Raw genomic sequence first — 111,521 nt, 5'->3', positions numbered from 1 at the left:
TCGTCTCGGCGAGCGTCGCCTCGGCGAGGGTGTCGTCGGTCTCGGGTCGTTGGATCCAGTGGCTGGCCAGCACGGTGGCGCTGTACTCGGCGGCGTACCCGGCGTCGACGGCCTCCGCATCGGCTTCGGCATCGACGGCAGGAGCGGCATCGGGGATGCGGTCCTCGACGGGACCCAGGTGCACGGTGGCGGCGGGACCCAGGTGCACGGTGGCGGCGGGGCCCAGTCGCACAGTGGATGCCGGGCCGAGGTCCACGGTGGGGGCGGACTCACCGGCGGCCGGGAGAACCTGGGTGTACTCGTCGGCGTCCTGGCGCTCCGGCACCTGCGTGACGGCGTCGTCGATGCCCTCCACCAGCGTCACCGCGTCGGGCAGCATCACCGTGGGCTCGTCGGCCTCCGCCGCCGGCGCGGGCACGCTGTCGTCATTCTGCATGTTCATCCGATGACACACCGTCTGGTCAGGAGCTGCTGCGAGGCGCCGCCGTCCGCGGCGGTCGGGGTGGTCGTGGCCTGCACCGCCCAGTAGCAACCCGTGCCCCGGAAGGCGTGGTCGACGGTGAGCGTGTACTGGGTGGCGCCGCTGCGTCGGAAGGTCTGGGACGTGCCGTCCTGGGTGCCGTACTGTCCGCTCGCCTCGCCCACGAACCACGAGACGGTGAGGGAGATCGGTCCGGTGCCGTCCGTGACGACGTCGATGGTCGCCGTGGCGGTCGCCGGACCCGTCTGCCGGAAGCCCGACACCGCCACATCCTTGACGGCCGGGTCCTTCACCGGAGTCGGGGAGGTCGTCGTCGGCGCCGGGGTGGTGGTCGCCGCGCCGGGCTCGGTCGTCCCCGTGGTCGCGTCCGTGGTGGCGTCCGTGGTGGCGGAGGACGAGGGTTCGTCGGTGGGGGTGGACGCGTCGTCCGAGGGCGACAGGGTGGGTGACGGCGACTGATCGGCCGAGTCGGAAGGCGTCGGGGACAGGGAGGCGGAGTCCGTCGGGGGCGGCGGCGCCGCCGTGTCCGTACTCCCTTCGGCGCTGGTGGTGGCAAGGGCCTGGGCCACCTGACCGGTGCCGTCTCCTGGGGTGTGCTGGAGTCCGAAGGTGAGCACGGCTCCCAGGAGCAGCGCGGCACCGGAGACCAGCATGCCGGACCGGCCGGGCAGCCATGCCTGGGCGCCGCCGCGGCCCGGTTCCTGGTGCAGGACCGTACGGGCGGTGTCGGTGGTGGTTCGAGGGGTGCTGCGGGCCGAGGGCAACAGCAACGGCAGCAGGGCCACCAGCGCGGCGAGCCGCCCACGGCCGCGTTCCTCCCACTTGGGCCCGTAGCCCGCGAGGGCGGCCGCCTCCAGTTCCCTGACGAAGGCCTCGGCCTCCGCGGGCCGATCCTCCGGATCCTTCGCCAGCCCCCGGCGCACCAGCTCACGCACCCCCTCCGGCACCTCGTCGGCGGGGACGGGTGCGTCGACGTGCTGCACCGCGAGCGCCGCGAGGTTGTCGCCGCGGTACGGCTTGTGGCCGGTCAGGCATTCGAAGAAGGTGGCGGCGGCCGCGTACACGTCGGCGGCGGGCGAGGCGGGCGATCCGGTCCACTGTTCCGGGGCCATGTAGGAGGGGGTTCCCGCCACTCCTTGGCTGGTTCCCGCGTCCACCGCGATGCCGAAGTCGACCAGCTTGGAGGATCCGTCCGGCGCGACCAGGACGTTCTCCGGCTTGTAGTCGCGGTGGACGACGCCGACGCGGTGCGCGTCCGCCAGTCCGAGCAGTGATCCCTTGAGGATGACGAGCGCGGCCTCCGGGCCGAGCGGGGCCTCCCGCTTCAGCACGGCGCGCAACGAGACGCCGTCCACCAGCTCCATCACGATGGCGGCACCGTCCGGGCCCTCGACGTACTCGTACAGCTCGGTGACGAAGGGGCTCTCCAACCCGCCGAGGAGGCGCGCCTCGGTACGGAAGTCGCGTACGAAGCCCGGCCGGCCTCGCAGCGACTCGCTGAGGTACTTGACGGCCACCGGCACGCCGGTCTCCTCGTGCACGGCGAGGACCACCCGCCCGCTCGCCCCGGACCCGAGTTCGACCGACTCGGTGTATCCGGGCAATGTCCATGTGTTCATTCCAGCCCCCCAAGGCCGCCGTGCGTCGAAGCCCCGCCCCCCGGCGAATCGCCGCGCCGCGCGATGAGAGACACATTTTCAGCCACTGCGGTTGCGGTGCGCCACCCTCTGCCGTGCGGGCGGGCGGCGGCCTCGGCCTGAAGCAGACGGTCGTAGTGGCCGACGGGGCTGGGAGGAGGGTTCGTCGGTCGCTGGGCGTAGGTCCCGCGCCTCAGGCGTGCCGGCCTGCGCATGGCTAGGGTCGGCCCTCATGGAGACCACGGGAGTCGTTCGCCGCCCGGCCGCGGAGCGTGTGCGTGACACGCTGGACCGCCTCGTCACCGAGCGGGACGTGTGGGTGTCGACGGCTCACCCCGATCACGGGCCGCACCAGGTGCCGCTGTGGTTCTCGTGGGACGGGCGGGCTGTGTGGATGTGCACCGGCGCCGCTTCCGTGACCGTGCGGAACGTGCGGGAGGAGCCGCGCGTACGCCTGTCGCTGCCGGACACCTTCGACGTGGTGCTCCTCCAGGGGCGGGCGGAGTGCTTCCCCGACGCGGAGGTGCCCGAAGCCGCGGCGCGGGCGTTCACCGACAAGTTCGGGTGGGATCCGCGCGCGGAAGAGGGGGCGTTCGTGTACGTCCGCGTGGTCCCGGAGACCGTGCGCGCCTGGCGCGGCGAGCCGGAACTCCGCGGGAGGGGCATCATGCGCGACGAGGGGTGGCTGGCCTGACGGCTGTCGGCACAGACCGCGGCCGTCGGCACAGGCCGCCGCTGTCAGGAGCGGGACCCTGTCGTCATCGCCGCCGGGGGATTCCAGCGGCTCCAGGTGGGGATGGGCTCGCGGGCGTCGTGCCAGGACGTCGGGACGCCTGCCGTGCCGGTGCGGGACGCGACGACGCCGCCCGCGATGGCGCAGGTGGTGTCGCGGTCGCCCCACCCGGCGACGGTCTGCCACAGTGCCTCGGTCAGGTCGTCCAGGTGGCCCGCGGCGGACCACAGGGCGAACGGGACCGTGTCCGGGGCCGAGATGAGTGTCCCGGAGCCCAGGACGGTCGCCGCGTGACGGACCGAAGTGCGCTCGGGGAAGGTTGCGGCCACCAGGAGCCGCGAGCGGACGTCGCCGTCCGGCACCTGGTCGGCGACCTCCCGCAGGAACTCCGGGCGCGACGGGGCGCCCTGGCTCGCGCCGGCGGCCGCCAGCGCCGCCGCGACCGCCACGGCGACGGCGCCCGCCACGGCCTCGGGGTGCGCGTGCGTGGTCAGCGCGGACAGCGTGGCCTGGTCGCGTGCGGCGGGCAGGTCGTCGCGGAACCACGCGCCGAGCGGCGCGACACGCATGGCGGCGCCGTTTCCGTAGGAGCCCTGCCCGCCGAACCGTGCGCTGGTGACGGCCCGCCAGTCACCGCCCTCCCGGATGTCCCGCAGCACACCGTGCATCGACGGCCCGTACTTGCGCCGGGGGTCCCGGGCGTACTCGGCGGCGAGCTCCTCCGCCAGGGCGTCCGGACGGATCTCGTCGCGGGCCGTCAGGTGGGCGAACAGGACGAAGGCCATGGCGGAGTCGTCCGTCCACAGCCAGGGTCGCGGACGGGGCGCGCGTGCGGCCCACAGCTCCTCGGCGTTCTCGTCGGAGCGCGTGAACCAGCTGTCGCCGAACGCGTCACCCATCACGAGGCCGTCCAGGCCGGCGTGGGCGTGCTGCGGGCTGGTCATCGGAACGCTCCTGTCAACGGTGGGGTGGCCAGAGCAATGCCGTCGGCCGGAGTGCCGCCGTCGGCCGGCAATGTCGTCGGTCCGCATTGTCGTCGGCGGACGACGAGCTCGCGAGCGGGTTTCCGTGCCGTGCGCGCCGTGCGCGGCGTGGTTCGGCCGGGCGGCACGGCGCTCTTGCTTTGGCAGGTACTGCACAACAAAGCTGGCCAGGCCCGTACTCGCCGACCGTGATGTGGAGTCGCGCCGTGCCCCGCCTGATCCCGGACACCCGGCCGCAACGCGTGCTCGCGGCCTCGAACTTCGTCTACACCATCGGCAGCGGCCTCTATCTGACCGCCGGCGTCCTGTACTTCACGCAGGCGGTGCGCCTTCCGGCGGACCAGGTGGGGCTCGGTCTCGGGCTGGCGGGTCTGGTCGCGCTGGCCCTGGGCGTCACGGTCGGTCATCTGGCGGACCGGTTCGGGGCGCGCGGCGTGTTCGCGGTCACCCTCACGGTGCAGGCCGCGGCCACGGCCGGTTTCGTACTGGCGGACAGCTTCTGGCCGTTCGTGCTCGCGGTCTGCGCGGCGGCGGGGGCGAAGACGGCGGGGACGGCCGCCCGCTCCCCGCTCATCAGGCACTACGGAGGGGACCGGCCGCAGGAGTTCCGTGCCTATCTGCGCGCGGTGACCAACCTCGGCATCTCCCTCGGCGCCGTGCTGGCGGGTTGGGTGGTGCAGGTGGGTACGCTCACCGCCTACCAGTTGATGGTCGTCGGCAACGCGGTCGCGTTCGTGTTCTCGGCGGCGGTCCTGGTCCTCCTCCCGCCGGTCGCGCCGCTGCCCGCCGTCGACGGGCCCCGCTGGACCGCGCTGCGCGATCGCCCCTATCTGCTGCTCACCGCCCTGGACGGCGTGATGGCCGTGCAGTTCAAGGTGCTCACCGTGGGCATCCCGCTCTGGCTGGTCGGCGCCACCACGGCGCCGCACTGGCTGATCTCGGGCACCATCCTCACCAGCACCGTCATCGTCATCGCGTTCCAGGTGCAGGCCAGCCGCAGCGTCGTCTCCCCCGCCGCCGGCGGCGACGCCTACCGCAGGGCCGGCGTGGCCTTCCTCGTGTCCTGCTCGCTGATCTCGCTGGCGGCGGGCCTACCGGCGTGGGCCGCCGCGGCCCTGCTCCTCACGGCCGCGGTGATCCACACGATCGGCGAACTGTGGTACTCCGCCGCGGGCTTCGAGGTGTCCTTCGCCCTCGCCCCGCGACACGCCACGGGGCAGTACCTGGGAGTGTTCGGCCTGGGCGCGGGGCTGGCCGACGCCCTCGGACCGGCCCTGATCATCTCGCTCTGCATCACCTGGGGCCGCCCCGGGTGGTACGTCGTCGGGGTCCTGTTCGCCCTGACCGGCCTGGCCGCGCCGTTCGCCGTCCGCTGGGCGGAACACCGGCAGCGCGCCCGCCGGACGGAGCCCGGCCCCGCGGAGAACGCGCCGGCGGCCGGGCCCGTGTGACCTCAGCGGGCGATCAGGCGCACGGTGGCGTGAGCGGGGCCGTTGACCGTGATCGAACGCAGCGGCTCCGCGTCCCCGACGAGTTCGACGACGGCGACCCGCTCCACGAGCGTCTCCAGGAGCATCCGGGTCTGATGGCGCGCCATGGTGCTGCCGATGCAGACGTGTTCGCCCGTGCCCAGAGCCAGATGACGGTTGGGCTGCCTGCCGAGGTCGAAACGGTCCGCGTCCGGGAACACCGACTCGTCCCGGTTGGCGGACGGGATCCAGAGCACGACACGGTCGCCGGCGGCGATCCGCCGGCCCCCGAGGACCGTGTCCACCGTGGCCGTCCGCATGCTGTGCGTGGCGCTGCTGGTCCATCGCAGCACCTCCTCCGCGGCGGTCCTGACGAGTTCGTCGTCCCTCTCCCGCACCAGCCGTTCCCACTGCCGTGGATGCGCGGCGAGGGCGAGGATCCCGGCGGCCATCGACAGACCGGCGTTCTCCGACGCTCCGACGAGGTTCTCGACACCCAGCAGGATCTCGGTCTCGGTCGACAGCTCGCCCTGCACCTCCTCGGTGACGAACCTGCTCATGGCGTCGTCGGCGGGCTCCTCCATCCGCGCGTACATCAGATCGATGAAGTACTGCATGAGGGGGAGGTGGCTGGTGAGCGGCCTGCCGGATGCGAACGCCTCCGTGGTCCAGGTCAGCAACCGCTCCCGGTCCTGCGGCGGCACGCCGAGGAGTCTGCCGATGTTGAGGCCGGAGAGCCGGGCGCCGATGTCGTCGACGACGTCACAGGTGCCCGACTCGACGGCGCGCGTCACCACCGAACGGATCTCGGCGCGCAGCTCGTCCGCCAGTGAGCGGGCGCACCGCTCACTGAAGCGGTCGGCCAGCTGCCCGCGCAGGGCGCGGTGCCGGGGCGGGTCGGTGAGGGCCATGGTGAGGCCGCTGCCGGGGTCCTCCCCCAGCTCGGTCGGCCGTAGCAGGACGCCCCGGGCGGAGCTGAAGACGGCCGGGTTCTGGTACACGTCCCGGATGTCCGCGTACCGGGTGAGCGACCAGAAGCCCGGCAGGTCGCCCGGCTCGTGCCAGTGGACCGGTGTGTGCCGTCTCATCCGACGCCACACCTCGTGCACCTCGCCGGAGGCGTGCAGCTCCGGGTCGACGACACCGGCGGGGTCGCAGGTCACCACGGTCATCAGAGGGCTCCGGCCGCGATGCAGGTCAGACGGTCGTGGAAGCCGTCGAGCAGTTTCCGGGCGGTGACGTCGGCGACGGCTTCGCGTCGGTGGGACAGGACCATGTCGAGGGCGCCGTCCTCGTCCGGCCACACCTCCAGGTGCAGCTCCAGCGGAAGGGCCGGGTACGGCTGGCGCAGATGCGTGGAGACGACGCCGGGGAGGTCGAGTCGGGGTGGCGGGTTGTCCTGGAGAGCGAAGAGAGTCTGGAACACCGGCGGTCGCCCCGCGGTCGTCGTGGCGCTCTCGGCGACGGCCGTGAAGGGGACGACGCCCCGGCCGAAGGCCTGGTGGACCAGCCGGCCGGTCTCCCGTATGCCGTCGTCGCCGCCGGCCGCGGCCGCGCCGCGCAGGCGCACCGGCACCACGTCGATCAGGCAGCCGACAGCGCGGTCCAGCTCGGGGAGGGTGCGTTCGGCGACGGGGACGCCCACCGCGAAGTCCCGCTGCCCGCAGATCTCGGCCAGCGTGTCGGCCCAGGCCGACAGCAGCACCACGAACCTGCTCGCTCCGAGCGCCGTACCCCGCACGTCGAGACCTGCCGCGAGGGGGCCGGGTACGGACCTGTCGAGGTGGCGCGTGCCGCTCTCGCCGGGGCCGGGCGGTTCGGGCCAGCGGAGCTCGGGCACGTCCCGGAACTCCTGCCGTGCCCGAGCCGTACGCGCCGCCGGGTCGGTCACAGCGGTGGCCGCCGCCGTCAGTGCCGTCCGTTCGGCCAGGGTGGGCGGGACGGGGCCCGGCTCTCGTCCGGCGTAGGCGTCCGACAGGTCGCGTGCCAGGACGGACTCCGACCGTCCGTCGAAGACGATGTGGTGGACCAGGACCCCGAAGAGCCAGCCGCCGCGGTCGGTCACCGGGACCAGCGCGGTGCGCCACAGATCGGCGTCCCGCGGTTCGAGGGGCTCCGCGAAGAGCGCCCGCAGCGCGACGACCGCCTCGTCGAGGGTCGGCCGGGCGTCCAGCAGTTCCAGGGGCGGGGCGGGGACGTCGGTGACCTCGGCACGCGGCCGGGGGTCCACGCGGAAGGCGGTGCGCAGGCTCTGGTGCCGCGCGTGGACGGCGGCGACGGCCGCCTCCAGGGCCTCCGGGTCGAGCCGGTCGTCGAGGTGCCACGTCATCAGGCAGTACTGGGACAGGTCCTGGGGCGCCGTCAGATGGCGGGTGAGGAAGACCAGTTCCATGGGGGTTGGCGGGATGTCACCGTGCGGCGGCGCGACGGGGGCGGGGCCGGCGTCGACCGCAGCCAGGTGCCGAGGCGTTCGGCCGACGGGTTCTCGTACAGGCTCGACAGGGGAACCGGGCGACCCGTGTGTCTTCCGATCCGGGTGCAGGCGCGGGCGGCCTGGAGCGAGGAGCCGCCGAGCTCGAAGAACGGGGTGTGCGGTCGTACGGACCGTCGGCCCAGTACCGCGGCGAACGCCTGGCACACGAGGCGGACGAGCGGGTCGTCGACGGGGCCGTGGTGAGTTTCGTCCGGCGCGTCGGGCAGGCTCGCGAGCAGGGCCTTGTCGTCCAGCTTGCCGGTGCCGGTCAAGGGGAAGGCGTCCACGACGGCGACGGCGGCGGGACGTTGGTGCGCGGGCAGATGCCGGGCGAGCACCGCCGACACTTCCGTGGGGACGTGTGCGGTCACTTCCGTGGGGACGTGGGCGGTCACTTCCGCGAGGGCGTGCGTCGGCGCGTTCTCGGAGACGTCGGGATGTGTGCCCGTAGGCCCTTCCGCGCCTACGCCTGTCGGGGCTTCCGGCGGTGCGTCGGCGGGCAGGTGCGGTACGCAGAAGGCGACCAGGTCGAAGGCGCCGTCGAGTTCGTTCCAGCGGGGGACCACCCGGCAGTCGGCGACGGAAGGGACCAGGTCGACGATCTGCCGCTCCACCTCGCTCGGTTCGACGCGGTTGCCCCGGACCTTGACCTGCCGGTCGAGCCGCCCGCGGAACTCCATGATCCCGTTCTCGTCGAGGACTCCCAGGTCTCCGGTGCGGTACAGCCGGACCCGTTCACCGAGGATGTCGACGTCCGTGAACTTCTCGGCGGTGAGGGCCGGTTCACCGAGGTAGCCGTGGGCCAGGCCGTCGCCCGCGACGCAGATCTCCCCGGGCTCCCCGGGAGCGCAGGGCCGGTCGCCCCGGAGGACGAAGACGGAGGTGCCGGGCACCGGCCGGCCGAGCGGGATGCCGCCCGGGCGGGCGGTGTCCGCGACGGTGACGCGGTGGGTGGTGGTGAACACCGTGCTCTCGACCGGGCCGTAGCCGTTGACGAGGGCCGTGCCGGGGAACCGGTCGAGGAAGCGGCCGACGTGGCGGGCGGACAGGCGTTCACCGCCGATCATCAGCTGGGACAGACCGCGCAGCGCGGAGAGGTCCTCGTCGACGATCAGGTTGAACAGGCTGCTGGTCAGCCACACCGTGTTCACTCCGTGGTCGGTGACCAGCGCCCGTAGGGTCTCGGCCGTCAGGAACGGCTCGTCGATCAGGACGCAGGCGCCGCCGTTGTGGAGCGCGGCCCACAGTTCGAGGGAGAACGCGTCCCATGGTGGTGCCGCCGCGAGGGGGACGACCGTGTCCCGGTCGAAGCGGGCGAAGGTGCCGGGCCGGAAGAGCCGCGCCGTGGCCCGGTGCGGACTCACCACAGCCTTGGGCCGTCCCGTGGTGCCGGACGTGAAGAACACACAGCACGCGTCGCTGTCCCGCACCGTCACGGCGGCGCGTCGGGCGTGGCTCTGCCCCGGGCTGTCGTCGGACGGGGACCACACCGGTGCTGAGACGAACCGCGCCGCCGTGCCCGGTCGGGCGACCACGAGGGGCGGGCGGAGCCGGTCGACCACGGCGTCGAGACGGGTGGCCGGCCAGTCGGGATCGAGCAACGCGTAGGCGGCGCCGCATTTGAGGACGGCGAGCAGGGCGACGACCAGGTCCACGGAGCGCGGCATCAGGATCGGCACGAGATGCCCCGGCGTGACACCGGCGGCGGCGAGCCGGTCGGCCCATCGCTCGGCACGGGCATCCAACTCCCCGTAGGAGACCTGGGCGTTTCCCGCAATGAGCGCCGTGCGGCGCGGCTGTGCGGCCGCCCACGCGGCGAAGACGTCGTGCAGTCCTTCCCCCGGCGATTCCCTCGACTGCAACTCGTCGACCCCCTTCGCAATCAGCGGCGTCCGACGTTGCCATGTCTGATCGTTTCCTGCCAACCTCCTTTTCCCAAAATAGGGTTGAGTCTGCCTGCATCATGAATATGATCACGAGGCGACACGGCATCGACGCAGCATCTGATGGAATATCCGATTTCCAACGGCATGATGGGGGACGTTGTGACGAGTCGGGATCGTTCCCTGGACGTCGCGGTCATCGGTATGGCGGCACGGTTACCGGGTCCCCGGGAAATGGACGAGTGGTGGGACGCACAACTCCGGGGCCTTGTGCACAGCCGGACATACGCGCGCGAGGAGTTGCTCGCGGCCGGCGTACCAGCCGCGTTGGCCTCCGACCCGGACTATGTGCCCGTACGCGGCCATCTCGACGACTGGGACCGCTTCGACCACGACTTCTTCCGGATCCGCGGTCGTGAGGCGGAGCTGATGGACCCCCAGCATCGCTGGATGCTGGAGATCGCGCACAACGCCCTCGCGGACGCCGGGGTTCCGCCCCGCGACGACACCCTGGTGACCAGCGTCTACGCGTCGATGACCGGCAGCGGCTACATGCGCGCGATGGTCCGTGGCGGCCATCTCGATCCCGGCCTGCTGGACGACGTGATCCATGGAACCGAGCCGGACTTCATGGCCAGCCGCGTGGCCTACCGGCTCGGCCTGACCGGGCCTGCCTTCGCCGTGCAGACGGCGTGCTCCTCCTCCCTCGTGGCCGTGCACCTGGCGGTGCAGGCGCTGCTCGGCGGGGACTGCGACCAGGCCCTGGTGGTGGGGGCCGGGTTCGGCTACCCCCAGGCGGGCCATCTGCACCAGCCGGGGGGTGTGCTGTCCGCGACGGGGGTCTGCCGTCCGTTCGACCGGTACGCGGACGGGGTGATCGCCGGGTCGGGCGCGGGCGCGGTGGTGCTGCGCCGGCTGTCGGACGTCACCGACGACGACCCCGAACCGTACGGTGTCATCCTGGGCAGCGCGATCAACAACGACGGTCACGCGAAGGCCGGTTACTACGCGCCCTCCTCTGCGGGGCAGCGGCGGGTGATCGGCGCGGCACTGGACACGGCCGAGGTCGACGGCGGCTCCATCGGCTTCCTGGAGGCCCATGCCACGGGCACCCGGATCGGGGACCCGATCGAGTGGACGGCGGCCGACGCCGCGCTGCGCGAGGGCGGGGCCCGGCCGGGCAGCGTGGCGGTGGGCGCGCTGAAGGCGAGCGTCGGCCACCTCGACGCCGCCGCGGGAGTCGCCGCGCTGATCAGGGCCCTGCTCGTGGTACGCAGCGGCGTGATTCCGCCCGTCGCGGGGTTCACCGAGGCCAACCCCCTGCTGGAGACCGAGGGCTGCGCCCTGTACATCCCCACGGAGGCCGTCCCGTGGCCCGGCGAGGGCCCGCGACGCGCCGGGGTGAGCGCGTTCGGCATCGGCGGCACCAACGCCCATGTCGTGATCGAACAAGCACCGCCGCGCGAGCCGACCGCCCGGGGGACCGGCACCCCGCGCGAGTCGGCCGCCGAGGGAGCCGGGCTGACGCCGGTGCCAGGCGGCCCCGACGCGGCGGCCGCGCGCGGAACAGCCGGTCCCAGGATCGTGGTCTCCCACGAGTGGGCCCGCACGAAGGTCCTCGCGGCGGCCCCTGCGCAGGCCCTCGGGTCACACGGAACCTCCGCTTCCGAGGCGGCCCGGACGCCGCCCCGGCCGGCCGTCCCCTCCCCCGCACCGGGACCGCGGGAACCGCGTGAGCGGCTCGTTTTGTTGTCGGCGGGTGATTCCGAGGCGCTCGACCGGATGGTGGACGGGCTGGCCGTTCATCTCCGAAAGCACGATCCGGATCTCGGTGAGGTCTGCGGCACCCTGGTCAACGGGCGCCCGGCCCTGGGCGAGCGGCTGGCCGTCACGGGTCGCACGAGTGCCGAGGTCGCCGAGCGCCTCGCCACCCGGACCGGGACCTTCCGGGGCACCGCGCCCATGCCCGGCGGCCCCGCCCCGGTGATCCTCCTCTTTCCCGGTGGCGGTACCCAACGCCCGGGAATGGCCGCGCCCTTCACCGCCCTCCCCGGTTTCGGCCCGGCGCTCGACCGGTGCCTCGACGCTTTCGCCTCCCCGCTGGCCGCGAGGATCCGGCAGGCCGTCCGCGACCCGGACTTCCCCGCCGACGAGCTGAACCGGCCCGCGCTGGCACAGCCGGCCCTCTTCGCCGTCGGCCACGCGGTGGCGACCGCGCTCGGGGAGCTGGGGGTCCGGCCCGCCGCGGTGTGCGGCCACAGTTCCGGCGAGATCACCGCCGCCGCGGTCGCCGGCGTCCTCGGGCTGGAGGACGCGGCCGCGTTCATCACCGAGCGGGGCCGGGCCATGCAGGACTGCCCCGAGGGCGCGATGGTGGCCATCGGGGCGGACGTGAAGCAGGCCCTCGCGCTCGCCGAGGAGTGGGGCCTCGGCCTCGACGTGGCCGCGGTCAACGGACCGGACTCCTGTGTACTGGGAGGCCCGGCCGAGCAGGTCGACGAGTATCTGCGACGGATCGGCGACACCTGCTTCGTACGGCGTCTGCGCTACTCCCACGCCGGCCACTCCCGTCTGATCGAGCCCGCGTTGCCCGCGCTCAGCCGGGCGATGTCGCGGATCGCACTGCGACCGTCCGCCCTTCCGATCGCGCTCAACGAGTCGGGCCGGGTCGTCGCGGCCGGTACGGTCCTGCCGTCCGACACGTTCGTCACGCAGGTCGGACGGCCCGTGCTGTTCGGCGCGGCCCTCGACGCGCTGGCCGAGCACATCCCGGACGCCGTGGCCGTGGAGATCGGTCCGGGACGCCCCCTGTCGCCGTCGGCCGAGGCCGCCGGACTCCCCGTGGTCGCCCTGGACCGGGCCAGGGACACACCGGCGTCGACGGTACTCGCCGGTGTGGGCGCGCTGTGGGCACTGGGCCGGCCGGTCGCGGTGGACGGGCTGACCGGCACGGGCCGCAGGGCCCGGCTGCCCGGCTATCCCTTCCGGGGCCCGCGCACGGTGGCCCCGGAGGCACTCGCCTCGGTCGAGGAGCCACTTCCTGGCACGAGGCCGCAATCATCGACCGCGACACAGGAGCCACCGGCCGATGAGCACCCGGCGCCCGTCGACGCGACCGAGGGAGTGACCCGGATCTGGGCGGAACTGCTCGGCCGGGACGATTTCCCGGCGGACGCCGACTTCTTCAAGGAGGGCGGTGACTCCCTGCTGATCACCCGGCTCATCCGGAGGGTGAACACGGAGTTCGAGATCCGTGTCCCCGTACGCGAGATGCTGGCCCGAAGAACACTGGACGGTCATATCGCGGTGGTTCACCGAATCCAGGACGAATCCACCCGCTGAACGCATTCCCAACCACGGGCGGCCGAACACAATTCGACGGCTCCGTAACACGGATCACCAAATTCCGCTTATTGCACGGGGGAGTTTCTCAGTTGTCGTCATCGCACCACAGGAAAGAAATCGGCGAACCACTGCCGGACGTCCCGTTCGCTCCCGCGCACGAGGCGGTTGCCAAGGTGGCCGCCGACCGGCCGACTGAGGTCGCCGTGCGCTGCGGTGACATCGAGGTCACGTACGGCGAACTGGTCGCCTGGTCGCGACAGTTGTCCCACCGACTGGCCGCTGCCGGGGTGGGCTCCGGCGACCGGGTCGCCCTCGTCGCCGAGCCCTCGGTGACGATGATCGCGTCCGTGCTCGGCGTGCTCGGCGCGGGAGCCGCCTACGTGCCGGTCGACCCGGCGCAGCCGGACACCCGTCTCGCCACGATCCTCGACGACGCCCGGGTGAAGGCCGTCGTGGCCACGGCACGCACGGAGCTGCGGACGACCACCGTCTCCCCCGTTCCCGTCATCACCGTCCCGGACGTCCCCGACCCGGAGCCCGGAGGGGACCCAGCCGCCTTCGCCGCCGAGGTCGGTCCGAGGGACCCGGCCTATCTCATCTACACCTCGGGCAGCACGGGTGAGCCCAAGGGCGTCGTCGTGGAGCACCGGAACCTCGCCGCCTCGACCCGGGCGCGGCTCATGGTTCATCCGGGCAGCCCGACCTTCCTCCTGGTCTCACCGCTGGCCTTCGATTCGTCGGTCGCCGGGATATGGGGGACGCTCCAGGCGGGCGGCTGCCTTGTTGTCGCGACCGAGGAGGAACTGCGCGACCCCGAGCGACTCGTCTCCCTCGTCGGCCGTCACCGGGTGGACCGCCTCCTGTGCGTGCCCGCGCTGTACGGGCTGTTGCTCGACGCCGCCCGGCGCACCGATCCGGGCCGGCTGGCGTCCCTTCGGCGGGTGATCGTTGCGGGCGAGGCCCTGCCGCAGCCACTGGTCGACCGGCACTTCGCGGTCCGTCCCCACGGGGTGGACCTCGTCAACGAGTACGGCCCGACGGAGACGACCGTGTGGGCCACGTTCCGCCGCTTCACCGGCGTCGCGCCGGTCGACATCGGCGGACCGATCCCCGGAGCCAGGCTCCATGTGCTCGACGACGAGCTCCGGCCCGTGGACCCGGGCGCGGAAGGCGAGTTGTTCATCGGCGGGCCGGGGGTGGCCCGTGGTTATTTCGACAGGCCCGAGGCCACGGCGGCGGTCTTCCTCGACGACCCCTTCGCCGACGAGCCGGGCGCGCGCATGTACCGCACGGGTGACATCGTGCGCCGGAACTCCGACCACGGGCTGGACTTCGTCGGCCGCAAGGACGACCAGCTCAAGGTCCGGGGACACCGGGTGGAGCCCGGCGCGGTCGAGTCGGCGCTCCACAGGCTGGACGGCATCGAGGAGGCGGTCGTGCTGCCCGACGCGGAAGGCGCGGGCCTGGTCGGCTTCGTCGCCTCGCAGGAGGGCGTGGACCCGGTCGCGCTGCGGCGCGCCCTCGCGGCGGAGTTGCCCTCCGTGATGGTCCCCGGTGAGCTGCGGGTACTGCCGGAGCTGCCGCGCAACCGCAACGGCAAGCTCGACCGCGTGCTGCTGCGAACGCTCGCCTCGGAGCCGCCCGCCATCGAGCCGCCCACCGCCGAGTCGCCCACCGGCCCGGCTCCGGCCGCGCACCTCACCGACGACCCGCTCACCGCCCAGGTCACCGCCGCGTGGGCGGAGGTGCTCGGCAGGCCCACGGTGCCCCCGGACGTCAACTTCTTCGATCTCGGCGGTCATTCGCTGGCCATGTTCAAGCTCCAGGACGCGCTGGAGCAGCACTGCGGACTGCGGCCGTCGATCGTCGCCCTGTTCCAGGAGACCACCGTGACGGCACAGGTCGCGCTCATCCGCGCCGGCCGCGAGCAGGGGAAGGACGCGCCGGCCGGCTCCTCGGCCGAGGCCGCCCGCCGGGCCCGTACCGCCAGGCTGCGGCAGCAGCGCGCCCGGAAGGGGGTCAGCCGGTGACCGGGGGTGGCTCTCGCTGGCTGACATGCGACACCGCGCGGCCGGAAGCACGGATCCGTCTGGTGTGCTTCCCGCACGCCGGCGGGTCGGCATCGTTCTACCGCGACTGGGGCGGGGCGCTGTCCGAGGTGGAGGTGCACGCCGTCCAGTACCCGGGGCGCGCCGACCGGTTCGACGAGGAGCCTCCAAACGACCTCCTACGGCTCGCCGGAGACATCGCCGACGCGCTCGTACCGCTCGCCGACCGCCCGCTCGCGTTCTTCGGGCACAGCCTGGGCGCGCCCATAGCCCTGGAGACCGCACGCGCGCTGCAACGCCGGAACATCCGCATCGAGCACCTCTTCGCTTCGGGGTCGCTCGACGCTCCGCTGCCCACCGGGCTCGTCGCCGAGGAGGACCCGGACCGACTGCTCGACGATCTGGTCAGGATGGGCGGCACCGACGCGGAGATGGCGGCCGACCCGATCTTCCAGGAGGTGGTCCTGCCCTACCTGATCGCCGACGGCCGTATGTTCCACGACTACGTGATGCCTCCCGAGCCGTTGCTCACATGTCCGGTCACCACCCTCGTCGGCGACCGGGACGACGACGCGGACCGCCGCCCGTGGAGCGCGCTCAGCACGTCGCCCGTGCGGGAGGTCCGGGTCCCGGGCGATCACTTCTACCTCATCACCGACCCGCCGTACGCGGTTCTGCGCGCCACTCTCTCGGCCGCTCCACGGCACGGCTCCCGCTGAATTGCGGGACCGATTGCGGCCATTCCGAAAACGCAAAGATTCGAACATCCGGGCGTGGTAGCGTGCACCGGAGTTGACGGGGAGGAGCATTTGTTGATCGACATCGACATGGGCTCGGTGTTCGCGGAAGTCAATGAATTACGGGGGGAGTTCGGCAGTCGCTCCTCGTTCCGTGAGGCGGGCACCCAGAAGGAGTTGGCCCGTCGACTCGAAGGATCCACTCATCTACGGCGGCAGCCGGTAGTCCAGGCCTTTCTGGAGGATCTGCGTACGTTCGCTCCCGGTTCCAGACTGCGGGCCACGAAGGAACACATCAACAGCCGTCGGGACAACCACATCTTCTCGTTGTTCGACGCCTCGTATTTTCCGTCGCTGTCCCTCGACTACCTCACGTACGAGATGCTGCCGACCGATCCGCACCTGGCGGAGCGGTACGCCAGTCCCACCGCTCCGGTCACCGTCACCGGGCAGTCCGACGGATTCCGTTCGCGCGTGGTGGTGGCGCTCTTCCCCGAGAACCACTTCGACGGGATCCAGGACCCGGACGACCTCATCTTCTACTTCATCGACAAGTTCGTCGAGCGGCACAACCGCACCACCCGGAAAATGATCGACGCGGTGATGGCGGCGGGGAGTTTCCCGCTCATCCAGGGAGCGACGGACAAACAGGTGGAACAGGCCTCGTCGTGGTGGGTGCGGCTGCACGAATACCACCACCGGCAGGGCGACATGCCGATCCCCGCGTTCCTGTCGGCGAAGAAGTACAAGCCCCTCGCGGGACTCGAAGAGCTGCGCGTGGACGTCTCCGCCATGCTGGTCCTGCTGAACGACCCCGCCCTGCCGACCGAGCAGGCGCGGACCGCCTACGAGTACATCCTCGCCGAACGCCTGCTGCGCTACGCCGTCGAAGGCATCCCGCGGCCCAACTACGACGCCGTGGCCTCCCAGTTGCTCTTCGGGTACCTCAGCGAGCACGACGGCGTCCGGGTGGCCGGCGGCAGGATCGAGCTGAGTCCCGACATCCCCCTCGTGCTGGCCCGCTTCCTCGGCGCGATCCAGGACATCGAGCGCAGGATCCACGAGGAACCCGTCGAAGCGGTCCGCCGGCGCCTGCTGGAATTCACCAACCGCTACACGGATTACGACCCGGTGGCCCGCGACTACCGCTACATCCCGTTCTTCGCCGATGTGAAAGAGCGACTCGGCGTATGACCTCGGCCGCACATCGGCCTGTTCAGCGAACCTCGTCGTCCTCACACTTCTCTGGAGCGATCGTGACTGCTGCAACCGAGTTCTCCCTCGCCGACCGGACCGAACTCGACGAGCGGGTGGACCAGGAAATCGACCGAGCCGGACTGCGACGGGCGGACCACGCGTTCTTCGGGAACGCGCGCGCCGCCGAATCCGTCTCCCCGCGCGCCGCGCTCACCCTGGGCGTCTGGTGGCGGTCGATGACGAAGAGCTTCATGTTCAGCACCATCGCCGGCATGGGCGAGATGGCCCGGGTCTTCTCGGCGCAGGACGCGCCGACGCACGACATCCTCGGCGCCTTCCAGACCGTCTACCGGGTGATCGGCGACGACCTGGACAACGCCGCGCCGGAGTTCCGGGCCGTGGCCCCGCAGGGTCCGGCAGGCATCCACTACGTGTGGTGGGACGACACCATCGTCGCCCCGCTGGCGGCCAGGCTGGGCGCGGACGAGCTGCGGGCGGCGTCCCAACTGCCGGACGGAATCAGTGAGTTGCTGGCCAACATGGACCGGCTCGCACGCTCCCCGCTCGGGGCGGCGATCCAACTGCGGGTGGTGGAGACCATAGCGCTGGACATCGCCGTGGCCTTCCGCCGGCTGTACGCGAAGGTCTGGGTGGACGGGAAGCGGGTCTTCGACGAGACCGAGCAGTTCGCCTGGATCGATTCCCACATCAAGGCGGAGACGGTGCACGCGGCACAGGTCAGCGACGACGAGACCGGCATGACCTGGGTGGTCACGGACACGGCGCAGGCCGCCGAGTTCCTCACGCTGGTCAGGGAGTACTCCGAGAACTGGTCCCGGGCCCTCGCGTGCTTCGCCGACTGTCTGACCGACACCGCGTCGGCGTCCGCCGGGTCCCCCGGCGTCACGGACTCCGTGGCCACGGGTGCCTGACCCGCCCGGCGCATGGAGATCGTGGACCGCTACGGCCTGGCGCTCGCCCTGATCAAACCCTCGGAACTGGCCGAGGAACCCTGGACCAGGACGGATCAGCCCATCGACGTCGTCCGGCTGCCCAACCCACCGGCCGAGACCTGGGACGACCTCACGCGCCGGGGGTTCATCCGCAAACCGTCCCTGCTCACCTGGGTGGCCGAGCTGTGCGCGGACGAGGACGCCTTCCTCGCGGGTCTCGACCGCTCGTCACGCCAGACTGTCCGGCGCGCCCAGCGCCAGGCGGTCGCGGCCGGTGTGCGCGAGAGGGTCGAGGACCCGGTGACACCGGCCACGCTCGACCGGTTCCTCGCGCTCTACCAGGAGCGCGTGGCCGACATGCGGTTCGGCGTCCCGTTCGCGCTCGACCACCGGGACGCCGTCCTGCACGGGCCGCGGAAGTTCTTCGGGGTCTTCGCGTACGACGGGGAGGAGCTGGTCGGCGGCTGTCTGGCCCTCGAATGCCCGGCGGTGGACACGCTGGTGCTCCGGTTCTCCGCGGTGAGCGCGGCGTACCGGCGCTCCAGCCTGCCCCGCGTCCTCTACTTCTCCGTGCTGAGGGCGGCGCGCGCCAGGGGCTACGGGCGGGCGACGCTGGGCAACGAGCCGAATCTCATGGGGCATCTGACACAGCCGGGGCTGCTCCGTTTCAAGACCGCTCTGGGATTCCGCGCGGTCCCCTCGCACGAGTGCGCCGACCCCCAGGCCTCCGACGAGGCCGATCTCGTCCTGCGGCTGACGGCACTCAGCGATCCGACGCTCGTCCTCGGGTACGCCGGGCGGCGCCTCGCGGCACACCTGATCAGCGAGAAGCCGATGGAACCGGCGGAGGCCGAGCTCTACACGGCGCCGTTCCTGGAACCGGGAACCGTCCACCACCGGCCGGCGTGGCCGGACTGAACTCCGGTCGCCGGACTGAGCCCCGGTCGCCCCCGTGGCCCGAGCCCGGCGGGGCGACCGGAGTTCAAGCCACGGGCACGATCGGTGTGCCCATCCGGTCGGGGTCCCCGCCGATCAGGGAGTCCCGCACGAGACGGCCGATCTCGTGCGGGCTGCCCAGCTCCACGGCGCTCACGGTGTCCAGCCGGACCAGGTGCTCGTCCGTGAGCGTGACGTCGAGCGACCTGAGGTACTCCTCCAGCTGGTTCACGTCTCGCGGGCCGATCACCGGCACGAACGCGGTGGTCGACCGTGCCGCACGGTCGCGCAGCCAGGCCAGCGCCACCTGGGGCGCGGAGAGTCCTGTCTCCTCGCCCACGGCGAGGACGGTGTTCACGACCGCCTCGATCCGGTCGGTGTCGTTGCGGGGGTGACGGCGGTTCTGGTCGCTCACCCAGCCGGCCGCCGTGCGCCGGTACTTGCCGGTGAGGAGGCCGCCGCCCAGGGGTGACCACAGGGCCGCGCCGAGACCGAGCGCCTCGGCCATGGGCAGCAGTTCGCGCTCGCCGGTGCGGTTGACCAGGTTGTACTCGGTCTGGATGCCGATGACGGGGGCCCAGCCGCGCAGTTCCGCGATCGTCACGGCGCGGGAGACGCGCCAAGCGGGGAAGTTGGAGAGACCGGCGTAGAGGATCTTGCCGCTGCGCACGAGCTGGTCGACGGCGGTGAGGATCTCCTCAGTCGGTGTGAGCGTGTCGGGGAAGTGGGCCCAGTACAGGTCGATGTGGTCGGTTCGCAGGCGCCGCAGGCTGGACTCGACCGAACGGATCATGTTCTTGCGGCTGTTGCCGGTGTCGGAGACGCCCGGACGGACGGAGTCACTGTTGGTGTACTTCGACGACAGGACGAAGTGGTCGCGGTCGGCGGCGAGGAACTCGCCCAGCAGCTTCTCCGACTCGCCGAACTGGTAGCAGTCGGCGGTGTCGACGAGGGTGCCGCCGGCCTCGGCGAACCGGTCGAAGATCTTGCGCGCGTCCTCCCGTCCGGCGCCGTCGCCCCGTCGGGCCCACATCAGCCCGGCCGCCTCGGGGTGCGCGCCGACGCCCGCACCGAAGTTGGCCGTACCGAGGGCGAACTCCGACACGCGCAGCCCGGTGTTCCGGCCGAAGGTGGTGTAGCGCATGGCTCTCCTGAGTGCTGGCGGGTACGGAGTCGAGGGGCAGGGGGTGGCAGAGCGGAAGAGGCGTCCCCGGGAGCGGCGCGGGCCGGGAGTCAGGCGGAGGTCTTCGCCTCGACCCAGTCGAAGACACCGCCGAGCACCTGGCGGTGCTGTTCCCTGCCCAGCATGGAGAGGTAGCCCGGGACCGGATTGACCTCCAGGACGACATAGCCGTCCGGGGCGGGCAGGACGTCCAGGCCGGCCAGGGTGATGCCCATGGCCCGGGTGGCGCGCAGCGACAGGTCGACGAGGTCGTCCGGGGCCTCGAACCGCTCGAAGGAGGCGCCCTCCATGGTCTTGCAGCGCCAGGAGCCCGGTGCCGGCAGCTTGAGCATGTTGATCGGGGTGGCCTCCCCCGCGACCGTGATGCGGTACTCGCCGCCCGACGTCGGGTAGAAGCGCTGGCAGACCAGGGTCGGATAGCGGGAGAGCAGTTCCTCGGCGACGGCCTTCTCGGCCGCGAAGTCGGCGACGCGCTCCACGTCCGTGCCGCGGTAGCCGAAGGAGGGCTTGAGGATGACCGCGCCCCACTCCTCGCAGGCCGCCTCGACGTCCGCGAGGGAGGTCGCCGAGCGGGTGGGCGGTACGGGCACACCGGCCGCCGCCAGCCGTTGGGCCATCAGGAACTTGCTGTATCCCGTCACCCACACGTCCGCCGGGTCGAAGAGCCGCAGCCCGGGGACGTTGCTGAGCATCGTCAGCCGCTCGACACGGTCCTGCCAGTCGTCCCCGTACAGCTTGGAGCGGTTGATGACGGCGTCGAAGGCCTCCGCCGGCTCTCCTCCCAGGGTGAGCGTCACACCGGACGGGCCGGGGCGATAGGCGAGCTCCTCGAGCGTGAAGAACGACATTTCATGCCCGCGCTCCCGACCGTACTCCACCAGGCTTATGCCATCGGGATCGATTCCCGAATAGTCCCAGCCGAGCAGGCCTATCTTCACCGTGCCTCCAGTGCTCTCGCGCATTGCCGTGGACAGAGCGGACGCCGTCGCAGCCTCACTCTCGCCGCCGCTGTCTGTCAAGTGCTTTATCTCCGGGACCCGTTGAACACGGATCGCCGCAATCGTGGACACTGCGCGCTCTTGCGCGAACGGTGATGACGGCGTGTGTTTGATAAACAGAATCGGATTTCCCCGTTCCGCCTACCGCGGCCTTCCCTCATCCTCTAGGCTCTGCCATCGGATTCCTGCTGCAGGTATCAATCTCGAAGTACGAAGAGCGGGGGCGCTTCAGTGGGAAAATGGGACACGCTGGTAATTCCCGGACCGGAGACGGCCGCGAAATACCGGGCGGCAGGCTGGTGGCGAGAGGAAACGTTTCTGGCCGACTTGGCCGAAGCTGTTCGTACCAGACCGGAGCATCCCGCCGTCATCGCCTACGAGGGCCGGGACCTCACCCGGGAGGTGAGATACGCCGAACTGGCCGAGCTGGTGGAGCGGTTCGCCGCCGCGCTCACCGAACTCGGCGTCGGCACCGGCGACGTGGTCGCGCTCTACCTCCCGAACCGCTGGGTCCTCACCCCCCTGTACCTGGCCTGCCACCGGGTGGGGGCCGTCGCCTGCCCGGTGATCCCCGCGCTGGACGTGCGGGAACTGGCCCAGGTGCTCCAGGAGAGTGCCGCACGGATCTGTGTCACCGTCGACCGCTTCAACGACATCGACTACGGCGCCCGGCTCGCCGAGGCCGCTCCCCCGACCCTCGCCCACCGGGTCGTGGTGGGCGACGCCGCCGCCACCGGCGCGGTCGACTTCGACGAATTCTTCGTCCGCACACCCTGGGAGGAACGGCACCACGTCGACACGGCGCGGAGTTCGGGCCCCGACGATCCGGCCCTGCTGCTCTACACCTCCGGCACCACCGGCCGCATGAAGGGTGTCGTGCACAGCCAGAACACCCTGCACGCGGCGGTGCTCGCGGTGTCCGAGCCGCACCGGCTCACCCGGGACGACGTCATCTCCATCCCCAACTTCGCCACGCACATGGCCGGGCTGACCTACGCCTGCTACATGCCGCTGCTCCTGCACGGCACCTGTGTGATGCAGGAGGCCAACCGGGACATGGAACTGCTGCTCGACATCGTCGCCGCCCACCGCGTCACCTGGGCCTACGCCTCCCCGGCGTACCTCGTGGACCTGTCGGAGGCCCAGCGCAAGGAGCCCCGCGACACTTCCAGCGTCGTACAGATCGTGTCCGGCTCCGCCCCCATCGACCCGGGGTTGATCGCCCAGGTCCGCGAGGTCTTCGACATCCCGGTGCGCGCCCTGTGGGGCATGACCGAGAACGGGGCCGTCACCGTGACCCGGGACGACGACCCGGAGGGCTGGGCGGGCCACAGCGACGGCCGCGCCGAGCCGTGGATGGAACTGCGGATCGCCGTCGAGGACGGCGGCGACTCCGGCCGGCTGCTGGTGCGCGGGGCCTCCCAGTGCCTCGGCTACCTGGGCCGACGCGAGGTCTACGAGGCGTGCCTCGACGAGGACGGCTGGTTCGACACCAGCGACCTGGCCCGTGACGACGGCCGGGGCGGCATCCGTATCGTCGGCCGCAGCGTCGACCAGATCACCCGGGGCAGTGGCCAGAAGGTCTCCACCCTGGAGGTCGAGGCCGTGCTGACCCGGCACCCGGCCGTCAAGGAGGTCGCGCTCGTCGGCTGTCCCGATCCGCGGATCCCCGGCGGCGAGTTGGTCTGCGCCGTCGTCGTGCCGGAGGGCGAACCGCCCACCCTGGCGACCCTGCACGGCCATCTCGCGCAGGAGCGGATGGCGCAGGTGCTCTGGCCCGACCGGGTGCAGTTCGTCTGGGAACTGCCCAAGAACTCACTGGGCAAGGTGCTGCGGCACCCGCTGCGCGAACGTCTCGAGATCGAATACGCCGCCCGCCGATGACGGCGTCCGCGCGGACCGCCGCCGACGCCTCGAAGTTCCCCGAGGAGGGCCACGTCGGCAGGCGGCGGTCGGTCGCGCTCGCGGTGATCTCCTCGGCGCAGCTGATGTTCCTGCTGGACGCGACCATCGTCAACGTGGCGCTGCCCGACATCCAGAGGTCGTTGCGGCTGGAGGGCTCGGACCTGGAGTGGGTCGTGGCCTCGTACTCGATCGCCTTCGGCGGCCTGCTGATGCTGGGCGGCCGGGCGGGGGACATCCTCGGCAGGCGGCGCGTGTTCATGACCGGCGTGGCGGTCTTCACCGTCGCCTCGCTGCTCGGCGGATTCGCCACCGAGGCATGGCTGCTGACCGTCTGCCGCACCGCGCAGGGGGTGGGCGCCGCCGCGGCCTCGCCCGCCGCCCTGTCGCTGATCGCGGTGACCTTCCCCGAGGGCCCGGGGCGCAACCGGGCCGTCGGCTGGTACACGGCGGTGGCCACGGCGGGCGGCGGTGTGGGACTGCTGGCGGGCGGACTCATCACCGTCCACCTGTCCTGGCGCTGGGTGATGTTCGTGAACGTCCCGCTCGGCGTGACGATCCTCGCCGTCGGCGCCGGGGTGCTGCGCGAAACCCCGCGCACCCGCGGCGCGTTCGACGTCCTCGGGGCGGTCACCGGCACCCTGGCCGCTCTGCTGCTGTGCTTCGGACTGATCGACGGCGCGTCCGGCGGCGGCAACTGGTCCTCGTCGGCGGTGCTGGGGGCGCTCGGCGCGGCGGCCGTCCTGCTGCCCGTATTCGTTCTCGTCGAGCGGCGCAGCGCCCAACCCCTGGTCCCCCTGCGGCTGTTCGCCGACCGCACCCGACTGGGCAGCTACGCCGTGACGGCGCTCATCAGCACGGCCGTGTTCGGCATCTTCTTCTTCCTGACCCTCTTCCTCCAACAGGTCTGGGACTACAGCCCGCTGCGCACCGCGCTGGTCTACCTCCCGCTGACCTGTCTGCTCATCCTGGGGGCCAAGGCGGGCTCCCCGCTCCTCGCGCTCTTCGGCACCCGTGCGGTGGTCTGCAGCGGTCTGCTGGTGGCCACCACCGGGATCCTGTGGCTGGCGAGGATCGGCGACTCCGGCGGCTACACCACCGGAATGCTCGTGCCGACCGTGCTGACCTACGCGGGTCTGGGCGTGACCGGCGTGCCGCTGACCCTGACCGCGCTCGCGAAGGTCGCCGACGAGGACTCGGGCGCGGCGTCGGGACTGGTCAACATGGCCCGCCAGATCGGCGGTGCGACCGGTCTCGCCGTGCTGGGCGCGGTGGCGTGGTCGTCCGGTGCCGCCGCGTCCGACGGGACGGCGGCGGGACTGTCCACGGGGGTCGCCCGGGGGTTCGCCGTGGCGGGTGGCCTCACCCTGCTGGCGCTGTGCGTGGCGGCCCTCACCCTGCCCCGGAAGGGCCGGTGAGCGCCGTGCGGGAGCCGGACGTCCTGGTCGTCGGCGGAGGAGTCGCTGGTGCCTCGGCCGGCTACTTCCTGGGCCGGTCCGGCGTCCGGGTCACGCTGCTGGAGGCGGAGAACGCTCCGGGCACGCATGCCACCGGCCGGTCGGCGGCGCTCTTCTCCGAGTACTACGGGAACGCCGTCGTGAGGGAGTTGACCAGGGCCTCCCGCGCCTTCTACGAGACTCCCCCAGCGGGATTCTCGCCCGTCGCCGAGTTGCTGCGACCGCGCGGTGTCCTGGCCCTCGGGACCCCGGGCACCGGCCGGGAGTTCGACGCCGCGAAGGCCTCCGGCGCGGGCGCCCCGCAACCCGTGGTCGAGATGGACCGCGAGCAGGCGCTCGCCCTGTGCCCGGCGCTGCGGCCGAGCGCCTTCGACCGCGCGCTGTACAAGCCGGGTGCCCGCGACATCGACACGGACGCCGTCCTCCAGGGCTTTCTGCGGGGTCTCAAGGCCACCGGCGGGACCATCGTGACCGGCGCGCGGGTGCACGCCCTGACCCGGCGCGGGGGGCGGTGGCACGCGGCGACGTCGGCCGGGGAGTTCTCCGCGCCGGTCGTGGTGGACGCGGCGGGCGCCTGGGCCGACCAGGTGGCGCAGTCGGCCGGTGTCCGCGCCCAGGGCCTGGTGGCGTACCGCCGCACGGCGGCGCTCGTCTCCCTCCCGACGGATCGCATCCTGGCGGATCGGGTTCGAGCGGATCGGGTCCCGACGGATCCGGCTCCGGTGGATCGGGTCCCGACGGGCACGGGCGCGACGGATCGGGCTCCGGCAGGCGAGGCGCACGGAAACGGGGGCCCTCCGGGCACGGCGGCGGCCGGCATCGCCCGCTGGCCGATGATCGCCGACGTGGCGGACACGTTCTACGCCCGCCCCGAGTCCGGCGGGCTCCTGGTCTCGCCCGCCGATGCCACGCCCGTCCCGCCCGGTGACGTACGGCCCGACGAGCGTGACGTGGCGCTGGCGATCGACCGGTTCCGGGCGGTGGTGGACCTGCCGGTCCGTCACGTCCGCCGCGCCTGGGCCGGACTGCGCAGCTCGGCGCGCGACGACACCCCCGTGATCGGCCCCGATCCGCAGGCGCCCGGCTTCTGCTGGCTCGCCGGACTCGGCGGCTACGGGATCCAGACAGCCCCCGCGGCGGGCGCTCTGCTCGCCGCGCTCATCACCGGGACCGAGCCGCCACCCGGGCTCACCGGGGCCGTCACGGGCACCACCCCCGCCCGCGCCGGCCGGTCGTGAACAGCCATCTCTCTGGCGCCCCCGCCCACATCAGCATCAGCATCAGCAGAGAGCTCGGAGGATATGTCGGAAACGAACTGGCAGGTCGCCGGCGCGGAGGTCGACCACGGACCGTACCGTCCGGTGGCGACCCTCATCGAGGAACAGGCCGACCGCACCCCGGGCCGTACCGCCCTCGTCCACCGGGGCGAGACCGAGACGGCCCTGACGTACGCGGAGTTCGACGCGCTCGCCAACGGGCTGGCCGCGGAGCTGACCCATTCGGGTGTGCGCGAGGGCGATCTCGTCCCGCTGATGATCGGCAACAGTGTCGAACTCCCGCTGTGCATGGTCGCCCTGATGAAACTGGGCGCGGTGTTCGTCCTCTGTGACCCGGCCTGGCCGGAGGAGCGGCTGCGCGCCGTCCTGAAGGTGCTCGACCCTCCGCTGTCCCTGACCACGGGGTCGCTCGTCCCCACGGACGGAAGGTCCCGAGTCGTCTCCCACCGAACCGTCGTCCCGAGCGCCGAGCGCCCCGGAGTACGGCCCGGTCCCGGTCGTCCGGTGTACGGCGTCTTCACCTCCGGCACCACCGGCGTCCCGAAGTGCGCCGTCAATCTGCACGGCGGACTGACCAACCGGTTCCGCTTCATGTCCCGCTACTTCGCCGCCACCGGCGACGAGGTGGTGCTGCAGAACAGCCGGCACACCTTCGACTCCGCGATCTGGCAGCTGCTGTGGCCGCTGACGACGGGCGGCCGCACGATCATCCCCGAGCAGGGCGAGTTCCTCGATCTGGAACGGACCGTGGACACCATCGCCCGGTACGGGGTGACCGTCACCGACTTCGTCCCGGCGATCCTCGGCATGCTGGTGGCCCTGCTGGAGGCCGAGCCGGCGCATGTCGCCCGGGTCGCCTCGCTGCGCCATCTGGTGGTCGGCGGCGAGGAGATCATCCCGCACGCCGTGCACCGGCTCAGGGACCTGGTGCCGGGGCTCGGGATCACCAACGGGTACGGGCCGTCCGAGGCGAGCATCGGGATGGTCTTCCACCGCGTCGACGGCACGGAGGGCGACCACATCCCGCTCGGGCGGCCCATCGACAACTGCTACGCCCTCATCGACGGCGCCGACGCCGAGGGCGTCGGGGAGATCCTCATCGGGGGTGCGTGTCTGGGTGCCGGGTACCTCGGCGCCCCGGAGCTCACCGCGGGGGCGTTCGTGCCCAACCCCTGCGCCGGCGTTCCCGGGGAGCGGCTGTACCGCACCGGCGACCTCGGCCGATTCGACGACTCGGGGCTGCTGCGGTTCGTCGGCCGCCGGGACCGGCAGGCCCAGGTCGACGGCGTACGGATCGAGCTCCGGGAGATCGAGACGACCGCCGAGTCCTGTCCCGGTGTCATCCAGGCCAAGGCGCTGACGCTGCGGCGGTCCGGCCGCACCCGGCTGGTGGTCGCCGTGGCGGCCGAGGACGGCACGACCCCGACCGCCCTGCGTCGACACCTGGCCTCCGTGTTACCGCGCGTCCAGGTGCCCCGGCACTGCTTCGTCCTCCAGGCGCTGCCCCTCACCGACAACGGCAAGGTCGACCTGCGGGCGCTGCGGACGATCGTCGAGGAGAAACTCGGCTCCGGCACGGGGACGACAGGCATGGGGACGACAGGCATGGGGACCGGCACCGGCGCGGAGACGGACCCGGCCACGACGACGGGTGTCGGCGACGGCGCCGGGCCCACCCGTGCCGAGCGCGTCGCCGAGGTCATGGGGGCGGTGCTCGACCGGCCCGGCTTCGGCGTCCGTGACGATTTCCTCGACCACGGCGGCGACTCCCTCACCGCGCTGACCACAGCCCTGCGAATCCGGCACACGCTCGGCATGCGCGTCGGCATCTCCGACCTCTACGCGCACCGCACCCCGGCGGCGCTCGCCGCGGCGGTGCTCGACGACGGTGCCACCGCCACCGCCCCCTCCGCCGGGGACGAGGCCGCGCTGATGGAACGCGACGCCGCGCTGCCGGAGGAACTGGCCGCTCTGGCCCGCCGGGCCGGCGGCGCCCGCCCGGCCTCGCCGCCGCGCACCGTGCTGGTCACGGGGGCCACGGGCTTCGTGGGAGCCAGGGCCGTGCACCGGCTGCTGACGACCACCGGGGCCCGGGTGGTGTGCGTGGTGCGGGCCCGTGACGACGCGCACGCCCGGCTCCGGCTCGTCGGAGCCCTGCGTGCGCAGGGGCTGTGGGAGGAGTCCCTGGCCGGGCGGCTCGACGCCCGGCGCGGCGACCTCGCCCGGGGCCGGTTCGGCTGGACCCACCAGACCTGGGAGGCGTATGCCGCCCGGTGCGACGCCGTGCTGCACATCGGGGCGCTCGTCAACTTCCTGCTGGACTACCGGGCCCATCGCCCCGCCAACGTGACCGGCACGGCCGAGGTGTTGCGGTTCGCGCTGTCCGGACGGGTCAAGGCGTTGCATCACGTGTCGACCCTCGGTGTGCTCGACCGGGAGGCGGCCCGTGCGCGGGAGCGCACGCGGGGCCGTCTCGGCGAGGACTTCGATCCCGCGCGGGCGGCGACGCCCACGAGCGGCTACAGCCGTTCGAAGTGGGTCGCGGAGCGCCTGGTCCTCGCGGCACGGCGACTCGGCGCGCCGGTCACCCTCTACCGGCTCGGCGAGATCATGCCGGCCGCCGACAACGGCGTACCGAACCCCAAGGCGCTCACTCATCTGCTGCTGTCGGCGTTCCGTCGGCTGGGCCTGCGGCCCGACGTGCCGATGCGCTCGGACTACACACCCGTCGACGAGACGGCCGCGCGGCTGGTCGCCGGGCTCGCCGAGCCGGCCGGGGGCGCGGTCCACCATGTGTTCCGCGACGGCGGTGCGGATTTCGCCGCGATCGCACTGACGGAAGGCGAACGGACCGTACCCGTACGGGAGTTCATGGCGGCACTGCGGGCCGCCGCAGCCGAGGACGCGGGTTCCCCGGCGGCCGTGCTGGACGCCGTGCTGACCCTGCTGCCGGCATCAGGGCCCGACGGCACACCGGACTTCCGGCGGCTGCTGACCGACAACCCCGGCCTGTTCACCCGTGAGTCCTGCACGGCGCTCGACGCCCGCCACGGCCTGCGGGAACAGCCGCTGGAGGCGGCCCTCGCGGCCTATCGCACCACCCTCACCCAGTGACACGAGAGGACGACATGCACCAGCGCACCATGGGCCGGCTCGGCTGGCGGATCAGCGAGATCGGCTACGGCATGTGGGGCATCGGCGGCGGCCCCGGCGGTTTCACCGGCTGGGACTACGACACGGCACCCCACTGTCTGGACCTGGCGGTGGAGGAGGGCTGCACCTTCTTCGACACCGCCTGGGTCTACGGCCGGGGCGTGAGCGAGCGGATGCTCGGCGCCCTGCTGCGCCGGCACCCCGACCGTCGCCTCCGCGTCGCCACCAAGGTCCCGCCGCTCAACCGTGAATGGCCGCCCCGCCCGCAGGACACCCTCGACGACGTCTTCCCGTCCGGCCACATTCGGGAGTACGTCCACCGCAGTCTGGAGAACCTCGGCACCGACCGCATCGACCTGCTCCAGTTCCACGTCTGGGAGGACCGCTGGAGCGACGACGAGCGTTGGCAGCGGGTGATCTCCGACCTCAAGGCGGAGGGCGTCATCGAGGGCTTCGGCCTCAGCGTCAACCGCTGGGAGCCGGCCAACTGCCTGCGCGCGATCGACACCGGGCTCGTCGACGTCGTCCAGGTCATCTACAACATCTTCGACCAGGCCCCGGAGGACGAACTGTTCGAACGGGCGCTGCGCGACGACATCGGCATCATCGCCCGTGTCCCCTTCGACGAGGGCGGCCTCACCGGCCGGCTCACCCGGGACACGACGTTCCCCGAGGAGGACTGGCGCGCCGTCTACTTCGGCCCGGAGAACCTCGGCCCGACCGTGGACCGCGCCGAACTCCTCAAGAAGATCCTGCCCGAGGGCGTCACCCTGCCCGAACTCGCGCTCCGCTTCATCCTGCACCACCCCGCCGTGAGCACGGTCATCCCCGGCATGCGCACCCCCGAGCACGCGCGCGCCAACCTCGCCGTCTCCGGCGCTCCGCCGCTCGACCCGGCTCTGCTGGCGGAGCTGCGCGCACACCGCTGGGACCGGCAGCCGACGGAGTGGTCGATGTGACCGGGGCCCCACCCCCGATCCAGGCCCCTCGCCCCGCGTCGCGACCCACGGTCATCGCGATGTGGGCGCACCCGAGAGCGGTCTCCACGGCGTTCCTCCGCATGATGATCGAGCGCGGTGACGTGACCGTCGTGCACGAGCCGCTGGTCCTGCTCACCGACCACGGCGAGGTGTCCGTCCCCGACCCGGACGGCGGTACGGCGACCCTGCGCGACCCCGGTGAGCTGCTGGCCCACCTCGCCCGACTCGGCGCCCGCCGACCGGTGTTCTTCAAGGACACCCTGGAGTACCACCACCAGCATCTCTTCGACCGTCCGGAGCGGATCGCCGACTTCGAGCACACCTTCATCGTCCGCCATCCGGCCCGCACGATCGCCTCGCACCACGCGATCAAGCCCGAGCTGGCCTGCCGGGAGATCGGTTACGAGCACCAGTACGCCCTGTTCGAACTGGCGTGGAAGATCACCGGCCGGCGCCCGGTGGTCATCACCGCCGAACAACTCCTCGCCGACCCGGCGCGGGTCGTCTCGGCGTACTGCGACCGGGTGGGTCTGCCGTTCCTGCCCGAGGCGCTGAACTGGCGGCCCGGTGAACGCTCCGAGTGGCGCCAGAACCGTCGCTGGCACCTCGACGCCATCGCCAGTGCGGGGTTCCGGGCTCCGGAGAAGGAGTACGCCGCCACGGTCGAGAACGACGCACGGCTGCGCGGCTACTACGAGCACCATCTCCCGTACTACGAACGCCTGGTCGAGCACGCGCTCTGACGTGCCCACCGGACTCAGCCCACCGACATCGGCTCCACCGACCCCGAGGACGAACACCCGGATGACGACGACCGCCGTTACGACGACCCCCACTGGTACGACGACCCCTGCCGGTGCGACGGCAACCGCCTCCCCGGGCGAGCGGTTCGCCCGGGCCTTCGCCGAGGACCCGGAGAAGGCCGAGGTCCGGTTCGAGTACACCATCACCGACTCCTTCCAGCCCGGGAAGGACCGACCGCGGCTGACCGCCCGCAACCTGTTCAAGAAGCAGCGCGTCACGAGCGAGACGGTCCGGTCGTGGTTCGAGACCCGGCCGGACGCGCCGCACGCGTCCGGCGGGCTGCGGGAGAGCGCGTACCGGTTCGAGGCGGCCACCTACGGAGTGCGGCCGATCACGGCGTGGGTGCAGATCCCCGAGGCCCTCGGCGAACAGCCCGACGCGCTGGCCCAGTTCATCGACCACCGGCTCATGGTCCGGCTCGGCACCGCGGAGAACCGCGCCCTGACCCTGGACGTCGTGGACCACCCGGATGTCGCCACCCTGCCGTACACCGGCTCCTACACCGCCGGGGTCCTCGCCGCCTTCAACGAGATAGAGCAGCAGGGCGGCACCGGCCACGCCCTGATGATCAACCCCCAGGACTACTACGGGGAGTGGGTGGGCTCCGGCAGCCTGCTGGCCGACCTCGCCCGCGAGAAGGTGATGATCTGCCGCCACCGCCATGTCGCTCCCGGCTCCGCGCTGGTCGGCGACTTCGCGATGGCCGCGCGTCTGCTGGAGTCCGGCCGCTCTGTGATCAAGGTCGCGGAGCCGCCGCCCGGCCTCTTCGAGCGACCGGGCACGGCCGTCTGCGCCGAGGTTCACGAGAGCGTGGCCGTACAGCAGCCGACCCACTTCTTCCACGCGGTGCGCGCCTGAGCGAGCTCACCGGACCGTGCCCGGGCGCGCGGGGCACCGCCGAGGGGGCCGGCACCGCCGAGGGGGCTGCCGCCTCGACCGTGCTCTTGCCCTGACCGGCCGCCTCGCCCGGCACGGCGGTCGCCTTGACCGCAGCGTCGTCCGTGGGCCCTGCCCGACGGGGCCCGCGTGATCCTCGTCGGCAGCCGCACCGCGACCGGCGTTCCCGGCAAGAGCCAGTACGCGGCGACCAAAGCCCCGCTGCCCGCGCTGGCGCGTTCCAGGGCCGCCGAGCTGGCCCACCGCGCGATCACCGTCAACGTGATCGCGCCCGGCCCGACCGACACGCCGATGCGGATCCGGCCCGCGCCCGCACACCCCGGAAGCGCCCGCCGCTCGGCCGATTCGTCTCGCCCGACGAGGTCGCGGGCTTGGCCGCCTTCCGCCTCGGACCGGAGGGCAGCGCGATCACCGGCCAGCAGCTTGTCCAGTGCGCCGGGGCGTCCCTCTGACGCACCCGTGGTGTACGGCGAGACGGTCCTTTGTCGTCGCCGTACACCGTCGCCGTGTCGCAGCTGGCAGCTGCCGGCAGGTCAGTTGACCTCCCGGGCCCGCCCGGCCCAGTACAGCTCCCGCAGCTTGAACTTCTGGACCTTCCCGGTCGCCGTGCGCGGGATGGCCTCGCGGAACTCCACACTCGTCGGGGCCTTGTACCCGGCGAGCCGCTCCTTGCAGTACGCGATGATCTCGGCCTCGGTCACGGCCGCTCCCTGGGCCCGTACGACCAGCGCCTTGACCGTCTCGCCCCACTTCGTGTCCGGCACCCCGATGACGGCGACCTCGGCGACCCCCGGGTGGCTGAAGATCGTGTCCTCCACCTCGATCGACGACACGTTCTCGCCGCCGGTGATGATGACGTCCTTCTTCCGGTCCGAGATCGTCAGATGTCCGTCGGCGGGGTCCAGGGTCCCGCCGTCGCCCGTGTGGAACCAGCCGTCCTCCAGCACGGCGGCGGTCTCCTCCGGTTTCTCCCAGTACCCGTCGAGGACCACGTTCGAGCGCGCCAACACCTCCCCGGAGTCCGCCACTTCGAGCTTCACGCCGAGCGCCGGAAGACCCGCCCGCGACAGTTTGCGCGCCCGCTCCTCACCTCCCAGGGCATCGTCCTCGGGCCGCGTCCGGTTGAACGTCAGCAGGGGTGAGGTCTCCGTCAGGCCGTAGATCTGGGTGAACTCCCAACCCAGTTCCTCCTCCACCCGCTGGATCATCCGGCTCGGCGGCGGCGCTCCCGCACACACGATCCGCACCCGGTCGCGCCCCGGCACCGGCCCTTCCCAGCCGGTCGCCGCGTCGAGGACCGCGTTCCACACCGCCGGCGCGCCGCACATCAGCGTCACCCCGTGCTCGTCCACCCGGCGCAGGATCTCGGCGCCGTCGACCTTGCGCAGCACCACCTGCTGGGCGCCGAGCCCGGCCATCACGAACGGCATCCCCCACCCGTTGCAGTGGAACATCGGCAGCGTGTGCATATACACGTCCCGCTCCCAGGCCCGTGTGTGCAGCCCGAAGGTCAGTCCGTTGACCCAGATGTTGCGGTGCGTGAGCTGAACTCCCTTGGGACGCGCGGTCGTTCCGGAGGTGTAGTTGATCGTCGCGGTGGCGTCCTCGTCAGGGTTCGACCAGGGCCTCGGCTCCACCCCGAACCGCATCAGCTCGGTGTCCGTCTGCTCCCCCAGCGTGAACCGGTGCGCCACCTTGACGTCGGCGACGGTGTCCCGCACCTCGGGATCGACCAGCAGCACCGAGGCACCGCTCTGGCGAACCACGTACTCGATCTCCTCCGCCTTCAGACGGAAGTTGACCGGCACACAGATCCGTCCGCTGATCGGCACAGCGAACAGCAGCTCCAGCAGACGGGCCGAGTTGTGACTGACCACCGCCACCCGCTCGCCCTCCCCCACTCCGAGCGCGTCCAGTCCCGCCTGCCAGGCCCGCACCCGCTCACCCAGTCGTCCGTACGTCGACGGCGCCACCGGCACCGCGGGCTGACGCGGCTCGTCGATCACCCCGGGACTGTCGGCGAACCCCGCCTCCGCCCGTTCCAGGAAGTCGGCCACCGTCATCGGAACACGCATCTGTCTCCCCACTCGCCCGGTCCGCACGCCACGCACGCCACGTCTCATGCCGTGCGTCGTGCCTCATGTCTGGTGCCTCATGTCTGGTGCCTCGTAGGAGTTGTTACTCCCCCACCGAGCACGTACGCCACTGGTCGGTCACCCGATCGGGTAAGGCGGGTCCGCGCGATTTGTCATGTGGGTGGCTAGAACTCTGGGGTGCGCTGGTTCACGGTGGTTCCTCCTGTCCGCCCGATCCGCCCGGAGGGACCCCGCAATGAGACGTAGGCGATTTGTGGCAGGAAGCATCGGTGTCCTCTCGGGGACGGCACTCGGCGGGGCCTCGTCCCGGGCCGATGCGCCGGCACCCCGCCCGCAGCAGTGGCAGGCGGTGCCCGCACCCGGCAGCGTGCCCGCCGCGCAGCTGCGGCGGATCGCCGCCGCGGGACCGCGACTGGCCTGGGCCGTGGGCGAGGAGAACCTGGCCCCGCAGGCCCAGCAACGGGCCCTGACCATGGTGTGGAAGGGCGGTACCTGGTCGAAGGCCGACCTGTCGCACCTCTCGCACACGAGGATCGTCGACGTCGCCGGTGTCCGCCCGTCCGCGGCGTGGGCCGTGGCCCATCCCACCGGTGACGGCAGCCCCCTGCTGCGCTGGGACAGGACCACGTGGCGCGAGGCCGACTTCCCCGGCAGGGGTGAACCGGACGTCAGGATCAGCGCGGTGGCGGTCGGCCGCGACCGGCGCGTGTGGGTCTGCGGCGTACGGGACGGCGCCGCCCGTCTGCTGCTCGGCGAGGGACGGAGCTGGCGCTGGCTGGACCCGCTGCCCGTCGCCGGCGTGAACCTCTACCGGGTCGTCCGCCGGCCGGGCGAGGTGTGGGTCTGCGGAGACCGGTCGAACGGAGGTGGCTGGTCCGGGCTCGTGGCCCGCTGGAACGGGGAGTGGACGGTTCTCCCCCCGATCGCGGGACTCCGGCTCGGCATCGCCGACGTGCACTGCGCCGCTCCGGACGACGTGTGGGCCGTGGGCACCGAGGCCGGTGTCGGCGGCCCCATCGGCCGCCCCGGCAACCCCGCCCTGAGCCACTGGGACGGCACGGCCTGGACCCGGCTGGAGGCCGGCTTCACCCTCGGGTCGCTCACCGGGATCGCCGGCGACGTGCGGGGGCGCGCCGCGTGGATATCGGGCTGGAACTTCTCGGACCAGAGCCGCAGTACGTATCTACGGCGGGACGGGGACACCTGGTCCCTCGCCGGGGGCCCGGCGGGCCCGGCACCGGCGCCGTACCTCAATGACGTGACGTCCGTTCCGGGCACCAGGTCGTTCTGGTCGGTGGGCATGACACGGTCCGCCCCGTATCCGCCGACCGAGGCGTACAGCGAACGCCTCGGGGGCTGAGCGACGCGGGATCGGACCACGCCGACGCGGCGCGCCAGAGGTCGGCGACGGGGTAGGGGGACCGGCGGTCGGCGACCGGGTAGGAAGGTCCGGTGGTGCGGCGCGCCTCGGGCCGATGGGGGGCGCGCCGGGGACGATCGGGTGGGCGGCGACCTCGTGGGAGCCGCCCGGCACCTGTCCCTCGCGCGAAGGGGTTCACCCATGACCGCGTTCGACGACTCGCCCGACGGCGGACGCTACGGCGAGGCCGTCTTCCGCCCGGACCAGGCGGGCGAGAGCGAGCGGATCGACTGCGGCGCCCTCGCCTACGACGACATCACTCTGGCGCGGCTGCGGAACCTCGGGGTGGGTCCGGGGGAGGCGCTGCCTCGACAAGGGCGCCGGCACGGGCACCGTCTCCCGACGGCTGCTGGAGGAGGCCGGCGTCACCAGCGTGTTGGCGGTGAACCGCGACGTACGGTTCCTCGAAACCCGGCCGGTACCCGGGCTCGACGTCCTGGAGGCAGACATCTCGGCCCCGTCCTTCGCCCCCGGCCGTCTCCGGCTCGTCCACGCGCGCTTCGTGCTGATGCACCTCCCCGAGCGCGAGCGCCTGATCACGACACTGGCCGAACTCGTCGCGCCCGGTGGTGTGCTGGTGCTCAGCGACGCGGTCGACCTGACGGGCGACCGGACACCCGCCACGCCGTACGACGTGGCGATGCGGGCCATGTGGGAGGGGCTGCAGACCACCATCGGCACGGACGTCTCCTGGGTGCCGTCATACCCACGGCTGCTGCGGGGCGCGGGGCTGGAGTCCGTCGCCGCCGAGATCCATGTGCCGCCGCTGCTGCCGGACAGCCCCATCAGCCGCTTCTGGGCGGACACATGGGTCCGGAGCAGGGCGGCGATGGTCGCCACCGGCCTGGTCGACGACGCAGCCGTCGACGCGGCGATCCGGTACCTGGGCGGGGACGAGTGCGTGGCGCTGTCGGCCGGCATGCTCACCGCCTGGGGAAGCAGACCCACGAGCGATCCGGCCTGGGGCCCCGCGTAAGTGTCCTTCCCGCCCCGGTTCCAGAGAGCAGGCGCCTCTTGGTGTCGAGCCGCGGCTGCGTGAGAAACGGGCCATGAACCCCGAGCCCTTGGTGCGACGCCTGGTCATCGACCTGTGCCGACGCCCGGGCTCGTGTTGTTGCTGAACCGGCGCGGCGGCCGAGCCCGGCGAGGACCGCGGAACGGTGCGGCTGGGCCGGGTCACCCACCGGTACGGCCGGGGCGGCGAGGCCGTCACCGCTGTCGGGCCGGTGGACCTGACCGTCCCCGCCGGGAAGTTCCTGGTCCCGGCGGGCGCTCGGTTGCGGCACCTTCGACGCACCCCGGCCGACGACGGTGGGCGCGGCGGTGGAGGGCCTTGAGCATGTGTACGACGCGCCGGGCCGGGTCGAGTTCGAACTGGACGGACGTTCCCTCGCCCTGACCGCGTTCCCCGGACACGGGCCGGGGGGTCTGCTGGTGCTGTTCACCGACGCGACGTCCGGGGTCACCACCTACGCGGCCAACCGGGCGCTCGCGCTCGCCCCGCCCGCCGCCGACGGCACGGTCGTCCTGGACTTCAACCCGCTCAGTGTCCCGGCCGCTCGAAGTGGGCGTAGGGCGGATACGGCTTGAAGCAGATCAGGACTTCGAGGGGGTGGCCGCCGCCGGGTGGCTGGGACAGTGACGGGAGTGCCGTCATCAGGGCCGAGTGGCCCTTGGCCACTCCCTTCTGGTGGGGGCCCCGGCCCGCCGCGTGGGCGAAGTACGTGGCGGTCGCGGCGAAGACGTCACGGCTGCCGAAGAGGAAGAACGTCCTGGCGTGGGTAGCGTGCCGCAACCCGTCACGGAAGTCGGCCCGTTGCCCACGTTCGGTCCAGGAACCGGCGTCCCGAACGGTGCGTGCCTCGTCGGTGCGGACGGTCAGCGGAGTGCCGTCGACCAGCCTGCGCCGCAGTTCGGGCCACTTGCTGGAGCGCAGGCCGAGCGTGTGGTGGGCCAGGACCAGGTCCACACGCTCGCCGACGCCCTCGTCCGGTGGGACACCGTCCCGCAAGGGCACATGCACGATCGTGTACCGGGAGCAGGCGGCGAAGGAGAACAGTCCGGCCAGCCGGTTCAGCCCGTCGTGGTCGCCGAGCAGGATTCCGATCGGCTCCGGCGCGCGCAACGAGGTGTGGCGCAGGGACTGTCGGGGCTGGACGACACGGTGCTCGTGGGGCCCTGTCCGGGGCCTGAACTCGCGCAGCCTCAGCCGCATACGGGGTGCCTCATCACCTCAGCATCGTGGCCGGAGCACCACCGCGGCAACCGAGATGCGCACACCGCGCGGAAGCCACCTCTCCGTGGGAACAACTGCTCATGCGGGGGTTGTGAGGGCACAAGGGTGAGTACCATCCGCACACATCACGTTTGTTGTCGGGAAGGGAACCGCCATGACCGAGACACCATCCGAGTCAGCCGATCTCAAGACGCAGTACACCGCCCAGGTCGCAGCCGACCTGGAGCGCAACGCCAAGGAACAGGACCGTCTCATCGGGGAGATCGACGCTCTGCAGGAGCAACTCCTCGGTCTGCGGCAGGACCACGCCGTGCTGGTGAACATGCAGCAGGCCCTCGGTGTCGCGGCATCCGAGCCCGCGGCCGTGTCCGAGGAGCCCGCGGCTCCCTCCGTGCCCCGGCAGAAAGCCGCTCCCTCCCCGGAAGCCGGCAGGCGCACCCGGGCGAAGAAGGCCGAGCCCACGCAGGACGGCAAGCGGACGAAGAAGTCGACCGCCACGAAGACCGCCGCTTCTAAAGCCGCGACCACCAAGACCGCCGCCCCGAAGTCAGCGACCGCGAAGACCTTGAGCACGAAGACGGCGGGCACGAAGTCCGCGAGTACGAAGTCCGGCAGTGCGACGGCCAAGAAGACCGCGACAACCGCCACCAAGACGACGGCGACCAAGACCGCGCCCGCCGAGAAGGCGCAGCCCACGCTCGTCGAACTCATCCGCCGCCACCTCACCGAGCAGAGCGAACCGCGCTCCGCGGCCGAGGTCGCCGCCGCGCTCGCCCAGGCCCACCCGGACCGCCGTGTGCAGACCAACGTCGTGCGCACCACCCTCGAAGGGCTCGTCGCCAAGAGCAACGCCCAGCGCGTCAAGCAGGGTTCCTCCGTGTACTACACCGCTCCCGACGCGCCGGAATCAGCCGCCCCGGCACAGTCCTCCTCCGAGCCCGCGGCGGCGACCGACTGAGCCCGGGACCTCGCTCCGGGGTTCGCCCGGAGGAGCGCACGCCCCAGGGCTCGGGCGAGGGGAGAGCGCGTCAAGAGCGAGGGAGGGATTGCCTCGCCACGCATGCCCCTCGGGCATGTTCAGGCGTGATCCGGGGGCCCGCCGCGCGGAGGCCCGGCACCGTGGTCCCGTAAAGCGAAGGGCGCGAGGAAACCCCCGAACGCCCATGTGGACGGCTTCCCCCGCGTTCCCCCCGCGTCATGGCCGACCGTGCCGCGGTCCAGCGCTGGAGGCAGACCTTCGCCCTGTATTTCGGCGAGGTCCAGGGAAAGCCGACGCCCGGCCGGCTGGGACTGCACCCGGGGGCGTCGCGACGACGTCGCGGTCCCGCCCGGCCGCCGTCCCCGCATCGGCGACGTGATCGGTACGGTGGCGGCCGGGACCGGAAGAGGGGCGGCATGGCCGTGAGTGAGCAGGCAGGCATCAGTACGGCCAAGGAGGCCGCCGACCACCAGCTCGTCCTCGCGTTCGGGCGGCTGCAGGGCGCGGCCAACCGGCTGGAGTACATCCTCGGGCGGGCACTCGAAGTCGAGTGCGGCATCAGTCATCTGATGTTCGAGGTGTTGCTGATCCTCGGGCGCGCGGGTGAACCGGGGCTGTCCATGCGGGCCGTCGCCCAGGAGCAGGTCCTCACCACCGGCGGGGCCACCCGGCTGGTCGACCGCATGGAGGCGGCGGGGCTGGTCACCCGGGCGGAGTCCCCCTCCGACCGGCGCGGAAAGCGGGTACGGCTGACCCCGCTGGGCGAGGAGACGACGGTGCGCGCCGCTCTGGTCCACGTCGAGAACATCAAGAAGTATTTCCTGAGCCCGCTGCCGGAGGCCGATCGCGGGCGGTTCGCGGAGGACCTCCGCATCCTCAGCCACACGGCCAGGGACGTACTGCCACGACTGCCCTGAGCCCCGCGACGCCACGCGGAGGGCGACTGACGCGGCTCGTCCCAGGCGTGTCAGTCGCCCTCCGCGCGCACACGGTCCGCGATGCCCAGTGTCAGCGCCTGCGCCTGGTCCTCCAGGTTCCATTTCCCGTCGCGGGAGGCGTGGTTGCTGATCCAGAACACGAGGACGCCGTCCCGCAGGGACCGGCTCAGGAGCCCCAGGGACCAGTCGTTGCCGCCGTCGTGCCAGGCAAGCCGACCGTCCGGGGTGTCGCGCAGACTCCAGCCGTATCCGTACGAACTCTCCGATCCGGGCTCCGGGACGTGGGACTCGAAGAGCCTGTCCCTGGCCCGCGCCGGCAGGATCTCGTCCCCCAGGAGCGCGCGGTGCCAGCGGAACATGTCGTGGGCGGTGGAGAGCATGCCGCCGTTGCCGCGCAGGTTCCAGTACGGTCCGTCGGCGGCCCAGGGGTGGTCGAAGGGCCGCCCCTGGGCGCGCCCCCGGCTGTCGTACTCCACCGCGACCAGGTGCCTGGGCCAGCGAGGCAGCACATAGCCGGTCTGCTCCATCCCGGCCGGCTGGAACAGGTGCCGGGCCAGGAACCCTTCGTACGTCTCCCCGGACGCCTCCTCGACGATCGCCGCGAGCAGGCTGTAACCGGTGTTGGAGTAGTGGAACTCCTCACCCGGGGCGGACCGCAGCAGCGACGAGAGGGCCCCGCGCACCAACTCCTCCCGCGACACGGGGTCGTAGTCGTCGCCGAGGCCCTCGACCAGACCCGAGGTGTGCGTCAACAGGTGCTCAACGGTGATGCCACGCTTCTCTTCGGGCACGGTGCGCCCCCGGCCGAGGAACCGGCTGATCGGATCGCTCACCCGGAGCCGGCCCAGCACCTCCAGTTTCACGATCGCGGCCGCGGTGAACTGCTTGGTGATCGACATGACGTCGTACACGGTCCGGCAGCTCGCGGGAGCGCCGGCGGCACGGTCCGCCGCCCCGAATCCGCCGCAGTGCACGAGCCGGTCCCCGCGGGCGGCGATCACGGTGCCACCGGGCCCGGCGGGCAGGGTACGGCGGAGGAAGTCGGCGACCGACTCCGCTTCGCGGTGCCGGGCCTCAGGGGCGCGCGCCACCGACCGTTCGGCACCAGGCTCCTCGGCGCACCCGCCGATCGCCAGCAGAGCGGCGAAGGCGGTGCCGATGGCGGTCCGGCGGCGGGGGCGGGAGCGGTGACTGCGGCCGTGACCGTGGTGGGAGGGACTCGTACCCATATGACCTCCAACATCAGGAATCCGTCCCGATGTTGGCCATCGCTCCCGCCGCTTCTCAAGCCATGATGGTGTTCGAGCTTGTGCGAGCCCGTGCACGTCCAGGCCAACAGGGGGGAACCACGATGACCACAGCACCGCCCACACCGCCCGACACCGACGCCGTCGCCTTCGTGGCGGCGCTCCGCCGCCTCAAGGCCTGGTCGGGCCGGAGCTACCGCCAGCTGGAACGCCGCGCGACGGAGGCGGGTCACACCCTGCCCTACTCCACGGCGGCGACCATGCTCGGCCGGGACCGCCTGCCCCGCGAGGAGTTGGTCGCGGCGTTCGTGGCGGCGTGCGGGGTGCGGGCGGAGGAAGCGGAGGCGTGGCTGGACGCACGCGTGGCCATCGCGTGCGGGCCGCCCGCCGAAACCGCCGTGCGGCCTCGCACGGTCGCCGCCGCCCCGGACCCGCGCTGCCGGGAGGTAGCGAGAGAGGGTCTCCAGAGCGGGCGTGCCAGGCGGGTGTGGCCGCGCCGGAGGACGTTCGCGGCGGCCGCGGTGGCCGCCACCGTGCTCTTCGGTGGTGTGACGGCGACCGGGGCCTTCGCCGACGACGTCGAGGCCGAGGTCGAACAGACTGGGACGTCCCTGTACCTGCCACGCTCCTGATGAGCCGAGAGCGCGGCCTGCGGCCCGAGGCCGGAGGTCGGCGGCGCGGGCGGGAGTGGCGTGGGCGGAAACGTCGTCAGTGCCGCGTGCCCCGGCCAACAGGACGTTCCAGCCTGTCTCGTTGGCGGTGCCGGTCTACCCCGGGCCGGACACCGACACCGGGCCCGCCTCTGACGCACGACCTCGCGGTCGTCAAGGAGTTCGCGGACCGCACCCTGGTCCTGCAGCACGGGCGCATCGTGGAGGAGGAGACCAGCGTCGACGTGTGCGTCCGGCCCCGGCACGAGTACACCCGCCGTCTGGTGGCGGCCGCACCCGTGCCCGACCCGGACCTGCAGCGGCGGCGCCGGGAGCAGCGGTCGCTTCAGCTCTCCAGCGGCTCGTAGTCGAACCAGTCGAAGTGGACGGAGGCCGCGGAGGCGAACATGCCGAACACACGTCCGGTGAAGCCTCCGGCGACCTCCGTGGACAGGTACCGGCCGTCCAGCGAGGCGAGTTCGACGTAGGTGCCGTCCGGTTCCTCGTAGCCGAGAGAGACGAGGTCGGGGCCGGTCCGCGGGTCGTTCACCGTCGCGGGGACCGTCTCGGCGCGGAGCACCACGGGTCCGGCCGGCGCCGGCCGGGACGCCACGACCGTGTTCAACGGGCCGATACGGGCGCGGACCCGCACCTCTCCCGCGCTCGTCTCGACGGAGTAGTGGTGCCGTTCGTCGAGGCGTACGGCGAGGCCGCCCTGTCCCTCCGCCACATCCACCAGGGTGCGCACCCGGCACGACGCGTGCTGCTGGCGGCGTCCGACGAACGTCACCTCGGCGTCGTCGAGCGACTCTCCACGGGCACGCAGGGTCAGTGAGCCGGGCCGTTCCTTGGTGGTGACGTCCTCGGGGGGACGCCGACGCAACGAGATCCAGTGCGGCGCCAGTTCGGCGGCGTCGAAGTCGTCCCGGGTTTCCGGGAGGACGGCGGGCGGATGGAGGGGCCAGGGCGGCGCGGGCATGGTCGTGGACAGTTCTCCGACGACGGGCCAGCCGTCGGCCCATTCCACCGGCACCAGGTAGGTCTCGCGGCCGAGTACGTGCCAGCCGGGGGTGCCGCCGCCGGGACGCACGCCGAGCAGCACCATCCACCATGAACCGTCGGGCCCCTGTACGAGGTCGGCGTGGCCGGTGTTCTGGATGGGGTGGTCCCTGCCGCGGTGGCTCAGGATCGGGTTGTCCGGGCAGGGCTCGAACGGGCCGGTGGGGCTGGTGCCGCGGGCGATGGAGACGCCGTGGCCCCGCTCGGTGCCGCCCTCGGCGATGAGCAGGTACCAGTGGTCGCCGATGTGGTAGAGGTGCGGTGCCTCGGGGGCCTTGGCGCCGGGAGCCCCGGACCACAGCTGTCGGCGGGTGCCGGAGGTCTCGCCGGTGTGGGGGTCGAGGCCGATCTGTCCGACTCCCGCGGTGGTGCACCAGCAGGTGCCGTCGTCGTCCCAGGCGAGGTCGGGATCGATGCCGTGCACCCCGGGCAGCCGGATCGGGTCGGACCAGGGTCCCGCCGGATCGGTGGCGGTGAACAGCAGGTTGCCGTCGCCGCTGACGTTGGTGACGATCAGCCAGAAACGGCCGTCGTGATGGCGCAGGGTGGGCGCGTAGATCCCTCCGGAGGAGGCCGCGTCCGGCGGCAGCCGCAGTTGGCTCGGGCGGTCGAGGGCGTTGCCGATCTGGGTCCAGTGCACCAGGTCCCGGCTGTGGAAGAGGGGGACGCCCGGGAAGTACTCGAAGCTGGAGCACGCGAGGTAGTAGTCGTCGCCCGCCCGGCAGACGGAGGGGTCGGGGTGGAAGCCGGGGATCACCGGATTGCTGACGGTGTGGTCCGTCTCGGACACGCTGGTCACCCTCAGGGATCCTTTCGCAGTCACGAAAGTCTCGTATCAAGTTGTAGAAAGTTTCTCCAGCAGGCTAGCTACCGGCCGTCCCGGTGGTCAACGGCCCGGCCCGTCGGCTTCCGGGGCGGAGCAGTGCTGGACCGGACCGTCAGGGTCGTGGCGATCTCCATCCCGGCCTGGGGGGCGGCCTCGCCCCGGCCGAGCGTGAGCGCCAGTTCGGTCGCGGCCACCGCCATCTCCGTCAGGGGCTGGTGAACGGTCGTCAGGGGCGGGTCGACCCACGCCACGACCGGCAGGTCGTCGAATCCGACGACGCTCAGGTCGTCGGGAATCCGCAGACCCGCCTCGCGTGCCGCCTGGTAGACGCCCAGCGCCTGGAGGTCGTTGGTGGTGAAGATCGCCGTCGGACGGTCGGGCAGGGCCAGCAGGGCGCGTGCGGCGCGCTGTCCGTCCTCCCCGGTGAGGGGTGCGTGCACGACGAGTTCCGGGTCGACCGGCAGACCGGCCGCTCCCATCGCGGAGCGGTATCCGTCCAGCCGGGCGCTGCAGTACAGCTGGTCCGGCGGGCCGGCGATCATGGCGATGCGGCGGTGGCCGAGTTCGGTGAGGTGGCGGGTCGCGGCCCGACCGCCGGACCAGTTGGTGGCGCCCACGAACGGGACGTCGTCGGGCAGTTCCGTGGCCGGGTCGAAGACGACGAACGGGATGCCCTTGGCCGTGAGTTGCTCCCGCTCGGCCTCGGACAGCTGGGCCACGGACAGGACGCAGTTGGGCCGCCGGGAGACGGTGTCGTCCCAGGTGAGCGGGTCCGAGTCGTGCAGTCCGAACTCGGACACCATGACGCCCACGCGGTGGCGCCGGGCGACCCGCTCGACACCCCGGATGATCTCGGCCGCCCACAGGTGCTCCAACTCGCGGAACACCAGCTCCAGGACGTTGTTGCGCTGGGCGCCGGTCGGCTTGCGGTAGCCGTACCGGTCGACCAGTTCCTTGACGCGGGCGCGGGTGTCGGCGGAGACGCCGGACCTGCCGTTGATCACCTTGGACACGGTGGGGACCGACACTCCCGCCGACTCGGCGATGAACGCGATCGTGACCGGCCGGGACGTGTCGCCCTGTCCGTCGTCGCTGTCCGCCGGTCCGTCGGCCGTCTGGTCCGCCAAGGTAGCCCGCCCGCCTTCTGATCGCACCCGGCTCATTCTGGCATCTCTCGTCGCCACGACTGTGGCCTCCGAAGCGGCCCCATGTTAATTTTCCGCCGCCGAAAGAGAAAGTTTCCTTCTCCTGTGTCTCTCGGCCTCGGGCCGATCCCGCGCGTCGCACACCCCCACTTCAGAAGGTGCACGTGATGACGAGAAGACTCGCAAGCGGACTGACGGCGCTCCTCCTCGCGCTCGCCCTGCTCCCGCTGACGCCCGCGATCTCGTGGGCAGCCGATCCCCCCGTCCCCCCGGCCGGTTCGCCGGCCGCCCGCAGCGCCGTGGCGGCCATGCAGCCCGGGTGGAACCTGGGCAACACCTACGACGCCATCCCCGACGAGACGTCCTGGGGCAACCCTCCGGTGACCCGGGCCCTCTTCCAGAAGGTCAAGTCCCAGGGCTTCAAGAGCATCCGCCTGCCCGTCACCTGGGGCATTCACCAGGGCGCGGCCCCCGGGTACACGATCGACCCGGCCTGGATGGCGAAGGTGCGCCAGGTCGTCGATCTCGCGCTGGACGAGAACCTGTACGTGCTGCTGAACATGCACCACGACTCCTGGATGTGGGTCAACACCCTCCCCACGGACCACGACGCCGTCCTCGCCCGGTACCGCGCCACCTGGACCCAGATAGCGGCGGAGTTCCGCGACAGGTCGCCCCGGCTCGCGCTGGAGAGCATCAACGAGCCCACGTTCACCGGCACTTCCGGTGACGACGAGAACTACCGGTTGCTGGCCGAGCTCAACAGGGTCTTCCACCGCATGGTCCGCGACTCCGGTGGCGGCAACGCGAACCGGCTGCTGGTGCTGCCCACCCTGTACACCAACGCCGATCAGGGCCGCCTCGACGCGCTGGCCGCCGAACTGGCGGAGCTGCGCGACCCCATGGTGGCCACGACGGTCCACTTCTACGGCTGGTGGCCGTTCAGCGTGAACATCGCCGGGTACACCCGGTTCGACGCCACCTCGGAGCAGGATCTCACCGCCACCTTCGACCGTGTGCACACCGCGTTCACGGCGCGCGGCATCCCCGTCGTCATCGGCGAGTACGCCCTGCTGGCCTACGACCACAACCGCCCCGGGATCATCCAACGGGGAGAGCAGCGCAAGTACTTCGAGTTCCTGGGCGACTACGCCCGCCGCAAGAGGTTCACCACCGTGTTGTGGGACGCAGGTCAGTTCCTGAACCGCAACACCCTCCGGTGGCGCGACGCGGAGCTGTTCGGGCAGATCAGATCGAGCTGGACCACCCGTTCCGGCACCGCCTCCAACGACGAGGTGTTCCTCCCGCGATCGGGTGCCGTCACCGCCCGGGAGCTCACCCTGAACCCGAACGGAACCGACTTCCAGGGCCTGCGGCACGGTTCCCGCAACCTCCTCCAGGGCCGGGACTACACGCTCTCCGGCAACCGACTCACGCTGACGGCCACCGCGCTGACGGAGCTGGCGGGCGATCGGGCGTACGGGGTCAACGCGACGCTGGAGGCGCGGTTCTCCCGGGGCGTGCCCTGGCGGGTCGATGTGGTCACCGCCGACAGCCCGGAGCTCTCGGCGGCTTCAGGGAGCGGCAGCGGCCTGTCCGTCCCGACCCGGTTCCGGGGCGACCGCCTCGCCACCATGGAGGCCCGGTACGACGACGGGAGCAACGCGGGCCCGGCGAGCTGGACCCCGTACCAGCAGTGGGACACCGCGTTCACGGCCTACACCGACGACGCCATCAAGTTGACCGCCGAGTTCGTCACCTCCCTGCGGGAGGGTGCGCGGGTGACGCTCACCTTCCACTTCTGGAGCGGTGCCAAGGCGACGTACCACGTCACCAAGTCGGGGGACACCGTGACCGGTTCGCCCGCCTGAGTCGGCCGGTCGGCGGAGGGCCGTGCCGACGGCTGCCACCGGGGTGACGGCCGGGTGCGGACGGTCGGGCGGGCGGCGCCGTGGACGATGCCGGACAGGTGTCCGACCGCGAAGGCGTCGCCCGCCCCGGCCAGTGCGACGGCCACGCCCCGCCAGGCCGACGGCCATAACCCGCCAGGTCGACGGCCACGCCCCGCCGGGCCGCGCGGTCGGTCAGCCGGGGCGTGGCGGAGGGGCCCCTCCGGCCCCTACTCCCCTACTGCGGCTCCGTCGCGATCTGGATCAGGTTGCCGCAGGTGTCGTCGAACACGGCGGTGGTGACGGGGCCCATCTCCACGGGCTCCTGGACGAAGCGCACGCCGAGGCCGCGCAGGCGCTCGTACTCCGCGCGCACGTCGTCGACGGCGAACTGGGCCAGCGGGATGCCGTCCTCGACGAGGGTGTCCCGGTAGGTCTTGGCGGCCGGATGGCCGGCGGGTTCCAGGAGGAGTTCGGTGCCGTGGGGCTCGTCGGGCGAGACGACGGTCAGCCACCGGTCCTTCTCGCCCACCGGGACGTCGTGCTTCTTCACGAAGCCCAGGATCTCGGTGTAGAACCGCTCGGCCTCGGCCTGGTCGTCGACGAAGACGCTGGTCAGATGGATCTTCATGGGGTGCTCTCCTGCTGCGGTGCGGGGGTGTCGGTCATGTGCCACCGCTCGGCTATCCGCCGCAGTGGGGCCGTGTTGAGGTCGTGGAACTTGTAGCGGCCCTCCCGTCTGGTCTCGACGAGCCCCGCGGACTCCAGCACGGCGAGGTGCTGGGAGATCGCTTGGCGCGAGATCCCGAGCTGGTGCTTCATGCTCAGTCGGGAACAGATCTCGAACAGCGTCTGCCCGGATTTCTCGGTGAGCTCGTCGAGGATGACCCGGCGCGTGGGGTCGGCCAGGGCTTTGAACAGGTCGTCGGCCACACCCCAGCATAGGCAAGTGTCCACTTGCCTATCAAGGGGCCGGGTGACACCCGCCGGCAGCCCTACAGCGCGAACAGCTTCGCCGCGTTGTCGTGGCACACCGCCCGCAGCCACTCCTCGCCGAGGCCCAGCCGCTCCAGGGCGTGGAGCTGGTGCACGTACGGATAGGGGAGGTTCGGGAAGTCGGAGCCCAGGAGGATACGGTCACCGAGGTCCGCCAGCCGGGGCAGGGCACGACGGGGGAACGGCATGAACCCCTCACTGAAGTCGGTGAACGCCATCGTGGTGTCCAGCCGCACCTCCCCGTGCCGCTCGGCGAATCCGAAGAACTCCTCGTACTCGGGCATCCCCATGTGGGCGACGATCAGCCGCAGCCGGGGGTGCCGCGCCAGCACCCGGGCGATCGGCTCGGGACCGGTGTGCTTGCCCGGCGCGGGTCCGGAACCGCAGTGGATCACCACGGGGACCCCGGCCTCGGCCAGCAGTCCCCAGACGGGATCGAGGAGTTCGTCGGCGGGGTCGTACGCGCCCACCTGCACATGCGCCTTGAAGACACGCGCGCCCGCCTCCACGGCCTCGCGGACGTACGCCTCGGCACCCGGCTCCGGATAGAGGGTCGCGGTGTGCAGACAGTCGGGGGTGCGGCCGGCGAAGTCGGCCGCCCAGCCGTTGAGCCACCGGGCCATGCCCGGCTTGTGCGGGTAGAGCATCGCCGTGAAGGCCCGGACCCCGAACTCCCGTAGCAGGGAGGCCCGTTCGGCTTCCGCGTGCCGATAGGTGATCGGCCACTCCATCCCGCCGGTCAGGGGTCCGAGCCCGTCGAAGTACTCCCACACCTTGCGCAGGACACGTTCGGGCATGAAGTGCGTATGGACGTCGACCAGTCCGGGCAGGGCGAGCGCCTCCCAGAAACGGCGGACCTCGGCGGCTTCCTCCCCCACGGGCATGTCACTCATGGCGCCCATGATCGGCTCCGCCGAGGCGGCGGGTCCACCCCCCTCGCCCGGACCGTCCATGGGGGATCCCCCCACGGACGGTCCGGTGCTACACGTTCTTCTCGCCCTTCACCGGCCTGACGTCCTCCACGAACAACTGGAAGAGCAGGCGCGTGATGTCACTGTCCCCGAGGGAGAGACTGAACGGCTCCTTCGCCTCGGGCTTGAGCCCGATGAATCCGGGGAGTTTTCCCTCGCCGCCCGCGGCCGTCGGGAAGGTGCTTCCCGTTTCTTCCTCGCGGGTCTTCCTGATGTGATAGGGAGTTCCCTTGTCTCCGGAGATCGCCATGTATTGCGGATGGAAGAGGAGTTCGTGCGCGCCCTCCTTGAGCGTGAACTCGACCATCACCTGCGTGTCCTCGTCATGGAAGTACTCCTCCGCCTGACCGGCGTCACCGAGGTGGTTGCTGACGGGCATGACTCCGACGTCGCCGGCGCCGTCCGCCACCGCCGTACGGAACCGCTTCGCGATCCCGTCGCCGTCCTTGCTCTCGGTCTTCAGCCAGTCCTCGGTGGCGGTGGCCTTTCCCTTCCATTCCATGATCTGGATGGCCTCGCTCGCGAACATGGTCCGGTAGAGCTTCAGACGCCCCTTGCCCTTGTCGCCCAGCTCGGCCAGTTCCGCCAGGAGCTGGGGTCCGACGGTGTGGAGAATGTCCTCCAGTTTTCGCTTCGGAGCCGCCCCGGCCTTTCCCTTCTTCTTGGTCTTGGGCGGAAGGAGAGGATGGCCCGCGGCCGTCATCTTGTCCTTCCAGTATTTCTCCTGGAGCATTTCCTGCGGATCACCGAGGGTCCGCTGCACCGTCGGCGCGGAGGGAGCCTCACGCGCGGAATCCGCCGAGTCCCGCCCAGGGGCGGCCGCCCGCTGCACCTCGGGCCTCGCGGGGCCCGACATCACCCGGCGCGCGTTGGCCTCTGCGGCCTGTTCGAACCGGTCGGACGGGTCGGAGACCTTCAGCCCGCCGCCGTTGTCGGTGCCGGCGACCGGCCCCTGGCGCTGCTGGATGACATGGGTGAGCTCATGGGCGAGCGTGTGCTTGTCGGCTCCGCCGTCCCCGATGACCACATGGCTGCCGGAGGTGTAGGCACGGGCTCCGACCTCGGCGGCCGACGCCCTCGCCGCGCTGTCGTCGTGGATGCGGACGTCCGAGAAGTCGGCACCGAGCCGCGCCTCCATGTCCGTGCGGGTGGCGTCGTCGAGGGGCTGGCCGGGCGCGCGCAGGACGTCGTGGACGGCCGAGCGCTGCACGGTGGGCTCGGGGGCACCCCGGTGGCCGCAGTCGGCGCTGTGCCGGTGCTCCTCCTGGGCCCAGGAATGGCCGGCCCGGCGGAGCAGCTGGACGACAGCCGCGTTGCCGGTGGCGTTCTGCAGTGCGAGCAGTCCTTGCGGCGACGACAGATCCGGGTGCTGCCGCGCGGGTGACGCCGCTGTGACGGTCGGGCCCCGGCTCTCCTTCCTGTCGTCGCCTGCCTTGTCGCTCCTGCGTGTCCGCACTGACAGCCCTCTCCCATGACCAACGCGTGAAATTCCTTGCTACACCGGCGCCGCCCTGTTCGACGAGGTCCATAGGGGCAGAACTCGGCATCCGATCGGGCAACACCACGGGACGCGGTCGGCGGCCCATGGGACAGCGGACATCGCGCGGTGTGCGTGTCTGGTGTGGTTCCGCCCGGGCCGGGCACTCGGCCGTCGACCGAGGCGGGACACGGCTGGAGGTGCGCGATGGCGGTACGGCATCGTCTGATCAAGGTGAGCCCGCGGGCTGTGTGGGACGTCCTCGCGGACGGCAGCCGGTACGGGGAGTGGGTGGTGGGGACCTCGGGCACCGAGCCGGTGCGAGGGCAGTGGCCCGAGGTCGGCTCGGCGCTCGCCTACGAGATCCGGGTGGGACCCGTGCGGCTGGGCAACGAGACGGTCGTCCGCTCCTGCGAGGAGGGCTCCGCGCTGGGCCTGGAGGCCCGGGCAGGGGTGCTGGGGACGGCGCGCATCTCCCTCGAACTGCGCCCCTGGGGGCGGTACTGCCTGGTGATCGCCGACGAGCACCCGCTGCAGGGCGTGGGCGGAAAGCTCCACAACGTGGGCGTGGAAGCGCTGATCCAGCTGCGACACCGCGCCATGCTCGCCCGGCTCGCCCGGCTCTGCGAGGCGCAGGGCGCGCCCGGGCAGAAGGCCCCGGACGAGGCCGGGACGGAACGGCCCGCGAGGGCGCGCGGGCTGCGCGGGGCGGCGGCACACGGCGGCGCCGACGGTCATGCATGACGCCGTCGTCATCGGGGCCGGTCCCAACGGGCTGGTGGCCGCCAATCTGCTGGCGGACGCCGGATGGAGCGTCGAAGTCCTGGAGGAACAGTCGGAGCCCGGCGGCGCGGTGCGCCACGACCGGGAGGTCGACCCCGACTTCGTCAACGACCTCTTCAGCTCCTTCTATCCCCTGGCCGCCGCGTCGCCGGTCCTCGCGCGTCTGCGTCTTAACGAGCACGGTCTGCGCTGGAGCCACGCCCCGCACGTCCTGGCCCATCCCCTCACCGACGACAGGTGCGCAGTGCTCTCCCGCGACATCGACGTCACCGCCGCGTCCCTCGACGCCTTCCACCCCGGCGACGGCGACGCCTGGAGGCGTCTGCACGCGACCTGGGAGCGCCTCGGCCCCGACATCGTGGACGCCCTGTTCACCCCCTTCCCTCCGCTGCGCGCCGCGGCCCGCCTCGCCGTCAGGCTGCGGGCGGCCGGGGGCCTGCGGATGGCCCGCACCCTGGCGACACCGGTACGCCGCATGGGCGACGAGGAGTTCCGGGGCGAGGGCGGCAGACTCCTGCTCGCAGGGAACGCCCAGCACGCCGACCTCGCACCGGAGGCCGCGGGCAGCGGCGGCTACGGCTGGCTGCTGTGCATGCTCGGACAGACGTACGGCTTCCCGGTGCCTGCCGGCGGCGCCGGAGCCCTCACAGCGGCCCTCGTCGGCCGGCTGCGGGCGCGCGGCGGCAGCGTCCGCTGCGGGCAGCGAGTCCGGGAGGTCCTGGTACGCGACGGCCGGGCCGCCGGAGTGCTCACCGCCGAGGGCGAGACGGTCACCGCACGCAACGCCGCGGACCGGCCGGGGCGAATCTGATGATCACGCGCCGCAGAGGTGGACGAGACGGCCGAGACGACAACACCGAAGAAAGTGGCGGCGACGGCGACGTCGTGGAAACGGCGCTCGACGAGCTCTACGTCACACCTCCACCCGCGTTCGTCTCCCGCCGCGAGGGCCTGGCCGTCGAGGCAGTGGCGGCCGGCCGCACGGCGGACGCCCGTCGGATCCGTGCCGCCCGGCGCCCCTCCCTCGCGGCCTGGGCGACGAACCTGCTGCTGCGCTCCCGGCCGGAGGAGAGCCGGACGTTCCTGGACCTCGGGCGCGCACTGCGCGACGCCTACCGGAGCCTGGACGTCGAGGGAGTGAAGGAGCTGACCGAACAGCGCCGCAGTGTCGTCTCCGCGATGTCCCGGCAGGCCGCCGGGCTCGCCGCCGAGGCGGGTCACCGGCTGTCGGACCCGGTCCTGCGCGACGTCGAGGCCACCCTGCGGGCCGTGCTCGCCGACCAGGAGTCGGCCGACCGGTGGGCGACCGGCCGCCTGGAGAGCGCCCTCACCCCTCCGTCGGACTTTCCCGACCCCACGACCGTGACGACCGACCGACGCCGAGGTACGGCCGGAGCGAAGACCAAGGCACCTGCCGCCCACCAGCACGCGCGGGACGAGGTCGCCGAACGGCGCCGCCGGAAGCAGGAGCAACTCGCCCGGGAGGAACGGAATCGGCTCGCCCAGGAGAAACAGGAGCAGCTCGCCCAGGAGAAACGGGAGCAGCTAGCCCGAGAGAAGCGAGAGCGGCTCGCCCAGGAAAGACGTGAGCGACAGGAGAAGCGCGAGCACCTGCGCCGGGCGCGCGAGGAGGCTCGGGCCGCCGATCAGCGGGTGCGGGAGGCACGTGCGGACCTCAAGCGGGCCGAGCGGCAGCAACGGGCTGCGGAGAAACACCGGGAGGAAGCCGCTGACACCCTCGCGCGGGCCGAACGGACGGCGCGCGAGGCCGCCTCGGAGGTGGAGCGGCTGTCGGAGCCCACCAATTGACGCCCTCGCCTGCGTGAACGCAGGCGATTGCGGTCAGCACCGCTACGCGGCGCCACCTCGGGTTCCTGCTTCACGGGCCCCTGCCACCCCGAGGTGGTCCTACAAGGCCTCCACAGGCCTGACTTCCCGCCCGTCCGGCGGTAGGTCCGCCAACCATGTTGTCGGACAAAGCGACTTCAGCAGCGGCGCTGCGCCCCTACGGGCCGCCGAGGCGAGGATGCCCTACGCCTCCACCACCTGAAGGGTGGAGCACTGGGCAAGTGTTCGGTAGCCGACGGCTCGCGCCCGGAGGAACCGGGGCGGCCTTGGGGCCGAGGGAACCGTCGGGCCCTCCCGTGGTGCGAGCGTCCGCCATGATGGCCCGCATGACGACAGTGGAAGGCATCGAGGTCCGCGACACACACCACTGCGAGACGACGACCCTCGGGGTGCTGCTGCGGCACCAAGGGCTCGATCTGTCCGAGCCCATGCTCTTCGGTCTCGGCTCCGGGCTGTCCTTCATCTACTGGGACAGCAAGAACATGGACTTCCCGTTCCTCGGCGGGCGCGTCAAGCCGTTCGAACTCACCAGAAACCTGGCCGCCGCACTCGGCCTGGACCTGGTCGTCAAGGAGACCGGCTCACCCCGCAGGGCGTGGGAGAACGTGAAGGCCCCCCTCGACGCCGGTCACCCGGTCGGACTCCAGCTCGACAGCTACCACTTGCCGTACTTCTCCTCGAAGGTGCACTTCGCCGGCCACGTCGTCGCCCTGTACGGCTACGACGACCGCGACGCCCAGTTGGTGGACACCGATCAGCAGGGCGGGGCGGTGTCCACCAGCCTGACGAGTCTCGCCGAGGCCCGGGCCGCGCGTGGCCCGATGAGCGCCAGGCACCGCTCGTTCACGCTCACCGTCCCCGCAGGAGGCACACCCGGCCTGGCGGACCGGATCGCCCCGGCCATCACCGCCTGCGCCGACGCCTTCCTCCACCCGCCCATCGCCAACCTGGGGCACCGGGGCATCGAGAAGGCCGGCAGGCTCGTACCGACATGGTTGCGGCGCACCGACGATCCGCGACGGGATCTGCCGCAGGCCGCGCTGCTGATGGAGAGGGCGGGCACCGGCGGCGCCCTGTTCCGCAATCTCTACCGTGACTTCCTCGCCGAGTGCGCCGAACTGCTCGACAGCGGCCCTGTCCGCACGGGCCACGCGTTGTACGCCGAAGCGGCCATCCTGTGGACCGAAGTGGCGACGCTGATCGAGAAGGCGGGTGCGTCGGGCGAGGAGGAGCACCTGCGACAGGCGGGCACGGTGCTCGGTGATCTCGCACGGGTGGAGCGTGAGGCCATGCGGGAACTGAGCCGCCTTCAGGCGTAGGCGTCCGACGAGACGTACGCCACTCCCCCAGCACCCTCTTTTAATGCGCATCTTGGATGCAAGATTGCTAGGCTGCTGCCGTGAGGCTGACCAGATACACGGATCTCGCACTTCGGGCCGTGATGCGCCTGGCCGTCGTGGACAGCGAGGAGTTGCTGACCACGCGGCAGATCGCCGACTCCATGAACGTCCCCTACACGCACATGGCGAAGGCCATCGCACAGTTGCAGCACCTGGGGGTGATCGAGGCGCGGCGTGGCCGCAACGGCGGGCTGACACTCACCGAGGCGGGCCGGAGCACGCACGTGGGGGATCTGGTCAGAACGCTGGAGGGCGACCGGGAAGCCGTGGCGTGCGAGGGCGACACTCCCTGTCCGCTCGCGGGCGCCTGCCGGCTGCGGCGAGCACTGCGACAGGCGCAGGACGCCTTCTACGCCTCACTGAACGGTGCGACCGTGGCCGATCTGGTGACCTCACCGACGGGACCGGTCCTGCTGGCCCTCGGCGCTCCCCCAGGCTGACCGTTCCGCGACTCGCGATCGCGATCATGACCGTGACCGTCGAGCGGCTGCCGCGACCAAAAATACGAGTCCCGCATACCAATTCAACCGCAATGCCCATACGACTCGGTTCCCGTGACACCGAGTCGACCCTCGGTACAGGAGTGTGTCTGATGCTTTCCGCGCAGTCGGCCCCCGTCGTCCGTGCGACGCTTCCCGTGGTGGGAGCCTCGCTGACCACGATCACGGAAGTGTTCTACCGGCGGCTGTTCGAGGAACGACCGGAGCTGCTGCGGCATCTGTTCAACCGCGCCAACCAGGCTTCCGGCGCCCAGCGCGAGGCCCTGGCCGGTTCGGTGGCGGCCTTCGCGACCCTCCTGGTCGAACGGCCCGACGAGCGCCCCGACGCCGTCCTCTCGCGCATCGCCCACAAGCACGTCTCCCTCGGTGTGACCGCGGACCAGTACCCCTTGGTGGGACGTCACCTGCTCGGGGCGGTCGCCGAGGTTCTCGGTGACGCCGTCACCCCCGAGATCGGTGCCGCCTGGGACGAGGTCTACTGGCTGATGGCCAACGCCCTGATCGCCATCGAGGCCCGTCTGTACACCGAGGCGGGGGTGGCGGAGGGCAAGGTGTGGCGGTCCATGGAGATCGCCGAGCGCCGTCAGGAGTCCGCCGACGCCGTGTCCCTGGTCCTGCGCCGGCCCGACGGGCGTCCGACGCCCGCGTTCCGGCCCGGCCAGTACGTCGGCGTCCGCGTGGAACTGCCCGACGGAGCCCGCCAGATCCGCCAGTACAGCCTGTCCACCGCCCCCGACCACAAGACCTGGCGCATCACGGTCAAGCGGGAGCGGGCGGCCGACGGCTCCGGGCCCGACGGCGAGGTTTCGTCCTGGCTGCACGCCCACGCCGAGGCGGGGGACGTCCTGGACGTGTCGCTGCCGGCCGGTGATCTCGTACTGCCCGAGGGCGACACCCCTCTCCTCCTCGCCTCCGCCGGCATCGGCATCACCCCGATGCTGTCGATGCTGCACCATCTCGCCCTCACCTCCTCCACGCGCCCCGTCACCGTCGTGCACGCCGACCGCTCGCCGCTCGACCATGTGCACCGTGACGAGCAGGCGGACCTCGTCAGCCGTCTGACCGGCGCCGACCTGCACCTGTGGTACGAGCAGGACGCCCACCGCTCCCCGGGCACCAACGTCTTCACCGGACGCGCGGCGCTCGACCACCTCAACCCGGACCCGGACACCACCGCCTACCTCTGCGGGCCGCTGCCCTTCATGCGCGCGGTGCGGGGCGAGCTGCTGGCCAAGGGGCTACGTCCCGCCGCCGTTCACTACGAGGTGTTCGGCCCCGACCTCTGGCTCGGCAAGTGAACGGGGAACGGCACCTTCCCGACATCCGCGACCGCCAGGACGTGGAGCGACTGGTCGGCGCGTTCTACGACGACGTCCTCGGCGATCCCCTGATCGGCCGGTTCTTCACGGAGGTGGCACGGGTCGACATGGCCGCCCATCTGCCCGTGATGGCCGACTTCTGGGAGAGCGCCCTGCTGTCCCCGGGCGTCTACCGCCGCAACGCCCTCCGGGCGCACCGCGCCCTGCACGCCGAGAGCCCGCTGCGCGCCGAGCACTTCGACCGCTGGCTGGAGCTGTGGTCGGCGGTGGTGCGGCGGCGGCACGCGGGACCGGTGTCCGAGCGCGCCGTCGCCAAGGCGCACGCGGTGGCCCGGGCCCTGCTGCACAACACGACGGGCGAGGGGCGGGCTGCTCGCCCGGACCCCGGTCCCGTCCTCGTCACCATCGAGTCGTCGGCCGGCCACCGACGCACGGGCCCGGGTCGGCCCCGGCCGGGCGGCGAGGGGTGAGACGCGGGGCGCCTGCGCCCCGCCGTCGCACGCCCTCGGCAGCGCTCAGGGCGTGGTGTCCGGCTTCCAGTCCTGGGCGAGGAGCCCCAGCACGACCTCGTCCAGGAACTCGCCCATCACCCAGGCGGAGGAGCGCAGCACTCCCTCACGGAGGAAGCCGTTGCGCTCGGCGGCGCGCAGCATCGAGACGTTGTCCGACAACGTCTCGATCTGCAGCCGGTGCAGACCGCGCACGACAAACGCGTAGTGACACAGCACCGCGACCGCGTCCGTGCCGTAGCCCTTGCCCCGGGAGGCGGGCAGCAGCCCCATCCCGATGTGCGCGGTCCGGTTGTGGGTGTCGATGCCCCAGAGCGCCGTGGAACCGACCAGGGTCCCGCCCTCCGCCTCGACCACGGAGAACTGGACACGCGTCTGCTCCTCGTCGTCCGCCATGAGCCGCGCGTCCTTGCCGGGTGCGATCGGCCGCCACGGCGCGGTATCGGTCCGGGAGGCGTAGACCACGTCGTTGTAGAGCTCGGCCCGCAGTATCGGAATGTCGTCCTCGTGCCGGGCCCTGAGCCCGACCTTGGCACCTCTCAGCATGCGAGCTTCCTACCGGGCGGGAAGAGCCGGCGGCAATCGATTTAGCGATCACCGCGGCGGTACGGCGGAGGTGCGTCGCCGATCGGGGACGGGGCGGACGGGGCGCGGGGGCCGGGAAGAGCCTGGGTAGGCTTGCTGCGAGGCCGCGCGACCGCGTGGTGCCCAGGCGCCGTCGTACCGACCGGTGCGCAGTGCCGCTCGACCAGGAGAGACATGATGTCCCCGACGATTCGCAGGGCTGTCATCCCCGCCGCGGGCCTCGGTTCCCGTCTGCTGCCCCTCACCAAGGCCATTCCGAAGGAGATGCTGCCGGTCGGCGACAAGCCGGTCGTCGAGCACACCGTGCGCGAGCTGGTGGACTCCGGCATCACCGACATCACCATCGTGGTCTCCGGCGGCAAGAGCCTCATCCAGGACCACTTCCGGCCCAACCCCGCCCTCGTCGAGCAGCTCCGCGAGGACGGCAAGACGGCGTACGCCGACGCGGTCGAGGAGGTCGCGGAGCTGGCCCGCCAGGGCCACATCACCTATCTCGACCAGTACGGCCCGTACGGCAACGGCACGCCGGTGCTGAACGCCGCCCGCGCCTTCGGCGACGAACCGGTGCTCGTGCTCTGGCCCGACGACGTCTTCGTGGCCGAGGTCCCCCGCGCCCAGCAGCTCATCCGCGCCTACGAGCAGACCGGCTGCCCGGTGCTGGCCCTCCTGCCGATGGACCCCACCGAGTCCCAGCGCTACGGCGTGCCCATCGTCAAGGAGGACCTCGGCGACGGCCAGCTGCGCATCACCGGCCTGGTGGAGAAGCCCGAACCCGCCGCCGCGCCCTCGGCGTTCGCGGCCATCGGCGGCTATGTCGTCACCCCCGGCATCATCGACGAGCTGCGCGAGCAGACCCGCCGCTGGTACGAGCACCGGACGGGCGAGGTCTACCTGACCGACGCCATCAACGCCTACGCCGCGACGCGCGCGGTGTACGGGCAGGTCATCAAGGGCCGCTGGTACGACACCGGCAACCCGGCCGACTACCTGGTCGCCCAGATGGCCTTCGCCCTGGCCCACCCGGAGTACGGGCCCGTCCTGCGCGGCCTGGTGAACGGCCTCGACGCCCCCTCCGACTAACCGCACACCACCCTGACGGACACCGTCCCGCCCCGGAAATCACTCCGGGGCGGTTCCGCATCACCCCTTGCAAAGGTCCGGACCAACTGCTAATCCCTTTTCTGTTAGGAAAGTTTCCTACCAGTTGGCAGGAGTCCCCCATGAGACCGGCACGATCCGTTCTGCTCGTCGCCGCGCTGCTGCTCCTCGGCCTCGTCCTCACCCCCGCGACCGCGCAGTCCGCCCCCACCACCCCCACCACCCCCGGAACCCGCACGGCCCCGAGCGCGGCCGCGGCCACCCCCGTCGCCGCCAACGGGCAGCTCAAGGTCTGCGGCACCAAGCTCTGCAACCAGCAAGGAAAAACGATCCAGCTCCGCGGGATGAGCACCCACGGGCTGCAGTGGTACAGCCAGTGCGTCACCAGCGGCTCGCTCAACGCCCTCGCCACCGACTGGAAGGCGGACGTCCTGCGCGTCTCCATGTACATCCAGGAGGACGGGTACGAGACCGATCCGCGCCGCTTCACCGACCTGGTCCACTCGGCCGTCGAACAGGCCACGGCCCGTGGCATGTACGTCATCGTCGACTGGCACATGCTCGACCCGGGCGACCCGCACTACAACCTCGCCCGCGCCAAGACCTTCTTCTCCGAGATCGCACAGCGCCACCGCGACAAGAACAACCTGCTGTACGAGATAGCCAATGAGCCCAGCGGCGTGAGCTGGTCCCGCATCAAGAGCTACGCCGAGCAGCTCATCCCCGTCATCAGGGCCAAGGACCCGGACACCCCGATCCTGGTCGGCACCCGTGCCTGGTCCTCGCTCGGTGTGTCGGAGGGCGCGGACGAGTCCGAGGTGGTCGGCAACCCGGTGAACGCCGCCAACATCATGTACACCTTCCACTTCTACGCCTACTCGCACCGGGACGAGTACCTGCGGACCCTCTCCCGCGCGGCCGACCGCATCCCCGTCTTCGTCACCGAGTTCGGCACCCAGAACTACGCGGGCGAGGGCGCGAACGACTTCGCCATGTCGCAGCGCTACCTCGATCTCCTGGCGGCCAAGAAGATCAGCTGGGTCAACTGGAACTACTCCGACGACCAGCGCAGCGGCGCCGTCTTCAAGCAGGGCACCTGCGCCGGCAACGGTCCGTGGACCGGCACGTCCTCCCTCAAGCCCGCGGGCGTCTGGATCCGTGAGCGCGTCAGGACACCGGACGACTTCTGACGGGTGACCAGGAGGACGGCGGGAGCCGCCCGACCGGCACCGTGCGCACGGCCCACCGCGCGCACGGTGCCGACCCCGGCTCCCGGCTCCCGGCTCCCGGCTCCCGGCTCCCGGCCGCAGGGTCCGGGAGCGTCCTCAGTCCGCGCCTGCGACCAGGCGCCGGACGCCGGCCTTGTCCAGCTTCCCGGAGGCGTTCCTCGGGACGGCCGGCACGACGGTCAGGCGCTCGGGCAGCTTGTACCGGGCCAGCCGGTCCGCCGCGTAGGCGTGGACGGCCTCCAGGGTGATCTCCGCCGTCCCGTCCACGCTCACGACGGCCTGCACGCTCTCGCCCCACTCTTCGTCGGGGACGCCGACCACGGCGACGTCCCCGACCCCCGGCATGGCCGCCAGGACCCGCTCGACCTCGGCCGGGTAGATGTTCTCGCCGCCGCTGATGATCATGTCCTTGAGCCGGTCGACGATGTACAGGCAGCCGTCCTCGTCCAGGTGGCCGATGTCGCCCGAGTGGAACCAGCCCTCCTCGTCGAAGGCGGCACGGGTGGCCTCGGGGTCGTTCCAGTAGCCGGGGGTGACGTTGGGGCCGCGTACGACGATCTCCCCCGGTTCGCCCGGCCCCAGGGGGGCGTTGGTGGCCACGTCGACGACCCGGACCTCGGTGAACGACATGGGGATCCCCGCTGAACCGATCTTCTCCCGGGTGCGCTCCACAGGCAGATGTGTCGCGAACGGGGCGGTCTCTGTCAGGCCCCAGGCCTGCTGGAGCAGTACGCCGTGCCGGGCGTAGAGCTCGATGAGCGAGGGTGGTACCGGGGCGCCCGCGACCACGATCGACCGCAGATGACCGAGGTCCCGGTCGAACAGACCGGGTTCTCTCGCCAGGGCGGCGAACATCTGGGGGACGCCGAACATGGAGTTGACCCGGTGGGTGACCAGGTCGTCGAAACACGTCCGTGGGTCGAACCCGCGACCGACGACCACCGTGCCCCCGCGCACCAGGGTCCGGATCACGAAGCTGTTCAGGGTGCCGATGTGGAAGAGCGGGGCGGCGGCGTAGGTGACGTCGCCGCGGCGGGTGTCGAGTCGGAGGTCGACGTTCACGCCGTTCCACCAGACGTTTCCGTGGGTGAGCAGGACACCCTTGGGCGTGCCGGTGGTGCCGGAGGTGAACATCAGGATCGCCGGGTCGTCGGCGGACTTCGCGGCCACGGAGGTCGCGGGCGGGGCTTCGGCGAGGAGACCCGCCCAGGACTCCCAGCCCACCGCGCCGCCGGTCGGCGCCTCGGGGTCGTCGTCCACCAGGAGGAACCGAGCGAGGGCGGTCCGGTCGCGGATCTCGTCGACGCTCTCCCGGTGCCCCTCCTCGCAGACGAGGGCGGTGGCACCGCTGCGGACGAGGACGGCCTCCAACTCGGCCACCGCCAAGCGGAAGTTGACCGGGACGAAGACTGCCCCCAGCCGGTGGGCGGCCAGCAGGGTGACCAGGAAGGAACTGCTGTTGAGGCCGAGATGGGCGACCCGGTCCCCGTCGCCGACGCCGCCGTGGGCCAGCACGGTGGCCAGGCGGGCGGACCTGTCGTCGAGTTCGGCGTAGGTGAGGTCGCCGCCCGGATAGCGGATGACGACGGAGGCGCCCTGATGGTGGGCGTTGCGTGCGACGGCGGCGGCCGGGTTGAGGTCCACCCGCAGGCCCGAGTTGCGCGGGTGGGGTCTCGTCGCTTCAGGGGTGGTCACGAGCGGCTCCTCGTCAGGCGTCGGCCCGCCGCAGGCTACGCCGTCGACCCGGGCCACGGGCCGAGGCCGAGGGCGAGTCCGTGGCGAATTCGCGCATCAGGCCCCGACCAGCACGGCAACAGCGGGCGCCCGCCAGTGGGCGTCTCCTCAGTCCCGTGGCGGTTTCAGGCTGACGGGAGTGGGGCCGTCGGGGCGGACGGTGATGCTGTGGACGGCCTTCGGCGGATCGGAGTGGAAGACCGGGAGGTGGGCCGGCAGCAGGTGCTCGAGGAGCACGGTCGACTCCCGCAGCGCGAACTGGAGACCGAGGCAGGCGCGGGGCCCGATGCCGAAGGGGAAGTACGCGCCCGGGTGGGTGGGGCGGCCGCCCGGGGAGGTGAAGCGCCCCGGGTCGAAGCGCTCGGGGTCCGGCCACAGGGCGGGATCGCGATGGGTGAGGTAGGGGCAGACCAGGAGGTCGGAGCCCGCTTCGACGGTGTGACCGCCGAGGACGTCGTCCTCGGCGGCGTGGCGGGTCAGGATCCAGGCCGACGGGTAGAAGCGGAGCGTCTCGTGGATCAGGGCCTGCACGGCCTGTCGGCGTTCCGGCGAGTCCTCGGCGCCGGCGGCGTGTGCCCGTTCCCGGGCTTCGGGGTGCCGGTCTAGGAGCAGGTACAGCCAGGTCAGCGTGGTGGCGGTCGTTTCGTGTCCGGCCGCCAGCAGGGTGACGAACTCGTCGCGGATCAGCTGGTCGGTGTACTCGGGGTGCTCGGTGGACGCATCGGTCAGCACGTGCAGCAGTCCCGGGCCGTGGGGGCCCGCATCGCCGTCGCGGGCGGCGTCGATGGCGTGCCGGGCGACCGCGTCGATGCGTGCGAGGTCGGCGGCGACCGCCTCCCGGGCTTTGTCGGCGTCAGCGGGCAGGGCCGGCAGCGCGGCCCCCACGGCTTCCACGGCCGCCAGTTCGCGCTGGGTCTCGTCGTCGAGGGGGTGGCCGGTGAGGGAACGCCAGATGGTGTCCAGGGCGAACCGGCGCATCTCCTGGCCGAGATCGAAGGTCTGCCCCGTACGGGCGTACGCGTCCCAGCGTGCGGCGGTGGTACGGGCGGCGGCGGTGATGCGCTGTTCGTAGCGGCGCATCCCGGGGCCGGTGAACTGGGACTGCAGCAACCGGCGTTGCCGCTTCCACGCCGCGCCGTCGGCGGCCAGGAGGCCGTCGCCGATCAGCAGACGGGCTCGGTGCGAGCGTTTGACGTAGCACTCCGGCCGCAGGACGAGGACGTGCCGGACCGCCTGCGGGTCGGTGACGAGAACAGTGGGCGTCGGCCCGAGGCGGAACGCCGCGACCCCGCCGAGCTGTTGCCGCACCAGCGTCAGCAGGTCGATCAGCTCACCCCCGTCCGCCCGCCACCGGTCCACCAGCGCCGGTTCGGCCTCGGGGACGGGCGGGGCCGCTCCGGGCGCATGCGGAAGAGAGCCGGGACCGGCTTCGGTGTCCATGTGTCTTCCCCCTGCTCGACTGCTCGATGCTCGCAGCACGGACTGTACGGGGAAGGGCACCTTCGGTGACAGTCGGTCAGCACCCGTTCGTCCCCCGGGGAACCGTCTCCACGGTCCCACGTCGCGATCGTGAACTACGTCGGGGCAAGCTCACGGAACTGACCGGGTCACCGCGTTTCGCCCGCCAGGCCCAGAACCTCAACCTCATCGACCTGGCCCTGGCCAACCCCGGCGTACTGCGCCGTCTCGGCCTCGATCCCGACCTCCTCGACGCCCTGTCACGGCTCACCCGGCCCGCGCTCGCCGACCGGCTGTCCCTCTCCTTCGAACTGCCGGAGCCGGAGCGCGGGAACGTGCGGCTGCGCGACGTACGCGTGGAGGAGGACGGCATCCGGGTCCGGCTCACCGGGTCGCAACTGGCCTTCGATGGCCAGCGATTCAATGGTTCTTGATGAAATTTGATGTGCAGATGTGTTGACCTCTGTTCGAGATCTCTTCTACGTTGCGGGAACCACAGAGCCGCCGATCCGCACAGCCGGGTTTCGCGGACGCAACTGTCCAGAAAGGGATCTGGTGCCACGAAAGAACCATCGCGGGACAGCCTGCCTCGCGGCATCGCTGGCCGGCATCACGGCATTCGGCGGAGTCCTCGCCTCCCCCGCGTCCGCCTCCTCCCGCCACGCCTCACCGCCGCCGGTCAGTGACTTCCGCGGCGTGAACTGGGCCGACCCGCGCGACAACTTCGCCGACGACGCGGTCGTTCCCTCGGGCCTGTCCACCAGCGACACCTATGGCACCACGTACGCCAAGTCCCGGGCGATCATCGGGGGCTTCGCCAAGCTCGGCGTCGACACGGTCCGTCTGCCGGTCAACCCCACCTCCGTGAACGGCCCCTTCTGGAAGTCGTACCGGGCCGCGATCGACGCCGCCACCGCCAAGGGCTTCAAGGTCATCCTGGGCTACTGGGAGGCCGACAACGCCAAGGACGGCAAGATCGACGACCAGGCCGCCTGGGACCGCATGTGGGCGCGGATCACCTCCGCGTACGGCCGCACCGGCAAGGTGTACTTCGAGCCGATGAACGAGCCGTTCGGCTACACCTCCGAGGAGTGGCGCGACGTCGCCGCGCGCTGGCTGGCCACGCACCGCGCCGTCCCCCGCGACCGGGTCCTCATCGGCGGCTTCAAGTACAGCGAGGACGTCAAGCCGATCTGCGCCGACAGCCGGCTGAACGGTACCCGGATCGCCCTGCACAACTACGGCTTCTGGCACACCGACTGGACCAGCGTCGACCAGTGGAAGACGGACTTCAAGGAGCGCATCGGCACCTGTGCCTCGCGCACCATCCTCGACGAGTTCGGGGCCTCCATGACCACCGGCCTCGACTACAACGGCCCGGTCAACGGCTCCAACGAGGTCGCCTACATCCAGGCCGCTACCGACATCATCCGGGAGCTGGGCCTCGGTTCGGTCTACTGGCCCGGTCTGCGCAACGGTGACACCTACTCCCTCACCACCCTCCAGGGCACCGGCACCCGCCTCAGCCTGAAGGTCAACAACCAGAGCGGCCTGGACCGGCTGCACTGGGCCTGGAAGCAGAAGTAACGCCAGCACGCGGTGCACAGCGCACCCCGGGGGGCGTCGCGACATCGATGTCCTTCTCTACGATCAACGCATGAGTGTGTGGAAGCGGAGTCTGGACGCGGCGGGCATCCGGGAGCCGGGGTTGCGGAAGGACTACGGCGAACAGCGGGACCTGGTGGCGCGTGCCCGGCGCACCTCGTATCTCGCGGCTCGACTGCTGCTGCCACGGCGGATGTTGCCCCACGCCGTGGCAGCGACGGCCGTGATGCACCACGGCGACAATCTGCTCGACACCGGCCCGAAGCCGCGGCGGGTCGCGGCGTGGGCGTCGTGGGAGCAGGAGGTGCGGGGGGCGCTGGACACCGGGACGAGCGACGATCCGCTGATCCGCTCCTTGCTGCACACCACGGCCGAGTATCCGCGGCTGCGGGGGACGGTCGAGGAGTATCTGTCCACCGCCACCACCGACTTGGAGTTCACCGGCTTCGCCACCGAGGCGGACTACCAGGCCTACGTGGACGCCTACTCGCTGCCTGCGTTCATGCTGGTCGCGTCGCTGCTGGGCCCGGAGGCCGACGACGGGCGGTTCCGGGCGGCGTGCCGGACGCTCATGGAGGGCAGCCAGCGGCTGGACTTCGTCAACGACCTGGCCGAGGACCTGCCGGAAGGCCGGCTGGGCATCCCGGCCGAGACGCTGGCCCGCTTCTCGGTCACGGTCGAGGATCTAGTCGCGGGCCAAGAGTCGGCGGGCGTACGGGAGTTGGTGGCGGACCAGATCGAGGCGTCCCGCGTCTGCCTGCGCACCGCCGCCGGACTGACCGCGCTCGGGGAAGGGCCCGGCGGAGTGCTCCTGGACGCGGTCGTCAGGATCGAGCTGCTGACCGCCGACGCGGCGTCCGCCCATGGTGCCCGGCTGTTGTGCGGTCCCGCGTCCCCGCCGGTGGCGGGCACCCTACGGGTGCTGCTGGGCGCTCGCCGACGGGCCCGCGAGGAGCGCGGCAGCGACGCTCCCGGCACCTGAGGCACAGCTGAGGCATGTCTGAGGCGCACCTGAGGCACACCGCTCCCGCCGCCGTCGGTCGCCGGCCCGGTACGTACGAGGTATGACGTGCCGGTGGTACCCCGGTACCAGTGGAGCGCCGAAGTGTCCCCCGCGGTCCCAGGGGCACGGTCGGCCACGCTCGTAGGTTCAAAGGCAGAGGCCGCGGACGGAATCGCGGCCCCTTCCGAGGCGAGCAGGAAGGCCCACTGCCATGATCGAAGCGCGTGAGCTGACGAAGCGGTACGGGGACAGGACGGTGGTCGACCGTCTGAGCTTCACCGTCAGGGCCGGTGAGGTGACCGGGTTCCTGGGACCCAACGGCGCGGGCAAATCCACGACCATGCGCATGATCATCGGACTGGACTCCCCCACCGGGGGCACGGTCACCGTCAACGGACGGTCCTACGCCCGGCACGCAGCGCCGCTGCACGAGATCGGGTCGCTGCTGGAGGCCAAGTCGGTCCATCCCGGCCGGACGGCGGTCAACCATCTGATGGCGCTGGCCCACACCCATGGCATCGGGCGCGGCCGGGTGGACGAGGTGATCGAGCTGGCCGGGCTGACCAGTGTGGCGGGCAAGCGGGTGGGGGCCTTCTCTCTCGGCATGGGGCAGCGGCTGGGCATCGCCGCCGCCCTGCTCGGCGACCCGGCGGTGGTCATGCTCGACGAGCCGGTCAACGGCCTCGACCCGGAGGGCGTGCTGTGGGTGCGCACCCTGTTGCGCCGACTCGCCGACGAGGGACGGGCCGTGATGCTCTCCTCGCACCTGATGAGCGAGACCGCGCTGATCGCCGACCATCTGGTGATCATCGGGCGGGGGCGGCTCCTCGCGGACACCACCGTGGACGACTTCGTGCGGGATGCGGGCGGCGGAGGCGTGAAGGTCGCCACCACCGAGCCGTTGAAGCTGCGCTCGCTGCTGGCCGGCCCGGACGTCACGATCAGCTCCTCCACCAGCGAGGAGTTGCTCGTCTCCGGCCTCGACGCCCGGGAGATCGGGGCGATCGCCGCCCAGCACGGGGTGCCCCTGCACGAACTCACCCCGCAGGCCGTCTCCTTGGAGGAGGCCTTCATGCAACTCACCGCCGACGCCGTCGAATACCAGAGCGCTCCCGCCGAGCCCGCGCGAAAGGCCGCCTGATGACCGCCACCGATCTGTCCGTGGTCCCGGCCCGTACGCGGGTGCACAAGGTGACCGGCCGCCGGGTGCTGCGCTCGGAGTGGGCCAAGTTCTGGTCGCTGCGCTCCAGTTGGATCACCCTCGGGGTGGCCCTGGTGCTGCTGATCCTCTTCGGGGCGATCGCCGGCTACACCTACAGTCCCGGTGTCGTCGACGACGGTCCCCCCGGGCAGCCCTCCGGAGCGGGCGACGCTGTCTCCCTGGCGCTGACCGGGGTGACCTTCGCATCGCTGGCGGTGGGCGTCCTCGGGGTGCTGCTGTCGGCGGGCGAGTACAGCACCGGCATGATCCGCTCCACGCTCACCGCGGTCCCGCGCCGGCTGCCGGTGCTGTGGGCGAAGAGCGCCGTGATCGGTGCGATCGCGCTCGTCCTCGGCACCGTCGGCGCGCTGGCCGCGTTCCAGCTGGGCGTTCCCGGCCTGGACGGCGAGAAGATCTCGCTCTCGCTGGGCGACGACGGCGTACTGCGCGCCCTGGCCGGCGCCGGTGTCTACCTCGGTCTGGTCGCCGTGGCCGGGGTGGCCCTGGGGGTGCTGCTGCGGTCCTCTGCCGGAGCCATCGCCGCCCTGGTCGGCGTCCTGCTCATCCTCCCCGGGCTCGCCACGCTGCTGCCGGACTCCTGGTACGACACGATCACCCCTTACCTCCCCAGCAACGCGGGATCGGCGATCTACGCGCTCACCGGGTCCGCCGATGCCCTTTCACCGGGGCAGGGACTCGCGGTCTTCGCCGGCTGGGTGGCGCTGGCCCTCGCCGGGGCGGCCCACCGACTGGTCCGCCGGGACGCCTGACCTGCCGGGGACCGGCACCCACGCCGCCGGGAGGGCGGACGCCCACCGCAGAAAACCGAGGACAATGAGGACCATGAGTCCGCACCGCGTGACACCCGCCGCGGAGACCACCCCGGGGACCGCGATCCCGCCGTCCCCGGGGCTCGACGCCGCCTGGCACCCGGTCCTGGGCCGGATGCTGCACGGTCGGCGCCGGCGGCAGCTGCTGGACCGGCGGCACCCCTGGCTGCTCGACACGGCGGTGGTGCTGGTCGTGGCGCTGCTCAGTCTGCCGGACCTCCTCCTCGACCACGCCGGCGGCGGCCCCTTCGGGGAGACGCAGTACCGCACCGACCTGCCGGCGGCCGTCCCGTTCCTCTTCGCGGCCGCGCTCGTCGCCCCGCTGTGGTGGCGGCGCCGGGCGCCGGGCGTGACGTTCTTCGTGATCGCGGCCGTCTCACTGGCCCAGTGGTCGCTGGACGTGTGGCAGCAGGCCGGGCTCAGCATGCTCGTCGCCCTGTACAGCCTGGCCCTGCACGGTTCTCTGCGGACGCTGGGCTGGGCGGTCGCCGTGACCGCCGGTGAACTGGCCCTCGCCGTCTGGCTCCTGGGGCAGGTCGAGCATCCGCTGCTCGGGCTCTTCTTCCTGCTGGGCACGGCCACGGCGGCCGTCACCCTCGGCCTCACCCTCCGGATCCGCCGGATGTACCTGGCGACGCTGGAGGAGCGCGCCGCCCGGCTGGAGATCGAACGCGACCAGCGCGTCCGGCTCACCGCCGCCGCCGAGCGGTCCCGGGTGGCCCGGGAGATGCACGACATCCTGGGCCACAACCTCTCGGTCATGGTCGGCGTCGCCGACGGCGCCGCGGTCCTCGCCGCCGGGCGGGGCGAGCGGTCCGCCGAGGCCCTGCGCATCCTCGGCGACACCGGCCGCCAGGCCATGGGCGAACTGCGCCGGGTGCTGGACGTCCTGCGCGAGGGCCAGGACGACGAGCGGCTGCTCGGCCCGCAGCCGGGCATCGCCGACCTGGACGCCCTGCTGGCGCGGGTCCGCGCGGCGGGGCTGCCCGTGACCTACCGGACCGTGGGCGATCTCGACGCGCTGGGCAGCGGCGTGCAGCTCACCGTGTACCGGATCGTGCAGGAGGCCCTGACCAACACCCTCAAGCACGCCGGTACGGGTTCCTCGGCCGAGGTCGGGGTGACCGCCGGGTCCGGCTCCGTGCACGTCCGGGTCGCCGACACAGGGCCGCCGACGGGGAGCCCCGGCCCCGCGGAGCGGGGGCGGGCGGGGGCCGAGGAGCCGGGACACGGGCTGGTCGGCATCCGGCAGCGGGCCGCCCTGTACGGCGGTGCCGTCACCATCGGCCCGCAGGACACCGGCCACGGCTGGATCGTGGACGTCCTGCTGGACGTGGCTCCCGCGCCACCCACTCTGTCGGCCTCAGGAGATCATCTGCCATGACCACCGTGCTGATCGCCGACGACCAGCCCCTGCAGCGGCTCGGCTTCCGCATGCTCCTGCAGGGCACGCCCGGCCTCACCCCGGTCGGGGAGGCCGAGCACGGCGCCGAAGCCGTCCGCCTCGCCGCGGAGCTGCGTCCCGACGTGGTCCTGATGGACATCCGTATGCCCGGTATGGACGGCCTGGAGGCGACCCGCCGGATCGTCGCCGCCGGTGGCCGCACCCGCGTCCTGATCGTGACCACCTTCGACCTCGACGAGTACGCGTACGACGGGCTGCGGGCCGGCGCCAGCGGCTTCCTGCTCAAGGACGCCCGCCCCGAGGAACTCGTCGCCGGCATCCACGCGGTGGCCACCGGGGACGCCGTCGTCGCCCCCAGCCTCACCCGCCGGCTCCTGGACGCCTACGCCCATCAGGTCCTCGCCCCGACCGGCACGCCCCTGCCCCCCGACCCCCGGCTGCGGAGCCTGAGCGAACGCGAGCACGAGGTGCTCGTCGCCATCGGCCAGGGGTGGACCAACACGGAGATCGCCGAACGTCTCGTGCTCACCGAGTCCACCGTGAAGAAACACGTCGGCCGTGTCCTCGCCAAGATCGGTGCCCGGGACCGCGTCCAGGCCGTGATCATGGCCTACGACGCGGGCCTGGTGCGGGCGAAGCCGTAGCCGCATCTCCCTGTGCGGTCGGCGTCGGCCCGGACGGCCCGTCAGTCCCGTGTCGTGCGGCCGAGATGGGTCACCGGACCGGGGTCCGGTACCTCGATCTCGTGGAAGCCCAGGCGGTCGTAGAAGGCGCGCGCCGCTGTGTTGGCGGTGACCATGGTGAGGTGGACCGCCGGGACGCCTCGCTCGCACAGCGCTCGCAGGAAGGTGCGCATGAGGGCCCGGCCGTGGCCCCGGCCCTGCCAGGCGGGGAGGATGTCGATGTGCAGGTGGGCGGGGTACGGCAGGAGTTCGGGCAGGATCATGCGCTCGGGGTCGTGCAGGAGCCGGACGATCGCCGCGTCGGGTGTGTCCGCGCTGTCGGCGGGCATCGGGAAGCGCTCCGCCACCAGGGGCAGCCACTTCGCGCGGAAGTCCGCGACGAAGGCGGGGGTGTCCGCGGTGCCGAGGATGTAGCCGACCGCTCGCCCGCCGCCGTCGTCGAGGACGAAGGCCGACTCCGGTTCCAGGTGGGTGTACGGGGTGGCGAAGGCCGCCGGGAAGACGTCGGGGTCCGCGTGGACGGGACGGCTGTCGCCGCCGTTGTGGGCGGTACGGACGCAGATCTCGTGGACGTCGTCGAGGTCCTCGGGCCGGTACGGGCGGACTGCGGGAGGCGGGGTCATCGCAGCATCCTGCGCGGTGTCGCCCGCCCCCACAACCGCCCGAGCGACAGCGTCTCTTGACGCCACGCACGCTTCCCCGTGCGCCGGTCCGCCCGGCCGACCGCCTCCTCAGCGCGTGTTCGCCGCCCCGAACCACCGGGCGAGCGCGTCGAGCAGGTCCCGCTGGTCCTCGCCGGCCCACGCCACGTGGCCGTCGGGTCGCAGAAGGACCGCGGGCGCGTCCAGGTCCTCGGCGGAGTCGACCACGTGGTCGACGCGGTCCGCCCAGCCCTCCGCCGAGAGCGTGCCGCCGGGGTCGAGCAGCAGACCGCGGCCGTCGTGCATCAGCTCGTACAGCCGCCCGTGCTTCAGCCGCAGGTCCCGCATCCGGCGGCCGAGCAGTTCGTGACCGTCGCCGAGGTCGTAGCGGACGTCGACCCCGGTGATCATCCCGGTCACGTACCGGTTGACCTCATCGAAGTCCATCAGCTTCGACAGCAGCTCCCGCAGCGCGGTCGGCCCCGGCGCGGACCCCAACAGGGTCATCTGCGCCCGGGTGTTGACCAGCACACGGGCGGCGACCGGGTGCCGCTCGGCGTGGTAGCTGTCCAACAACCCCTCCGGCGCCCAGCCGTTGACCTCGGCGGCCAGCTTCCACCCCAGGTTGAAGGCGTCCTGCACACCGAGGTTGAGCCCCTGGCCGCCGGTCGGCGGATGGATGTGCGCCGCGTCGCCGGCCAGCAGCACCCGGCCGACCCGGTAGCGCTCGGCCTGCCGGGTGGCGTCGCCGAACCGGGAGAGCCAGCGCGGTGAGTGGACACCGAAGTCGGTGCCCGCGAAGTCCCGCAGCCGCTGCTTGAACTCGTCCAGGGTGGGCGGGGTCGTACGGTCCTCGGACACCCCGTCGGCAGGTACCAGCACGCGGTAGGCGCCGTTCTCCAGCGGAGCGAGGCCGAACCGCAGTTCGGTCCTGCGCACCTTCTCGACGACCTCGGTGATCGTCGCCGGGTCCTCGGTCGCCCCCATCTCGCCAAGCAAGGTCTCGACCGTGGCGGGCTCGCCGGGGAAACCGACGCCGAGCAGCCTGCGCACCGTGCTGCGGCCCCCGTCGCAGCCGACGAGGTAGCGGGCGCGCAGCCGGGTGCCGTCGGCCAGTTCCGCGGTCACCCCGTCCTCGTCCTGGTCGAGCCCCACCAGTTCGCGGCCGCGCCGAAGGTCGGTGCCGAGTTCCAGCGCGTGTTCCTGAAGGATGCGCTCGGTGACGGGCTGCGGGGTGGCGACGCCGTACGCGTGTGCCGTGTCCAGGCTCTCCGGCCAGGGCTTCATGATGCCGCCGAAGAGTCCGCCGACCCGGAACTTCTCACTGACCGCGAGGAACCTCTCCAGCAGGCCGCGCTGGTCCATCACCTCGACACTGCGCGCGTGCAGGCCCTGTCCCCGGGACTCGCCGGTCGGCGCGGTCAGCCGCTCCAGCACGACCGTCTCCACGCCGGCCAGCCGCAGTTCGCTCGCCAGCATCAACCCGGTCGGTCCGCCCCCGACGACGATGACGTCGATCATCCCAACCCCCATGTGCGCAGATGTGCCGTCGCTTCTCGCTTCGGTCGGCGATTCTGCGGCACGGGGAGGGCCTTGTCGCAAGCCCCCCGGTGCGCTATACGTTGAGACAGGCAAGGAGGACTGGACCTCCTTGCCTTTGCCGTTCTCCTCCGGTTCTCCGGCATCGCCCTCCGGTTCGCGTGAGGGCCCGGGGCGTGCCCACAATGGCGCTGTGCCGGGAACGGAGCGTGCGATGTTCTCCCGGACCGCACGCGGCCCGGGAGCACCGTCAGTCGCTCAGACGACGCCGCAGGAGTTCCTTGCCGAGGTCGGCGCCCCTGCGGCTGTCGGCCTGTGCCTTGCGGAACAGTTCGACGACCTCGGTGTCCTTCTCCCGCTCCGCGTCCTGGATGTACGACTCGAGGCGCAGCACGTTGCTCAGGCATGCCTCCACGTACCAGATCAGGTTGTAGTCCTTGTCGGCGGTACCGGTCACGCGGCCTGTCTCGGCGGTGCTGGTCACGTTCTCCTCCGCCGTTTCGTGGACACGGGGCTCGCGCCCGTCCGGCGCGGCTCCCGAGGCCCCGCACGGGTACCCGGGCCGCCGCCGCGTACACGGCCCCGGCCCGCGTGCCGTCCGGTGAGGTGTCCCGGCGGCGTCCGAGGGCACACGGCTCTCACCACCTAGGGCAGAAGGGCCGGATGACGTGCGTACCGTCGGTGTCGAAGAGGAACTCCTGCTGGTCGATCCGGAGACCGGCGAGCCGCAGGCACGAGCCGCGGCGGTGCTCGCGCGGGTCGCGCTGGAGGGCACGGGTCAGGACGTGTTCGAGAAGGAGCTGCACGACGAGCAGGTGGAGTTCGCGACCCACCCTCAGTCGTCGATGGCCGATCTGGGGGCGGAGATCGTCCGCTGCCGCAAGGACGCGGCCCGACATGCCGAGGGGCTCGGCAGCGCGGTCGTGGCGCTGGCGACGTCGCCGCTGCCGGTGAGTCCGACGATCACCGTGAACAGCCGGTACCGATGGATGGCCCGCGAGTTCGGCCTGCACACGCAGGTGCAGCTGGTCTGCGGCTGCCATGTGCATGTGTCCGTCGAGTCCGACGACGAGGGTGTGGCGGTCCTGGACCGGATGCGGCCGTGGCTGTCCGTGCTGAGGGCCCTGAGCGCGAACTCCCCTTTTTGGCAGGGCCACGACAGCCGATACGCGAGCTATCGCAGCCAGGTCTGGGACATGTGGCCGATGGCCGGGCCGACCGACGTCTTCGGCTCGGCGGAGCGGTACCACCAGTGCGTCACGGACCTGATCGCGACGGGGGTCGTCCGCGACGAGGGCATGATCTACTTCGACGCGCGGCTGTCCCAGCGGTACCCGACCGTCGAGATCCGGGTCGCGGACGTCTGTCTGCACCCCGACACCGCGGTCCTCGTCGCCGCCCTCGCCCGGGGGCTCGTGGAGACCGCCGCCCGTGAGTGGTGGGCCGGTGTGGAGCCGCTCGGGCACAGCGCGGGGCTGCTGCGGCTGGCCACCTGGCGGGCCGCCCGCTCCGGGATCTCCGAGAACCTCCTGGATCCCGTCACGATGCGGCCCCGGCCCGCCGTCGAGGTGATCCGCTCGCTGCTCGACCACGTCGCGGACGCCCTCGCCGACCACGGGGACGCCGACCTGGCCCGGAACGCCGTCGCCGAGCTGACGCGACGCGGCAACGGAGCCCGGGTGCAGCGCGAGGTGATGGCCCGGACGGGCAGCCTGCGCGAGGTCGTCGCGGCCTGCGTACGGCACACCCAGGCCTGACCCCTGCGGCCCCGTCCGTTCCGGCGGCTTCCGGAGCGCGCCGACCCGCTCCCACCTGCGGTCGAGTACCTCGTGCGCGTAGGTCGTCGAGGACGGGGTAATGCGTGCAACACATACGGCGGAACCGTCCGCCGACGTCTACGACCGTCCGGATCGCGACCGGAGCCGGAGGAGCCCGAACATGAGCGCGTGGAGCCCGGATCACACCGAGCGGCGGCCGCCGGGTCCGGCGGTGCGCTCAACGGCCGGGCTGCCCGATCTCGTGCACGCCGGTATGTACGCGGTGGACGGCAACGGCCTCGTCGTCGCGGTGAACCCCCGGGCCGAGGAACTGCTCCGCCGCCCGGCCGACGGACTCGTCGGACGGGACGCCCACGAACTGCTGCACCGGGACCAGCTCGGGCACACGATGCCGCGGGCGACCTGCACGATGATGCAGGCGTTCCTCAGTGGCCGCACCGGCGGCGGGGACCGGGAGTGGTTCCTGCGCGGCGACGGCACACTGCTGCCGGTCACGTGGCTGGTCACCCCGTGCCGGCTCGACGGGGCCGCGACCGGCGCGGTGGTGCTCTTCCACGAGGGCGCCCCGGAGAGCGACGTCGTCCCGGACGGCGAGCCGGCGACGCTGTCGCAGCTGGACCGGCTGGCGCTGCTCGCCGAGACGACGACCCGGCTGAGCTCGACCCTGGACGCCGAGGAGGCGGTCGCCCGCCTGGTGCGGCTGGTGGTGCCGCGGCTGGCGGACTGGGCCGTCGTGGACCTGATCACCGAGAGCGACGACGTCTGGCGGTCCACGGTGGCGACCCACCGCGACGGCGTGGTGGTGCGGCGCGAGGAGTTGGAGGGCCCGCTCCCGCCGGTGCACGAGGAGTCGCTCATGCCGCTGTCCCGGGCGCTGCGCGGGGCGGCGTCGACCCTGGCCGGGCCGGAGACCTACCAGGGGCCGGCGGACTCGGGGATCACGGTCGCCCAGCAGAGGCTGTTCAAGGAGGCGGGGCTGCGCTCGGCGGCCATCGCGCCCATCCGGGGGCCGCGCGCCGTGCTCGGCGCTCTCACGCTCGGTCTGAGCGAGCGGCCGGGGACCTTCACCGACGCCGAACTGTCCCTGCTGGACGACATCGCCCGCCGGGCGGGGCTGGCGCTGGAGAACGCGCGCCTGTACCAGCGGCAGCGGCACATCGCGGAGACCATGCAGCGCCATCTGCTGCCCCAGATGCCGGAGGTGCCGGGGCTGCGGATGGCCGCCCGCTACGAGTCGGCGTCGAAGTCCTCCCAGGTCGGCGGCGACTGGTACGACGTGTTCACGCTGTCCGACGGGTCCACGGCGGTGGCGATCGGGGACGTGGTGGGACACAACATAGACGCGGCGGCCGGGATGGCCCAGGTCCGCAACATGCTCCGGGCCTACGCGTGGGCGCTGGAGGAGCCGCCGAGCCTGATCGTGGAGCGGCTGGACCGGGCCGTGGTGAACGTGACCGAGGCGTCCATGGCAACGCTGATCTTCTGCAGGGTCGAACGGGACGACGACGCGTGGGCCCTGCGGTGGACCAACGCGGGGCACCCGCCGCCGCTGCTGATCACCCACGACGGCAGGTCCCGGTTCCTGGACGAGGAGCACGACCATCTGCTGGGTACGGGGCTGACCCGGGCACGCACCGACACGCTCACCCCGCTGCCGCCGAAGTCCACGCTGGTGCTGTACACAGACGGTCTGATCGAATCCCCCGGGCACACGCTCGACAGGGGCCTGGCCCGGCTGCGCCAGCACGCGGCGGCTCTCGTCCACCGGCCCCTGCACGTCTTCTGCGACCTTCTGCTGGAGCGCGCGCGTCCTGTCGACAACGACGACGACGTCGCCCTGCTGGTCTTCCGGACACCGGCCGAGGACGGTGAGGCGGGTGACCGGTAGAACGCCGACGCGGGCCGGGGGCTCCGGAAGGCCACGGTCTTCCCCAAGGCCCCACACATCCCTACGCTTTCGCACGCGTAGCAGCTCTCCGCACGGGAAACACGAGCGTCGGAGGGGAACGCGCCATCGCGTCCGCCTCAAGCAGCCGAGCCGGGGACGACGAGATGTCAACAGAGCCACGTAGGGACGACAAACTGCCTGCCGAGGAGATTTACGACAGCCACGCCGCCTTCGACGGAGAACTCGGCGACGTGACGGGGGCGCGCACGGCCGCTGAGGGGTTCCTGGGCGTCCTCTCGCGCACGTCGCCGCCGGCCGCTGCCGAGCACTGGGACGACATCCTGCTGGTGGTCACGGAACTGGCCGCCAACGCGGTGCAGTACGCCCCGGGGCGGTTCGAGCTGACGATGCGGCGCACCCTCGACGGGGTGCATGTGACGCTGGGGGACACGAGCACGACGTCGCCCGCGCCGCGCCCCTTCAGCCCCAGCCAGGGCGGCGGCGGAATCGGCTGGTATCTGATCCAGACGCTGTGCGAGGAGGTGAGTGTGGTGGTGCACGACCACGGCAAGGACGTCCACGTCTTCCTGCCGTGGTGAAGGCCCTGGTGAAAGCCCCGGCGACGGGCCCGTGAGAGCCGCGCGAGGCCTCAGGTCAGCGGCACCAGCACGCTGATGGTCTTGCCGCCGGACGCGCAGCGCTCGACGTCGACCCTGCTGGAGAGGCGGTTGATCAGCGGCCACCCGTAGCCGTTGCCCTCGTGGGCGCGGGGCAGCGCGCCGGGCCCGTGGAGACCCACGGGCACGGCGGCGCTGTAGTCGCGGACGCTGAGCCGCACACCCTCAGGCGTGAGGGCGACGTCGAACCCGGCGATCCCGCCGCCGTGCCGGACCGCGTTGGTGACCAGCTCGGAGACGACGAGAATGAGATCGATCATCGACTGCTCGGTCGGTGGTCCCGCCGGGGAACGCCACCGCTCCCCCACGAACGCCCGTACGTGGCGGCGGGCGGCCGCGGCGGTGGTGATCGCGATCGGCGGCCGCGGCGGCCGGGCGTCGGGCCCCGCCGCTTCCGCGGGAGCGGGGTCGTGGTGCACGAGCGGGCGGCGTTCCATCGATGTCATGGCAGGTACGGGGTCGACGACTCGGGACAGTTGGGTCCATCACTGTTCATGAAGCGCCACATACCCGCTCCCGCCCGGACCATGGCTGCCGAGATCTCCCGGGAGTGTCGTCCCGGTCCCGCACAGCTCCGCGGTCGTGGTCGCCTGCGCGGCGGCGAGCTGCGTGCGTGCCGCGTCCAGGGCCCGGCGGACGTCGCGGGTGCCCGTGGACACGCACAACGTGTATGCCAGGTCCTGCGCGCGGCGGACGCTCTGCGGATCGCCTCGATCGCCCTGGTGGGCGACGACCGACTCGTACTCCTCGACGAGCCGGCGCAGGGTCGCGGGGTGGGGCGTCAGCATCTGTGTCGCTCCTGGGGGTTGTCAGACGGTGGGCGTGGTGCGGCCGAGGGCCTCTTCGCGGACGCGCGCGCAGCTGCGGCTGATGAGGCGGGAGACGTGCATCTGGGAGATGCCGAGACGGTCGGCGATGCGGTTCTGGGTCATGTCCTCGAAGAAGCGCATGTAGAGGATGGCCCGCTCGCGTTCGGGCAGCCGGCGCAGCCCTTCCTTGACCGACTCGCGGTCCACGACGGTGTCGTACGCCGCGTCGGGGGCGCCGAGGGTGTCGGCGAGGCTGTACCCGTCGTCGCCGGATGTCATCTCGGCGTCCAGGGAGAGCGCGCTGAAGCTGTCGAGCGCCTCCATCCCGGCGTGGACCTCTTCCTCGGTGAGCCCGGCGAGGGCGGCGATGTCGGCGACGGAGGGCTCGGCGGCACCGCCGGAGGTCTGGCTGAGTTCACGCCGCGCCACGCGCACCTTGTTGCGGAGGTCCTGCACCCGCCGGGGGACGCGCAGCGTCCACATCCGGTCGCGGAAGTGCCGCTTGATCTCTCCGGTGATGGTGGGCACGGCGTAGCTCTCGAACGCCCCCCGGTCGGGCTCGTAGCGGTCGACCGCCTTGACCAGGCCCATCGCGGCGACCTGGCGCAGGTCCTCCAGCGACTCGCCGCGGTTGCGAAAACGGCCGGCGATGCGGTGGGCCATGGGCAGCCAGGCCCGGACGAGTTCGTCCCGGACGTGGTCGCGTTCGGGTCCCTCGTCCATCGTCGCGAGCCGGGCGAACGCGGTGGCGGTGTCGGGGGCGTCGTCGTGCGTCCTCCTGTCGGGGGTGCCAGGACGAACGGAGGTGCCTGAGCCGTTTGCGGACACATTGACCAGCATGGGAAATCGCTCCTGAACGACGCTTTCAGGGACTTCGCGGCGGGGAACGGTGGCGGGCGACCGAGGCCCGTGCGCGGAACACCGCTTCCGCCGGCGCGCCTCCCGTACGGAGGCGTGGAACTCCGATTGCCCCGCGACCCGGCAGGCAAACAACGGTCCGCGCATTCTTGGTGACGGATCGCCAGACCCGGTGAGGCGTGCCACTCGGGTCGGCGGCGACTTCTGGCCAGAGTGGGGAGCGACACGGTCCCTTTGCCGAATGAGGGGGACTGAGATGCGCTTCGCGGGGCAAGCGTGGGATGGCAACAAGGCTTCGGGCGAGAGGGGTGGACAGCATGGCAGCCGTGACGGCACGTACTACGGCCGCGGCACGGGGGAGGGTCATGACGGACGGGGTCGACCTGCCCCTGATCGAGGACCCGTCCCAGGTACGGCCGAAGGACGCGCGGGAGATGTCCCGGCAGTTCTTCGACCGCTTGGCCATGTTGGACGAGGGCACGCACACCTACCAATACGTACGCAACACGCTCATCGAGATGAACCTCTCGCTCGTGCGGTACGCGGCCTCGCGCTTCCGTGGGCGCGAGGACTCGCTGGAGGAAATCGTCCAGGTCGGGACCATCGGGCTGATCAAGGCCATCGACCGGTTCGAGCTGTCCCGGGAGGTGGAGTTCACCACCTTCGCCGTGCCGTACATCGTCGGCGAGATCAAGCGGTTCTTCCGGGACACCAGCTGGGCGGTGCATGTGCCGCGGCGGTTGCAGGAGGCGCGGGTGGAGCTGGCCCGCGCGACGGACGAGTTGCAGTCCCGCCTGGACCGGATGCCGACGACGCGTGAGCTGTCGGAGCTGATGTCGCTGTCCGAGGAGGAGGTCATCGAGGCGCGCAAGGCGTCCAACGGCTACAACACCTCCTCGCTCGACGCGGCGCTCACCTCCGACGGCGGCGAGGACAGTGACACCGTGCTGGGGGACCTCATCGGCGAGGAGGACCATTCCCTGCAACTCGTCGAGGACTTCCACTCGCTGGCGCCGTTGATCGCCGAACTCGACGACCGTGAGCGGCGGATCCTGCATCTGCGGTTCGTGGAGGAGCAGACCCAGTCACAGATCGCCGAGCAGCTCGGGGTGTCGCAGATGCATGTGTCCCGGCTGATCAGCCGCATCATCAAGCGGCTGCGCGCGGGGTTGCTGGAACCCGGAGTCGCCTGATCGGGGCCCGTGTGCCCGCACGATTCGCGGGTATGCGCACGGGCGCATCGCCGGGCGATGCGTCGAATCCGTGAATCGGGGCAACCGTCCCGATCGGTCCACGCCTTGGAGGTTCTCGTGTCCGTTGCCCACAACCCCCTGTCGATCAAGGTCGACCTGCCCCGCGACGACGCCGTGCTGCTCACGATCGAAGGGGAACTGGACATCGACACGGCGACCGAGCTGCAGCATCATCTGGCGAACCAACTGCGGCACGGTCGACGGCACTTCCTGCTGGACGTGTCGGCCGTCCCCTTCATGGACTCATCCGGTATGAACATCATTCTGCGCACGTATCAAGAGGTGCGCCGGATCCCGGGTGGGGTGTATGTGATCGCCCCGGCTCCGGCGGTGCGACGCATACTCGATCTCACCGGTGTCAGCCTCACCGTGTCCACGATGGACAGCGTGGACGAGGCGCTGGCCGCCGTGGACTCCGGACAGGTCGCCCCGCATCCGGACGAGCCGCCGGCTCAGGAATGAACCCGCCGCCCGTCAACGCGCCGACGGGCAGCACCGCTTGGCATCTTCGTCGGCGAGGCGGCACACACTCATGGCCAATGGTTGTCGTTTGACAACTATGGCCGGAAGGCAACAGAGTGACCCGGGGGCCGAGAGTGGGAAGGGTTGGGATGAGGCTGTCGAACCGGGACCGGGTCGGCGGCGGTCAGGCGCTCCGCGCGTCGGTGGCGTCGCCCTCGTGGATCTGTGCCGCCGCGGCGTCGCAGAACGCCTCCAGCCCCTCCACCAGAGCGGTCCGCTTGGCGGCCGGCATCTGCTCCAGCACGGACCGCAGGGCGCGTTCGCGCCGTGCGCGCAGGTCCACGAGGTACGAGCGCCCGCGCCGGCTCAGCCGCAGACACAGCTCGCGCCTGCTGGCGGTACTGGCGTGCCGCTCGACGAAGCCCACCGCCTCCAGCCGGTCGCACAGTCGGCTGGTGGAGGGCGGCGTCGAGCCGAGGGCGTCGGCGAGCATCCGCAGGTTGATGCCGTCGTTGTGCTCCAGGATGAACAGCAGGCGGAGCTGCGAGGCGGACACGGGTGCCGTCGAGGCGCGTCCCCACACGACCTCCAGCAGCTCTGCCGCCTCGGAGGTCACACGCGCCACCTCGTCCGGCCGCGGATGGGAGGAGGAAGTCACGCACCCACTCTTCCAGGCATCTCGAACACTGTCAGCTGTGGAAAGAATGGCGTATCCGACATCGTGAACAGATTCGTGGCGGCCGAACGAGCGCTTCGCTCCGCTGCTCCGCACCACCTGGTGGACGCTGTCCGCGACGTACTGGGCGCGGACTGGTCGGCGCGGGACATCGAGCTCTACCTGGCCGACTACTCGCTCACCGCGCTCCGGCCCGCGTCCGCCCGCCCGGACCAGACGGATCCCCTGCCCATGCACGACGGCCCGACCGGCCGGGCGTTCGGGGCGCAGGAGCCGTACGTGGAGAAGCGCGGCGACGACCGGGTGCGGGTGCACCTGCCGGTCACCGTGCGCGGTGACCGGCTGGGCGTGCTGCGGCTGACGATTCCGTCCGCCGCGCACACCGAGGAGAGCCTCGCCGAACTGACCGAGCTCGCCCAGGTGCTGGGCCATGAGCTGGTCGTCGCGGAACGGGACACCGACGTGTACCTCCGGGCGCGCCGCTCCAGCAGGCTGACCCTGGCGGCGGAGATGCAGTGGCAGCTGCTGCCGGGCCGTTCCTCCACCCGGCCCGAGTACGCGCTCGGCGGCCAACTGGAGCCCGCCTACGCCATCTTCGGCGACAACTTCGACTGGTCCGCCGATGCCGACCACCTGATGCTGTACATCACCAACGGCATGGGCGAGGGCATCGAGGCCTCCCTGCTGACCCAGCTGGGGATCAACGCGCTGCGCAACGCCCGCCGTGCCGGCGTCCCCATCGCCGAGCAGGCGGCCCTCGCCGACCAGGCCGTGCACGCCCAGTACGGCGGGGCCCAGCACCTGTCGGTGCTCCTGCTGGACCTGAACCTCGCCACCGGGGACCTGGAGATCGTCGACGCGGGCTCGCCCCGGATGCTGCTGCTGCGCGACCGGGGCGTCAGCGCGGTCGAACTGGAGGCGCAGCTGCCGCTGGGCATGTTCGAGGAGACCGAGTACACCGCACAGCAGTTGCGGCTCGAACCGGGCGACCGGCTGATCTTCGTCAGCGACGGGGTCTACTCCGTCGCCGCACCCGGCGGGGAGGCGTACGGGGACCGGGCGCTGGCCCGGGCGATCAATGCCACCCGGCTGCTGCCCGCCGCCGACGTCCCCGGCGCGGTGCTCAGGGAGCTCTCCGGTCACCGAGGCACACCCGTGGCGGACGACGACGCGCTCGTGGTCTGTCTCGACTGGTTCGGCCGAGGGGGTGCCGGCCGAACCGACCGATGAACCAGCCCAACAGTCGTTCCCCGGGGCGGGGAGGCACTACAGCATGTGAGGAGACACCCGTGCCGGAACAGGACACGGCAGGCCAGCAGTTGACACCCGCGCAGGAGGTGGCGCGGTTCCTGCGCGGCCGCCAGGAACAGATCGCCCAGCGCTGGGCCGACGCCGCGCTGTTCCGCACCGTCTTCACCCACTCCCGGGACGAGGCGGTGGAGGCGGGCCGGGCCGTCGTGGACGCGCTCGCCGCCGTGGCCGCGACGGACAGCGTGGAGGACGCGGAGTCCGGCGGCTTCCAGGTCGTCCGTGAACAGCTGGCCCGGACGGCCGCCTCCCGGGCGCGGGCCGGTTCCACGGTCACCCAGATCTCCGCCGAGGTGGACGCGCTGCGGCCGCCCGTGACCGATCTGCTGCTGACCGAGTTCGGCGCCGCGCCGGCGGCGCACCTACGGGAGTGCACCACCACCCTGACCGTGCTGATGGGCACCCTGCGCCTGGTGGTGCTGGAGACCGCGCTCAGCGAGGGCGAGGAACTGATCCACCGGCAGCGGCTGCAGCTGATGGAGGTCGCCACGCCGGTCATCAAGCTGTGGGAGGGCATCGTCGCCGTCCCCCTGATCGGCACGCTGGACAGCGCGCGCAGCCAGGTGGTGATGGAGCGGCTCCTCGACTCCATCGTCGAGCAGCACGCACGGTTCGCCATCCTGGACATCACCGGGGTGCCGACCGTGGACTCGCTGGTGGCCCAGCACCTGATGAAGACCGTGGCGGCGGCCCGGCTGATGGGGGCCGAGTGCATCGTCTCCGGCATCCGGCCGCCGATCGCGCAGACCATCGTCCACCTGGGCATCGACCTCAGCTCGGTGCTGACCCGCACGAGCCTCGCAGACGCCCTCGCCTACGCGCTCCGGCAGTTGGGCACGGACATCGTCTCCCGCGACGGCGCCGGTTCGGGGCACAGGTGAGTGGCGATCTGTTCGCCGCCCACGGCGGCCCGTCCTCGTACGGGGCGCCCGTTCCCGTGCTCAAGCTCGGCAATGTGCTCCTGGTCTCGCTCCAGGGCGATCTGCACGACGGCGCGGCGGAGCAGCTCCAGCAGGACATCAGCGACACGGTCGCGCGCAGCGGTGCCACGGGGGTGGTGATCGACCTGTCCGGTGTGGAGATGGTCGACTCCTTCCTCGGCAGGGTGCTGGGCGACATCGCCGCCCAGACGAGTCTGCTCGCCGCCGGGACGGTCGTGGCCGGCATGCGTCCGGCCGTGGCGATCACCCTGGTGGAGCTGGGACTGACCCTGCCGGGGCTGCGTACCGCGCTCAGCACCGAGGAGGCGCTGCGCCTCCTCGGCGAAGCGGACCCGACCTTCAGCCACCGAGTCCACGCCCGCCAGGAGAGTCCGTGATGCAGACCGCCGGCGGCATCTCCGCCTGCCTGCCGATCCACTCGGATCTCGATCTGGTGTGGGTCCGTCAGCATGTGCGGCAAGCGGCCGCCCAGCTCGGCTTCGGTCTGGTCGACCAGACCAAACTGGTCACCGCGGCCAGCGAGCTGGCCCGCAATACCCTGGTCCACGGCGGCGGGGGCCAGATGGAGTGCGCTCCCGTGGACAAGGGCGGCGCACGAGGGCTGCGGCTGACGTTCAGGGACGAGGGGCCCGGCATCGCCGACCTCGACCAGGCCCTCCTCGACGGCTACACCTCCGGCGAGGGTCTGGGGATGGGGCTGGGCGGCGCCCGGCGGCTGGTCCACGACTTCGCGATCGACAGCCGGCCCGGCTCGGGCACCACGGTGACGGTGACGTCCTGGCTGGCGGGTGCGCCGCGCCCGCGCGAGGAGCGGTGATGCCGCGCGTCTGGGAGGTCCCGGTGCACGACTCGACCCGGGTGCGCGACGCCCGGGTGGCCGCCGAGGCGGCCGCGGCGCGGGCCGGGCTGGACGAGGGCCGCGCCGCCGGCTGCGCCCTGGTGGCCACCGAACTGGCGACCAATCTGCTCAAGCACGCCGGGGGCGGGCTGATACTGCTGGACGTCGTCTCCCGCCCCGACCCGGACCGGGCGGACGGCGCGGCCCCCATGGTGCAGATCGTGGCCATCGACCACGGGCCGGGGGTGCGCGACATCGCGGGCGCGCTGCGGGACGGGTTCTCGACGACGTCGTCGCTCGGCGCGGGTCTCGGCACGTGCCGCCGGGTCGCCGACGACTTCGACCTGCACAGTACGGTGGGCCGGGGCACCATCGCCCTGGCCCGGCTAGGCACCCGGAAGGGTCGCCGGGCGAAGCCGGCCTCCCCCGCCCCCGCCGTCCGGGCCGGCGGTGTCAACGTCCCCTTCGCCGGCGCGGAGTTCTCCGGCGATGCCTGGGCCTGGGTCCGATCCGGCGACCTGACCACGCTGATGCTGGCCGACGGGCTGGGTCACGGCGTAGCGGCGGCCCGCGCGTCCTCGGCGGCCGTGCAGCAGCTGTACCGCGCCCCCGAGCTGCCTCCCGCACAGCTGCTGCGGCGGCTGGAGGGCGCGCTGCGCGACACCCGGGGCGCGGCCGTCGCCGTCGCCCAACTCGACCTCTCCGCACGTCGGTTGCTGTTCGCGGGGATCGGCAACATCGGGGCGCGGCTGCGCACCGGAGCGCAGTGGCAGTCGCTGCTGTCCCGGCCCGGCATAGTCGGCGCCCACCGGGCCGCCCATCTTCCGCAGCACGAGGTGGCCTGGGGGGACGACCGTCTGCTCGTCCTGCACAGCGACGGTCTGCCCAGCCGCTGGAGCCCGGGCCCCGCCGCCCACAGCCCCTCCCTCGACCCCGCTGTGATCGCCGCCGTGATCGTGCGCGACGCGAGCAGCCCCGCCCGGCCGGTCCGCGACGACACCACCGTCGCCGTACTGAGCCCCTCCCCGCCGGACCACCTCCCATGACCCGTACCTGGACCGTCCGTTCCGTCACCGACGCCGCCCGGGCGCGTATCGCCACCGCACGGCTGGCCACCGCGCACGGGGTGTCGCCGACCGACCGGGCTCGGCTGGTGTCCGTGCTCTCGGCGCAGCTGCGGCAGTGCCTGACCAAGGGCGGCGCGTGGCAGCTGACGGCGCGGGCGGTCACGGCGCGGCCCGCCGGCTGTCGGTTCCTGGTCGAGGTGACGTCGGCGAACCGGCGACCGGGCGAGTACCGGCAGCCGTGGCGGCTGACGGTGGCCTGCTCGCAGGAGGTGCGGCTGCCGGACAGCGAGCATGTGCCCGCTGATCCGACGACCCTCGCGGAGGCGCTGTTCGGAGCCGACGAGGACGCGGCGCTGCTGCTGGAGAAGCTCGACGAGAAGGAGGCGCTGGTCGCCTTCCACCGCGAGGAACTGCACCAGACCAACCAGGGCGTCCTCGCCCTGCACGCCGAGCTGGACGCGGCCGGACGGGCGCAGCGCGAGCTGTTCGACGCCGAGCAGAAGGCCCGCAGGGAGGCCGAGAACGCGCGCGGCCGACTCACCCTCCTCGCCGACGCCAGCGCCGCCCTGACCGCGTCCCTCAACCCCGACGCGATCGTGCGGCTGCTGCCGTCGCTGCTGGTGCCCCGGTACGCCCGCAGCGCCGACGTGTGGCTGTTCGACGGGGAGGGCGAGACGGCCGGTGCCGGTCCGCGTCCGGCCGCCGCCGTCGTCGCGGCACGCCGCGGGCGCCCCCAGTACGCCGCCGACCATCCCGGCGAGCTGCCCGGTGTCGACGACCAGCCGCCCTCGGCGATCGACCCCGCCCGGCCGCTGCTGTGCGTGCCCCTGATGACCCGGGGCGCGCCCCTGGGCGTGCTGACGCTGTCGCCGCCCGACGACGAGCGGTGGGACGCCGACGACGCCTTCATGCTGATCGAGCTGGCCCGGCGGGCGGGGGTCGCGCTGGAGAACGCCCGGCGCTTCGAGCACAACCGCGACATCGCCGAGACCCTGCAACGGGCCCTGCTCACCGAACTGCCCACCACGCCGGGGCTGCGGCTGGCCGCGCGCTATCTGCCGGCCACCCGGGGCCTGAACATCGGCGGTGACTGGTACGACGCCTTCCGGCAGCCCGACGGCAGCCTGATCACCGTGATCGGTGACGTCACCGGACACGGTCTCCACGCGGCGGTGATGATGAGCCAGCTGCGGACGGCGCTGCGCGCGTACGCGGTCGACGGCAAGAGCCCCGGGCAGCTGCTCACCCGTCTCCATCTGTTCCTGCACCATCTCCAGCCCGACCTGTACGCCACGGCCGTCATCGCCCGGTTCCACCCGCACGAACCCACGCTCACCTGGGCCGCCGCCGGCCATCCGCCGCCGGTGCTGCGCTCGCCCGACGGGGGTGTGCGGATCCTGGATGCCAAGCCGGGCGCGATGCTCGGCATCCCCCTGCACCAGGAGATCGCCGACCACACCGTGCCGCTGCCGCCCGGCTCGACGCTGGCGCTCTACACGGACGGGCTGGTGGAACGGCGTGCCCTGGGCATCGACCCGGGCATCGAACAGCTCGCGGCGACGCTCGGCGGGCTGCCGTCCACGACGCTGGACGAGAACCTCCAGGAGTCGGCCGACCAGCTCCTCGCCCCCTTGCTGGACGAGGAGCACGAGGACGACGTCTGCCTGCTGCTCTGCCATGTGCACAGTGCCGCCGGGCGGGTCACGGCACAGCTCAACTGACACTTCCCCCCAGGGCACGCAGCATCTGCTCCACCCGGACGCGTTCCGTCGGCGGCAACGCCGCCAGGGCGTCTCCGAGCCGCTCCGACAGGCGTTCGGAGATCTCCGCGAGGAACCGCCGCCCGCGTTCGGTCACCACCAGGCGCACCTCGCGCCGGTCGTCGAGCCGGGCGCAGCGCTGGAGCAGGTCTGCCGCTTCGAGGCGGTCGCAGAGCCGGCTGGCCGTGGGCAGCCCGACGCCGAGCCGCTCCGCGAGCCCGGTCAGGTTCAGCTCGGGACGCCCGCGCACCGCGCGGAGCGCCAGGATCTGTCTCGGGGACAGTCGCGGGTTGACCTCCTCCACTGCCGAGAACCAGAGCGGCACCAGGTTCTCCACGGCGTCGAGAACCTGCCGGTCGATGTCGGCGGGTCCGGTCATGCGGGGGGCCTACCCGAAGTGCCCGCGAGTACACGGCCGTCCTGGCCGGCTCCCTCGCGGGCCCCGGACCGGGCCCCCGGGCCGCAGGCAGCACCCGAGTCCTCCGCACCGAGCCCGTGGTGCTACGCCTTGTAGGCCACTCCCCCGTACACGTCCGTCGGCTCCGGGGTGGTGCCCGGTTCCGGGCGCCACAGCGGACAGGAGACGATCCCGGGTTCCAGCAGTTCCAGGCCCTCGTAGTAGGCGTGCAGCTGCCGGGGGCTGCGCAGGACGTAGGGGACGGCGCCGGTGTCGTCGTAGCCCTCCTGCGCGCGCTTGAGTTCGGCGTCGGTGTCCGTGCTGTCGTAGTGGACGAAGTAGCTGCCGGACGGCAGGGCGGCCTGGAGGCGGCGGACGATCTCCTTGGCCTCCTCGTAGTCCTGGATGTGGCCGAGGATGCCCATCAGCATCAGCGCCACCGGCTTGTCGAGGTCGAGGATCTTCCCGGCGGCCTCCAGGATGGTGTCCGGGTCGTGCAGGTCCGCGTCAACGTAGTCGGTGACCCCTTCGGGGGTGCTGGTGAGCAGTGCCTGCGCGTGCCGGAGTACGAGCGGGTCGTTGTCGACGTAGACGATGCGGGACTCGGGGGCCACCTTCTGGGCGACCTGATGGGTGTTGTCGTACGTCGGAAGGCCGGTGCCGATGTCCAGGAACTGGCGAATGCCGCGCTCGCGCGCCACGAAGGTGACCGTGCGGATGAGGTAGACGCGGGAGGCGCGGGCCATCGTCTCGATGTTCGGGGCGATCTCCCGGTAGGCGTCGCCCGCCTCACGGTCGACCTCGTAGTTGTCCTTGCCGCCCATCCAGTAGTTCCAGATACGGGCCGAGTGGGGGACCGTGGTGTCGATCTTCGACAGCGCTTCCTGGTCGGGAGTGGGGTGGCCTTCTGCCATGGGACTCTCCTGCCTCACATCGCGTGGTCGTCGCCAACTTATCGTCAACTGCACTGCTTCACGCCAGAGTTGGGGCGAGCGAGCGGCGAGTGCCCGGACGGGCCGCCGGGTTCGCCGACATCGAGGGTCACCACGGGTACGTGCTGGGCGAGGGTGCCGAACACCCGGGCGTACGCGGTGGCCGCCTCCGAGACCTCGGGCGTGGTCAGGTGGAGCATGGCCCCGTCGCGCTCGGCCACGGCGTCGGCGAGGTCCAGGGCCTGTATCCAGGTGATCCGGGAGCGGCCCCGGCGCAGCGGGCCGTGGACGAGTTCCGCGATCAGGTTGCCGTCGACGGCCAGCCGTCCGGGGCCTGCGAGGAGTTCGCGGCAGGGCAGGGCGGGGTCCAGGTGGTGCAGGGCGGACGGCAGCCGCCGGACTTCGAACCCGAGGCGCGCCAGCTCGGCGACCACACGAGCCCGGCCGCCCCCTTCGTGTCCCTCGACGATCAGGGTCCGGTACGGGGCCAGCGCGCGCAGGGCGGACGGTGGGGTCGTCCCCACCCCTCGGGAGCGGCCCGGGGCACGAGGCGGCGTGCGCATGCCGCTCCCTTCGGGTGGTGCGCGGCGGTCGTCGCCCTCCCGGACCCGTGCACGGCCGGGAGGTGCCCCCAGTCTGGGCGGGGCGGGAAGGCACCGGGAGTGCGCGTGCGGGTTGTCCGGTTGTGCGGGCGTAGTGATCCGCAGGCGGCGGCCGAAAAGCACGGGGCGCAGCCCCTGCTTTTCAGGGGCGCGGGGCTGTATCACTGTGCGGCTCCGCCGCGCGGGCGCGAGAAGCCCCACCGGACCCGCACCCGGCAACGCACCCATGGGCTCAGGCGATCAGAAAATCCGCCTCCCCCGCCTTCGCCCCCTCCAGGAACGCCACCATCTCCTCCCGCGAGTAGACGAGGGCCGGCCCCTCCGGATCGGTGGACTGCCGGAACGCGACCCGGCCGTCGGGCAGCCGCTTGGCCTCCACACAGGAACCGCCGTTCGTACCGCTCCAGGGCTTGCGCCAGCCCTCCGCGCCGAGTTCGGGCGCGGGCATACCGCTGTGGACGGGGCCGTCGGGTGTCCTTGCCATGTGTCACAACTCCTTGCGTAGTGCCGCCAGGATGTCCCTGGTCCGCGCCACCGGTTCCGCCTGCACGGACATCCGGTCGAGGACCTCCAGATAGGTCACGACATCCACGGGCTGGTCGACGTACTGGGCGCCCGCGAGACCCTCGGTGTAGACGATGTCGGGGAGTTCGGAGAAGCCGAACCGGAAGTAGTGGAAGGGGCCGTACGCCCCGGGGTGCGGCCCGGCCGCGAACCGCATGATCTGGATCCTGACCTTGGGCCGTTCCGTGGCCTCGACGAGCCGGTCGATCTGCTCCCGCATCACCTGTGGTCCGCCCACCGGGCGGCGCAGCACGGTCTCGTCGAGGATGGCCCAGACGGCCGGCGCCTCGGGTTTGACCAGCAGGTCCTGGCGCCTGAGGCGCAGGGCGACGTGCCGTTCGACCTCCTCGGAGCTCGCGTTGGGGAAGCCGACCCGGATGAGGGAGGCCGCGTAGTCGTGGGTCTGCAACAGGCCGGGGACGTACTGGGGTTCGTAGAGGCGGATGACGGCGGCTTCGCTCTCCAGGCTCACGTACGCGCTGAACCACTCGGGCAGCACGTCGCGGTACTTGTGCCACCAGCCGGGCTGGTTGGCCTCGCGGGCGAGGGAGAGGAAGTCCTCGATCTCCGTGCCGGAGACCCCGTAGGTGCGCAGCAACTCCTTCACGTAGGGGATGCGGAGGCCGACCTCGGCCTTCTCCATACGGCGGACCGTCAGGGCGGTGACCTCGATGGCGCGGGCCGCGTCGTCGTAGGACACTCCGGCGCGCTCCCGCAGCTGGCGGAGCCGTTTGCCCAGGACCATGCGCAGGACCGTGGGCGCCGCAGGAGCACTCCCTCCTGAGCGGGTCTCACTCACGTGCAACCTCCCGGGGCGGGATTCACAGCGTGCAGTGTGCCACGCGATCCGTTGACACGGACAGGTCCGCGCGGTTCATTCTGAAATTATCAGAACGCAGGTTGCGGGCTGAGTCGTTCGGCCACCATAGTGATCGGGTGACCTGCCGCACACGCTGCGCAAGGTCCCTCGAACTCCTCCGGCCCGCCCCGGAGTTGGCGCCACGGCGGGCAGGGGTCAAGCCGCGCGCCGACACGATGCGACACCTGGATGGCCGCCGTGACGAACGGATTACCAAGGAGCCCGGTCAAGGGGACCGGAGGGCCCAACAAGCCGCTGGCGACAGCCCTGAAGGAGGCGGGCTGCTCGTACGCGTCCCTCGCCCTCCGGGTCAACGAACTGGGCCGCTGTCAGGGCGCGGAGACCAACTACGACAAGGCCTCCGTCACCCGCTGGCTCCAGGGCCAGCAACCACGTGGAAATGCACCGGAGTTGATCGCCGCAGTCCTCGGCGAACGGCTGGGCCGCGCGCTCACTCCGGCCGACCTCGGTTTTCCGCTCGACCGCGGGCGACCGGTGACGGGACGGGCACTGATGTACGTCGAGAACGTGGCGGAGACCCTGCACACCCTGGCCGAGCTGGGCTCCACCGACATCGCGCGGCGCAGTCTGCTCGGTGCGGTGCCGTTCGTGCCGGGCGCCCTGACGAACCCTCAGCGAGCCTGGCTGCTCTGGCTGGTGGAGAGCCGTGACGCGCCCCGGCTCGCGCCGATGTCGGGTGGCGGGCCGGTGGAGCAGGTGCACGCGATGCTCCGCATGTTCGACGAGATGGACAACCAATACGGGGGCGGCGGGATCCGCACGAGCATCGTGCAGTACCTCACCACCGAGGTGATCCCCCTGCTCCAGCAGCGCGGTGTGACCCCGCACCACCGCCGTGAGCTGTTCGCTGCCGCCGCCCGGCTGGCCGCCATGGCGGGCTGGAGCTCGTACGACGCCGGGGAGTACGGCCTGGCCCAGCGGTACATGACCCAGGGGCTCAGGCTCTGCGCGGAGGGCCGCGACCATGTGCTGGGCGGGCAGATCCTGGCGGGGCTGTCCCATCTGGCGACCAGTCTGGGCCGCCCCGACGAGGGGGTGGCCCTGGCCCGGGCCGGGGTCGCCACCGCCAAGGACTCCGGCAGTCCCCTGGGCCTGATGCGGCTGCATGCCATGTCCGCGCGCGGCCACGCGGCACTGGGCCGGCCCCGGGAGACCGCCGAGGCGCTGCGGGCCGCAGAGAAGCAGCTCGACGCGAGCCGGGGTGCCTCCGAGGAGTCGCCCTGGGTGCGCTTCCTCGACCACCACTATCTCCAGGCCGAGTCCGCGCTCTGCTTCCGCGACCTGGGCCTGGCCGCGCAGGCCGAGCACACGGCGAGCGCGTCGGTGCGCGCCCACGCCGACCGTCGCCGACGCCAGGCCATCAGCCGTTCCGTGCTCGCCACGGCCCATCTCCAGCAGAACCGTCTCGACGAGGCCGTCGCCACAGCCACGGACGCGCTCGAGGCGCTCGCCGGCGTGCACAGCGAGCGCTCCATCCAGGCCCTCCGCGACTTCCGGGGCCGCCTGGCGTCCCGCCGCGACGAGCCGCTCGTCCAGGACTTCGAACGCCGGTCGCGGGTGGTGCTGGGGGCGGCCGCCTGAGATGGGCGCGTCACGGACGCCCGCCTCAGTAGCCGTCCTGCGAGGGCTCGTTCTGGGCCCGGTCCACCGGCAGGTGGGCGCCGGAGACATCCGTCGCCCAGTCGGAGAGCTGGAACACCACCGTGCGGGCCACCTCGTGCGGGGTGACGGGCGCACCGGTCGGCAGCTCCCTCCCGACGAACGCCTCGTACGCCTGTGGCTCCTCCCGGCGCATCCGGTCCCAGCGGCGGCCCGGGATCAGCATGGAACCGGGCGACACGACGTTGACGCGGATGCGATCCGGGCCCAACTCCCGGGCCAGGGAGGCCGCCAGGTGGACCAGGGCGCTCTTCGCCGCCCCGTACTGGGCGGGCGGTCCGGGCTTCCAGCCCGAGACGGAGCCGATCAGCACGACCGAGCCGCCGCCGGCGGCACGCGGGTGCGGCAGCGCGGCGCGGACGACACGTGCGGTGTGTCCGACGTTCAGTTCCCAGGTGGCCGCCCAGTCGGCGCCGCTCGCCTGCTCGAACGTGCCGCCCCGGGAACCGCCGACACAGGCCACGAGGCCGTCGATGCCGTCGGCACCGTCCATGCCGTCGGAGCCGCCCCCGTCGTGCCGCTTCGCGGTGCCCTCGAGGACGCCGAAACCCGTCGCCGCCGTCGTGACGAAGTCCTCCAACCGTCCGGGCTCGGTGACATCGAGCGCCTCGGTGAACAGCCGGTCCCGCTCCTCCCCGGCCAGGGAGTCACCCAGCGCAGTCAGTCCTGCCGTCCGGCGGGGACACACCGCTCCCGCAGGGGCGGGCCCTCGTCGACGTTCACCATGGTGGGGAACCTGTCCAGCGGCGCCACTACCCGCCCGCAACTGCACAACCCCTCCACCACCTGGCGTTTTGTGTGCCCGGTGCTGTTGTCTTCGACAACAGCACCCCCAGAAACAGCACCCCGGAAAGAGCACTCTCGGAAACAGCAATCTCAGAAACAACACTCCCGGGAAATCACCTTCGAGGATGTGGAGGAACTCGATGACGGCGGTCAGTGTCGGCACGTCCCGCCGACGGATCCCTGCCGCGGCAGCGCACGACCCCGGGTGGAGCGTCCACGACGCCCCGTCCGGCGGGGTGGGGCGCCCCCCGGGCGCGGTGAGGCTGCCTTGATCTCCCTGGAGAGGTCCCGCCTCGTCAGGATGGCGGTACCCGCGCACCCCTCGCGTGCCGCTGGAGTACGGCGCACGGTGGCGGCGCATCTGGCCCGCTGGGAGCTGTCCGCGATTCTCGACGACGCGGTCCTCGCCACCGGAGAACTCTTCGCCAACGCGGTCCGGCACGGGAGCGCCGATCCCGGCGACACCATCGCCGTGGTCCTCGAGTGCTCCGGGCGCGAACTGCGCGTCACCCTCGCCGACCCCTCGCCCGTGCCGCCCCGGCCTCGCACGGCACCCGCGTCCGCCGAGGCCGGGCGGGGGCTGTCCATCGTGTCCGCGCTGGCCGACGACTGGGGCACCGAGCCGCCGGAGCCGGGGGACGCGGGCAAGAGGGTGTGGTTCTCGCTCGCGGTGCGGGAGCCGGCGTGAAGGGCGCCCCGGCCATGGAACCCACGTCGCGACCCGCGCCCGGCACCGGTCCGCCCCGCGAGCGGGTGCTCGCCGCCGAGCTGATCCGCCGGGCCGAGGACGAGCGGCAGCTGGCCCGGGAGGCCCGGTCCGCGCCCGCCGCTCGGGCCCGGGACCGCATCGCCGCGTGCCACACCGACAACGGCGAGGCCCTGCGCTCGATCGTCGCCCGTCACGGGTGGCCCACAGCCGAGTCGGTCGGCGAACCCGCATCGACGGCGGCCCTCATGCTCCTGCTGCACTACCCCGACCTCGGCTTCCAGCTCACGTGCCGCGACCTGATCGCCGAGGCGGTCGCGGACGGCCGCTGTCCCGCGGTGCACCACGCGTACATCGCCGACCACTGCGCCGTCGCCCTGAACCAGCCCCAGTTCTACGGCACCCGCATCGACCCCGGCACCCTGTTCCCGTACCCCATCCGCCACCCCGAGTCCGTCGACGAACGCCGCCAGGACGTGGGCCTCGGCCCCCTGACCGACCATCTACGGGCGGTACGCGTCGACCTGGGGGCAAGCGGAGGGCTGTGAACAACCGTGTGTCCACGAGGACCGCGCGGTGCCCACCGGAGGCAGACGGCGATCATGGCCCGGAATTGCGACCGCCCCGCCCCGTGATCGCGCTACTGTCGCCCGATGCCCGACCTGCGAACCGAACGCCTCCTCCTGCGCGACTGGCGGGAGTCCGACCTGGTCCCCTGGACGGCCATGAACGCCGACCCGGAAGTGCGCGCGTACTTTCCGGGCGTCCTCACGAAGGAGCAGAGCGAAGCGTCCGCCGCCCGCTTCCAGGACGACCTCGACCGGCGGGGCTGGGGGTGGTGGGCCCTGGAGGTACGGTCCACGGGGCGGTTCATCGGTTTCACCGGGCTGGATCCGGTGGACGAGGACATGCCGTTCTCCGGGGTGGAGGCCGGCTGGCGACTCGCGCGTGCGGCGTGGGGCCACGGCTACGCCACCGAGGCCGCGCGGGCGGTCCTGGACTTCGGCTTCGAGCAGCTCCGGCTCCCGGAGATCCTCGCGGTGACCACCGCCACCAACCTCCGCTCCCAGGCCGTGATGCGCCGCCTCGGCATGACCCGGAACCCGAGCGACGACTTCGACGACCCCTCGATGCCGGAGGGACCGCTGCGCCGCGGCGTGGTGTTCCGGCTGACGCCCGACGCCGCCTGAGGACCGTGTGTCGGGCGTCGCGCGCCGGCGGTCAGCTCGCGGCCCACCCCGCGTAGAACAGGCCGAGGCCGGCGATCACGCAGATGCCCTGGATGGTCCAGAAGCGGACCACGACCAGGACCTCGGACCAGCCCTTGAGTTCGAAGTGGTGCTGGAGCGGTGCCATTCGGAAGACACGTTTGCCGGTCAGTTTGAACGAGCCGACCTGGATGACCACCGACATGGTGATCAGGACGAACAGCCCGCCGAGGACGGCCAGAAGCAGTTCGGTGCGGGAGCAGATGGCGAGGCCCGCGAGCGCCCCGCCGAGCGCCAGCGAACCGGTGTCGCCCATGAAGATCTTGGCCGGCGAGGTGTTCCACCAGAGGAACCCGAAGCAGGCACCCATCAGCGCGGCCGCGACGACGGCGAGGTCGAGCGGGTCGCGCACCTCTATGCAGGAGGCGGGGTCGGTGAGTTCGAGGGCGTTGGCGCACGAGTTCTGGAACTGCCACAGACCGATGAAGGTGTAGCCGCCGAAGACCATGACCGACGCGCCGGTGGCGAGGCCGTCCAGACCGTCGGTGAGGTTCACCCCGTTCGACATGGCCAGGATCATGAACAGGGCCCAGACGACAAACAGCACGGGACCGATGGTCCAGCCGAAGTCGGTGACGAACGACAGCTTCAGGGAGGCCGGTGTCTGGCCCCGGTCGTCCGCGAACCGGATGGCGAGCAGGGCGAACACGATGCCGACGATCAGCTGGCCGGCCATCTTGGCCCCGGCCCGCAGTCCCAGCGACCGCCGCTTGACGATCTTGATGTAGTCGTCCAGGAACCCGACCACTCCCATGCCCGCCATGAGGAACAGCACCAGGAATCCGGGGTAGGTCGGGCTCTCACCGGTGATGACCTTGGTCGCGAGGTAGGCGACGAGGGTGGCCAGGATGAAGGCGATGCCACCCATGGTGGGCGTACCGCGCTTGCCCGCGTGGCCGCGCGGCCCGTCGTCGCGGATGAACTGGCCGTATCCCTTGCGGGCCAGCAGCTTGATCAGCAGCGGTGTGCCGATCAACGTCAGGAACAGGCCGATGGCCCCGGCGTACAGGATCTGGTTCATCGGACGGTGGTCTCCCCCTCGGTCGCGTTCGGACACGCGACTGCCGCACCGGTGTCGCTGCTTCTCACGGGCCCCACCCTATGCAGTCACCTGATCTTCGTACCGGGGTGGGTAGTTGCTCCCGGCCGGAACCGCTCGGGCACGGCACGACGGGGGCTTCCCCGCAGGACGAGTACGGCAGCCGGCAGTGTCGGCCCTCCGTCCCCGATGTCCGTTGGCAGGCCGCGGGCGGGTCACTCGAAACGGTGCTCGCCGCGTGCGCGTCCCGGCTCGATCCGCCCGTCCCTCGCGGGCGGGCGGCCTGCCGAAACGGGCGCCGCCCGGCCGTCCGGCACGCGCCGCGTCGTCCCTCCCCCTCCGGCCCACCGCTCCGGCAGTCGGGCGAGGCTGAGACACTGCACGTCATGGCCTCCTTCACTCCCGCGCGCGCCCTGCTGATGCTGACCACCGGGCTGACCTGTCTGCTGATGGCGGGAGGCGCCCTCATCGGCGCGCTGATCGGCGGCGGTCCCGTCGCCCTGGGGGCGGCGGTGTGCGCCGGTCTGGTCGGCATGGTGGGCTCGCTGATCGTGCGGCGGCGGGCCATGGCGCACTTCGCCATGGCCCAGCGGCAGGCCGGACAGCGGGGTTACGCCGAGGGCATCGCGCACGGTGTGCTCATCCACGTGACCGCCTACGAGGCCGCCGTCTTCCCCCGCACTGGGCCGGGCGGCGTCAGCGCCGAGGAGCGCGAGGCCCGCCGCACCATCGCCTACCGCATGGCCGCCCTCGACGAGGTGCCCCAGCGGGTGCGCCTGGCCGCGGCGGACGCCCTGGCGCTCCTCGACAAGACGGACCGCGAGGGCGCCGAGGAGGCCCTGGCCCGTCTCGCCACGACCGTGCGTCTGGAGTACTCCCGCCTGTGAGGCCCGCGGCCGCTCAGTGACCGCTGATCGCGCGCGGGGTGTAGGGCCGTTCCAGTTCCTCGGTCTCCTTCTCCGTCAGGGTGACGTCGAGGGAGGCCACGGCGTCGGCGAGGTGGTGGGGCTTGGTGGCGCCGACGATGGGGGCGGTGACCGTGGGCCGGCTCAGCAGCCAGGCCAGGGCGACCTGAGCACGGGGCACCCCGCGCTCACCGGCGATCCGGGTGACGGCGTCGACGATCTCCCGGTCGCCCTCCTGGTAGAGCGTCCTGCCGAAGTTGTCCGTCTCGGTGCGGGCGGTCACGGAACCCCAGTCCCGGGTGAGGCGGCCGCGCGCGAGCGGGCTCCAGGGCAGCGTGGCGACGCTCTGGTCCTCGCACAGCGGGAGCATCTCGCGCTCCTCCTCGCGATAGAGGAGGTTGTAGTGGTTCTGCATGGACACGAACCGGGTCCAGCCGTGCAGCCGGGCGGTGTGCTGCATCTTCGCGAACTGCCAGGCGTACATCGAACTGGCCCCGAGGTAACGGGCCTTGCCGGCCTTCACCACGTCGTGCAGGGCCTCCATCGTCTCCTCGACCGGGGTGTGGGGGTCGAAGCGGTGGATCTGGTAGAGGTCCACGTAGTCGGTGCCGAGGCGCCGCAGGCTGTTGTCGATCTCCGTCATGATCGCCTTGCGGGACAGGCCCCAGGCGTTGGGGCCCTGGTGCATGGCACCGTTGACCTTGGTCGCGACGACGACCTCCTCGCGCCGCGCGTACTCGCCGAGCGCGCGGCCGACGATCTCCTCGCTGGTGCCGTCGGAGTAGACGTTCGCGGTGTCGAAGAAGTTGATCCCCGCGTCCAGCGCCTGCCGGATCAGCGGGCGTGACGCCTCCTCGTCCAGAGTCCATTCGTGCGTGCCTCGGTCGGGGAGGCCGAAACTCATGCATCCCACACAGATCCGGGACACGTCCAGACCCGTCGAGCCGAGCTTCACGTAGTGCATCGTTGCAACTCCTGCCTGTGAGGGGTGGGCTGATAAGCGTACGAAAGAGGCGGTGTGCCGATCGGTCAGATCCGGTACCGTCGCAGTGCCGGTGTGGCCGTCGCCAGGAGCAGCACGGCGATCATGACCAACAGACCTCCGCCGGCGACTGCCGTACGGGTGCCGAAGGCGGCGCCCGCCGTGCCGTGCAGGACGTCGGCGAGACGGGGGCCGCCGGCCACGACCACGGTGAACACGCCCTGCATCCGGCCGCGCATCTCGTCGGTCGCGGCGGAGAGCAGGATGGCGCCGCGGAAGACCATCGAGACCATGTCGGCGACTCCGGCGGCCACGAGGAACGCCACCGCGAGCCACAGGCCGGCGCTCAGCCCGAAGCCCGTGATGGCCGCTCCCCAGGCCATGACGGCCGCGAGGACCATGAGTCCGTGCCGGTGGGAGCGGGAGAAGGTGCCCGACATCAGGCCACCCACGACGGCCCCGACAGGGATCGCGGCGAACAGCAGGCCGAGGGCGAATCCCTCGCCGTAGGACGCGTACGTGGTGGCGGCCAGCTGCGGGAAGAGGGCGCGGGGCATGCCCAGGACCATGGCGATGATGTCGGCGAGGAAGGACAGCAGGAGCACCTTGTGCAGGGCGATGTAACGGAAGCCCGCGACCACCTCCCGCAGGCCGGCCCGCTTGGCCATGGCGTTGTCCAGGGGCGGCAGGGAGGGCAGCCGGTACACGGCCCAGAGGGTGACGCAGAGGGCCAGTGCGTCGATGAGGTACAGCTCGGCCAGGCCGATCACCGGGATGAGAGCACCCGCGAGCAACGGTCCGGCCACCAGGCCGAGTTGCATCACGGTCGAGCCGAGCGCGGCGGCCGCCGGCAGTTCCTCGGCGGGGACCAGTCGGGCCACGGAGGCGTTGCGGGCGGGTGAGTTGAGGCCGAAGAACGCCTGTTGGAGGGCGAGCAGGGCCATCAGCGCCCAGACGGATTCGAGACCGGTGACGGCCTGCACCCAGAACAGCACCGAGGTGACGGCGATACCGGTGTTGGTGACGAGCAGCAGCGTGCGGCGGTCGACGCTGTCGGCGACCGCGCCGCCCCAGAGCGCGAAGACCACCAGCGGCAGCAGGCCGGCGAGGCTGGCGTAGCCGACCCAGGCGGAGGAGTCGGTGATGTCGTAGATCTGTTTGGGGACGGCGACTGCGGTCAGTTGGCTGCCGACGGCGGTGACGATGGTCGAGGACCACAGACGCCGGTAGGCGGGGCGGCGCAGCGGCCGGGTGTCCATCGCCCAGCGGCGCCAGCCCTCGCGGGGTGGCGCCGCCGGGTCGTCCTCCGGTGCGGTGTCGTCACCGGCGCTGCTCTGGGTGGCGTCCACGGGCATCCTGATGCTCGATACATCTTTCGATACGGGCACCACTATCGCGGAGATCACCACCGCCGGGACAGGCGATTTCGCCGCCGTCTCACATGCTGTCTCCCCGTGACTCAGGCTCCGGCGATCAGCATCCCGCCGAGGACGAGCATCGTGACCGAGACCAGGCCGTCGAGGACCCGCCAGGCGGACGGGCGGGCCAGGTACCGGCTGAGCAGCCGGGCGCCGAAGCCCAGGGCGGCGAACCAGCACAGGCTGGCGAGGCCGGCGCCGAGGCCGAAGGTCCAGCGCAGGGGGCCCTGGTCGGAGGCGATGGAGCCGAGCAGGAACACGGTGTCCAGGTAGACGTGCGGGTTGAGCCAGGTCAGCGCCAGACAGGTGAGGACGGCCCGGCGCCGGGAGCCCGCCGACCCGCTCCCCGCGCGCAGCGCGTCGTCGCCGGGTCGCAGGGCGCGGCGGGCGGCCAGAGCTCCGTAGACCAGGAGAAACGCGCCGCCGATCAGGGCGACCGCCGTCAGCGCGCCGGGCCAGGCGACGACCACCGCGCCGACCCCGGCGACGCCGAGGGCGATCAGCAGCGCGTCGGAGAGGGCGCAGATGGCCACGACCGGAAGCACGGCGTCGCGGTGCAGGCCCTGGCGGAGGACGAAGGCGTTCTGGGCTCCGATGGCGACGATGAGGGAAAGGCCGGTGCCGAATCCGGCCGCGAGAGCTGTCATTTCACTGAACACAGCCACGACGCTAGGAAACGCACCGCCATGCGTACAGCTAAGGATTCTTACGTATCATTAGCGTTCGTGATGTCTCAGCTGCCCCTCGACCTGGTGCGCACCCTGCTGGCCGTGGTGGACGAGGGCACCTTCGACGCGGCGGCCGGTGCCCTGCACGTGACACCGTCGGCGGTCAGCCAGCGGGTCAAGGCGCTGGAGCAGCGGGTCGGCCGGGTCCTGCTGATCCGGGAGAAGCCGGTGCGGCCGACCGAGTCCGGCGAGGTGATCGTCCGTTTCGCGCGCCAGCTGGCCCGTCTCGAACACGACGCGCACACCGCGCTCGGGATGACGGGCGCCGGGGAGACCACGCGGGTGTCGATCGCGGTGAACGCCGACTCGCTGGCCACCTGGTTCCTGCCCGCCCTGACCCGGGTGCCCGAGGAGCTGCGCCCCTGCTACGAACTGCTCCGGGAGGACGAGCAGCACACGGCCCGGCTGCTGCGCGAGGGGCTCGTGATGGCCGCGGTCACCTCGGCACCGGACGCCGTGGCCGGCTGCTCGGTCCGGCCGCTCGGCCGGATGCACTACCGGCCCTGCGCCACGCCCGCCTTCGCGGAGCGGTGGCTGGGCCTCGGATCGGGCACACCGCTCAAGGAGCTGATCGCCGACGCGCCGGTGGTGTTCTTCGACCGGCGCGACGAGTTCCAGGACGCCTTCGTGCGGCGGCTGACGCGGGGCCGCCCGGCCAGTCCCCGTCGGCACTACGTACCGACCTCGGAGGGGTTCGTGGACGCCGTGGCCGCCGGCATGGGCTGGGGCATGGTGCCCGCCGCCCAGGCCGAGCGACTCCTCGACAGCGGCCGGCTGGTCGACCTGGCACCGGAACGGACCGTGGACGCCCCGCTGTTCTGGCAGCAGTGGAAGCTCGACTCCCCCGCGCTGACGGCGGTGGCGGAGGCGGTCGCAGCGGAGGCCGCCGAGACGCTCGATCCCTGAACGGGGCCCTGCGGCTCCCTCAGACGTCGCGGCCGGTACCGAACGGACCGTCCAGCGCCGCCCACTGGAGCAGCATGATGGTCTTGGCGTCGGCGATCTCCCCGCTGCGGATCATCTCCAGCGCCCGGCGGAAGGGCAGTTCGACGAGTTCGATGTCCTCGCCCTCCTCACCGAGGCCGCCGCCCTCGTGGGTACGGGTCGACGGGCCGTAGGGGGCGGCGTAGAAGCTGACGCGTTCGGTGACGGACCCGGGGCTCATGTAGATGTCGAAGACGTGCCGGATCTCCCCGATGGTGTGACCGGTCTCCTCGACGACCTCGCGCCGCACGGCGACCTCGGGGTGCTCGTCCTCCTCGTCGAGCAGACCGCCCGGCGTCTCGACGAGCATCCCGTCGGGGTGGCCGTTGACGTACACCGGGTAGCGGAACTGCCGGGTGAGCAGCACGGTTTCGCGTTCGGTGTCGTAGAGCAGGACGGTGGCGCCGTTGCCCCGGTCGTGCGTCTCGCGCTCCTGGGTGCTCCAGGTGCCGTCGGTGTGCTGGAAGTCGAAGGTCGTCGTGCGCTCCACGTACCAGTGGCTGGACAGCAGGCGCACGTCCCGCACCTTGACGCGCGGGTTACCGGTCAGGTCCCGGCCGGTGCGGTCGAGCCCGGTGCGACCCCGGCGGTCCGGGAGGTCTACTCCGACGGTCTTGTTGGTCATGCGTCCGCTTCTACCACTCCGGTCGAGATGTTGTCAGGCACCTCAATTCGCTTGCCGCGCGCGTCGCTTGGCGGAATCGGGCGGTCCGGGACAGCATGCCCGTATGAAGAGCGATCTTTTCTCCAACGAGAACATGGTGCAGCCGGCCTACGCGCCGGGAATGAGCGTCCAGAACGCCAAGTCGATCAAGTACGCGGTGAACGGCGAGATGCTCGCCCGGCAGGGCGCGATGATCGCCTTCCGGGGGAACCTGCAGTTCGAACGCAAGGGCCAGGGCGTGGGCGGCATGCTCAAGCGCGCGGTCACCGGCGAGGGGCTGGCACTGATGGCGGTGCGCGGTCAGGGCGAGGCCTGGTTCGCGCACGAGGCGCAGAACTGTTTCATCGTCGACATCGAGCCCGGCGACGTGTTCACCGTCAACGGACGCAACGTGCTCTGTTTCGACGCGTCCCTGTCGTACGAGATCAAGACGGTGAAGGGCGCCGGCATGACCGGTGGCGGCCTGTTCAACAGCGTCTTCACGGGACAGGGGAAGCTGGGTCTCATCTGTGACGGAAATCCGCTGGTCATCCCGGTATCGCCGCAGCTGCCCGTGTTCGTCGACACGGACGCGGTGGTGGGCTGGACGGCCCACCTCACCACCTCGCTGCACCGCTCCCAGTCCTTCGGTTCGATGATCCGCGGCGGTTCCGGGGAGGCCGTGCAGCTGAAGCTGGAGGGCGAGGGTTTCGTGGTGGTACGGCCGAGCGAGGTGACTCCGCAGGCGCAGCAGCACTGAGCCGACGGACGACGGGGAGCCGGGCGAACAGGTTTTCGAATCTGGGAGTACGCTGCAGGTATGGCCGCGCACCTCCAGGGCTCCCTCTTCGACCAGTCCGACGATGTCCGCCTCGGCCCCCTCGACGGGCTGCGCCGGCGGGAGCTGGGCGCCGGGGCCTGGGTCGACGTGCTGCCCGGGTGGCTGACCGGCGCCGACGCGCTGTTCGCGCGGCTCGCCGAGGAGGTGCCGTGGAAGGCGGAGCGACGGCAGATGTACGAGCAGGTGGTGGACGTACCCCGCCTGCTCGCCTACTACGGCCCCGAGGACACCCTGCCGCACCCCGTCCTGAACGAGGCCCGGCAGGCGCTGTCCGCGCACTACGGCTCCGAGCTCGGCGAGCCGTTCGCCACGGCGGGGCTCTGCTTCTACCGCGACGGCCGGGACAGTGTGGCCTGGCACGGCGACCGGATCGGCCGGGGCGCCCGGGAGAACACGATGGTGGCCATCCTGTCCGTGGGCGACCCCCGCGATCTGGCCCTGCGCCCGCACGGCGGCGGTGGACCGACCCTGCGCTTCCCGCAGGGGCACGGTGATCTGATCGTGATGGGCGGCTCCTGCCAGCGCACCTGGGACCACGCGGTGCCCAAGTCGACGCGGGCGGTGGGGCCGCGCGTCAGCATCCAGTTCCGGCCGCGCGGCGTCGGCTAGCCCGCCTGCCGGGCGGGGCCGCGGGCCAGCCGTGGCGGGGGTGGCGCGGCTCGCTCCCGGCTACTTCCGTCCGGCGAGGGCTCGCGACTGCGAGGACCGGGCCAGCTTCGGGCCCAGCCAGCGCTTGAGCCGGCGCAGTGCCTCCAGACGGCCGGCCGCGCGGTCGAGGCGGTAGTAGAGCTGCGGCGGCACGTACGGCAGCAGCGGGGAGTGCCGTTGGCCGAGGAGCGCGAACATCTGCTCCGGCGGCAGCTCGATGTACCGCTGGATGTTCTCGTACCACTGGGCGCTGTACCGGGCGGCGCTCTGCAGCCGCAGAAGGTCGGACTTGCGCCGTCGCTCGTACGCGGTGAGCGCGCTCTCCGTGTCCGGGTGGGCGCCGAGGGACTCGGCCAGGCACATGGCGTCCTCCAGGGCGAGGGTGGTGCCGGCCCCGATGGAGTAGTGCGTGGTGTGGGCCGCGTCACCGAGCAGGACCAGGTTGCCGTGGTGCCAGACGCGGTTGGTCAGGGTGCGGAAGGCGAACCACCGGGCGGTGCCGTCGCCCTGGTCCCGGCCCAGCAGCGGATGGCCGTCCAGGATGTCGGCGAAGAGCTTCCCCAGCAGGGCCAGGCCGTCGGCCTCGCCCAAACGGTCCAGGCCCAGGCCCCTCAGCGTCTCGGGGGAGCACTCGATGACACAAGTGCTCTGCTCGTCGCTGAACGGATAGGCGTAGGCCCAGATCCAGCCGTGGCCGGTCTCCTGGAAGGAGAACGTGAAGGCGTCGTGGACCTTGGTCGTGCCCAGCCAGATGTAGGCGTTGCGGCCGAGCGTGATGTCGCTGCCGAAGCGGTCCGCGTGCCTCTCGCGCACCGTGCTGTTGACTCCGTCGCCCGCGACGACGAGGTCGGCGTCCGGCAGGGCGTCGGCCGTGATCTCGTCCTCGTACTCCACCCGGACGCCCAGGGCGCGGGCTCGGTCCGCCAGCAGTTCGAGCAGGCGCCGCCTGCCGATGCCGAAGCCGTCGTCGCCGGGCTGGACGGTGCTGCGGTCGCGGACGTGCGCCACCCCGCTGTTCCAGGTGACGGAGTTCTCGCTGATGGCGAGGGCCGTCTCGGGGTCCTTCTCGCGGAGCTTGTCCAGCAGTTCGGACCAGTAGGTGACGCCCCAGCCGTAGGTGGACCCGGCCGGGTTCCGTTCATGGACGGTGATGTCGTGGGACGGGTCCTGCCGCTTCATCAGGATCGAGAAGTACAGGCTTGCGGGTCCGCCGCCGACGCACGCGATCTTCACGCACACTCCCATTTCGCTGCGCAAAGCGATCAATTGACCACGAAGAGTAGCAGTGCGCGTGCGGTCCGGATTCACGCCACTTTGCCCGCGTGACGCCGACCACGCACTCCGCACCCGCACCGCAAGATCACCGGAGCCGGTGCGGCCGCCGGGCGGAATATCTCCCTCCACCCTCCCCCGCGAGGCCGACACGACAAGATCATCTTTGTTCAACCTTGCACGACATGTACATGATTGTCCTGATCACAGCCAACCGGTTCCCTGGGATTTCTCCCGCCCCACAGCGGGTCGATAGGTATGACGGGTCATCAATCCCCCCTTTCCCAGGAGGTTTTCGCATGCCCGACATCACCCGGCGCCACGCTCTCGGGGCCGCGGCGGCCCTCGCCGTGACCGTCGCAGCCCCGCTCACCGAGGCTGCCGCGGACGATCGCACCGGCCACGAGGACCACGGCGGCCACGGCGACCACGACGGCCGTCAGCCGCTCCAGCCCTTCGACGAGGTCTACCGGGGCCGCCGGATACAGGGCCGCGCCACCGAGGGTGGCAGTCACCACCACGGCACCGGATACGCGGTGTTCGTCGACGGGGCGGAGCTGCACGTGATGCGGAACGCCGACGGCAGCTGGATCAGCGTCGTCAGCCACTACTCCCCCGTACCGACCCCGCGCGCGGCCGCCCGCGCGGCCGTCGACGAGCTCCAGGGCGCCCGCCTCGTCCCCATCAACTGACCCACGCCGCCGCGCACACGCACCACCGGAAACACCGCAAGGAGCCGCAGAACCATGACCACCCGCAAGAACCAGGCGACGCTGACCGCCGACGAGAAGCGGCGCTTCGTCGACGCGCTGATCGCGCTGAAGCGGTCCGGCCGCTACGACGAGTTCGTCACGACGCACAACGCGTTCATCCTCGGCGACACGGACAACGGCGAACGCACCGGCCACCGTTCGCCGTCCTTCCTGCCCTGGCACCGTAGATTCCTGCTGGAGTTCGAACGGGCCCTGCAGTCCGTGGACTCCACGGTCGCCCTGCCCTACTGGGACTGGACGGCCGACCGCACGGCCCGCTCCTCCCTCTGGGCCCCCGACTTCCTCGGCGGCACCGGACGCAGCCGCGACGGACGGGTGATGGACGGCCCGTTCGCGGCGTCCAACGGGAACTGGCCGATCAACGTGCGCATCGACGGCCGCACCTATCTGCGCCGCGCCCTCGGGAGCACGGTGCGGCAGCTGCCGACCCGGGCCGAGGTGGACTCCGTGCTCGCCATGTCCACGTACGACATGGCGCCCTGGAACAGTGCCTCGGACGGGTTCCGCAATCACCTGGAGGGGTGGCGGGGCGTCAACCTCCACAACCGGGTGCACGTCTGGGTGGGCGGCCAGATGGGCACCGGGGTCTCCCCCAACGACCCGGTGTTCTGGCTGCACCACGCGTTCATCGACAAGCTGTGGGCCGACTGGCAGCGGCTGCACCCGAACTCGGCGTACCTGCCGGCCGCCGGGACGCCGAACGTGGTGGACCTGAACGAGACGATGAAGCCGTGGGACGACACGACCCCGGCGGCGCTGCTGGACCACACCCCGCACTACACGTTCGACGCGGCCTGAGGGGGACGTTGATCCGCCGGGGACCTGGGTACTCGCGTCGGGACGCGGCGGGGGCGACCCGGCCGCGACGGCAACAGCAACCGATGTGAGGAGGCGATCGATGACCCAGATCGAGGAGTCCGTCGAGGTCCAGGTCCCCGTACGGACCGCCTACAACCAGTGGACGCAGTTCGAGACGTTCCCCGAGTTCATGAGCGGGGTCGAGCGGATCGAGCAGCGGTCGGACACGCTGACGCACTGGGTGACCAAGGTGGACGGTGTGCACCGGGAGTTCGACGCGGAGATCACCGAGCAGATCCCGGACGAGCGGGTCGCGTGGACGACCATCTCCGGTGAGGCCCGGCAGGCCGGCGTCGTCACCTTCCACCACCTCGCCGAGGGGCGCACGAAGGTGATGCTGCAGATGGAGTTCCAGCCGGAGGGCACCGCCGAGAAGGTGGCCGACAGGCTGGGCTTCGTGAAGCGGCAGACCAAGGGCGACCTGGCGCGCTTCAAGAAGTTCATCGAGGAGCGCGGCCGGGAGACCGGGGAGTGGCGCGGCGCCGTCGTGTGACGCGCACGCCCTCCCGGGGCGTCCCGCCGGGCCGGTTACTCGGCCCCGGCCGTCGCCCCCGTACGGCACTCCGGGTGGCCCCAGCCCTGGTCGTTCTTGGCGATGGGCTCACCCGCGGCGTACGGGCGGCCGCACTGGCAGCGGCCGGGGAACTTCGCCTTGATGGTGCGGGACGAGGAGGCGGAGGAGCCGGTGCGGCCGCCCGCCCTGCCGGACCTCGCGGACTTCTTCGCCGGTGCACGGCGGACCGGGACCGTGTCGGGCGCGGCCGGCGGCTCCGGGGAGCCCAGCTCGGTGCCGGCGGGTTCCTGGACGGTGGCCGCCTGGCTCGCCGCGCGGTCGGCGAAGTCGTTGAGGCGGTCGCCGTCGACCTGGTGGGCGGGCACGTAGCGGAACTCCACCGAGCGTCCGGCGAGCAACTCGTCGATGCGGACGACGAGTTCCTGGTTGGCGACCGGCTTGCCGGCGGCCGTGCGCCAGCCGTTGCGCTTCCAGCCGGGCAGCCAGGTGGTGACCGCCTTCATCGCGTACTGGGAGTCCATCCGGATCTCGATCGGGACCGCCGGGTCGGTGGCCGCCAGCAACCGCTCCAGCGCGGTGAGTTCGGCGACGTTGTTGGTGGCCCTGCCCAGCGGGCCGGCCTCCCAGCGCGCGGGGATCTCATCGTCCTCGGCCACCACCCAGGCCCAGCCCGCCGGTCCGGGATTTCCCTTGCAGGCTCCGTCACAGGCGGCCACAACACGTTCCGACATGCGCTCGATCATGCCATGCCGCGCGTGCCCGTCGGTTCCTGTGTCCGCTCAGTCGACGTCCTTGAGCTCCGGCATCTCGCCCTGGGTGTTGGTGACGTCGATGACCGAGAACGACGCGCCCTGCGGGTCGCTGAGCGCGGCGAAGCGGCCGAAGGGGGTGTCCATCGGCCCGAAGCGCAGGACACCCCCGAGCTTCGTCGCCTTGGCGACCGCGTCGTCGCAGTCGGGGACGGTGAAGTACACGTTGATGTACGAGGGCACCTCGGGCGGGAAGTCCTCCGCCGTCATCTTCATCCGGCCGAGGAGCGGGTTCTGCCCCAGGTCGAAGACGCGGAAGTCCATGTGCGGGTCGTCGGGGTCCTCCATCTGCCTGGACCGGTAGGAGAAGACGGCCGGGAAGAACGCGTCGGACTTCTCCGGCTCCCGGGTGAAGATCTCGGCCCAGGTGTAAGCGCCGGGCACACCCATCGCCTCGAAGCCCTGGTGGACGCCGGCCTGCCAGCAGCCGAAGACGACACCGTCCGGGGAGCGGGCCAGCAGCATGGAGCCGAACTCGCCGACCCGCATCGGCTCCATCAGCACGTCGCCGCCGTTGTCACGGATCCTGGCCGCGGTGGCGTCCACGTCGGACGTGGCGAGGTACAGGCACCAGGCGGACTGGCCCTCCTGGCCGGGCATCGGCGGGACGACCGCGGCCACCGCCTTGCCGTCCGCGTACGCCTGTGTGTAGTTGCCGTACTCGGCGGACGACTCTCCGAAGGTCCAGCCCAGGACCTCGCCGTAGAAGTTCTTGGCGCCCTCGACGTCGCCGAACATCGCGTCGACCCAACAGGGCGTTCCCTCGGGCTGTGCGGCCATGGCTGCCACTCTCCTCGGTTCGACGGGTGGTCTCCCGGCTCTCACGCTAGCCAGGACGGGTTCCGGTCGCGCGCCGAACGGGACGGACCGCGTGAAACCGGCCCGAGTCCCTGGAGGCGGGGCCACTGCCGTGCGGTGTCTGATAATTTCAGCGGCGCTCGCACTCCCGTTCGCCTCGACTCGTGACTCGACTCGTGAGGTGCCGCCATGTCCGGCCGACCGTTCCGACGTACGGCGCTGCCGTGCGCCCGGGGCCGGACGGCGCACCTGGTGCTCGTGGCCGCACTGGCCCTGACCACGTTCCTCCTGTTCTGCGCGGGCTCGCCCCCGGCTGAGGCGTCCGAGCGCCGCCCGCACTCGGTCTCCCTCGTGGATCGCGATCCCTGCGGGCACAGTCCCGGCGAGCACGACTGCCACTCCTCCGACCCGGCCGCGGTGCTGGGCCAGATGCCGTTGCCGGGCGCCGATCACACGGCCGCGCCCTGGCAGCCCGCGCCGGCTCCGGCCGCGCTCGCCCCGTCCGGCGCGGGGGAACCGGGGCGGGCCCGTCCTCCCGATCTCCACGAACTGCAGTTGCTCCGCGTCTAGGCCGGCTGGGCCGGGCACCGGCCGTGACGACACCACCTCAGACGACTCGCAGGACCGCCGTGCCCGTACGGGCAGGGCCGGGAGAAGGACACCCCATGGCTTCATCAAAGTCCAAGGCCAAGAACAGCGCGCCGAAGGGCCGGAACAACAGCCCCAAGGCCAGAGAGGCGGCGCGGCGTGCCCGCGTCGAGGAGATACGCAAGGCGGAGCAGGCCCGTGAGCGGCGCATGCGGCTGCTCACCCTCGGTGTGACCGGTGTGATCCTCGCCGGGCTGGTCGGCGGCGGCTGGTACCTGATCGACGCGGCGCAGGAGAAGGAGGAGGCGAAGGCCGCGCCCGTCGAGGGCGTGAAGAGCTGGTCGAAGCTCACCCAGAATCACGTCACCGAGGCCGTCGACTACAAGATGAGCCCGCCCGTGGGCGGCGACCACAACCAGGTGTGGGTCAACTGCGACAAGCAGGTGTACACCAAGGCCGTGCCGAACGAGAACGCGGTGCACGCGCTGGAGCACGGCGCCGTCTGGATCACGTACAACGACAAGGCCGCCAAGGCGGACGTCGAGTCGCTGACCGGCCTCGTGAACAAGACGACGTACACCTTCATGAGTCCCTACGAGGACCAGTCGTCGCCGATCGTGCTGAGCGCCTGGGAGCACCAGTTGAAGGTGGACAAGGCGTCCGACCCGCGGGTGCGGAAGTTCATCGACAAGTACGTGCAGGGCGAGCAGACACCGGAGCCGGGGGCCGCCTGCACGGGTGGCATGACCCCGTGATCTGACGGAGCGGGGGCGTCCGCACCAACGGGCGCCCTCGTGGCCAACGCGGGTCTTCCGCCTCGGGTCGGGCTGTGCTTGCCTGGGGAACCGTTTCGGTGGTCGGGGCGGGAGTCGCCGTATGCGCAAGCCGTGGATCGTGGGAGTGACGGGGGCGGTGCTCGCCGGGCTGCTGCTCGGCGCGTGCGGGGATCCGGAGTCCGCACCGGACCAGGCGCCGCCGTCGGCCGCGGCACCGGAGCCGTCGTCGACCACCCGTCAGCGCGCCGCCACGGGGTCGCCCGGCGACGACGGCGGCACGGGCGGCACCGACGCAGACACCGCCACGACGAAACCCGCGCCCGGGGTGCTCTACCTCGGGGACTCCCTCGCCACGGAGAACCAGACCGTCCTCGGTGACCTGCTGAAGGACGACCTCGACGCCCGCTACACCAGCGCCCCCTACTCGGGCACCACCCTGTGCGACTACCTGGAGGGCACCGCCGACCGGTCGCTCGTCCCTCCGCGGGACAAGGCGGCCGCGCTGGTGCGGCGGCTGCGCCCGGACTATGTGGTCCTGCAGTTCTGGGGCAACGCCTGGGACTACACCCCGTGCATGGACGGCGTCACCTACGGCAAGGCCCGCGCCGAGTACTTCCGGCGGTACACGGCCGCCGCCGAGCAGCTCACCGATCAGATCGCGAGCGCGGGCGGCGAACACCGGCCGACGATCGTGTGGGTGCTCCAGGGCCCGGACCCGATGACCCCGGACCGGGTGCGCCGGGTGAACGCCCTGTACACGAAGCAGGCCAGGGCCTACGGTGACCTGGTCGCGGACGCCGGCAAGGCCGTCAGCCCGGCCGCCGACCGCTACACCTGGGCCCAGTACCTGCCGTGCACCGCCTACGAACGTGAGCACGACGGCTACTGCACCCAGCCCGGCCGGGGTCGCACGGCGCTCCACCACGACGAGGACTACCTGCACTTCTGTCTGGCCCCGACGACGTCCGAGCCGAGGCCGTGCCCGGTCCGGTCCCCGGGGGTCACGCGGATGGCCCGGGAGATCACCCGGGCCATCGCCGACGCACGTACCGACAGGCCGTAGGCCGTACCGCCCCCTCAGAGCCGCTGGGACGTGGGCTCGTCGTCGGTCGCCTCCTGCCGCTTCTTCGACGCCCACAGGCTCGTCACCGTCGTCACCGCGAGGACCAGAACGATGAAGCCGAGGGAGAAGGGGATGGAGATCTCTGGGACGTGGACGCCGGATTCGTGCAGCGCGTGCACGTCGGTGGAGCCGATGGCCAGCATCACGACGAGCATCGGCGTCATGACGCGCTTGCCATTCTCCTCGACCCACAGCTTGGTGCCGTGGCATCGGTCGGCCACCCCGAAACGCTGCTCCACCGCCTTGAGAAGCTTGTTCTCCTCGTACTCCTCCTCGTGGCTGTCCTTGCGGGCGTCCTCGACCAGCTTCCAGGCGGTATAGATCAGGAACGCGCCGAAGATGTAGAAGACCCGGGAGAAGCTGGAGATGATCGCCGTGCCCGCCGCGATGAAGATCGCGCGGAGCACCAGCGCCATGAGGACGCCGACCATGAGCACGCGCTGCTGGTGCTGCGAGGGCACCGCGAACTTCGCCGTGATCAGGACGAAGACGAAGAGGTTGTCGACGCTCAGCGACTTCTCGGTGATGAACCCCGCGAAGAACTCCCCCGCGGGTTCGCCCCCGCCGACGGCGAGCACGCCCAGGCCGAACGCGACGGCCAGGGCGATCCAGACAGCCGACCAGATGCCCGCCTCCTTGATCGACACGTCGTGGGGTTTACGGCCGATGAAGAAGTCGACGGCGACCAGTACCCGCAGTTCTTTGTATCCGCTAGCCGACCCGGGGTGAAGAATGACCGAGATCCTCGAGTGCGACCTAGTGTCCTGAGTCTTTATTTCGCTAAAGAAGTAGGCTGGGCTCATGGCGCGTATGGGTCGGCCGACGGTCGAAGTGGTCCTGACGGATGAGGAGCGAGAGACGCTGCTGCGCTGGTCGCGGCGAGCAACGTCCTCGCAGGCTCTGGCGTTGCGGTGCCGGATCGTGCTTGCGTGTGCTGAGGGCGGTTCGAACACCGCGGTGGGAGCGGAGCTTGGGGTCCACCCGGTCACGGTGGCCAAGTGGCGCAGGCGGTTCGCGGCCGACCGGCTCCAGGGCCTGTCCGACGAGCCGCGGCCCGGCCCGCCCCGCACGGTGAGCGACGAAAAGGTCGAGGAGGTGGTCGTGCGGACCCTGGAGACCACCCCGAAGAACGCCACGCACTGGTCGACGCGGGGAATGGCCGCGGCCAGCGGCCTGAGCCAGTCCACCATCTCGCGGATCTGGCGGACCTTCGGCCTCAAACCGCATCTGGTGGACACCTTCAAGCTGTCCAAGGACCCGCAGTTCATCGAGAAGGTCCGCGACGTCGTCGGCCTGTACCTGGACCCGCCCGAGCGGGCCATCGTCCTCTGTGTGGACGAGAAGTCGCAGATCCAGGCACTGGACCGGTCGGCACCGGTGCTGCCGATGATGCCGGGCATGCCCGAGCGCCGCACCCACGACTACCTGCGCGGCGGCGTGACGACCCTGTTCGCCGCCCTGAACGCGGCCACCGGCGAGGTCATCAGCTCGCTCCACCGCCGGCACCGCGCGGTGGAGTTCAAGAAGTTCCTGGCCAAGCTGGACAAGGAGGTCCCCGACCATCTCGACGTCCACCTGATCTGCGACAACTACGCCACCCACAAGACGCCCGCGATCCAGAAGTGGCTGCTGGCCCATCCGCGGTTCCACATGCACTTCACCCCGACCAGCGCCTCCTGGCTCAACCAAGTGGAGCGCTGGTTCGCCCTGCTGACGGACAAGCAGATACGGCGTGGCGTCCACAGGAACGTCCAAGCCCTGGAGAAGGACATCCGGACCTGGATCGCCGACTGGAACGACAACCCCAAGCCCTTCGTCTGGACGAAGACCGCTGACGAGATCTTCGAACGCCTCACCGGATATCTGAACCGAATCAAAGACTCAGGACACTAGGAGACCGCTGAAGATCTTGCTCTGGCCGCCCGACTCACCCTGAATTGCCAGTAAATGTCAATCGCCATCAAGTAGGGCAAGCCGGGCGCATTTTCAAGATCTTCAGGACGCTTCTAGGCCCTGTCGTCACATTCCCGTCGTCGCCCGGAGGGCGGCCTGGCGGCGTCGTGGGGGTACCTCCCGGTCGAGCGCAGCCGAGACCGGGGGAGCGTGCTCTCGGCGTGCCGGGCACTGACTCGCGTACCGGACGTACTCGGGTCGGTGCCCGGTGCGTCGAGAGCACGTGCATGGCGTCACGGGGCGGGCGGGAATGTGACGACAGGGCCTAGTGGAGGCCCGCCGCGGGGGCCCCACCAGGGTGGGAGGGGCTGCGCGGACGGCTACTCGCCCGCGTACGCCTTGCGCAGGGCGGCGAGGTCGAACTTCCCCATCGCCATGAACGCCGCGGTCGTCCGGGCCGCCTTCTGTGGATCGGAGTCGCTGATCATGTCGATGAGTTCGGCCGGCACGACCTGCCAGGAGACGCCGAACCGGTCCTTGAGCCAACCGCAGGGGCCGGGCTCGCCACCCTCGGTGAGGCTGTTCCAGTAGTAGTCGATCTCGTCCTGGTCGGCACAGAGGATCTGGAAGGAGATGGCCTCGGTGAACTTGAACTCCGGGCCGCCGTTCAACGCCACGAACTGCTGGCCGTTGGCCGTGAACTCCACGGTCAGCACGGAGCCGGCCGGCCGGGGCGCGCCCTCGCCGTAGTGCGTGACCCGGCCGAGCCGGGAGTTCTTGAAGACCGAGACGTAGTGGGCGGCCGCCTCCTCGGCCTGGCCGTCGAACCACAGGCAGGTGGTGAATCCTTCGCTGGACATGTGCGCCTCCTCCGGCGGGGTGTGTCGTCTCCTGTGTCGACCGATCCTGGTCCGGAAACTCATCGGTGGCGCGGACACGAGATGCGCCGGGCGAGGGTGCGCCGGGGGTGCTCTGCTGTCGGCGAATCTGCCGTT

The 111,521-nt window shown here is 71.6% G+C and carries 105 protein-coding genes and 6 pseudogenes (1 of these 111 running past the window's edge); 68 read left to right on the top strand and 43 right to left on the bottom strand.

The genetic code is table 11. From position 1 onward, the window contains the following. Nucleotides 1–442, bottom strand: the 5' end (the start) of a protein-coding gene (locus P8T65_RS45940) for a hypothetical protein (RefSeq protein WP_316731360.1). Its footprint begins 563 nt before the window's first position; 442 of the gene's 1,005 nt are visible here — the first part of the coding sequence; its start codon is at nucleotides 440–442; its stop codon lies beyond the left edge, outside the window. After that, nucleotides 439–2,100: a serine/threonine-protein kinase gene (locus tag P8T65_RS45935; RefSeq protein ID WP_316731359.1), complete on the bottom strand. Its 1,662-nt coding sequence runs from the start codon at nucleotides 2,098–2,100 to the stop codon at nucleotides 439–441. The genes P8T65_RS45940 and P8T65_RS45935 overlap by 4 nt, the downstream gene beginning before the upstream one ends. Before the next feature lie 250 nt (nucleotides 2,101–2,350). Between P8T65_RS45935 and P8T65_RS45930 the strand changes: the two genes are divergently transcribed. Further along, complete coding sequence (locus tag P8T65_RS45930; RefSeq protein WP_316731358.1) at nucleotides 2,351–2,812, top strand: pyridoxamine 5'-phosphate oxidase family protein; 462 nt, start codon at nucleotides 2,351–2,353, stop codon at nucleotides 2,810–2,812. A gap of 44 nt (nucleotides 2,813–2,856) precedes the next feature. On the opposite strand, the gene P8T65_RS45925 is transcribed toward P8T65_RS45930, so the two are convergent. Continuing rightward, complete coding sequence (locus P8T65_RS45925; protein ID WP_316731357.1) at nucleotides 2,857–3,795, bottom strand: ADP-ribosylglycohydrolase family protein; 939 nt, start codon at nucleotides 3,793–3,795, stop codon at nucleotides 2,857–2,859. A 245-nt stretch (nucleotides 3,796–4,040) separates the two neighbouring features. On the opposite strand from P8T65_RS45925, the gene P8T65_RS45920 reads away from it, so the two are divergent. Beyond that, nucleotides 4,041–5,285, top strand: coding sequence for an MFS transporter (locus P8T65_RS45920; RefSeq protein WP_316731356.1), 1,245 nt, complete (start codon nucleotides 4,041–4,043; stop codon nucleotides 5,283–5,285). A gap of 2 nt (nucleotides 5,286–5,287) precedes the next feature. Here the strand turns inward: P8T65_RS45920 and P8T65_RS45915 are convergent, their stop codons facing one another. The 3 genes from P8T65_RS45915 to P8T65_RS45905 are packed head-to-tail and all read right to left on the bottom strand — an operon-like array spanning nucleotide 5,288 to nucleotide 9,638. Further along, nucleotides 5,288–6,475, bottom strand: a complete 1,188-nt coding sequence (locus P8T65_RS45915) for a cytochrome P450 (RefSeq protein WP_316731355.1) — start codon at nucleotides 6,473–6,475, stop codon at nucleotides 5,288–5,290. After that, nucleotides 6,475–7,695, bottom strand: coding sequence for a condensation domain-containing protein (locus tag P8T65_RS45910; protein WP_316731354.1), 1,221 nt, complete (start codon nucleotides 7,693–7,695; stop codon nucleotides 6,475–6,477). The genes P8T65_RS45915 and P8T65_RS45910 overlap by 1 nt, the downstream gene beginning before the upstream one ends. Then, on the bottom strand, nucleotides 7,665–9,638 hold the full coding sequence (locus P8T65_RS45905) for an amino acid adenylation domain-containing protein (protein WP_316731353.1): 1,974 nt from the start codon (nucleotides 9,636–9,638) through the stop codon (nucleotides 7,665–7,667). Before P8T65_RS45905 ends, P8T65_RS45910 begins: the two co-directional genes overlap by 31 nt. Nucleotides 9,639–9,893: 255 nt before the next feature. Here P8T65_RS45905 and P8T65_RS45900 point away from each other — a divergent pair, with 255 nt between their 5' ends. The 6 genes from P8T65_RS45900 to P8T65_RS45875 all read left to right on the top strand — a co-directional run bounded on the left by P8T65_RS45900 (nucleotide 9,894) and on the right by P8T65_RS45875 (nucleotide 18,857). Further along, the gene (locus P8T65_RS45900) at nucleotides 9,894–13,001 is read left to right on the top strand and encodes a type I polyketide synthase (RefSeq protein ID WP_399102878.1); all 3,108 of its coding nucleotides are present in this window, start codon (nucleotides 9,894–9,896) and stop codon (nucleotides 12,999–13,001) included. Between the two features lie 92 nt (nucleotides 13,002–13,093). Next, on the top strand, nucleotides 13,094–15,034 hold the full coding sequence (locus tag P8T65_RS45895) for a non-ribosomal peptide synthetase (protein WP_316731351.1): 1,941 nt from the start codon (nucleotides 13,094–13,096) through the stop codon (nucleotides 15,032–15,034). A gap of 62 nt (nucleotides 15,035–15,096) precedes the next feature. Next, nucleotides 15,097–15,771, top strand: a complete 675-nt coding sequence (locus P8T65_RS45890; RefSeq protein ID WP_316731350.1) for an alpha/beta fold hydrolase — start codon at nucleotides 15,097–15,099, stop codon at nucleotides 15,769–15,771. Nucleotides 15,772–15,864: 93 nt separating this feature from the next. After that, nucleotides 15,865–16,983, top strand: a complete 1,119-nt coding sequence (locus P8T65_RS45885) for a DUF6421 family protein (RefSeq protein WP_316731349.1) — start codon at nucleotides 15,865–15,867, stop codon at nucleotides 16,981–16,983. Between the two features lie 62 nt (nucleotides 16,984–17,045). After that, nucleotides 17,046–17,918 (top strand): DUF6202 family protein, encoded by an 873-nt coding sequence (locus tag P8T65_RS45880; protein WP_316731348.1) that lies wholly within the window; start codon nucleotides 17,046–17,048, stop codon nucleotides 17,916–17,918. A gap of 12 nt (nucleotides 17,919–17,930) precedes the next feature. Further along, nucleotides 17,931–18,857, top strand: a complete 927-nt coding sequence (locus P8T65_RS45875) for a GNAT family N-acetyltransferase (protein WP_316731347.1) — start codon at nucleotides 17,931–17,933, stop codon at nucleotides 18,855–18,857. 64 nt (nucleotides 18,858–18,921) lie between these two features. Here the strand turns inward: P8T65_RS45875 and P8T65_RS45870 are convergent, their stop codons facing one another. Both P8T65_RS45870 and P8T65_RS45865 read right to left on the bottom strand, forming a co-directional pair. Next, the gene (locus P8T65_RS45870; RefSeq protein WP_316731346.1) at nucleotides 18,922–20,019 is read right to left on the bottom strand and encodes an aldo/keto reductase; all 1,098 of its coding nucleotides are present in this window, start codon (nucleotides 20,017–20,019) and stop codon (nucleotides 18,922–18,924) included. Nucleotides 20,020–20,108: 89 nt separating this feature from the next. Beyond that, the gene (locus P8T65_RS45865; RefSeq protein WP_316731345.1) at nucleotides 20,109–20,906 is read right to left on the bottom strand and encodes a hypothetical protein; all 798 of its coding nucleotides are present in this window, start codon (nucleotides 20,904–20,906) and stop codon (nucleotides 20,109–20,111) included. Between the two features lie 477 nt (nucleotides 20,907–21,383). On the opposite strand from P8T65_RS45865, the gene P8T65_RS45860 reads away from it, so the two are divergent. The 8 genes and pseudogenes from P8T65_RS45860 to P8T65_RS45825 form a co-directional block, all read left to right on the top strand. Next, entirely contained in the window at nucleotides 21,384–22,940 is a 1,557-nt protein-coding gene (locus P8T65_RS45860; protein ID WP_316731344.1) for an AMP-binding protein, read from the top strand. Then, entirely contained in the window at nucleotides 22,937–24,376 is a 1,440-nt protein-coding gene (locus P8T65_RS45855; protein WP_316731343.1) for an MFS transporter, read from the top strand. Before P8T65_RS45860 ends, P8T65_RS45855 begins: the two co-directional genes overlap by 4 nt. Continuing rightward, complete coding sequence (locus P8T65_RS45850; RefSeq protein WP_316731342.1) at nucleotides 24,373–25,653, top strand: FAD-dependent oxidoreductase; 1,281 nt, start codon at nucleotides 24,373–24,375, stop codon at nucleotides 25,651–25,653. Before P8T65_RS45855 ends, P8T65_RS45850 begins: the two co-directional genes overlap by 4 nt. Nucleotides 25,654–25,716: 63 nt before the next feature. Continuing rightward, nucleotides 25,717–28,806, top strand: coding sequence for a thioester reductase domain-containing protein (locus P8T65_RS45845; RefSeq protein ID WP_316731341.1), 3,090 nt, complete (start codon nucleotides 25,717–25,719; stop codon nucleotides 28,804–28,806). After that, a complete protein-coding gene (locus P8T65_RS45840) occupies nucleotides 28,803–29,804 on the top strand; it encodes an aldo/keto reductase (RefSeq protein ID WP_316731340.1) in 1,002 nt (333 codons plus the stop codon). The genes P8T65_RS45845 and P8T65_RS45840 overlap by 4 nt, the downstream gene beginning before the upstream one ends. A gap of 59 nt (nucleotides 29,805–29,863) precedes the next feature. Continuing rightward, nucleotides 29,864–30,568, top strand: a complete 705-nt coding sequence (locus tag P8T65_RS45835; protein ID WP_316731339.1) for a sulfotransferase family protein — start codon at nucleotides 29,864–29,866, stop codon at nucleotides 30,566–30,568. Between the two features lie 61 nt (nucleotides 30,569–30,629). Next, on the top strand, nucleotides 30,630–31,487 hold the full coding sequence (locus tag P8T65_RS45830) for a family 3 encapsulin nanocompartment shell protein (RefSeq protein WP_316731338.1): 858 nt from the start codon (nucleotides 30,630–30,632) through the stop codon (nucleotides 31,485–31,487). Nucleotides 31,488–31,655: 168 nt separating this feature from the next. After that, nucleotides 31,656–31,766, top strand: a pseudogene (locus P8T65_RS45825) (3-oxoacyl-ACP reductase); the annotation flags it as partial. A 293-nt stretch (nucleotides 31,767–32,059) separates the two neighbouring features. Here P8T65_RS45825 and P8T65_RS45820 read toward each other — a convergent pair. After that, a complete protein-coding gene (locus tag P8T65_RS45820) occupies nucleotides 32,060–33,601 on the bottom strand; it encodes an AMP-binding protein (RefSeq protein ID WP_316731337.1) in 1,542 nt (513 codons plus the stop codon). Nucleotides 33,602–33,875: 274 nt separating this feature from the next. Between P8T65_RS45820 and P8T65_RS45815 the strand changes: the two genes are divergently transcribed. From P8T65_RS45815 to P8T65_RS45800, 4 genes and pseudogenes are all read left to right on the top strand, one after another. Next, on the top strand, nucleotides 33,876–34,982 hold the full coding sequence (locus tag P8T65_RS45815) for a hypothetical protein (RefSeq protein ID WP_316731336.1): 1,107 nt from the start codon (nucleotides 33,876–33,878) through the stop codon (nucleotides 34,980–34,982). A gap of 201 nt (nucleotides 34,983–35,183) precedes the next feature. Then, nucleotides 35,184–36,018 (top strand): annotated as a pseudogene (locus P8T65_RS45810) (class I SAM-dependent methyltransferase). 184 nt (nucleotides 36,019–36,202) lie between these two features. After that, nucleotides 36,203–36,379: a hypothetical protein gene (locus tag P8T65_RS45805; RefSeq protein ID WP_399102865.1), complete on the top strand. Its 177-nt coding sequence runs from the start codon at nucleotides 36,203–36,205 to the stop codon at nucleotides 36,377–36,379. Next, nucleotides 36,330–36,581, top strand: a pseudogene (locus tag P8T65_RS45800) (DUF1684 domain-containing protein); the annotation flags it as partial. The gene P8T65_RS45805 and the pseudogene P8T65_RS45800, both read left to right, overlap by 50 nt. A gap of 4 nt (nucleotides 36,582–36,585) precedes the next feature. Here the strand turns inward: P8T65_RS45800 and P8T65_RS45795 are convergent. Beyond that, complete coding sequence (locus P8T65_RS45795; RefSeq protein ID WP_316731335.1) at nucleotides 36,586–37,257, bottom strand: hypothetical protein; 672 nt, start codon at nucleotides 37,255–37,257, stop codon at nucleotides 36,586–36,588. A 175-nt stretch (nucleotides 37,258–37,432) separates the two neighbouring features. Between P8T65_RS45795 and P8T65_RS45790 the strand changes: the two genes are divergently transcribed. The 3 genes and pseudogenes from P8T65_RS45790 (at nucleotide 37,433) to P8T65_RS45780 (ending at nucleotide 39,174) form a co-directional block, all read left to right on the top strand. Next, nucleotides 37,433–38,236 (top strand): hypothetical protein, encoded by an 804-nt coding sequence (locus P8T65_RS45790; protein WP_316731334.1) that lies wholly within the window; start codon nucleotides 37,433–37,435, stop codon nucleotides 38,234–38,236. A 195-nt stretch (nucleotides 38,237–38,431) separates the two neighbouring features. Continuing rightward, nucleotides 38,432–38,583 (top strand): annotated as a pseudogene (locus P8T65_RS45785) (ABC transporter substrate-binding protein); the annotation flags it as partial. A gap of 96 nt (nucleotides 38,584–38,679) precedes the next feature. Further along, nucleotides 38,680–39,174 carry a MarR family transcriptional regulator gene (locus tag P8T65_RS45780; RefSeq protein ID WP_316731333.1) on the top strand — a complete coding sequence of 165 codons (495 nt, stop codon included), beginning with the start codon at nucleotides 38,680–38,682 and terminating at the stop codon, nucleotides 39,172–39,174. A 50-nt stretch (nucleotides 39,175–39,224) separates the two neighbouring features. Here the strand turns inward: P8T65_RS45780 and P8T65_RS45775 are convergent, their stop codons facing one another. Continuing rightward, complete coding sequence (locus P8T65_RS45775; protein WP_316731332.1) at nucleotides 39,225–40,424, bottom strand: serine hydrolase domain-containing protein; 1,200 nt, start codon at nucleotides 40,422–40,424, stop codon at nucleotides 39,225–39,227. Between the two features lie 122 nt (nucleotides 40,425–40,546). Between P8T65_RS45775 and P8T65_RS45770 the strand changes: the two genes are divergently transcribed. Then, on the top strand, nucleotides 40,547–41,074 hold the full coding sequence (locus tag P8T65_RS45770; RefSeq protein WP_316731331.1) for a hypothetical protein: 528 nt from the start codon (nucleotides 40,547–40,549) through the stop codon (nucleotides 41,072–41,074). A gap of 239 nt (nucleotides 41,075–41,313) precedes the next feature. After that, nucleotides 41,314–41,460 carry a hypothetical protein gene (locus tag P8T65_RS45765; protein WP_316731330.1) on the top strand — a complete coding sequence of 49 codons (147 nt, stop codon included), beginning with the start codon at nucleotides 41,314–41,316 and terminating at the stop codon, nucleotides 41,458–41,460. On the opposite strand, the gene P8T65_RS45760 is transcribed toward P8T65_RS45765, so the two are convergent. Both P8T65_RS45760 and P8T65_RS45755 read right to left on the bottom strand, forming a co-directional pair. Then, a complete protein-coding gene (locus tag P8T65_RS45760; RefSeq protein WP_399103413.1) occupies nucleotides 41,439–42,956 on the bottom strand; it encodes a glycoside hydrolase family 43 protein in 1,518 nt (505 codons plus the stop codon). The genes P8T65_RS45765 and P8T65_RS45760 overlap by 22 nt on opposite strands. Before the next feature lie 62 nt (nucleotides 42,957–43,018). Beyond that, a complete protein-coding gene (locus P8T65_RS45755; RefSeq protein WP_316731328.1) occupies nucleotides 43,019–44,140 on the bottom strand; it encodes a LacI family DNA-binding transcriptional regulator in 1,122 nt (373 codons plus the stop codon). A gap of 149 nt (nucleotides 44,141–44,289) precedes the next feature. On the opposite strand from P8T65_RS45755, the gene P8T65_RS45750 reads away from it, so the two are divergent. Next, nucleotides 44,290–45,993 carry a cellulase family glycosylhydrolase gene (locus tag P8T65_RS45750; protein WP_316731327.1) on the top strand — a complete coding sequence of 568 codons (1,704 nt, stop codon included), beginning with the start codon at nucleotides 44,290–44,292 and terminating at the stop codon, nucleotides 45,991–45,993. Between the two features lie 256 nt (nucleotides 45,994–46,249). Here the strand turns inward: P8T65_RS45750 and P8T65_RS45745 are convergent, their stop codons facing one another. The 4 genes from P8T65_RS45745 to P8T65_RS45730 form a co-directional block, all read right to left on the bottom strand. Next, the gene (locus P8T65_RS45745) at nucleotides 46,250–46,642 is read right to left on the bottom strand and encodes a VOC family protein (protein ID WP_316731326.1); all 393 of its coding nucleotides are present in this window, start codon (nucleotides 46,640–46,642) and stop codon (nucleotides 46,250–46,252) included. Further along, nucleotides 46,639–46,944: a metalloregulator ArsR/SmtB family transcription factor gene (locus P8T65_RS45740; protein ID WP_316731325.1), complete on the bottom strand. Its 306-nt coding sequence runs from the start codon at nucleotides 46,942–46,944 to the stop codon at nucleotides 46,639–46,641. Before P8T65_RS45740 ends, P8T65_RS45745 begins: the two co-directional genes overlap by 4 nt. A 62-nt stretch (nucleotides 46,945–47,006) precedes the next feature. Further along, nucleotides 47,007–47,909 (bottom strand): amidohydrolase family protein, encoded by a 903-nt coding sequence (locus P8T65_RS45735; RefSeq protein ID WP_399102858.1) that lies wholly within the window; start codon nucleotides 47,907–47,909, stop codon nucleotides 47,007–47,009. A 79-nt stretch (nucleotides 47,910–47,988) separates the two neighbouring features. Beyond that, on the bottom strand, nucleotides 47,989–49,434 hold the full coding sequence (locus P8T65_RS45730) for a DUF4157 domain-containing protein (RefSeq protein ID WP_316731323.1): 1,446 nt from the start codon (nucleotides 49,432–49,434) through the stop codon (nucleotides 47,989–47,991). Between the two features lie 228 nt (nucleotides 49,435–49,662). Between P8T65_RS45730 and P8T65_RS45725 the strand changes: the two genes are divergently transcribed. The 7 genes and pseudogenes from P8T65_RS45725 (at nucleotide 49,663) to P8T65_RS45695 (ending at nucleotide 55,775) form a co-directional block, all read left to right on the top strand. Then, nucleotides 49,663–50,199 carry an SRPBCC family protein gene (locus P8T65_RS45725; RefSeq protein ID WP_316731322.1) on the top strand — a complete coding sequence of 179 codons (537 nt, stop codon included), beginning with the start codon at nucleotides 49,663–49,665 and terminating at the stop codon, nucleotides 50,197–50,199. After that, nucleotides 50,192–51,025, top strand: a pseudogene (locus tag P8T65_RS45720) (phytoene desaturase family protein); the annotation flags it as partial. The gene P8T65_RS45725 and the pseudogene P8T65_RS45720, both read left to right, overlap by 8 nt. Nucleotides 51,026–51,123: 98 nt before the next feature. Beyond that, a complete protein-coding gene (locus P8T65_RS45715; protein WP_316731321.1) occupies nucleotides 51,124–52,047 on the top strand; it encodes a hypothetical protein in 924 nt (307 codons plus the stop codon). Nucleotides 52,048–52,412: 365 nt separating this feature from the next. Next, nucleotides 52,413–53,405 carry a BtrH N-terminal domain-containing protein gene (locus tag P8T65_RS45710; protein ID WP_316731320.1) on the top strand — a complete coding sequence of 331 codons (993 nt, stop codon included), beginning with the start codon at nucleotides 52,413–52,415 and terminating at the stop codon, nucleotides 53,403–53,405. 80 nt (nucleotides 53,406–53,485) lie between these two features. Further along, complete coding sequence (locus P8T65_RS45705; protein WP_316731319.1) at nucleotides 53,486–53,926, top strand: Rrf2 family transcriptional regulator; 441 nt, start codon at nucleotides 53,486–53,488, stop codon at nucleotides 53,924–53,926. 152 nt (nucleotides 53,927–54,078) lie between these two features. Beyond that, complete coding sequence (locus P8T65_RS45700) at nucleotides 54,079–55,284, top strand: globin domain-containing protein (RefSeq protein WP_316731318.1); 1,206 nt, start codon at nucleotides 54,079–54,081, stop codon at nucleotides 55,282–55,284. Continuing rightward, nucleotides 55,281–55,775, top strand: a complete 495-nt coding sequence (locus P8T65_RS45695) for a group III truncated hemoglobin (protein WP_316731317.1) — start codon at nucleotides 55,281–55,283, stop codon at nucleotides 55,773–55,775. The genes P8T65_RS45700 and P8T65_RS45695 overlap by 4 nt, the downstream gene beginning before the upstream one ends. 45 nt (nucleotides 55,776–55,820) lie before the next feature. On the opposite strand, the gene P8T65_RS45690 is transcribed toward P8T65_RS45695, so the two are convergent. Beyond that, entirely contained in the window at nucleotides 55,821–56,360 is a 540-nt protein-coding gene (locus tag P8T65_RS45690) for a GNAT family protein (RefSeq protein WP_316731316.1), read from the bottom strand. A 216-nt stretch (nucleotides 56,361–56,576) separates the two neighbouring features. On the opposite strand from P8T65_RS45690, the gene P8T65_RS45685 reads away from it, so the two are divergent. Continuing rightward, nucleotides 56,577–57,479 carry a sugar phosphate nucleotidyltransferase gene (locus P8T65_RS45685; RefSeq protein ID WP_316731942.1) on the top strand — a complete coding sequence of 301 codons (903 nt, stop codon included), beginning with the start codon at nucleotides 56,577–56,579 and terminating at the stop codon, nucleotides 57,477–57,479. A 140-nt stretch (nucleotides 57,480–57,619) separates the two neighbouring features. Continuing rightward, nucleotides 57,620–58,687: a glycoside hydrolase family 5 protein gene (locus P8T65_RS45680; protein ID WP_316731315.1), complete on the top strand. Its 1,068-nt coding sequence runs from the start codon at nucleotides 57,620–57,622 to the stop codon at nucleotides 58,685–58,687. Nucleotides 58,688–58,822: 135 nt separating this feature from the next. Here P8T65_RS45680 and P8T65_RS45675 read toward each other — a convergent pair whose 3' ends face one another. Continuing rightward, the gene (locus P8T65_RS45675; protein WP_316731313.1) at nucleotides 58,823–60,421 is read right to left on the bottom strand and encodes an AMP-binding protein; all 1,599 of its coding nucleotides are present in this window, start codon (nucleotides 60,419–60,421) and stop codon (nucleotides 58,823–58,825) included. A 147-nt stretch (nucleotides 60,422–60,568) separates the two neighbouring features. After that, the gene (locus tag P8T65_RS45670) at nucleotides 60,569–61,900 is read right to left on the bottom strand and encodes a cytochrome P450 (protein WP_316731311.1); all 1,332 of its coding nucleotides are present in this window, start codon (nucleotides 61,898–61,900) and stop codon (nucleotides 60,569–60,571) included. A gap of 143 nt (nucleotides 61,901–62,043) precedes the next feature. Here P8T65_RS45670 and P8T65_RS45665 point away from each other — a divergent pair. The 7 genes and pseudogenes from P8T65_RS45665 to P8T65_RS45635 form a co-directional block, all read left to right on the top strand. Next, nucleotides 62,044–62,352, top strand: a pseudogene (locus tag P8T65_RS45665) (DUF2993 domain-containing protein); the annotation flags it as partial. A 121-nt stretch (nucleotides 62,353–62,473) separates the two neighbouring features. Then, nucleotides 62,474–63,505 carry a cellulase family glycosylhydrolase gene (locus tag P8T65_RS45660; RefSeq protein ID WP_316731310.1) on the top strand — a complete coding sequence of 344 codons (1,032 nt, stop codon included), beginning with the start codon at nucleotides 62,474–62,476 and terminating at the stop codon, nucleotides 63,503–63,505. Between the two features lie 70 nt (nucleotides 63,506–63,575). Continuing rightward, complete coding sequence (locus tag P8T65_RS45655; RefSeq protein WP_316731309.1) at nucleotides 63,576–64,505, top strand: squalene/phytoene synthase family protein; 930 nt, start codon at nucleotides 63,576–63,578, stop codon at nucleotides 64,503–64,505. A 232-nt stretch (nucleotides 64,506–64,737) separates the two neighbouring features. After that, a complete protein-coding gene (locus P8T65_RS45650) occupies nucleotides 64,738–65,667 on the top strand; it encodes an ATP-binding cassette domain-containing protein (RefSeq protein ID WP_316731308.1) in 930 nt (309 codons plus the stop codon). Next, a complete protein-coding gene (locus tag P8T65_RS45645; protein WP_316731306.1) occupies nucleotides 65,667–66,497 on the top strand; it encodes an ABC transporter permease in 831 nt (276 codons plus the stop codon). Before P8T65_RS45650 ends, P8T65_RS45645 begins: the two co-directional genes overlap by 1 nt. A gap of 73 nt (nucleotides 66,498–66,570) precedes the next feature. Beyond that, nucleotides 66,571–67,941: a histidine kinase gene (locus tag P8T65_RS45640; RefSeq protein ID WP_316731305.1), complete on the top strand. Its 1,371-nt coding sequence runs from the start codon at nucleotides 66,571–66,573 to the stop codon at nucleotides 67,939–67,941. Further along, a complete protein-coding gene (locus tag P8T65_RS45635; protein WP_316731304.1) occupies nucleotides 67,938–68,606 on the top strand; it encodes a response regulator transcription factor in 669 nt (222 codons plus the stop codon). The genes P8T65_RS45640 and P8T65_RS45635 overlap by 4 nt, the downstream gene beginning before the upstream one ends. A 41-nt stretch (nucleotides 68,607–68,647) precedes the next feature. Here the strand turns inward: P8T65_RS45635 and P8T65_RS45630 are convergent, their stop codons facing one another. The 3 genes from P8T65_RS45630 to P8T65_RS45620 form a co-directional block, all read right to left on the bottom strand. Then, the gene (locus tag P8T65_RS45630; protein ID WP_316731303.1) at nucleotides 68,648–69,268 is read right to left on the bottom strand and encodes a GNAT family N-acetyltransferase; all 621 of its coding nucleotides are present in this window, start codon (nucleotides 69,266–69,268) and stop codon (nucleotides 68,648–68,650) included. Nucleotides 69,269–69,376: 108 nt separating this feature from the next. Continuing rightward, a complete protein-coding gene (rox, locus tag P8T65_RS45625) occupies nucleotides 69,377–70,807 on the bottom strand; it encodes a rifampin monooxygenase (RefSeq protein ID WP_316731302.1) in 1,431 nt (476 codons plus the stop codon). A 268-nt stretch (nucleotides 70,808–71,075) separates the two neighbouring features. Beyond that, complete coding sequence (locus tag P8T65_RS45620) at nucleotides 71,076–71,309, bottom strand: hypothetical protein (RefSeq protein WP_316731301.1); 234 nt, start codon at nucleotides 71,307–71,309, stop codon at nucleotides 71,076–71,078. Nucleotides 71,310–71,493: 184 nt separating this feature from the next. On the opposite strand from P8T65_RS45620, the gene P8T65_RS45615 reads away from it, so the two are divergent. The 3 genes from P8T65_RS45615 (at nucleotide 71,494) to P8T65_RS45605 (ending at nucleotide 75,090) form a co-directional block, all read left to right on the top strand. Further along, nucleotides 71,494–72,582: a glutamate--cysteine ligase gene (locus tag P8T65_RS45615; RefSeq protein WP_316731300.1), complete on the top strand. Its 1,089-nt coding sequence runs from the start codon at nucleotides 71,494–71,496 to the stop codon at nucleotides 72,580–72,582. A gap of 181 nt (nucleotides 72,583–72,763) precedes the next feature. After that, a complete protein-coding gene (locus P8T65_RS45610) occupies nucleotides 72,764–74,491 on the top strand; it encodes a SpoIIE family protein phosphatase (protein WP_316731299.1) in 1,728 nt (575 codons plus the stop codon). A 164-nt stretch (nucleotides 74,492–74,655) separates the two neighbouring features. Then, nucleotides 74,656–75,090: an ATP-binding protein gene (locus P8T65_RS45605; RefSeq protein ID WP_316731298.1), complete on the top strand. Its 435-nt coding sequence runs from the start codon at nucleotides 74,656–74,658 to the stop codon at nucleotides 75,088–75,090. A 50-nt stretch (nucleotides 75,091–75,140) separates the two neighbouring features. Here the strand turns inward: P8T65_RS45605 and P8T65_RS45600 are convergent, their stop codons facing one another. Genes P8T65_RS45600 through P8T65_RS45590 form a run of 3 tightly spaced genes read right to left on the bottom strand, consistent with a single transcriptional unit; the run spans nucleotide 75,141 to nucleotide 76,817 of the window. Further along, nucleotides 75,141–75,614, bottom strand: a complete 474-nt coding sequence (locus P8T65_RS45600; RefSeq protein ID WP_316731297.1) for an ATP-binding protein — start codon at nucleotides 75,612–75,614, stop codon at nucleotides 75,141–75,143. Between the two features lie 39 nt (nucleotides 75,615–75,653). Continuing rightward, nucleotides 75,654–75,956 (bottom strand): DUF5133 domain-containing protein, encoded by a 303-nt coding sequence (locus P8T65_RS45595; RefSeq protein ID WP_316731296.1) that lies wholly within the window; start codon nucleotides 75,954–75,956, stop codon nucleotides 75,654–75,656. A gap of 21 nt (nucleotides 75,957–75,977) precedes the next feature. After that, nucleotides 75,978–76,817, bottom strand: coding sequence for a SigB/SigF/SigG family RNA polymerase sigma factor (locus P8T65_RS45590; protein WP_316731295.1), 840 nt, complete (start codon nucleotides 76,815–76,817; stop codon nucleotides 75,978–75,980). A gap of 383 nt (nucleotides 76,818–77,200) precedes the next feature. Between P8T65_RS45590 and P8T65_RS45585 the strand changes: the two genes are divergently transcribed. Together P8T65_RS45585 and P8T65_RS45580 are read left to right on the top strand one after the other, a co-directional pair. Beyond that, complete coding sequence (locus P8T65_RS45585) at nucleotides 77,201–78,028, top strand: RNA polymerase sigma factor SigF (RefSeq protein ID WP_316731294.1); 828 nt, start codon at nucleotides 77,201–77,203, stop codon at nucleotides 78,026–78,028. 117 nt (nucleotides 78,029–78,145) lie between these two features. Next, nucleotides 78,146–78,550 carry an STAS domain-containing protein gene (locus P8T65_RS45580; RefSeq protein ID WP_316731293.1) on the top strand — a complete coding sequence of 135 codons (405 nt, stop codon included), beginning with the start codon at nucleotides 78,146–78,148 and terminating at the stop codon, nucleotides 78,548–78,550. A gap of 184 nt (nucleotides 78,551–78,734) precedes the next feature. On the opposite strand, the gene P8T65_RS45575 is transcribed toward P8T65_RS45580, so the two are convergent. Further along, entirely contained in the window at nucleotides 78,735–79,208 is a 474-nt protein-coding gene (locus P8T65_RS45575; RefSeq protein ID WP_316731292.1) for a MarR family transcriptional regulator, read from the bottom strand. 63 nt (nucleotides 79,209–79,271) lie between these two features. Here P8T65_RS45575 and P8T65_RS45570 point away from each other — a divergent pair, with 63 nt between their 5' ends. The 6 genes from P8T65_RS45570 to P8T65_RS45545 are packed head-to-tail and all read left to right on the top strand — an operon-like array spanning nucleotide 79,272 to nucleotide 85,101. Beyond that, nucleotides 79,272–80,456: a PP2C family protein-serine/threonine phosphatase gene (locus tag P8T65_RS45570; protein WP_316731291.1), complete on the top strand. Its 1,185-nt coding sequence runs from the start codon at nucleotides 79,272–79,274 to the stop codon at nucleotides 80,454–80,456. A gap of 59 nt (nucleotides 80,457–80,515) precedes the next feature. Then, nucleotides 80,516–81,415, top strand: a complete 900-nt coding sequence (locus P8T65_RS45565; RefSeq protein ID WP_316731290.1) for an STAS domain-containing protein — start codon at nucleotides 80,516–80,518, stop codon at nucleotides 81,413–81,415. Next, on the top strand, nucleotides 81,412–81,852 hold the full coding sequence (locus P8T65_RS45560) for an STAS domain-containing protein (RefSeq protein WP_316731289.1): 441 nt from the start codon (nucleotides 81,412–81,414) through the stop codon (nucleotides 81,850–81,852). The genes P8T65_RS45565 and P8T65_RS45560 overlap by 4 nt, the downstream gene beginning before the upstream one ends. Next, entirely contained in the window at nucleotides 81,852–82,292 is a 441-nt protein-coding gene (locus P8T65_RS45555; protein WP_215457507.1) for an anti-sigma regulatory factor, read from the top strand. Before P8T65_RS45560 ends, P8T65_RS45555 begins: the two co-directional genes overlap by 1 nt. After that, nucleotides 82,292–83,359, top strand: coding sequence for an ATP-binding SpoIIE family protein phosphatase (locus P8T65_RS45550; protein WP_316731288.1), 1,068 nt, complete (start codon nucleotides 82,292–82,294; stop codon nucleotides 83,357–83,359). Before P8T65_RS45555 ends, P8T65_RS45550 begins: the two co-directional genes overlap by 1 nt. After that, a complete protein-coding gene (locus P8T65_RS45545; RefSeq protein WP_316731287.1) occupies nucleotides 83,356–85,101 on the top strand; it encodes a SpoIIE family protein phosphatase in 1,746 nt (581 codons plus the stop codon). Before P8T65_RS45550 ends, P8T65_RS45545 begins: the two co-directional genes overlap by 4 nt. On the opposite strand, the gene P8T65_RS45540 is transcribed toward P8T65_RS45545, so the two are convergent. The 5 genes from P8T65_RS45540 to P8T65_RS45520 all read right to left on the bottom strand — a co-directional run bounded on the left by P8T65_RS45540 (nucleotide 85,094) and on the right by P8T65_RS45520 (nucleotide 88,380). Beyond that, complete coding sequence (locus P8T65_RS45540; protein ID WP_316731286.1) at nucleotides 85,094–85,519, bottom strand: MarR family transcriptional regulator; 426 nt, start codon at nucleotides 85,517–85,519, stop codon at nucleotides 85,094–85,096. The two genes, P8T65_RS45545 and P8T65_RS45540, sit on opposite strands and share 8 nt — an antisense overlap. A 122-nt stretch (nucleotides 85,520–85,641) precedes the next feature. Continuing rightward, on the bottom strand, nucleotides 85,642–86,451 hold the full coding sequence (locus tag P8T65_RS45535) for an SAM-dependent methyltransferase (protein ID WP_230217634.1): 810 nt from the start codon (nucleotides 86,449–86,451) through the stop codon (nucleotides 85,642–85,644). Between the two features lie 44 nt (nucleotides 86,452–86,495). Beyond that, on the bottom strand, nucleotides 86,496–87,032 hold the full coding sequence (locus P8T65_RS45530) for a hypothetical protein (RefSeq protein WP_316731285.1): 537 nt from the start codon (nucleotides 87,030–87,032) through the stop codon (nucleotides 86,496–86,498). Between the two features lie 271 nt (nucleotides 87,033–87,303). Then, entirely contained in the window at nucleotides 87,304–87,555 is a 252-nt protein-coding gene (locus P8T65_RS45525; RefSeq protein ID WP_316731284.1) for a DUF397 domain-containing protein, read from the bottom strand. Nucleotides 87,556–87,558: 3 nt separating this feature from the next. Beyond that, nucleotides 87,559–88,380, bottom strand: a complete 822-nt coding sequence (locus P8T65_RS45520) for a helix-turn-helix transcriptional regulator (RefSeq protein ID WP_316731941.1) — start codon at nucleotides 88,378–88,380, stop codon at nucleotides 87,559–87,561. 303 nt (nucleotides 88,381–88,683) lie between these two features. Here P8T65_RS45520 and P8T65_RS45515 point away from each other — a divergent pair, with 303 nt between their 5' ends. Continuing rightward, nucleotides 88,684–90,096 carry a hypothetical protein gene (locus tag P8T65_RS45515; protein ID WP_316731283.1) on the top strand — a complete coding sequence of 471 codons (1,413 nt, stop codon included), beginning with the start codon at nucleotides 88,684–88,686 and terminating at the stop codon, nucleotides 90,094–90,096. Between the two features lie 25 nt (nucleotides 90,097–90,121). Here P8T65_RS45515 and P8T65_RS45510 read toward each other — a convergent pair whose 3' ends face one another. Beyond that, complete coding sequence (locus P8T65_RS45510; protein ID WP_316731282.1) at nucleotides 90,122–90,862, bottom strand: SDR family oxidoreductase; 741 nt, start codon at nucleotides 90,860–90,862, stop codon at nucleotides 90,122–90,124. Between the two features lie 399 nt (nucleotides 90,863–91,261). Here P8T65_RS45510 and P8T65_RS45505 point away from each other — a divergent pair, with 399 nt between their 5' ends. The 3 genes from P8T65_RS45505 (at nucleotide 91,262) to P8T65_RS45495 (ending at nucleotide 92,856) form a co-directional block, all read left to right on the top strand. Next, nucleotides 91,262–91,648, top strand: a complete 387-nt coding sequence (locus tag P8T65_RS45505; protein WP_316731281.1) for an ATP-binding protein — start codon at nucleotides 91,262–91,264, stop codon at nucleotides 91,646–91,648. A gap of 14 nt (nucleotides 91,649–91,662) precedes the next feature. Continuing rightward, nucleotides 91,663–92,214, top strand: coding sequence for a DUF6624 domain-containing protein (locus P8T65_RS45500; RefSeq protein WP_316731280.1), 552 nt, complete (start codon nucleotides 91,663–91,665; stop codon nucleotides 92,212–92,214). A gap of 105 nt (nucleotides 92,215–92,319) precedes the next feature. After that, nucleotides 92,320–92,856 (top strand): GNAT family N-acetyltransferase, encoded by a 537-nt coding sequence (locus tag P8T65_RS45495; RefSeq protein WP_316731279.1) that lies wholly within the window; start codon nucleotides 92,320–92,322, stop codon nucleotides 92,854–92,856. Between the two features lie 31 nt (nucleotides 92,857–92,887). Here the strand turns inward: P8T65_RS45495 and mraY are convergent, their stop codons facing one another. Further along, on the bottom strand, nucleotides 92,888–93,955 hold the full coding sequence (gene mraY, locus P8T65_RS45490; RefSeq protein WP_230217649.1) for a phospho-N-acetylmuramoyl-pentapeptide-transferase: 1,068 nt from the start codon (nucleotides 93,953–93,955) through the stop codon (nucleotides 92,888–92,890). A 404-nt stretch (nucleotides 93,956–94,359) separates the two neighbouring features. Here mraY and P8T65_RS45485 point away from each other — a divergent pair, with 404 nt between their 5' ends. Then, nucleotides 94,360–94,860, top strand: coding sequence for a hypothetical protein (locus P8T65_RS45485; RefSeq protein WP_316731278.1), 501 nt, complete (start codon nucleotides 94,360–94,362; stop codon nucleotides 94,858–94,860). A gap of 13 nt (nucleotides 94,861–94,873) precedes the next feature. Here the strand turns inward: P8T65_RS45485 and P8T65_RS45480 are convergent, their stop codons facing one another. From P8T65_RS45480 to P8T65_RS45470, 3 genes are all read right to left on the bottom strand, one after another. Further along, complete coding sequence (locus P8T65_RS45480; protein ID WP_316731277.1) at nucleotides 94,874–95,842, bottom strand: aldo/keto reductase; 969 nt, start codon at nucleotides 95,840–95,842, stop codon at nucleotides 94,874–94,876. Nucleotides 95,843–95,907: 65 nt separating this feature from the next. After that, nucleotides 95,908–97,215, bottom strand: a complete 1,308-nt coding sequence (locus tag P8T65_RS45475) for an MFS transporter (RefSeq protein ID WP_316731275.1) — start codon at nucleotides 97,213–97,215, stop codon at nucleotides 95,908–95,910. Between the two features lie 104 nt (nucleotides 97,216–97,319). Beyond that, a complete protein-coding gene (locus P8T65_RS45470; protein WP_399102826.1) occupies nucleotides 97,320–97,925 on the bottom strand; it encodes a LysE/ArgO family amino acid transporter in 606 nt (201 codons plus the stop codon). Between the two features lie 78 nt (nucleotides 97,926–98,003). On the opposite strand from P8T65_RS45470, the gene P8T65_RS45465 reads away from it, so the two are divergent. Further along, complete coding sequence (locus P8T65_RS45465) at nucleotides 98,004–98,912, top strand: LysR family transcriptional regulator ArgP (protein ID WP_316731273.1); 909 nt, start codon at nucleotides 98,004–98,006, stop codon at nucleotides 98,910–98,912. 19 nt (nucleotides 98,913–98,931) lie between these two features. Here P8T65_RS45465 and P8T65_RS45460 read toward each other — a convergent pair whose 3' ends face one another. After that, nucleotides 98,932–99,615: an NUDIX domain-containing protein gene (locus P8T65_RS45460; RefSeq protein WP_316731272.1), complete on the bottom strand. Its 684-nt coding sequence runs from the start codon at nucleotides 99,613–99,615 to the stop codon at nucleotides 98,932–98,934. A 103-nt stretch (nucleotides 99,616–99,718) separates the two neighbouring features. On the opposite strand from P8T65_RS45460, the gene P8T65_RS45455 reads away from it, so the two are divergent. Together P8T65_RS45455 and P8T65_RS45450 are read left to right on the top strand one after the other, a co-directional pair. Then, nucleotides 99,719–100,393, top strand: coding sequence for an AIM24 family protein (locus P8T65_RS45455; RefSeq protein ID WP_215452338.1), 675 nt, complete (start codon nucleotides 99,719–99,721; stop codon nucleotides 100,391–100,393). 60 nt (nucleotides 100,394–100,453) lie between these two features. Continuing rightward, on the top strand, nucleotides 100,454–101,083 hold the full coding sequence (locus P8T65_RS45450; protein WP_316731271.1) for an alpha-ketoglutarate-dependent dioxygenase AlkB: 630 nt from the start codon (nucleotides 100,454–100,456) through the stop codon (nucleotides 101,081–101,083). A gap of 60 nt (nucleotides 101,084–101,143) precedes the next feature. Here the strand turns inward: P8T65_RS45450 and P8T65_RS45445 are convergent, their stop codons facing one another. Beyond that, a complete protein-coding gene (locus P8T65_RS45445) occupies nucleotides 101,144–102,355 on the bottom strand; it encodes an FAD-dependent monooxygenase (protein WP_316731270.1) in 1,212 nt (403 codons plus the stop codon). Nucleotides 102,356–102,693: 338 nt separating this feature from the next. Here P8T65_RS45445 and P8T65_RS45440 point away from each other — a divergent pair, with 338 nt between their 5' ends. From P8T65_RS45440 to P8T65_RS45430, 3 genes are all read left to right on the top strand, one after another. Beyond that, the gene (locus P8T65_RS45440; protein ID WP_316731269.1) at nucleotides 102,694–103,086 is read left to right on the top strand and encodes an apotyrosinase chaperone MelC1; all 393 of its coding nucleotides are present in this window, start codon (nucleotides 102,694–102,696) and stop codon (nucleotides 103,084–103,086) included. 54 nt (nucleotides 103,087–103,140) lie between these two features. Then, nucleotides 103,141–103,965 carry a tyrosinase MelC2 gene (locus tag P8T65_RS45435; protein WP_316731268.1) on the top strand — a complete coding sequence of 275 codons (825 nt, stop codon included), beginning with the start codon at nucleotides 103,141–103,143 and terminating at the stop codon, nucleotides 103,963–103,965. Between the two features lie 100 nt (nucleotides 103,966–104,065). Next, on the top strand, nucleotides 104,066–104,518 hold the full coding sequence (locus P8T65_RS45430; RefSeq protein WP_316731267.1) for an SRPBCC family protein: 453 nt from the start codon (nucleotides 104,066–104,068) through the stop codon (nucleotides 104,516–104,518). 35 nt (nucleotides 104,519–104,553) lie between these two features. Here the strand turns inward: P8T65_RS45430 and P8T65_RS45425 are convergent, their stop codons facing one another. Beyond that, nucleotides 104,554–105,282 (bottom strand): ribonuclease H, encoded by a 729-nt coding sequence (locus P8T65_RS45425; protein ID WP_316731266.1) that lies wholly within the window; start codon nucleotides 105,280–105,282, stop codon nucleotides 104,554–104,556. 36 nt (nucleotides 105,283–105,318) lie between these two features. Continuing rightward, nucleotides 105,319–106,128, bottom strand: a complete 810-nt coding sequence (locus tag P8T65_RS45420) for a VOC family protein (protein ID WP_316731265.1) — start codon at nucleotides 106,126–106,128, stop codon at nucleotides 105,319–105,321. 207 nt (nucleotides 106,129–106,335) lie between these two features. On the opposite strand from P8T65_RS45420, the gene P8T65_RS45415 reads away from it, so the two are divergent. The 3 genes from P8T65_RS45415 (at nucleotide 106,336) to P8T65_RS45405 (ending at nucleotide 108,573) form a co-directional block, all read left to right on the top strand. Further along, nucleotides 106,336–106,716, top strand: coding sequence for a DUF6153 family protein (locus P8T65_RS45415; protein ID WP_316731264.1), 381 nt, complete (start codon nucleotides 106,336–106,338; stop codon nucleotides 106,714–106,716). Nucleotides 106,717–106,811: 95 nt separating this feature from the next. Beyond that, a complete protein-coding gene (locus P8T65_RS45410; RefSeq protein WP_316731263.1) occupies nucleotides 106,812–107,489 on the top strand; it encodes a DUF3105 domain-containing protein in 678 nt (225 codons plus the stop codon). A gap of 121 nt (nucleotides 107,490–107,610) precedes the next feature. Continuing rightward, a complete protein-coding gene (locus P8T65_RS45405; protein ID WP_316731262.1) occupies nucleotides 107,611–108,573 on the top strand; it encodes an SGNH/GDSL hydrolase family protein in 963 nt (320 codons plus the stop codon). 14 nt (nucleotides 108,574–108,587) lie between these two features. Here P8T65_RS45405 and P8T65_RS45400 read toward each other — a convergent pair whose 3' ends face one another. Then, nucleotides 108,588–109,367: a TerC family protein gene (locus P8T65_RS45400; protein WP_316731940.1), complete on the bottom strand. Its 780-nt coding sequence runs from the start codon at nucleotides 109,365–109,367 to the stop codon at nucleotides 108,588–108,590. A gap of 67 nt (nucleotides 109,368–109,434) precedes the next feature. Here P8T65_RS45400 and P8T65_RS45395 point away from each other — a divergent pair, with 67 nt between their 5' ends. Next, on the top strand, nucleotides 109,435–110,526 hold the full coding sequence (locus P8T65_RS45395; protein WP_316724587.1) for an IS630 family transposase: 1,092 nt from the start codon (nucleotides 109,435–109,437) through the stop codon (nucleotides 110,524–110,526). Nucleotides 110,527–110,906: 380 nt separating this feature from the next. Here the strand turns inward: P8T65_RS45395 and P8T65_RS45390 are convergent, their stop codons facing one another. After that, nucleotides 110,907–111,386, bottom strand: coding sequence for a VOC family protein (locus P8T65_RS45390; protein ID WP_316731261.1), 480 nt, complete (start codon nucleotides 111,384–111,386; stop codon nucleotides 110,907–110,909). Nucleotides 111,387–111,521: the final 135 nt, after the last annotated feature.

Source organism: Streptomyces sp. 11x1 (assembly GCF_032598905.1).
Taxonomy (GTDB): domain Bacteria; phylum Actinomycetota; class Actinomycetes; order Streptomycetales; family Streptomycetaceae; genus Streptomyces.
Note: the sequence above shows the minus strand (reverse complement) of the source record. Positions and strands in the feature narration are given on the sequence as shown.

Excerpts from the sequence above, each read along its gene's own strand:
- P8T65_RS45935 (WP_316731359.1), bottom strand. The coding sequence starts at position 2,100 with ATGAACACATGGACATTGCCCGGATACACCGAGTCGGTCGAACTCGGG.
- P8T65_RS45930 (WP_316731358.1), top strand. The coding sequence starts at position 2,351 with ATGGAGACCACGGGAGTCGTTCGCCGCCCGGCCGCGGAGCGTGTGCGT.
- P8T65_RS45925 (WP_316731357.1), bottom strand. The coding sequence starts at position 3,795 with ATGACCAGCCCGCAGCACGCCCACGCCGGCCTGGACGGCCTCGTGATG.
- P8T65_RS45915 (WP_316731355.1), bottom strand. The coding sequence starts at position 6,475 with ATGACCGTGGTGACCTGCGACCCCGCCGGTGTCGTCGACCCGGAGCTG.
- P8T65_RS45910 (WP_316731354.1), bottom strand. The coding sequence starts at position 7,695 with ATGGAACTGGTCTTCCTCACCCGCCATCTGACGGCGCCCCAGGACCTG.
- P8T65_RS45900 (WP_399102878.1), top strand. The coding sequence starts at position 9,894 with ATGGACGAGTGGTGGGACGCACAACTCCGGGGCCTTGTGCACAGCCGG.
- P8T65_RS45875 (WP_316731347.1), top strand. The coding sequence starts at position 17,931 with ATGGAGATCGTGGACCGCTACGGCCTGGCGCTCGCCCTGATCAAACCC.
- P8T65_RS45870 (WP_316731346.1), bottom strand. The coding sequence starts at position 20,019 with ATGCGCTACACCACCTTCGGCCGGAACACCGGGCTGCGCGTGTCGGAG.
- P8T65_RS45865 (WP_316731345.1), bottom strand. The coding sequence starts at position 20,906 with ATGTCGTTCTTCACGCTCGAGGAGCTCGCCTATCGCCCCGGCCCGTCC.
- P8T65_RS45855 (WP_316731343.1), top strand. The coding sequence starts at position 22,937 with ATGACGGCGTCCGCGCGGACCGCCGCCGACGCCTCGAAGTTCCCCGAG.
- P8T65_RS45845 (WP_316731341.1), top strand. The coding sequence starts at position 25,717 with ATGTCGGAAACGAACTGGCAGGTCGCCGGCGCGGAGGTCGACCACGGA.
- P8T65_RS45835 (WP_316731339.1), top strand. The coding sequence starts at position 29,864 with ATGTGGGCGCACCCGAGAGCGGTCTCCACGGCGTTCCTCCGCATGATG.
- P8T65_RS45830 (WP_316731338.1), top strand. The coding sequence starts at position 30,630 with ATGACGACGACCGCCGTTACGACGACCCCCACTGGTACGACGACCCCT.
- P8T65_RS45820 (WP_316731337.1), bottom strand. The coding sequence starts at position 33,601 with ATGCGTGTTCCGATGACGGTGGCCGACTTCCTGGAACGGGCGGAGGCG.
- P8T65_RS45795 (WP_316731335.1), bottom strand. The coding sequence starts at position 37,257 with ATGCGGCTGAGGCTGCGCGAGTTCAGGCCCCGGACAGGGCCCCACGAG.
- P8T65_RS45790 (WP_316731334.1), top strand. The coding sequence starts at position 37,433 with ATGACCGAGACACCATCCGAGTCAGCCGATCTCAAGACGCAGTACACC.
- P8T65_RS45775 (WP_316731332.1), bottom strand. The coding sequence starts at position 40,424 with ATGGGTACGAGTCCCTCCCACCACGGTCACGGCCGCAGTCACCGCTCC.
- P8T65_RS45770 (WP_316731331.1), top strand. The coding sequence starts at position 40,547 with ATGACCACAGCACCGCCCACACCGCCCGACACCGACGCCGTCGCCTTC.
- P8T65_RS45755 (WP_316731328.1), bottom strand. The coding sequence starts at position 44,140 with ATGAGCCGGGTGCGATCAGAAGGCGGGCGGGCTACCTTGGCGGACCAG.
- P8T65_RS45750 (WP_316731327.1), top strand. The coding sequence starts at position 44,290 with ATGACGAGAAGACTCGCAAGCGGACTGACGGCGCTCCTCCTCGCGCTC.
- P8T65_RS45745 (WP_316731326.1), bottom strand. The coding sequence starts at position 46,642 with ATGAAGATCCATCTGACCAGCGTCTTCGTCGACGACCAGGCCGAGGCC.
- P8T65_RS45735 (WP_399102858.1), bottom strand. The coding sequence starts at position 47,909 with ATGGGCGCCATGAGTGACATGCCCGTGGGGGAGGAAGCCGCCGAGGTC.
- P8T65_RS45725 (WP_316731322.1), top strand. The coding sequence starts at position 49,663 with ATGGCGGTACGGCATCGTCTGATCAAGGTGAGCCCGCGGGCTGTGTGG.
- P8T65_RS45710 (WP_316731320.1), top strand. The coding sequence starts at position 52,413 with ATGACGACAGTGGAAGGCATCGAGGTCCGCGACACACACCACTGCGAG.
- P8T65_RS45700 (WP_316731318.1), top strand. The coding sequence starts at position 54,079 with ATGCTTTCCGCGCAGTCGGCCCCCGTCGTCCGTGCGACGCTTCCCGTG.
- P8T65_RS45690 (WP_316731316.1), bottom strand. The coding sequence starts at position 56,360 with ATGCTGAGAGGTGCCAAGGTCGGGCTCAGGGCCCGGCACGAGGACGAC.
- P8T65_RS45685 (WP_316731942.1), top strand. The coding sequence starts at position 56,577 with ATGTCCCCGACGATTCGCAGGGCTGTCATCCCCGCCGCGGGCCTCGGT.
- P8T65_RS45680 (WP_316731315.1), top strand. The coding sequence starts at position 57,620 with ATGAGACCGGCACGATCCGTTCTGCTCGTCGCCGCGCTGCTGCTCCTC.
- P8T65_RS45670 (WP_316731311.1), bottom strand. The coding sequence starts at position 61,900 with ATGGACACCGAAGCCGGTCCCGGCTCTCTTCCGCATGCGCCCGGAGCG.
- P8T65_RS45655 (WP_316731309.1), top strand. The coding sequence starts at position 63,576 with ATGAGTGTGTGGAAGCGGAGTCTGGACGCGGCGGGCATCCGGGAGCCG.
- P8T65_RS45650 (WP_316731308.1), top strand. The coding sequence starts at position 64,738 with ATGATCGAAGCGCGTGAGCTGACGAAGCGGTACGGGGACAGGACGGTG.
- P8T65_RS45645 (WP_316731306.1), top strand. The coding sequence starts at position 65,667 with ATGACCGCCACCGATCTGTCCGTGGTCCCGGCCCGTACGCGGGTGCAC.
- P8T65_RS45640 (WP_316731305.1), top strand. The coding sequence starts at position 66,571 with ATGAGTCCGCACCGCGTGACACCCGCCGCGGAGACCACCCCGGGGACC.
- P8T65_RS45635 (WP_316731304.1), top strand. The coding sequence starts at position 67,938 with ATGACCACCGTGCTGATCGCCGACGACCAGCCCCTGCAGCGGCTCGGC.
- P8T65_RS45630 (WP_316731303.1), bottom strand. The coding sequence starts at position 69,268 with ATGACCCCGCCTCCCGCAGTCCGCCCGTACCGGCCCGAGGACCTCGAC.
- rox (WP_316731302.1), bottom strand. The coding sequence starts at position 70,807 with ATGATCGACGTCATCGTCGTCGGGGGCGGACCGACCGGGTTGATGCTG.
- P8T65_RS45610 (WP_316731299.1), top strand. The coding sequence starts at position 72,764 with ATGAGCGCGTGGAGCCCGGATCACACCGAGCGGCGGCCGCCGGGTCCG.
- P8T65_RS45605 (WP_316731298.1), top strand. The coding sequence starts at position 74,656 with ATGTCAACAGAGCCACGTAGGGACGACAAACTGCCTGCCGAGGAGATT.
- P8T65_RS45600 (WP_316731297.1), bottom strand. The coding sequence starts at position 75,614 with ATGACATCGATGGAACGCCGCCCGCTCGTGCACCACGACCCCGCTCCC.
- P8T65_RS45595 (WP_316731296.1), bottom strand. The coding sequence starts at position 75,956 with ATGCTGACGCCCCACCCCGCGACCCTGCGCCGGCTCGTCGAGGAGTAC.
- P8T65_RS45590 (WP_316731295.1), bottom strand. The coding sequence starts at position 76,817 with ATGCTGGTCAATGTGTCCGCAAACGGCTCAGGCACCTCCGTTCGTCCT.
- P8T65_RS45585 (WP_316731294.1), top strand. The coding sequence starts at position 77,201 with ATGACGGACGGGGTCGACCTGCCCCTGATCGAGGACCCGTCCCAGGTA.
- P8T65_RS45555 (WP_215457507.1), top strand. The coding sequence starts at position 81,852 with ATGCAGACCGCCGGCGGCATCTCCGCCTGCCTGCCGATCCACTCGGAT.
- P8T65_RS45550 (WP_316731288.1), top strand. The coding sequence starts at position 82,292 with ATGCCGCGCGTCTGGGAGGTCCCGGTGCACGACTCGACCCGGGTGCGC.
- P8T65_RS45545 (WP_316731287.1), top strand. The coding sequence starts at position 83,356 with ATGACCCGTACCTGGACCGTCCGTTCCGTCACCGACGCCGCCCGGGCG.
- P8T65_RS45540 (WP_316731286.1), bottom strand. The coding sequence starts at position 85,519 with ATGACCGGACCCGCCGACATCGACCGGCAGGTTCTCGACGCCGTGGAG.
- P8T65_RS45535 (WP_230217634.1), bottom strand. The coding sequence starts at position 86,451 with ATGGCAGAAGGCCACCCCACTCCCGACCAGGAAGCGCTGTCGAAGATC.
- P8T65_RS45530 (WP_316731285.1), bottom strand. The coding sequence starts at position 87,032 with ATGCGCACGCCGCCTCGTGCCCCGGGCCGCTCCCGAGGGGTGGGGACG.
- P8T65_RS45525 (WP_316731284.1), bottom strand. The coding sequence starts at position 87,555 with ATGGCAAGGACACCCGACGGCCCCGTCCACAGCGGTATGCCCGCGCCC.
- P8T65_RS45520 (WP_316731941.1), bottom strand. The coding sequence starts at position 88,380 with ATGGTCCTGGGCAAACGGCTCCGCCAGCTGCGGGAGCGCGCCGGAGTG.
- P8T65_RS45515 (WP_316731283.1), top strand. The coding sequence starts at position 88,684 with ATGGCCGCCGTGACGAACGGATTACCAAGGAGCCCGGTCAAGGGGACC.
- P8T65_RS45505 (WP_316731281.1), top strand. The coding sequence starts at position 91,262 with ATGGCGGTACCCGCGCACCCCTCGCGTGCCGCTGGAGTACGGCGCACG.
- P8T65_RS45500 (WP_316731280.1), top strand. The coding sequence starts at position 91,663 with ATGGAACCCACGTCGCGACCCGCGCCCGGCACCGGTCCGCCCCGCGAG.
- P8T65_RS45495 (WP_316731279.1), top strand. The coding sequence starts at position 92,320 with ATGCCCGACCTGCGAACCGAACGCCTCCTCCTGCGCGACTGGCGGGAG.
- mraY (WP_230217649.1), bottom strand. The coding sequence starts at position 93,955 with ATGAACCAGATCCTGTACGCCGGGGCCATCGGCCTGTTCCTGACGTTG.
- P8T65_RS45485 (WP_316731278.1), top strand. The coding sequence starts at position 94,360 with ATGGCCTCCTTCACTCCCGCGCGCGCCCTGCTGATGCTGACCACCGGG.
- P8T65_RS45480 (WP_316731277.1), bottom strand. The coding sequence starts at position 95,842 with ATGCACTACGTGAAGCTCGGCTCGACGGGTCTGGACGTGTCCCGGATC.
- P8T65_RS45475 (WP_316731275.1), bottom strand. The coding sequence starts at position 97,215 with ATGCCCGTGGACGCCACCCAGAGCAGCGCCGGTGACGACACCGCACCG.
- P8T65_RS45470 (WP_399102826.1), bottom strand. The coding sequence starts at position 97,925 with ATGACAGCTCTCGCGGCCGGATTCGGCACCGGCCTTTCCCTCATCGTC.
- P8T65_RS45460 (WP_316731272.1), bottom strand. The coding sequence starts at position 99,615 with ATGACCAACAAGACCGTCGGAGTAGACCTCCCGGACCGCCGGGGTCGC.
- P8T65_RS45455 (WP_215452338.1), top strand. The coding sequence starts at position 99,719 with ATGAAGAGCGATCTTTTCTCCAACGAGAACATGGTGCAGCCGGCCTAC.
- P8T65_RS45450 (WP_316731271.1), top strand. The coding sequence starts at position 100,454 with ATGGCCGCGCACCTCCAGGGCTCCCTCTTCGACCAGTCCGACGATGTC.
- P8T65_RS45440 (WP_316731269.1), top strand. The coding sequence starts at position 102,694 with ATGCCCGACATCACCCGGCGCCACGCTCTCGGGGCCGCGGCGGCCCTC.
- P8T65_RS45435 (WP_316731268.1), top strand. The coding sequence starts at position 103,141 with ATGACCACCCGCAAGAACCAGGCGACGCTGACCGCCGACGAGAAGCGG.
- P8T65_RS45430 (WP_316731267.1), top strand. The coding sequence starts at position 104,066 with ATGACCCAGATCGAGGAGTCCGTCGAGGTCCAGGTCCCCGTACGGACC.
- P8T65_RS45425 (WP_316731266.1), bottom strand. The coding sequence starts at position 105,282 with ATGATCGAGCGCATGTCGGAACGTGTTGTGGCCGCCTGTGACGGAGCC.
- P8T65_RS45420 (WP_316731265.1), bottom strand. The coding sequence starts at position 106,128 with ATGGCCGCACAGCCCGAGGGAACGCCCTGTTGGGTCGACGCGATGTTC.
- P8T65_RS45415 (WP_316731264.1), top strand. The coding sequence starts at position 106,336 with ATGTCCGGCCGACCGTTCCGACGTACGGCGCTGCCGTGCGCCCGGGGC.
- P8T65_RS45410 (WP_316731263.1), top strand. The coding sequence starts at position 106,812 with ATGGCTTCATCAAAGTCCAAGGCCAAGAACAGCGCGCCGAAGGGCCGG.
- P8T65_RS45405 (WP_316731262.1), top strand. The coding sequence starts at position 107,611 with ATGCGCAAGCCGTGGATCGTGGGAGTGACGGGGGCGGTGCTCGCCGGG.
- P8T65_RS45395 (WP_316724587.1), top strand. The coding sequence starts at position 109,435 with ATGGCGCGTATGGGTCGGCCGACGGTCGAAGTGGTCCTGACGGATGAG.
- P8T65_RS45390 (WP_316731261.1), bottom strand. The coding sequence starts at position 111,386 with ATGTCCAGCGAAGGATTCACCACCTGCCTGTGGTTCGACGGCCAGGCC.